Below are 91,248 nucleotides of genomic sequence, written 5' to 3'. Positions count from 1 at the left end.
CTCGTATGCCTGCAGATCTCTGTTTTTTCTGTCGGCGTCCAGCTTTTGTATACGTTCTTCGCTTCCGGTCAAATAGGTCTGTAAAAGATCGATATAGAGTTCCTCGCTATTGCCTATATAAGACAGGCCTTTCTCTGCATCAATTCCGGGAATGTTGATCTGTGTTGCCGGAACATCAGATTTATGGGCTTCTGCATCCGTTTTATCACATAATGTAATATACTCATCCGGAAGATTCTCCATCAGAATACGTTCAAATCGTTCCGGATCGATCGGTTTCGAAAGATATCCATTGAAGCCTGCATCCAGATACATCTGTTTCGCATCAGAGAGTGCATTTGCCGTAATGGCGATTGCCGGGATATGCTTGTATTTTCCCCCATCCATACCTTTTATCTTCTGGAGCATGATCAGTCCGTCCATCTCAGGCATCATATGGTCAATTAAAAATAACTGATATTCCTGTTTTCTGATCATGGCAAGCCCCTGCTTTGCACTGGTAGTCATATCCATCTGTATTCCGGTTCTTTTAGCAAGCCCTTCTATGATCTTAAGATTTACCTCATTATCATCCACAACAAGAACATGTGCTCTCTCTGCATGGAACATTTCGTGATATGCTATTTCCGTCTGAATCTTTTTTTTGTATCTTTCCCTGTAGTCGCCAACCGTTTCTTCATCTGCAATCTTCTGTGTCAGAGCTACAGTAAATGTTGATCCCTTTCCATATACACTTTGTACTTGTATAGTTCCTCCCATGGCATCAAGAAGGCTTTTTACAATCGGAAGTCCCAGACCGGTTCCTTCTACCGAACGATTCCGTTTCAGATCAAATCGTTCAAATTTCGTAAATAATTTTCCGAGATCCTCATCCCGCATTCCGATGCCGGTATCTGCCACCTCTATGAACAGTTTCTGGATAGTATCCTGACTTTCACCCGTGATCCGAAGACTGATACATCCCTTTTCTGTATATTTCACTGCGTTTGTCAGAAGATTCATAATGATCTGTTTAATTCGGACTTCATCACCTTGCAGATACTCATGCATATATGGCGAAACCGATATGTTAAACTGAAGGTTTTTTTCCATTACCCGTTTCTGGATCGATCGTTCAACATCTTCTATCAGACTGCTCAGGCTGTATCTCTCTATTATGATATCAACCTTTCCGGATTCAATCTTCGACAGATCCAGAATATCACTGATGATCGTAAGCAATGTTTTGCCTGAATTCTTTATATACATTGCATACTCTTTGATATGAGGCTGTCTGCTCTCACGCAAAACCAGTTCATTCATACCAAGTATCGCATTTAAAGGTGTCCGTATCTCATGAGATATATTTGCCAGAAACGCCGACTCACTGTTTGCTGCTTTCTCTGCTTCCTCTGCATTTTGTTTCAATTGGATCAGAAGCCTCTTATTCCAGGCAATTACCACTAACAGCATTAAGCTTCCAAGCAAAATAATTATCATATCCGTTATACAGTCATCAATATCTCTTCCACCTGATGCATCCTGCATATGATCTGACAACAGAGCATACAGATAATAAATCTCTGTACTGACCAGCATAAATATATTCAATTCAACCATCTGGTATAACGAAATAATAACCATGGCTGTCAGGAACATATCCGTCAAACGATTGTGTCCATCCGGCAGAAGTCCATACATGGCAATTATCATAAACAGGCAGCCCGTCATACAGAAGCCATGCGCCTTAACGGGTGTTTTTTCGGAACAAGTCACATATATACAGACGGGAACCGTACAAAATGTTATAATGACAAAACCCGCTCCACTTTCATAACGAAGAAATGCCGTAACAAAAAAACAGATCAGTAACAAATATGTGTAAAATACCATATATTTTAAGCGTTTATCATCTTCCAGTACCGCTCCGGAGGAATATCGATATACTTCAAGCTTCTCTGTTCCTGTCTGATCTTTAGTTCTGTGCAACCGAACAAATAAATTCAGATAGAGCATGAAAAATACGACCAAAACAGTTATAAGAATAACCGCAGATGGTATCGCATTTCTTGCTATAAGCCAATTAATACTATCTTTATTAATAATTGATACTACATACCAATCATTCATGATAGGCTTGACCGATATCCATGATGAAGCCGTCTTATAGGATACAATGTCGCTATTCTGTTCCAATTCTTCATTTATCTTATCTTCATAGGACTGCGTCTTTTCATTTTTCCCGTAATAATCCGTCAGGCTGCTTCCAACCATATCAAAATCAGTGCCGGCCTCAATAATTCCGGATGAATTGACAATATATAAATCGCCAATATCATTTTGCAGCATCTGCAGCATTTCTGACAGATTTTTTATGTCCAGATCTACCCCGACCATGTCTGTTCCGTTTTCCATTGTTCTTCCAATGGTCAATACCTGTTTTCCCGTCTTCATATCGATATATGGCGTTACAAATGTCAGATCTGTTCCATTTGCTATGATCTCCCGATACCAGAGCCGATCCTCTACATGATAATCGGCCGGTGGCATCCACTGCCCACTCAGCATCAATTCTCCATCAATATATCCATATATGCCGAGATAAGATAATCCAAGTCTGTCCTTCAGATATTCTGTCTGCTCAACAAAATATTCCTTCAACATAGCATTATCCTCATTTTTCTCATGAATATATTGAGTGGTAAAATAATTTACATTCAGTACATTAACCGCATCCGTTAAGATATTTTCACAGGAAACAGAAGCATAATCCAGATTACTCTTTATAGTATCATTCACCTGTTCTGTCGTGTTTTTTACCTCTCTTGCACAAAACACAAGAACCACAGCCGCTATAAATATCAGAACAATACTAACATACATAATTAATTTCTGAAATGATCGTTTTTCCATTTTCCATCACCTTCCCCAACACTGATATCCGTTCCTACCCCAAATGTTCTATCAGTTTTTCCAGATTTACGATTCGACCTTCAAATTGCTCATAAAAATCCTTCTGATCCTCATACCTCGCAATATACATCAGATTCAATATCAGCATACAGATCTGTCTGGTCTGGTCATCCGCTTTTGCTTCATCGTTTGCTGCAGGCAGTTTGCACATATACTCCTGCACTTGTTTCAGAAAATCATGCCAACGATTGATATATTCCGTGTTCTTCTGAAGATCCGGTGTATCGATCCACTTTGACACCTTCACCTTCACCTTTCCCGCACGCTCACACTCATGAATCTGGAGGAAATATTTGAAACCGCCATCCTCATAATATCGTCCAAGAGGGAACAAACGACAGAAGCCCGGACGTGCCGCATGGATACTGCATCTTCCCGCTTCATTCAAAAATGAACATTTTCCATCTACCATCTTGATATTCGGAAGGATCAGTCCATCCACTACGTTCAGTTCGATTGTATCGGCAAGCAGGGCTTCAAAACTTTTTCCTGTCTCCTTCGTCAGACGGTATATATCTAAAGGATCTAAAATAATCGATTCACCCATACCTTCACAACAGGCATGGCACCCCTTACATTCATTACAATATGCTTTTACCATATCATTTGCTTCATACAGACGTCCATCCGATATCTCATCCAAGCTACAATTTCTAAGCATGTTCTTTTACCTCACACAATACTCCATATTTTATCTTGATCCGGTCTAATTTCTCCAGAAACGGGCAAGCCATAAGCCAGAGAAATAACACAGTGGCAAATCCCTGTACAACATCAAACGGAAATCCCGTCACATAAGCAGCAATGATCATCTGCAGATTGACCGTCGGCTGCCACATGATCACGGATGCAGGATTCATAATACCGCCATATATTATAATACAACAAAATCCACCAAATACGCAAAGGGAGAGACGCGTCAGTTGTTCTCCCCGAATCTTTGAATTATTAAAGACAAGCCCGGCGGAAAATCCTACCAGTCCCATCGAAAACATCTGCCATGGCGTCCATGGTCCCTGACCAAATACCATATTTGACACCAGCATCGTGACTGCTCCTGTAATAAATCCGGTTTCGCAGCCAAATGCCACTCCGCTTATGATCACAATTGCTATAACCGGATTAAAATTCGGTATCATAAAAAATGCGGTTCTTCCTACTGCTGCCAGTGCACATAAAACTGCAACCGTTACCAGATCTCTTGCCGATACCTTTCGGGTTTCAAATGCCACTCCAAACGGGATCATCATCTCGATCAAAACCAAAAGCGAGATAAAATAATACTTTCTATCCGACAGTACAGCTTTTCCCATCCAGATCGTAGCTGCGGCTGCCAGAATACAGGCAATCGTTACTATCATATTCTTCCGGCTGATATGGTACCGTTTTCTTCGTTCAATCTCCCTGTCCTGTGCCTTTGCCAGAGGACCCAACAGACAGAGAAAAAGCCCGACCATCAATATAAAGATCACATATATCCCTATATATATAATACCCTCCGATGTCACCCTGCCATCATCGATCAAGCGGGTAAGATCAGACTGGCGAATCGTTATGATAAAGCAGGCCGCCATAACAAGCGTTGTTATCATCAGACCTAATCTGTGTACAAATGCAGCCTTACCTGACACTATGCTCTTGTGCTGTTTATCTTCTATTTGTCCGGATTTCACACCTGACTGTTTATGCTTGCCTGTGTTCTTTTCTGTCTGTTCGGAAGCTTCTATGTCTGTTAGCGTTTTATCCGCTTTTTTCCGTGAAGCTCCTGCATCCGTGCCTGACCGATCTGTGTTTTTCCCATACACCGCAAGAACGTCTTTAACCGTAACAGCATGATCCACGATACCTCTGGCAATTCTTGCCGCTGCCGTGGTATAGAATTCATTCCCTGTAAAATATTCCGTTACACCGTTTACAACTGCTGTCTCTCCATCAAAGATCAGGCAGACCTGATCCGCAGTCTGTGCACAGAATTCGATGTCATGACTCACGATCACGATAGTACATCCCTGCATCTGTAATTTTCTGAGGATTTCCGCAAAGGTCTGCTTGAATTCCGCATCCATCCCTTTCGTCGGTTCATCCATCAATATAACATCCGGCATCCCGATCAATACTCTTGCCAGTCCCAGTCGTTGCTGTTCACCACCGGACAGATCATATGGATGACGTTCAAGAAGCTTCGTCAATCCGCAAAGCTCCGTGATTCGATATCTACTACTCTGTCCGGTCTTATCCTGCGCCACCGCACCGTTACTATTTTTTTCAATTCCAAGTTCTCCCCGTACAGTGGATGCCGTAAATAACAGCTTCGGATCCTGCGGAAGCAGTCCGACCTTTTTCCCTTTTCCGATCCGGATTCTGCCCCGATAAGGTATACACGCACCGGCAATTAATGAAAGCAGGGTGGATTTGCCACATCCATTGCTGCCGTTAATTGCAAGGATCTCACCCTCATAGACAGACAGATTCAGTCCATGAAGCACATCATGTTCCATCCGGTCATATCGAAAGAATACATCCTTTATCTCTATGATCTTATGCTCACCCTTATACATCCGTGTAGTCACTTCACCGCATTGTTCATGCTCCCGGTCATATCGGACAAGCCAGTTCCTTCCATCTGTAACAGTCACCGGAACCTGTTCTTTTTCCTGTAAACCAAGTGCGATCCTGCATGCCGCAGGAAGCTCGATGGATGGTACTGTCTCATACAGAGTATGCACCCCTTCCTGTATCGTTCCATCATATAAGACCATTCCATGATCAAGCAGTATAAAACGGTCACACATCGCCCACAGCTCTTCCAGTCTGTGCTCCGTAATAATGATCGTAATTCCAAGCTCCCTGTTGATTCGTTCCAGGCATCGGAAGAAATCACGCGCCGCCATCGGATCCAATTGACTGGCCGGTTCATCCAGAATCACTACATCAGGTGACAGCGCAAGCACAGATGCAAGATTCACTAACTGCTTCTGTCCACCGGACAACTCATTTACTTTTTTATGAAAAATTGAATTCAATCCAAAAAAAGAACACATCTCTGCAACACGTTTTCGGATCGTCTCTGTCGGAAGGCCCAGACTCTCCAGCCCAAATGCAAGCTCGTGCCAGACCTTGTCCGTCACCAGCTGCGCATCCACATCCTGCATGACGAATCCGATCTTCTGCGTCTGCATTTTCTCATCCATCTGAGAAAGCTCCTGCCCCGCAAAGGTAATTGCTCCCTCTCTTTTTCCTCTCGGTGTCAGCACAGGCTTCAACTGCCTGAGAAGCGTCGTTTTTCCACTCCCGGAACCGCCTGCAACCACAACGAATTCTCCCTGTTCGATCGTAATATTTATATCATTTAAACAGGGATCAAGATATATATCGTCACGCTCTGATATGATATCAGGATATGCAAATGTCAGACCTTTTATCTCATATAAACTCATATTCTTCTCCAATAAGTATTACCGGCTGCCTACTGCCGCCTCTATAGTATCTCCCGACTGCATCACACGGCATCTTTTCTTCCACATCAACACCTCTGCTATATGCATACCGGTCGGCCATACTGCCAGAAACAAATAACTTCCAAATGCAACTATCGACCGGATATTCCATGCCGCCACAGCCACATACGGATAATACTGCATCGCCATCTGCCCCGATAAGAACCCTGCCAATGTCATACCTGCAAGGATCAATATTCCTGCCAGACAGACCGCATCCCGTCTGTGAAACCGAAACAGAGAAAAGGCCGTACGTCTTCCGATTCCATATCCTCGGCTGCGCATACTGTCTCCGGTAATGACCGCCCGCTCAAGCGCCCAGGTTGCCGCAGATGAGATTACCCGCATGCCTGTTCTTATCCGTTTAAAATATTTGCCGTCCACCATAAATCCTGCACATTTCTGTGCCTGATATACCTGACGGATCCTTGCTACAAACTCCGGAAAAAATTTCAATGTCATAGATATGACCAAAGACAGGTATGGTGCAAACCTTCCAAATAAATAGATCATCTTATCCGATGTCAGCACATGGTTAAGAGACGCAAACCAACAGAGCACTGTCACAAGCATCCCTGCCGCCGCAAGTCCATACAGTATAGATTCCAGCGTCAATGCATTTCCTGTCGGAAAATACCATAATACCGTAACTCCCTGATGACTGAATGCCGGATTGATCAGTGCCGTAAGGATTATGACCGGTATCATGTATCTCAGATTCCGCAAAACCGCCTTCCTGCCACCAATGCAGACCGAATATGCAAATGCTCCCATAAATGCTATCATCAGGCACACCGGATGTAATGACATCATTCCAAATGCGATCACACTGACAAAATATATGAAATTAACGATTGGATGACAATCTGCAAATGCATCCTGATTTTCTTTTCCCACTGATATCTCCTGTTTTATCAAATTCTGTCCTATTAACCTCTGCCTTATTAATCTCTGTCGTCTGAAGCCGATACTTCCTGTATTCCCTATTCAAAATATGGGTTTCCGACATCCGCGCCCAGATCACAGGTGTACTTCCATTCTATCTTATCTCCATCCTTCAGGACATATTTTGAGCATCCAAATGCAGGGAACTTCCCATTTACGCAGTATTCCCAGCCTGACAGCTCACCACAGTCAAACTCATAAAGATTATTGATTCCCTCTATATAATAGCTTCCATACAATGCCGTAAATGAATATTCCATCTGAATGGCTCTTGTCCGGGTCACATTCTTTAACACATCGAAAACCGTCTGTCCCTTCTTAAATTCAACCGTCATCTCACGAAGGATCCAGCCATCCGAAGGAACACAGGATGCCTTCGTCTTATCAAAGATATCCCAGTTCGATAAAATATTACTGCAATTAATTGATATGGTGCAAGTATATACAGTGTCTTCCGATGTCTGCTCCGTGGTGGTCGGTGACTGTACTCCCGGCTGCTCCGTCGTTGGTCCCTCTGTATCCGGCTGCTCCGTCGATCCGCTCTGCTCTGTTCCTGAACCGTCTTTTTTCGATGAACCGCCGCCATTTGACGGAGTCTTATTGTCCGTACTCTGTGATGAATCTGTCCCCGGATTCTCCGATACATCCGTATCTCCATTTTTATGCTCCTGCGTCGTGGCGGAATAATCCGGAGTTACGATTCCGGACTTGTCCTTTTCTGATCCCTTATCGTCTTTTTTCGTATCCCTTTTACTATGATTTTTCTTTGTTGAACCCTGTCCTGACGATGATGAGTCATCCCTTTCCGCATCATCCGATATTTCCGCATCAGCATCTTCTGTATCTGAAGCTTCCTCGGAAACCGCTTTCTGTGTCGTACTCTCTGTATTTTCAGAAGTCGTTCCCGGCCTTCCAAATCCCCTGGAGCCGGGTGCATTTCCTCCATACCAGTACGCACCGACAAGTATAAGCACTACAACCAGAATTCCTATTATCTTTTTCAGATGTTTCTTAATCCACGCCATATCTTATCTTCTTACCCCAGCTGCTGTAATATTTCTTACCCTTCACCGTCTTATATGCCCGCACTGTTATATAATACCGTTTTCCTCGTTTCAGACCGGTCAGTTTTTTGGTCGTTGTCTTTCCTGATCTGACCATTACTATCTTTGCTCCGCTAAATGAAGATTTCAAGCTGTACCTGATCTGATATCCGCTCGCCTTACTGTTCTTCTTCCATGACACAGACAGCTTCCTTTTTCCTGCCTTTGCTGCCTTTGCAGTAACCGCAGTCACGCGGCATGCCGCCTTTGTATTCGCATTTTTACCCTGCAGACCTGCAGTATAGGCGCATACCTTATAAGAATATGTCGTACCGTTTTTTGCACCGGTATCCACATAAGAAGTCTTTGCGCCGGAAACGGTTTTATATTTCTTATATGCCCCGGAACCTGCCTTACGATATAAGATATACTTGTCTGCTCCTGTTACCTTCTTCCATGTTACAGTCAGACCTTTTTTGGTATTTGTGACGGATTTCACAGATGCCTTTGCCGGATAAACAGACACTGTCTTCGATACCATTCCCTTATACATTCCTGTTCCTGATATCTGAACAGTCGCCTTTCCCGGCTTCGTATTATTCTTATATGTCACTGTATAATCTGTTCCTGCAGTCAGTTCTTTTGATATTCCATCAATTCCTGTCATGCTGACAGTGACGGCAGGCGTTATCACCTTGCCTGCATATGTGTATGTCGTCCGGGGAATCTTCACCTGACAATCCGCAAGATCCATGACACGAGCATCCACCGCATCTGTCATATTGTATAAAGTATTTTTATTATTCTTATATCTGTCATAGGATACCAGCGCATAAAATGCCTGTTCTGTCGCCATCTGATTGCCACCATCGGAAGCCACATGCTCAAACGCACCTTTTCCCGTCAGATAAAACTGCTCTAAACCATCCAGTACGGAATGTCCGTTTTTTATAAAACGAACATCTGTATCACCATCCAAGCCCAAACCGGATAAGGCAACCAGTACCTGTGCCGTACTCTCTGCATTTTTCGTTCCCCAGCTGCTGTATGTTCCATCTTCATTCTGTATCTCTGACAGCACACGGATTCCACGGTTTACAGCTTCTGTCACCTGACTGCGTACCTGTTCGCTAACATCTGTACTTCCCTTATAATATGGAGCAAGTGCCTGCAATGCCATCGCTGTGACATCCGGGTCCGGTAATGTACCCGACAGACAAAAGCCGCCATTCTTCAGTTCATTATCCAGAATATAAGTAACCAGTTTCTCTCTTGTCACCTGTGTCTTAGCTGTTCCCGATGCAAGCGGTTTGATCTCATAATTACCCGAATCAAGTGCGATCAATGCAAATATCGGTCCATTGATTCCCTGTTTTTTTACATATGTCATATCTGACAGCGCACCGGTCAGATCATATCCCTCTATATCAGATGCATCAAGCCCCATAGATGTAAGGGCGAGAATAATTCGAGAATTTTCAGTACTTCTTTTTTTATGCAGTTTTAAAAACTGATTATCCCAATCTCCTACTGCATATTTTTCTTTATTTATGTTATATGTTGCCTTTATATATTCTGTTATATTGTTATAATATGCCCTATACCATGGTGCATTTTCCATACCATAACGGCACTCGCCGATAACAGTCCATTCCCCGCCAACAGATCCAATTGCCGGTCCCCACCATTTAACCGTTCTCTTTACTTCTTCATACTTACCTTCTTTATTCTTTTCATAATGACTTGGCAATTCATGTTCATATGAAATTTCTAATGTTTTCTCGATCGCAGCAGAAGTCTCTTTCAAAACCACCTTATAATCAACAGAAGCATCCGAAGCTGCCTCTACCTGACTAAGACCCGCGATCATACCTGTGCCTGACTGTTTGCCGGTTCCGTCAAATGTGCCATTCGCGACAACCTGCCCAAACAGAGAAACAGTCATCACCATTACCAATATATAACTAACTATTTTTGTCCAACGCGATCTATACATTTTCTCTCTCTTTTCTTTTATCTTTCTCATTCTAACCTCATATCCTTTCAAAATACATCATGCCCCGCAGCCATCATCTTCATAATCTTTCTTAGCAAGTTTTCCTAACAAGCTAAGCTCATTCATAATGCTCATACATAATACCTGATTCCGCATGGAAATCCCTTATATCAAGCCTATACTAGCAATTATAAAACAATGTGTCAACAGAGAGGATCTGGCAAGAGGTCACTAATGCAAATGTCGACATAAAAAACACCCACACCATGATCAGATATTTCTTTTAGCAGACCTTTTCTCACGTCGGTTCTTAATGAACCGCCCTGCGGTGAATTTAGTACCGCTACGTGAGGAATAGAACGAAAGTGTTCTGCATAAAGAAATGATCTGATCATGGTGTGGGTGTTTTACAGTACTGCTCAGCAAAATAAAATTACACGATATAGCAAAAGGGGATAGTCATATTCGTTTTACAGACCTTGTCTCACGTCGGTCCTTAATGAACCGCCCCTGCGGTGAATTTAGTACCGTTACGTGAGACACGAACGCAAAATGTTGACATAAAAAACACCCACACCGTGATCAGATATTTCTTTTAGCAGACCTTGTCTCACGTCGGTTCTTAATGAACCGCCCTGCGGTGAATTTAGTACCGCTACGTGAGGAATAGAACGAAAGTGTTCTGCATAAAGAAATGATCTGATCATGGTGTGGGTGTTTTTTATAATATTATTCTTCAGCCTGCTGCTTCATGAGCTCCTTGAAGAACGCATCTTTCTCCGGATAACGTTTCCGCATGAACACCGGCTTGTTCTTCTCATCCAACAAACAATGACAGGATGTACCGACGCACCGAAGCTCTCCGGTCTTCTTATCATGTACTTCATAGGAAAATCCGATACGGATGCCTGTGTACTCTGCAAGCTTTACATAGATCACAACGTTGTCTCCATATCTGGACATGGTCTTATATTCCGCAGATACTGACAATACCGGAATAATGATATTGTCATCCTCGATGGTCTTGTAATCCCATCCAATCTGCTTCATCCAGTCCAGTCTCGCTTCCTCAAACCATCTGATATAGTTGGAATGATGAACGATTCCCATTCTGTCAGTTTCATAGTAATAAACCATACGCTCATATGGCTTAATTTCCATATCTATCATTTTATGAACATCTCCATTTCCTGCCTGCTTCTCACAGGCTATATCATTTCATCTGCCTGTAATCTATCCCGGCAGATGATCGTCCGGACTTACTTCCAGTCTTTCTCTTTGATCTCTACACGTCTTACCTTACCACTGATCGTCTTTGGCATCTCATCAACAAATTCGATCACACGAGGACGTTTGTAGCTCGCCATGTTCTCCTTGAAATAACGCTTCAGCTCTTTCTTCAGGTTATCATCGCCAACCGTTCCTTCTGTCAGAACGATAGTTGCCTTGATCGCCTGTCCTCTGGTTCCATCCGGTATAGCTGTAACTGCACATTCCAGAACATATGGGATCTTCATAATCTCATTTTCAATCTCAAAAGGTCCAACACGGTATCCGGCAACCTTGATGATATCATCCACACGGCCTACGAACCAGAAATATCCGTCCTTGTCCATATATGCGGTATCACCCATGTGGTAATAACCATCGTGCTTAACTTCTTTTGTCATTTCCTCATCATTATTATAAGTAGAGAACAGACCATATGGTTCGCCATCTGCAATCTTAATAACGATCTCACCGGTCTCATCTACATCAGCAAGTGTTCCGTCCGGTCTCATAATGTGAACATCATAGAGTGGGCTTGCCTTACCCATGGAACCCGGTCTCGGTGTTGTATTTTTCAGATTTCCGATTGCAAGTGTAGTCTCTGTCTGACCAAAGCCTTCAAAGATCGTAAATCCTGTCATCTCTTTGAATTTATAGAATACTTCCGGATTCAAGGCTTCTCCTGCGGTTGTGCAGTAAGTCAGTGCGGAAAGGTCGTATTTGCTCAGATCCATCTTAACAAGGATTCTGTAAAGGGTTGGTGGCGCACAGAAAGTTGTGATCTTGTACTGTTCTACAAGCTTCATGATATTGTCTGCACTGAATACATCAAAGTCATAAACGAAAATACAGGTCTCGCATAACCACTGACCATAGAGCTTGCCCCAGAGAGCCTTACCCCAGCCGGTATCGGATACTGTAAAATGAATACCATCGGTCTTTACGTTATGCCAATATCTTGCTGTAATATAATGTCCAAGTGCATACAGATGATTATGTGCAACCATCTTCGGATGCTTGGTTGTTCCTGATGTGAACATGATGATCATGGTATCATGTGCATAGACTGTATCTTCCCCGGTCGGACGTGCAAATTCTTTGCTGAATGAAAGGATATCTTTATCAAATGGATGGAAATGCTCTCTCTCACCATTTACGATAACCTTGATCACCTTATCATCCGGATCGATGGCTGCCATTGCATCCGGAATCTTGTCATCAGCTGTACATACAACAGCCTTTACATTTGCCGCTTCGATTCTGTATCTGTAATCTTCTACTTTTAAGATATTGGTTGCAGGAATTGCTACTGCTCCGATCTTATGAAGCGCAAGAATTGTAAACCAGAACTGATAATGACGCTTTAATACAAGCAGCACTCTGTCGCCCTTCTTGATACCAAGGCTCTTATAATAGTTTGCTGCCATATTGGAATACTCTTTGATCTCTTTAAATGTAAACTTCTTTTCTTCCTTATCTCTGGACACATAGATCAATGCTGTCTTATCCGGTGTCTTTTCTGCTAATGCATCCACTACATCAAATGCAAAATTGAAGGTCTCATCATTTGTAAATTCAATCTTGCTTAATACACCATTCTCATCAAATGCTGTCTTGACAAACTTTCCGGCAATTCCTTCTTCCGGTTTTAACTCTGTTATCATACTGTCTGTTCCTCCGTAAAATAATGATCTATATAATAAAATGTGTTTCCATTTTTCACGTTTTCGCAACTTTGTTCTCGGTTTTTTCAGACTTTATTCTAGGTTTTTCGTTAACTTCAAACGTAGTTTTGAAAACTACTTTACCTATAGTACCATATTTCACTTATCTGTCAACAGTTTTTTGCTATCAATTTCTTTGTGGTTCTTTATTTACAAAAAACGGGGGAATTATAACTGCAACCAGCTAATTATATATTGACTTACGTCGATTTCTATTCGCTGCATATGCCTGATTCGTAAATACTCCTGTGCCAACTCGTCCTTCGGACTCAAACAGGCACTCGTATTTACTGGCACTATGCATCTCATTACGAAATCTTTGGTAATGTCAATATATAATTAGCTGGTTGCAGTTATATTCCACCTTTATTATAATTTAGAAATATCGCAGATAGATACAGACCATTGAGATCAGGATAACGATAACGGATGCCGGGGCTGATACCTTACAATATTTGCCCCAAGAGATCGGATGACCTTCTTTTGCCGCGATCGACATTCCGACAACATTTGCCGATGCACCGATCGGAGTCGCACTTCCACCGATATCTGTACCCATTGCCAGTGTCCATGCAAGAACCGAGAGATCTACACCTGTCGATGCTGCCAGAGTCTTGATAACCGGGATCATGGTTGCGGCAAATGGAATATTATCTACAAATGCACTTGCGATCGCGGATACCCAGATAATAATGGCTATCATTAACTTGACATTTCCATGGCTTACCTTCTCGATAAATCCGGCTGCCAGTTCCAGAATACCGGTCTGCTCCAGACCGCCGACTACAACAAACAGACCAATAAAGAAAAGGATCGTCTTATAATCTACATTTTTTAAAATATGTCCGATGTTCTTTCCTGATGTCAGAAGAACCAGTATTGCTATAAACAGACCGATAAATGCAACTGTCAGTCCGGTCTGTGCATGTGTGATAAGTAAGGCAACCGCACATAAAAAGATCACACAGCTAATGGCAAATGCCCGTTTATCTGTGATCGCAGATACCGGTGATGGATGATCTTGCTCCGAAGTCTGTGACGCCGAAGATGCTGTGAGTTCTTTCCTGAAACAAAAATAAAAGTAAAAAATAATAACCACCAGTGAAAGTACCGCCATCAGGCCGGTATTTGTAATAAAATCAGAGAACGAATACCGAAGGGAGGTCCCGACAATGATATTTGGAGGATCACCACACATTGTTGCCGATCCACCCAGATTTGCGCAGAAGATCTCAGACAGGATCAGCGGAACCGGATTAAAGTCCAGAAGCTGCGCCAGTTCCACTGTAACTGCTGCTAAGAACAGGATAACCGTAATACTGTCAATGAACATAGCAAGGACAAATGACATGATCATGAATGTAATAAATATCGGAATGACTCTATACCGAACCGCTTTCGCGATCGTCATACACAGCCAGCGAAAGAAACCCGCCTTTGCCATACCTTCTACCATAACCATCATTCCCGCAAGAAAGATGATCGTGGCCCAGTTGATACCACCCGTACTCTCGGATGAGGCTCCTGCCTCATACCAGAACGAAAGTGTAAAAATGTTTCTGATATTTAATGTTTCAAGTATCGCATCCATGCTGTGCATTGCTACACCAAATACCAGAACAAGTGTTGCCAGTCCACATACCAATGTGATAACATGACGCTCAAATTTTTCGGATATGATCAATCCGAACATAACCACAAAAATGGCAAGTGCCAAAATCTGTGCTACCATGCGTGTAACCTCCATCGAAAAAAAATGCCGCCGGGCTTATTTTATGTTTCGTCTGGCGACATTTAATTTTCTTACTTTCTTCTTTATTTTCTTTTGTTAATAGTTTCTGCTTTTCCCTGTAATATCAGAAGTCCCCACATCCGATATTACGATCACCTTCTTATAACTAACGGATCATGTCAACCGACTCTGCATTCTGTTTATCCAGATTGTCCTTGATCAATATATCCGACGATTTTGCAAGTGCTGCATTTCTGTCACGCATTGCAAGATTCGGATCCCGGTGTCTCGATGGACCGCCGACACAGCCACCTTCACATACCATACCTTCGATGAAGTCTTCCGGAAGTCTTCCGACCTTCATCAGCGTCAATGCTTTCTTGCATTCGGTTATGCCACTGCATTTGCATACAGATACATCACCGGTACAGCCAAGTTCTTTCATACTTTCAAGAACTGCTGCGGTCACACCACCTGCATTTGCAAATTTCTTACCATAGATACTGCCCTGATCATCCGTATCTTCTTCCGGCTCCAGCTTCACACCCTTTGCACGGAGCATTGCACGGATCTCACCGTAAGTCAGTGCATAATCCGCAGTATCCTTTTCTCCTGACATGGATTCGGCTTTCTTCGCAATACATGGTCCGATAAATACAGTAACTGCCCCCGGGAATTTCTCCTTTATATAACGGGATACAGCACACATCGGTGATACTGTTTCTGAGATCGCATCCTTTAATGTCGGAAAATGCTTCTCTATATAGTTCTTAAATGCCGGACAGCAGGAGGTTGTCTTCTTCTCACCCTTCTCCTTGGCTTCGATCCATTCCTTTGCCTCACTCATGGCAGTCATATCTGCTCCAAGTGATACATCCACAACATCATAAAAACCAATCTTCTTCAAAGCGGTTCTCCAGCTTGCCATCGTAATATCTGCACCAAACTGACCGATCGTTGCAGGTGCAAGCATGGCAAATACCTTAATATCCGAACGCATCTTCTTAATGATATCCACGATAAATGTCTTAGAACCGATCGCGCCAAACGGGCATTTGTGGACGCAAGATCCACACTGGATGCATTTGTCCTGATTGATCACAGCAATACCGGTACCATTATCGGCCACCGAGATCGCATCCACAGGGCAGCTCTTCATGCAAGGTCGTACCAGATCTGCGATTGCATTATAAGGACAGGCTTTTGCACACTGTCCACACTCTTTACATTTAGATGGATCAATATAGGACTTATCTCGTCCCATGCTGATCGCTCCAAACCGACAAGCCGCCTGACAGGCTTTGCCCATACACTTCTGACAGTTATCTGTTACTACATATCTGGAAATCGGACATCCTTCACAGGCAGAATTAATGACCTGTACGATATTTCCGTCATCTTCAGCACCCGGTGCTTTACCTTCCGCAAGCCGGATTCTCTGTCTGATAACCTCACGTTCCCTGTAGATACAACATCTAAACGCCGGCTGCGGTCCCGGAACCATCTTATAAGGAAGACTGTCTCTTTCTTCCTCCAATCGTCCGGCATACGCAAGCTTGGCAACTTCATACAATACTTCATGTTTTACTTTTAAAAGCGTCGCATCGTTTGTTATCATTTTTTCTCATTCTCCGTATTCTATCTTCCGTATACACAGTTCTTCCTGCGCATATTTTCTTTTATTATGACTTTTTTCTCAACTAATTCTTCCTATTAATGTATACCACATTTTTACCACAAAAGGAAGCGATTTTGTCCAGTATTCCATATATAACCAAAATACAAAGAATGACTGTAACGGCATATATGATCAGATATGGAACATAGCCATGCTGCAGATAGACAGACAGAAACGGAGAACCATTGGATGGGTAACAAAGGAACATAAAATTACAGCCCCAGATCCTGTTTATAACATAGACAGAAGGAACAACCGTAAACAAAAACAAAAAGATTTGCCAGATTCTTTTTATAGAAGGTCTGTATCTGCCGGATGTCAGAACAAGAACCGGAACAAGAACCAACAATCCATGTATCAGAAAAGTGTTAATGTGCATATAATTAAATAACGGATATCTGGTCCAGTCTGGAAATAACAGTGCTGCCATTGCACCGGGCATACTGATCACGCACATAATTTCTCCCAGAAATTCCCGGTGGAAAAATGCAAATCCCAGTTCCACAAAAATCGCCAGTCCGCACATCTCAAACGGAAGATATGATATCCCCATCTCCCCGATCAGTATAAGATAAAGATCCTTGCCTAATTCCAGACACAGACATATCCCCGTCAGTATTTTCAGGATTCTGTCCTGAACAGCAGCATCTGCCTTTCTATAATAATAACCGGTCACTATACATACAAATGTAATTCCAACCAGCCAGCCTATATGAATCCATCCAAATAATCGAAAACCACCATCTTGCGGCAGTTCATCCCAATATCGAAAAAATTCTCCAAACATACCATTATCATCTCCATAAATAATGCTTTTCATCCGATAATAAAAAGAAAAGAGCCACCAAAATGGTGGCTCCAAATGAGGGGGGAAAGGATTCAAATATATGAAAAGCTTTCATAATGAATGTTACAGTATATATGTGAACATTTCATGAACGATTTGTGAACTATTTATGTTTTTCATGTCAAAAAAAGCGACAAATTTCTGTTAATAATCACGGAAATCTGCCTATATTTGACATGATACCGTATAATTTTCTATTTTTCGTTTTCATTTTGTCCGCATCGCACACTAAATTCTGAACTTTTCAATTTTTATGAAAAAATAATCCACTCCTTTTTTATCTATGCTATAATACTCACAAATATTCTTTTCAGGAAGGCGAAACATCATGTATAAAATTGATTTTAATCATCCAATAAATGTACATTTTATGGGAATCGGCGGTATCAGCATGAGCGGTCTTGCAGAGATCCTTATAAAAGAGGGGTTCAAAGTTACCGGTTCTGATATGAAAGCATCCAATATGACAGATAAACTTTCGGACATGGGCGCTCTGATCAACATCGGACAGACCGCAAGCAACATTACAGATCAGATTGACCTTGTCGTCTATACAGCAGCTATCCATCCGGACAATGAAGAATTTCAGGCTGCAAAAGCTAAAAATATCCCAATGCTGACAAGAGCACAGCTTCTGGGTCAGATTATGACCAATTACAAATACTCTGTCGCCGTCAGCGGAACACACGGCAAGACAACCACAACCGCCATGCTTTCTTATATTATGTTAGAAGCTGATGTTGATCCGACAATCTCTGTCGGTGGAATCATTGATGATATCGGCGGAAATATCCGTGTAGGTTCTTCTGATTACTTTGTAACAGAAGCCTGCGAGTATACAAACAGTTTTCATGCATTTTCACCATATATCAGTATTATCTTAAATGTCGATGCGGATCATTTGGATTTCTTCAGTGGTATTGAAGAGATTGCTGAATCATTCCATACGTTTGCAACAAAGACACCTGAAAACGGAAAGGTAATTGTAAATGGTGATATGAAATATTTTGATACGGTAACGAGAGATCTGAAATGTCAGGTTATCACCTTCGGTGAAGACCCAAAGAATCATTACAGCGCCGCAAATATCCGTTTTGATGAATTCGGTCGTCCTACCTATACCCTCGTGATCGACGGGGAAAATATTACAGACATCACACTTCATGTATTCGGAAAGCATAATGTATACAATTCCTTGTCTGCTATTGCTGCTGCAACAGAACTCGGCATCGACATCGATGCGATCAAAGCCGGTCTGCTTCATTGCAAAGGTGCAGAGCGAAGATTCGAATACAAGGGAACGATCCTTGACAATGTAAAGGTCATGGATGACTATGCACATCATCCGACGGAAATCGCTGCAACCCTTGCCGCTGCAAAGAATACCGATTACCATGAATTATGGTGTGTATTCCAACCACATACCTACAGCAGAACTTACGCACTTTTCGATGACTTTGCAAAAGTCTTAAGTGTCTGTGACCATGTCATCGTTGCTGACATCTATGCAGCCAGAGAGAAAGACACAGGTCTTGTATCCTCGAAGCAGCTTGCAGAAAAGATCGCTTCCTATGGTACAGATGCGTTCTATCTGCCATCCTTTACAGACATTGAAAATTATTTATTAAAAAATTGCAAAAAAAATGATTTGTTGATAACTATGGGAGCCGGAAATGTCGATTCTATCGGCAATGAGCTTATTAAAAAATAATTATCCACATTATCCACAGAGCCAGATGAGCGACTTTTCCTCATTTGGCTCTATTTGTTTGTTTACATAAATTTTACCTGATATATACCGGAAAGTACCGAAGTTACCCACTTTTTCAAAAATATGGTATTAAATAATATTCGATCGATCATCTTTTCCACATTATCCACAAAATCAACATCTTTGTTCATTTTTCTAACCGACTATTTGTTCTATTTGCTTTTTAAAAAACTCATGCTATAATGTGAACGCTTCTTAAGTAATAGAAGTTTTTTTCAATGAAAGGCGGGAAAAGTTACCATGGACTACATCACAATTTCAACAGAATCAAAGGAAACATTTTCCCTGATATCAAATCATTTTATCGATTATTACATGACCGACGCAAATGGCGAATTTGTCAAAGTCTATCTATATCTTGTCAGACTGATGTCTTCCAAATCTCCGGTCTCGGTTGCCGGTATTGCAGATCATTTTAACCTTACGGAAAAAGATATCTGCCGTGCGATCCGGTACTGGATCAGCGAAGATGTACTGCGGCTGGAATATGATGCTTCCGGTCATCTGACAGGAATAACGCTGCTTCCTCTACATGAAAAGGACAAGAAAACGGATGATGCCTCTCTGTCTCTTGACAGCATTTCATTATTAAAGTTCCCTGAAAAGAAAGCAGGCACTCCTACTGCTCCTCCATTCAGTGAACCGGTACATACAGCAGTAACAGTACCAAAGGCGAATGTAGTTCAGAAGCCGACCTCTGAATTTCCTGAAAAGCAGCCATATTCTGCCGCTCTGGCAGCAAAGGCAAAGGCAGACGATGCATTTGCCGATGTTATCTTTGAGGCAGAGACTTATTTCCGAAAAGAATTATCAGTAAATGACATAGAAATTCTGATCTATATACATGACCAGCTTGGATTTTCCACAGAAGTAATGGAATACCTGATCGAATACTGTGTCAGCATCGATAAATTAGATCTGCGGTACGCGGAGGGCATCGCAAAGAACTGGTATAAGGCAGGCATTCATACTCTGGATGAAGCAAAAGAAGCTGCCGAAAACGGGACTCCCCTTTACCGTGCGGTATTCAAGGCTCTTGGAATCAACCGTAAAGCCCCTACCACAGGCGAGATCGCGTGGATGGACTCCTGGAATAAAGAAATGGGCTTTGATCTTCCTATTATTATAGAAGCCTGCAACAGGGGAATCGCACAGCATCCAAACGATGTTACATTTGCATATGTAAACGGAATCTTAAAGCGTTGGAAAAAGCAGGGCATTAAGTCCATTGATGATATCGAAAAAGCAAGTAACCAGTTCCATGAGGATAAGAAAAAATCATCACAGAAAGCAAACCAATATACTGTCAAGCCAAATGCATTTAATTCTTTCCAGCAGAAGGATATGTCATCAGCCCTTGATGAAATGGAGCAATTGTTTCTTGATGAAATAAATTCTCGATAACGAAGGTAAATATACACATTATGAAGAATATAGATTATGATAGTATACTGTCGGGTCTGCAGCGAAAGCGACTGGAAAATGCGAATCTGACAGATACCCGAAAAAATGAAGTATATAACAGAATTCCGGAAATCAAAGAGATCGATCAGAAGATTGCAAGCTCTTCTATCCAGGCAGCAAGGAACCGAATCCGCAAAATAACTGTCGATACGGGCGACATCTCCCGCCGGAATAAAGCTCTGGCTGATAAAAAGAGATTACTTCTGAAGCAGCACGGATACCCTGAGAATTATCTGGAACCCATCTATGACTGTCCTCTCTGTAAGGATACGGGCTATCTGGATGGAAAGCCATGCAAATGCATGACGCAGCAGATCATTGATGAATTATACAATCAGTCCACGATCCGCAAGATTCTCGAACAAGAGAATTTCTCCACATTTTCACTTACCTACTACTCGAAAGAACCGGATGGCATTCACAAACATACGCCATACGAGAATGCATCGAATACACTGGCAGCTTGTAAAGACTATGTGGAACATTTTGAAAAATCCCATCCTGGCGTTCTGATCTATGGTGAAACAGGACTTGGAAAAACTTTTCTTTCCAACTGCATTGCAAAAGCATTACTGGACAAAGGACATACAGTTCTTTATCTGACTTCAATAAATTTATTTGAAAATATTTTATCAGGCATTATAATGGGTAATGTGCGTGAAAAAGAAAACATGGCACTTTACGATTATATATATAATTGTGAACTTCTGATCATTGATGACCTCGGTACGGAAGTGCCAAATACATTTGTCAATTCTCAGTTATTTGAGATCATTAATATGCGGAATAATCGTTCTCTTGCTACTCTTATCTCTACGAACCTGAGTATGCGGGAGCTTTCCGACCGGTATACCGAAAGAATCATGTCGAGGATTATTGGCGACTTCAAAGTGTTGCAGCTCTACGGAACCAATATCCGTTATACGAAACGAAAAGATATGATTCAGAATAAATCTTCTAATTGATGCCATTGCAGTCTTCTGCATTTGCATATATACTATCAATGATACTTACACTATAAAGTATCAGATCATTACACTATAAGATTATGGAGGATATTTATCATGCCAGACGATAGCAAATTAGAAACCATACCCGTGGGCAGTCTCGGAATCGTTGCTCACAAAAGTTGTACAGGCCTTGGTGAAAAGGTTGATCATTATCTCGTAAAATGGAGAGCTAACAGAGACAATGTACACAAAGACAACATTGTCTTCCACGGTTATGAAGCTGATACTTACCTGATCAGTGCCGATTGTCCACGTTTCGGTTCCGGTGAGGCAAAGGGTGTTCTGAATGAATCCGTTCGTGGTAAAGATATCTACATTATGGTTGATGTCGGCAACTACAGCTGTACTTATATGATGGCCGGCCAGCCACAGCGTATGTCTCCGGATGACCATTATGCAGATTTAAAACGACTAATCGCCGCTATGACTGATAAACCAAAAAAGATCACAGTAATTATGCCATTCCTTTATGAGAGCCGCCAGCACAAGCGTTCTTCCAGAGAATCTCTTGACTGTGCCGTTATGCTTCAGGAATTAAAGTCTTATGGTGTTGACAATATTGTGACATTTGATGCACACGATCCTCGTGTCGTAAATGCCATCCCTAAGAGTGGATTTGAAAATGTACGTCCAACCTACCAGTTCATCAAGACTTTGCTTCGTACTACACCGGATCTTGAGATCGACAACAACCACATGATGGTCATCTCCCCGGATGAAGGTGCTATGCACAGAGCAATCTACTTCGCAAACCTGTTAGGTGTAGATGTCGGAATGTTCTACAAACGCCGTGACTACTCACGCGTTGTTGATGGAAGAAATCCGATCGTTGCTCATGAATTTCTCGGTGATTCTGTTGAGGGCAAGGATGTTATCATCATTGATGATATGATTGCCTCCGGCGAAAGCATGATCGATGTTGCAAGACAGTTAAAGCAGAGAAAAGCAAAACGTGTTTACTGTATCGCTACTTTTGGTCTCTTTACAAAGGGTCTTGACGTATTCGACAAGTGTCATGAAGATGGTCTGATCGAGAAGGTCATCACAACTAACCTGACCTACCAGATGCCTGACCTGTTTAAGAAAGACTGGTACGAGTCAGCCGATATGAGCAAATACATCGCTCTGATCATTGATCACTTGAATCATGATGCTTCTATCAGCGAGTTGTTAGATCCTGCTGAGCGAATCAACGCGCGTATCGCTGAGTATAAAGAAAAACATACCATCTCAGATAATTATGAGATGTAATTAATAAAAGCCCAACCCCCGCTTACTTCCAGCTCTATCGTAGGTAGGATTTGAAACGCGTTGCACTTTCTATTCGATTTGCACGCCTATTTGTCAGCAGTCGCCCAAACTCGCCTTATCAGGCTCAAACATGGGCTTAGTGCTGACAGCTAGTGCAAATCTCATAACGAAAGTTCCACTGATGTTTCAATTCCTACCTACGATAGAGATGAAAGCAAGCGGGGTTTTGTGTTATGAGCATGGTTTTTGTCAATAATTCCAGTTCGAATTATTTGTAAAAAGTGCAAATTGTTACATCCAGACATACCATTCATTACATTTATGAACTTTTTCTTTTTATTTCTGGTAAGCTGACCTTGTCGATAAAACAGGCGCCGGAAATTAAGAGGAAATAAATTTATGTACAATGAAAATGAAAAAAGAAACGTTACTGTCTCACAGAAAGGTAACGCTATACAGCCTGCCGCATTAAACATCCATCAGCTTTTCCCATCCCGAACCAAAGATGAATGTCTGATGGAACTGAAAAAGAATCCATCCATTTACCGGACATATCTGAACTGGCCTGACAAATGGAAATCGCGCTTTCTCGAATTCATGGAAGGTAAGAAAAGTCTGCCATTAACCTATGATCCATTTTTTAAGAAGCTATTTAACCCGGATGTATACCCGGAACGATTATCACGACTGATCAGCAGTATTATCGGTACAAATGTAACCGTGAAGTGTATCCTGTCAAATGAAGACAGTATGCTGCCATCAACCTCTCTCCTACTTCTGGATATCATTGTTCAATTAGAAGACGGTTCAATCGCAAATGTCGAAATTCAAAAAATCCCATATACATTCCCCGGTGAGCGGATGTCCTGCTACTCTGCTGATCTTCTGCTCCGCCAGTACACCAGAGTAAAAGGGGAAAAGGGAAGTACATTCACCTATCAGGATCTGAAAACCGTTTATACGATCGTAATGTTTGAAAACAGCCCGAAAGAATGTAAAACTGCCGACCTGGCTGACATTTATCTGCATCACGGAAAAGCAGCATTTGATACCGGGATCGGCCTTCGTCTTCTACAGGAATACTATGTCGTTGCCCTTGACGTCTTCCGAAAAAGTAAGTATTCTAAAGATATCAACGAACTTAACGCATGGTTATCCCTGTTAACGGCAACTACCATGGATGACCTTGCAGCACTGATATCCGACTATCCATGGATGGAGACTATCTGCATGGATATGTCAGAATATCTGTATCACCCGGAGGAGGTTGTTACCATGTTTTCTGAAGCATTACGAAAATTGGATGAAAATACAGTCAATTACATGATCGATGAATTGAAAAAAGAACGTGATGAAGCAGTCACCGCTCTGGCCGAAAGAGATGCTACAGTATCTGAGATGGGTGCTGCTTTATCTAAAAAGGACGCCGAGATTGCCATACTACAAGCTCAGCTTGCAGCATTAAATAAATAGCAACTCTTACTCCCATAGAATATAACAAAAACCCCTGCCGGTTTCCAAGTCTGTACTGGCTGGGAAACCGGCAGGGGTTTTTTACATTTATTCTGTTATTCATTTACAACTCCACATAATTATATTCCATAGAGAGATCATCCAACATATCCCCAATGGCATTATTTGATGTGAATATAATGATCTGGTCCGTATCAATACGGCTCATGCAATAGAGCGCATTTTTCAGGCGATGTTCATCATAAGCTGTAAAGATATCGTCTACAATGATCGGCATACGGTCTTTGCAGAGAAGACCTGCGATGCACAGCCGGACAGCCAGATAGATCTGCTCGATCGTTCCGCTGCTTAAGAATTCGATCGGCATATAATGATCGTCGTCAAATACTGAAATGTGCATGTTTTCATCCAGCTTCACGTCATTATATTTGCCATCTGTAATGATACTAACAATCTCCGAGATATTCTCGTTTAACTGTCCGCCAAAATCATTGTAAATATCAACCGATATATCATTGATGGTCTGGATCGCCAGATCGATCGCTTTCTGTTCCTTCTCCAAGACTTCGAATCGTTTCTGAAGCTCGTCACGTTTTCCTTTTAATTCATAATAGGAATCACGTTTTGCCATGGCATCATGCTCTTTGAACTTCAATAACTCAAGTTTTGCGTCATGCGCCTCCTGAAAATTCCGGTCAATCTCGATTCTTACCGTTCTCGATTCTGTTGCACGTCCAAGCTCATAAATCATCTGGTCAAATTCCTTTTCATCCGGTACAACATCCGGTCCATCGAAGAATCCTTTTCGGAATAAACCATCAATGATCGTAACTGCGACAAATGCAATCGTGCAGATTGTAAATAACTGCTGAATCGCTTTCTGGAAATTCAAAAGATGAACAGCAAGTACAACAGCTGCAACAACCAATACACCGGTCAACATAATGATCAAAATATTATCTGTTAACTTCTTCTTTTCCTTTGGCCGATTCTTTTTCTCGTCTTCCTCATCGTCAAGAGCTTCTACATCAAGGAAGATATGGCTTCTGGTTCGATCCTCGTCCTCATCCGGAATAGCGGCATCCTTTTCATTTACAAGCTGCCTTGCTTCTCGTTTCAGGCGGGCAATCTCCATATTATATGCATCCAGCTCTTCACGACGTTCTTCCCGAATCGCTTCCAGATCACCGTCTACATCACCCAATGCATCCATTTGTTCCCCTAACTGATCGATCTCCACCGCCAGTTTTTTATTTTCAAATTTCCGTCTCTCGTTTTTCAGATAACGGATAGCTTCTGTCTTATCAATATCGGCATTTCGGGTCGTTGTCAGATTCACCACATAATTCCCGAGATCCTCTGCCAGTTCTTTGCCGGGTGCTGCACCATGCTCTCCGATACAGAGAGTATTTATATAGGTGCTCTTATCCACATCAAACAAGATGCCCTTATAAGAATTCTGATTCTTAAGCTGGACTTCCTTTCCGGTATCAATCTCCGTCAGCGTCGCATTCTTACTGGTGCGAAGAAAGTTCCGCTCCAGAAGATAGCTTTTTTCATCTGTTACCGCATATGCTTTTCCGGAATACCCACCGCCATTTACCGGCTTGCGAAGTTCATAATTATCAAGTCGCGCACCGATACCTCTGGTCTTATCAATTCCATACAACATACCAACGATAAATTCTTTTACAGTCGTCTTTCCGGATTCATTTGCACCATAGATCAGATTCAAACCTTTTTTAAGCCGAATTTCTTTATTATTAAATTTTCCAAATTCCTTTAATAACAGCTTATTTATATACATGTTTACTTATCTCCAGTTGCAAGTATTGCTTCTACTCCGTATTTCAGGGCACGTTTGCTGATCTCGTCATCTGCTTCCGCAAATCGATCAATAAACTGTCCGAGAAGGTTATCTTCATTATCCAGATACAATTTATCCAGATCATACTCGCACAACGTATTGTCTACAATCTCATAGATCCTGTAATTCCGCATCAGACCGGAAAAATCCAGCTTCAGTCCATTTGCCATGTGACCCGACAGGATGATACGATAAATGTTCTGAGCACCCATACTCTCGATCTGCTTTGCAAGAACATCCAGAATCTTCGCCCCGCTGTATTCCGGTTTCACGGCAAATCCAAGATTAATATAACTCCGACAGTTAAATGGCTCCCAGCGGATCTTCGTCGCGCCATCCTTGATCTGTCCGTAAATGAAACCATGTCGACCGGTTTCCGTCCGATCAAGAGGCTCCAGCGAACCAGGATATGCCATTTTGTTCTTCACGATATGCTTCGGCTTGTGGATATGTCCGAGTGCACAGTAGTCAAATCCTGCTTCTGCCATCCGTCTGAAATTGATCGGTATGTGCTTCTCGTCTCCGCCATGCGCCAGCAGAATATTAATCGCATCCTTCATCTGCGGCATGATATCTGCATAAACATCTTCTGTGTATTCCACCTGTCCAAAACTGAATCCGGTCACACAGACATTGATATCATCCAGATATGCATTACTAAAAGTATCTGCCGGCATCAACACTGTATTTGATGTAAATTCATAACTCTCCGCCGGTGAACCTTTTCCGATATAATCATGATTTCCTGCAATCATAATGGTTCTTGTATTTGTAAGCTTTGACAGCTTGTAGTCCAGACTTTTCAACTCCTGCAGGGATGGCGGTGCATGGAACAGATCACCGGCGATCAGCAGCAATTCTACTTTTCTTTCTTCTGCCACAGTCAAAAGGCGGTCAAATGTTGATTCGATCTCGTCTGCCCGCTCTTTGCTCCAGCTTTTATCTTTGTCAGGAACGGCGCCCAGATGGACGTCCGCAATATGAATAAATCTCATAGGATGACCCCTTTTCTGTTTCTCAGCCAGAAAAACCTCTGGCAACTCACCCTTGATTATACCCCACCTGCCCCCTGATTGGCAATGGAATTATGGATATTCCATTATCAAGCCTGTCCTATCTCCACTACTAACTTGGTTCGATTTCTATTCGATTCGCACGCCTATTTGCCAGCAGTCGCCCAAACTCGTCCTACGGACTCAGACAAGGGCTTGATGCTGGCAGCTAGTGCAAATCTCATTACGAAATCTACACCAACGTTTGTAATGGAGATAGGGCAGGCTTGACAATGAAATATTCCTCGCCTTCCAGCCTATACCCAATCCGTTCATGCTCCTGTGCTAACTCGTCCTCTAGGCTCAAACAAGCACCCACATTCACTGGCAGTATGTCCCTCTCTACGAAATGCTCGCTATGTTGTTACAGGACAGACTACGATACACGATGGACATTCAACTTTCCCATAATACAAAATTGCCTGATTGCCGGTTGACTATATGATATTCCATTAATTCGACTTGATTTTTATTCGGTTCGCACGCTGATTTGCCAGCAGCCGCCCTAACTCACCCTCACGGGTTCAAACAAGGGCTTAGTACTGGCAGCTAGTGCAAACCTCATTACAAAATCTCGCCGAATGTTAACGGAACACCATATACCCAACCGGCAATCAGGCACCTTTTATCAACTGTGTTTAGCGACTGCTGTATATCAATGGTCTATTCTGCAGCAACATAGCGAGCATTTCGTCAGGAGGTGTATATTGTCAGCGAATGCGGGTGCTGGTTTAGCAGACATTAAAAATTGGCCGAAAATATGCCCGGTAGTTGGTATTACAATAACATTGTGAGGATTTCGTAATGAGGTTCGCACTAACTGCCAGCACCAAGCCCTTGTCTGAGTCCGTAAGGACGAGTTAGGGCGACTTCTGGCAAATAAGTGTGCGAACCGAATAGAAACCGGAACACGTTAATGTAACACCAACTACCGGGCATTGATCGAGCAATTTTTAATTTTCAGAAAGTCAGTCGGTTGCACCGGAAATGCCACCAACTGCTTCGGCGAGCTTCATCAGGTCGATGGCAGAGCCATCTCTGGCATCCAGAATTACAACCTGCTCCGGAAGTTCGTGATCTGCAGGGTCTTCGTATTCCGCAAGAATCCAAGCCGGAACATATTCAAATCCGCTTCCATCTTCCTTCTGTTTCAGATAGTAAGACAACGTAATATCGTTAAATGCAATCTGCTTATATGCTGTCGGATATTTGGTATAATACGCTGCTATCGACTCATTTGCTTTCTTAAGCATCTCATAAAAGGATAACAACTCCACCGCCTGCGCACTACCATCGGCTTCCAGATAACTGTTCCATAGAGCATCGATCACACCATTTGCATCTACCTGAATCGTATATTTCTCGATCGGAACATTCACAAATCCATTTGCCTGACGAAGATTATCAGCAGTCCAGACTGCTACATCCGATACTGGCTGATCCATAACCGATCTTATGTATTCAAATGAATATCCATCTACAACCGTCGGCAGATTCTGGTCAGACGAACCATCGTTCCGATACAGCCAGCACAGATCCGATTCACTCTGTAAAATCACATCCGATCCGCCAATCTTTGACAGAAATTCTTCAGCAATCTGCCTTGCCTCATCTACCGACAGTGAACATTCATTAATATCCGATTCCAACTCTCCATATTCATCACCCAAGCCGGTATTGTATTCTTCCAGGCTGGATGTGAATACACCGGTCGCACCTTCCATCGGACGATACTGCAGAAGATCTTCCTTTATCCGAAAAAGAGTATCATTTTCCCCTTCCTGAGGAAAACTTATTCTGTATTCCAGATCACCAACTGTCCCCATATATTCATCTGCGGAATAATCTCCCGCATTTTCTCTCTGCTTTGATGTCGTTTGCAGCAAACGGTTCATACGGTCAATATCCGAATCATAATTCGCTGCATTTGACGGATCTGCCTTTTTCTGCTGCTCGTACAGATCGATATATTCCTGAATATCCTCTTTTGACAGCTTGTCCATATTCTCCATATCATAATAGACATAGACACCCTTATCTGTGTCAAATAACTTTTCTACCAGATTTTTTCGATATTCCGAATCGATCTCTTTCATCTTTACCGGAGCTACATACATTGCACCGGTATTCGGCACAGTAATATCCGAATCTGTCAACCGGATCTCTTTAAGCCCGATCGATCCTGCGTCAAATGTGGTATCACACGATTCCGGAATACTATATTTACTCTGAACGCTTCCGCCATCTCCATTACCTACATCCACATTATAATCGGTATCTTTTTTTCCACACGCGGACAAAGCTGCAATACATGCAAATGCCGCTGCCATTACCACAAACTTTTTCTTTCTCCATAACTTCTGTCTCATTGTAATCGCCTCCGTTAACTATCTTTTACCCCTTATTCTCGTACATTCTCCTCGTTATATCTATTTTTCATTTTAACCAATCTCATCTGATAACACAAGTAAACTAAAAAAGAGAAGCAATCTTTTTCAAATTGCCTCTCTGCGTCATCATGTCATCTTCTGACTCCATATCTTTTCGCCTTATACCGATCTATGCAAATATTTTTATTCATTGCACCTCTTGTTCTTCCCGTTCATGCAGATATTTCTCTTTCGTTGCCATTCCTCCCCTGATGTGCCGCTCTGCTTTATTCACATCCAAAACGACCCGGATCCTTGCCGCCAGAAATGGATTGATCTTCACCAGCCGTTCCGTCACATCTTTATGTACCGTACTTTTACTTACTCCGAATTTCTTTGCCGTCTGCCGGACAGTCGCTCCGCTTTCCACGATATATTGTCCAATTTCTTCTGCTCTTTCTTCAATATAATCTCTCAAAAAAATTCCCCTGCAAATCTCATTTTTACAATGTATGCAGAGGAATTTTTGTGTATGTCTATCTGATGGAATGAACATAGAATTATTTTTATTCTATTAATGCGCTTAGATCAAGCTTATATATCATATCTCCCAGTTTTTTTCCTTATTCAAAAATGTTACCATATAAATAGGATAATATATAATATTGTCTTTTTTATTTACATTACCATTACAGAAAACAAACGCCTCATGAATATTATATCTAGGATTTTTCATGCAATTATTAAGAGCCGCATGTCTTTCATAATCTTTTCCTGATTTTATCTCAATAGGCAATACGCAATCTTCATATTCGATAATAAAATCTAATTCTCCAGATCGATTATTGTTATAATAAAACAAATTAAATCCATGACATTTTAACTCCTGTGCAACAACATTTTCATATATTGCACCATAATTTATATTGAGCTCATTCATCAACATTTTCTTTTGAATTCCATTTGCATACATGGCTGTAAGAAGTCCTACATCTGCAAGAAACAACTTAAATAAATTAGTCGATTTGGATATAAGCAACGGTAACATGGGTTCCGATACACAAAATACCGGAAGCGCAACCTCTGCATCCTTCAGCCATATAAAACTATTCTCATATCTGGAAAGCTTAAAATTTTCATTAAGATTTTTCATAATAAATCGTTTATTCTTATTGTTCAATTCACTTGGAATCAGATCAAATATGTCTTCCAAATATAACTTGCTTTCCGGATCATACTTAGCAATATCTTTTTTATATTGCATTATAATCTGGCTTTGCAAATCAATAACATTCTGAAGATTATTTGTATCAATATATTGCTTAACCACCTCTGGCATTCCGCCAACGATCAAATATAAGCGAAATAATTCCAACATTTTTCATGTACAACTTCATCTACGACTTTTTTGTTTATAAAGCAATCCTTTAATGAGTCCAATATCCGTTGGCTCACATTGTTTGCCATACAGAACTCTTCAAAATCCATAGGATACATTTCTATAACCTGCAAATATCCGACAGGAATTGATCGAATATCCTTTAATTCAACACCAAGAAGGGAACCACTTAATACATATTTATAATTTCCTTCTTCAACCAAAAATTTTATCGCCGTAACTATCTCCTTACACTCCTGTACCTCATCCAAAAAAATAATCGTTTCACCTTTTATTAATTCACCTTCTGTAAATGCCGATAATCTGAGCAAAAAATCGCGTGTATTTTTAAAATCCGAAAATAATTTTTTTGCCTCTTTATTCTCAATAAAATTGATTTCAACAAAAGAAGCTGTGGTTTCCTTTATACATTCTCTAATTATATATGTTTTACCGATCTGTCTGGCTCCAGTAACAAGCAAAGCCTTCTTTTTTGCATCCTGATTCAAAAAATTCAAAATATCATTTTTTATTTTTCTTCTCATTCTACACCTTCTTTCATATTTTCATATATATTATGCTATATCTTCGTCCGTTTATACAAGGTTATTTTTGCATTTTTGTCCGTTTATACAAGGTTATTTTTATATTTTTGTCCGTTTATACAAGGTTTGTACATTATTTATGAACCATGATATAATGAACGCAAAATTATTTGCTCGCAAGGATGCTGATTTTGCGGAATGCATAGAATGTGCGAAGCACATGATATAATGATGAAAAATCGCTTGCTTGCAAGGGTGCTGATTTTGCGGAATGCATTGAAGAAAGAAGTTTTGATAATGAACAACAAACCAAACAACTACATTATGGATTTTACACATGTATATTGTGATGAAGATATGAAGAACAACTCGCAGTTTCACTGGATCGACTGCTCTGACATCGAAGGCTGTGATCTATATTGTTCAGATGAAGCTGCTGCCGAGATTCAGAAACGGATCATGCCGTATGGCACTAAAGGTATTCATTTTATTGATTCCGGAAATTTTCATTATATAACAAAGATAACCACCGACCAGATCAAACAACCATTCTCGCTCGTAGTATTCGACCACCATACAGATATGCAGCAGCCACTCGTTAACGAAATGATGAGCTGTGGCGATTGGGCGGGTCTTGTTCTGGATCAGAATCCGAATCTGAAGCAGTTAATTCTGATCGGACCGGATGCAACCGATATTTCTCAGATTGATGCGATACGCAAAGATCGCCTTCTGACTTTTTCCGCTGAAGAATTAAAAAATGGAACTGCCCAAAGGAAATCAACTGACATCCTTTCAGGTGTTCCATTTTATATTTCTATTGATAAAGATGTTCTCTCCACCCGTTTCACGGAAACCAACTGGAATCAGGGTAACATGACGCTTGACATGTTGGAACATCTGCTTGGCATTATCTTAAGCCGTGAAACCATATGCGGCATCGACATCTGCGGTGAATGTCAGCCGGATCTGCCACTACCGGAATATATGGAAGCCGAAGAAAAGAACGAACGGATAAATCATGAATTGGCGGACTTCATCCGATCGCATATTTCTACTTATATCCCATCCGCTTCTCATAGTCGATGATATAGTCTCTATTTGCAATCTCATATTTATTAAATAAAGCGGTATCGTCAAAATCATCCGGATCGATTGTTCCATTGTACCAGCTCTTGGAATTGAAATATGCCCGGTAATCCGGATCATTAAACTTTCTTCCGTGACGAGCATATATTTCATTGAGCGCAAGACGACATTCATCTGCTGTCAAACCATCCAGATCACTGTCCGATATGTATTCCGAATCACTGTTTGGCAGAATATAGTCATCTGAAGTCTGAATTTCATTTGCACTGTAATCTACATTTGCATTTGAATCATACTCTGCACTTTCTCCGCTGAATGTACAGGAATCTTCAAGCTCCTGTACCTCTACCATATGATAATAGTAATTGGCACCTGCGATAGAATAAATCTTCGCTGAGACACATAATACGCCATCTTTATTGATATAAGGTACTGCATCCTTGATATTTGAATCTGCGATTGTCTGATTATAAGTCTCATTCAACGCCTCATCTGATTTATTATCTTCGCCATATAATGACCAGAAATACTGATCCAACGCATTTCTTACCGCGCTTTCATATGCCGAGATATCCAGATTTACTGCTCCAAGCAGATCGTCCTCTGATAACATGACATCCTTTTTCAGATTGATGTTGTAGATCGTGTATTCCGTCGCATCCCAGTCAAAATCAACCGATACCAGCAGAGATAATATGTCTCCATACACAGCCCATTTATAGCCGATTCCTATACAGACATTTCCATCCTCATTCATATAATTTTTTCCAAGCTTCTCGATCTGCTCATTCACATTGCCACACGCATCTCCCTCATAATTGATATGAGGTAAATGATATACTGCCGTATAGCCCTCATACTGAACCTGGGTAGAAATATTCGAATCTACAACCATATCTGCCGAATATGGCGCTTTCGTATCATCTGACTCCCCCGATACTACACTCTCTGTTGTCACTTCTGTATCCTGCCCGGTTGATACCTGCGTATCTTCCTGCTCCGTCGCTTCCGTGGTCTCTACAGTCTTATCTGCATCTCTTCTATTATCAGATAACTTGCTTTCGACTTTATAAACCACAAATCCTACAATCACTGTTAATACAGCAATCCCCACAACGATCAACAACCATTTCTGCCATCCCGATAAACCACCCGAAGATGGTTTCTGTGGCGGTTGCGGTCGTGAAGGTTGCCCCTGCATCTGTACTGAATTCGGATCATATTGATTCATTCCCACATTCATCTGTGAAGTCCGCCCCTCTTCTTCTATCCGCATACCACAATTCGGACACACCGACCAACCATCCTGTAATTCACATCCACAATTACTACAAAACATATTTTCACCTGTCCCTTCCATATATAGTCAACCATTCAAATTCCATTTGAATTCTCCAAGTTTATTTATAACAGAATCGGAACCGCGTGTAAAGATTATGCTGAATCAACTACAATACCAACACGAATCTAAAAAGCAACTGTCTAAAAGAATTCATCTATCCCCTCAAATAATTCTTCTCCCCCTTGCCAATAAAATACACCTTATGAAACGGCACAGTCACAAGAAGTGTCACCGCTTCCGCGATCGGTACAGCCAGCCACGCTCCATAGATCTTAAGGAAATGCGGCAGGATCAGAAGACTTAACACCGTAAAGATAAATGTCCGGCTGAATGAAATGATCGCCGACACCTTACCATTTGAAAGGGCAGTGAAGAAGCCGGAGGATGTAATATTCAACCCGCTGAACAGGAAATTGACCGCAAAAATCTTGAATCCGATCTCCGCCAGTTCAAATGTTGCCGGGTCATGTGTGAATACCGTAATGATCCAGGTCGCAAGCACCTCTGCAATAACCGTCAGAATAACCGCCGATACCGCCACAAAAAGGAACGCAATCTTATAAATACTCCGAAGTTTTTTCTTATCCTTTGCGCCATACTGGAACCCAACGATCGGACTGATCCCGATTGTAAATCCCAAATAGAATGCATTGAATAAAAATTGTCCATACAGCAGAATTGAGATAGCCGCAACTCCGGCTTCTCCTGCAAGCCGCATCAGAACAAGATTGAACAATACCGTTACAACAGAATTTGAAAGCTCTGATACCATCTCTGAAGAACCATTATAGCAGGCATGTCCAAGCTCCCGCAAGGAAAGCTTGAATCCGGTAAACCGAAGCTCACCTTTGGAGAACATGAAAAATACAAGTCCGGCAATCGCGGGAATGCACTGACCGATTCCTGTTGCAAGTGCCGCACCTGCAACTCCCATATCACAGATCACGATCAATACGTAATCAAGAACAGCATTTACAATACCTGCACCGATCATAAGCAGCAAGCCCATCGTTGGCCGTCCCGCTGTGACCAGATACATCTGAAACAACGTTTGCAGCATACAGGCAGGAATGAATAAGCTCACCATTCCCAGATAACTTTTACAGTCTGCCAGAAGCACTTCATTGGAACCCAGCAGTCTGGATATCTCTGTCAGGAACACCTGACTGATCACCACGATCACAAGACTGACCAGAATACATACCGTGACAAACTGAGTCAGGCTCTCACATGCTCTCTTTTTATTTTCCTCTCCAAGATATTTGCTAATGATCGCATTTCCACCCGATGCCAGCATCATGGCAATGGCGATTGCCACATTTACTACGGGATATACGATATTTAACGATGATAATGCATTACTTCCGACAAATCGGGATACAAAGATACCATCCACGATTGTATACAACGACATAAATACCATCATGATGATTGACGGTGCCGCAAAACTCAGCAGCGACCATGGCGTAATGCGACGATTTAATGATTTACCCATTTTAACAAGTCCTCTCCGTTTTATAACACTTTTCTAATTGACAAAGCCAAGCATATACTATAGGGTAACCCTATAGTCAAGTGTAATTTTGAAAATGAAAGGAAATTCAAATGAATAAAAAGATATATATGACGACCGGCGAGTTCGCCAGGATCATGCGAATAACAAAAGAAACCCTGTTTCATTATGATGAGATCGGTTTATTTCAGCCGGAGCTCACCCAGCCAAATGGTTACCGCTATTATTCGATCTATCAGACTGAGATTCTTGACACCATCCTTCTATTAAAAGACCTAGGTATGCCGTTAAAAGAGATCAAACAGCAGCTTGCCAACCGTGATCCGACAAAGATGCTCCATATATTAGAAGAACGTGAACATCAGATCAATACAGAGATTGCCAAATTACGCTCCATGGAAAAATGGATCTCGCAGCAAAAGAGCAAGATCCATTTCGCTATGCAGATCGATCCGACAGCCATCTTTATTGCTGACTTCCCGGAACGCTACTATCTCTATGCAGAAGCACCAACCGCTACAGATGCTGAACTGTATCGAAAAACCGATGACCTGATCAATCTTCTGCTAACGGTCGGTTCTACTTTTAAAAATGATTATGATATGGCATATTTCCAGCATGCTTCCCATATCGAATCAGATAAGTACGCTGTCTATGATAATGTCGCCCTGTTGTTAGATAACAAGCCTTACGGGCTTCCTGTCCATACCTTGCCTGCAGGAAAATATCTCACCGCCTACCACACCGGTCACTGGGATACGATCGGCGATACTTACGACCGCCTGATGACCTTTAAACATGAGCACAACATACATACTTCCTCTGAATATCTGGAGCACAATGTTATAGACAGCTTCACTGCCGAAGACCCGCAAGACTACATTACCGAGATCACTGTAGCCATAGAAGCATGATCTACATTTTTATATAAGGGTTCCGCTTAAAACTTCTCAAAGAAATGATATTCGTACAGGTTAGTCAGCTTCTTACCTGTCAGCGCCGCATAGGTACGGAGCAGCGAGGATGCACAGCCTGCCACACCGACATACAGTCCCGGATAACTGACAACTCTGGTCGGGATCGTTCTCCACCAACTGTCATACCAGGTACGGAGTCCCGGTGTCCGGTGATCTGAATCGGAAAGCATTACATCAGCAGTACGGATCATATAATCATAGAACTCTTTCTCCCCGGTATATTCATACATGGCAGCAAAATGCTCCAGAATACCTGCTGTTCCACAGCACTGGCACTGGCAGTTCCAGAAGCCCCAGGAATGTTTCTCCGGCGCACCGGCACGGACGATACCACGCGATAATTCGATCGTCCAGTTCCGGTAGATCTCCTCTCCGGTAATCTCATATAATTCACGAAATGCCAGCGTACTTCCAACCGGGCCATGACATGTACTGAGATAATATTTGTCATACGTCGGACCTGTTACCGGATGATCCTGATATGGAATCAATCGTCCGGTCTCATCTCCAACTGCGATATTCATTGCATATGTAAGTCCTTCCTTTGCCAACTCCAGATATTCCTCTTTCTTTGTATCCTGGTATAAGGCTGCAAACATCCATGCCGTTCCAGTCGTTCCATGTGACCAGTTCGGAAATGTCGTATCCTTCTCAAAATCGATCATCGACAGATCAAGCAGCTTCCAGAACTTTCCGCTATTTGGCGCAGGAAGAGCATCCTGAGCGATCCGGTCTGCAGCCGCACATGCTGTATCCAGATATTTCTTTATACCGGTCTTACGATAAAGGATATCTAAGAATACGATAAATCCGCCATCTGCGGTGATATCCTCCTGATCACTCCAATGCAGTCCTCTCTCATCGGTTACTGCTGCTTCAAGCAGGACATCCGCAACATATAATACATAATCCCGATATTCCTGTTTTCCTGTCACCTGATACAGGTCTTCAAGGAAATATGCCTCACCAACCGGACCATTATAAGGGCCTGCCGCCCAGCCCGGAACCGGAATAATACCCTTTACTTCTGAATGAAGCGTCGTCTGATACCATTCCACTCCAACCTTCGTTGCAATAATATGCGCCGCTGCTTCCTCCGCCTCAGTCAGCCAGCGTGTGTCTCCGGTTGCTTCATACAACCGGATGAAGAAAATACCAATACCTGCCGAACCATCATACATACTCTTCGGCGTAAATAACGGAACATCCTCCCGGTATCCATCCTGTCCTTCCGGCAGAGCCTGCCAGATCCTGCCATACTCCGTCTTAATTGCCAGCGTATCGATCCATTCCGCCGTATCAATCGCCGCTTTTAAATAATCTTCTGCTGTATTCTTCTGAAAAATCTCCGGTGTGATCAACTTTGCCATATCTTCGTCTCCTTTGTAACTTTATCATATGCTATAAAAACTTCTCACTCTGTCCCAGTTTATCTCGCTGCTTATTATCTCTTTCTCCAGTTATTCCTATTTCAGTGCTTTTATTTCCTAGTATTTCTATATGATAATTATACATGTATTTTCAAATTAAGCAAGCCTTAAAATCACATCCAAACTATAACTATACTATTAAGTGTCCTTTCCATTACATTTTGTATCGTGTTATATCGTTCTCCCCTTATTTACGAACTCTCATAAGGGAAAATAAGGGAAAGAAAATCTGGTAACAAATTATAGAAATGGCGCTAGAATATTGGGACTTGATATGATAAGATTAACGGAAATACTTTATTTGAAAGAGGTGAGAACGATATGAAATATATCCGAGATAATTACTCAGTACAGTTGATGTAAACTGTTGGCAGATTGTGCTGAGGTGAAAATAAACTTGCTAGCAGTCGTTAACTGTACTGTCCAAATGATTGAACTACAATATATAAAGGAGTACAGTTATGCGCTATATAAAAGAAATTCTAAAGAATAACAGAATATGGGTATTAGCTTACATTGGACTAGGTATATTTAATGCATTTATGGCTAATTACAAGACGGACTATTTTCAGAAGGTTATTGACGGATTGGCGACTGGAACACTTACATTTGCAGGAGTTATAACCTACGGTCTTATTTTGCTGGTAAATTATTGTATGAACTATCTGGATAATTATCCAGAAAAGAAATTGGAGTATGGTATTTATCTGGATTTTAAGCTTTTGTCGCTTAGAAAAATAAGTACAATCGATTATACGGAATATCAGAAAATAGGTACTGGAAAACTTGTTCAAAGGATCGAGAATGGCTCATCCGCAGGCAGAAATGTAGTATTCAATTTCTGGTTACGTTTGATTCGTGATTTACTTCCTACCATTGTTTTTAGTGTATATTTTATTTGGAAGATTGATAAAATAATTACTTACATTTTGTTTGTAGGCTATATGCTTATTTTTATAATAACCAATATTCTACTAAAGTTTCTATACAAAATAAAAGAAAAGATTTTGAACAGTGAGGAGCTATTCAATCATTTTCTGGTCAGGGGCTTTATGGAAATGTTGGTATTCCGTATGAGCAAACAGTTTCCGAGTGAAATAAAGAAAACTCGTAGTGCCAAAGAGAATATTGTATCATCAAAAGTAAAAATGAATATGATTCATGAAGCATTTTTTACAATATTTGCGCTACTTGTAGCAATGTTAGATATTGGTATTTTATTTTACGCATGGAAAACAAAAAATCTTACAGTGGGTTCTATAGTTGCACTCATTGCGCTGATTGAAAATGCTTACACGCCGATCGCTATTTTTAATGTACTTTATGTTCAATATAAATTGGACAAGGCGTCCTATAAGAGATTTGAAGAATTTTTAGATTTAAAAGATGATAATCAATTAAGAAATGGTAACGCAATTAATACGGACATTGGTGAAATAGCGATAAAAAACTTATCGTTCCAATATGAAGAACGGAAAATTATTGATGATTTGAGTCTATTCATAAAAAGGGGACAAAAAATAGCTTTTGTAGGAGAAAGTGGCTCTGGAAAATCCACTGTGATTAAGATATTACTGGGATTACTAAAATACAATCAGGGAGAAATCTGCTTAGGTGATATGAAGTTAAGTGGAATTTGCCTTAATAATTTGTATGACAAAGTTAGCTATATATCGCAGGATGTTCCCGTTTTTGATGGAACAATAAAAGAAAATCTGGTATTTGAAAAGAACGTGTCAGAAGAACAAATGCTGGACGCATTGAGTGAAGTGCAACTATCTCATTTGGTTGAGAATCTTGCGGAAGGCTTAAATACTGAAATTGGTGAGAAAGGTACCTGCTTATCAGGTGGAGAAAAACAAAGACTTGCTTTCGCCCGCTTGTGGTTTGAAAACCCTGAACTTGTCATTTTGGATGAAGCAACATCTGCAATGGATAATTTAACAGAAGAGATTGTAATGAAATCGGTTATGCAAAAAATGAAAGATAAAACGGTCATTGCGATTGCACATAGATTAAATTCCATTGCCGGTTTTGACAGAATTATTCTCTTTAGAGAAGGGAAGATTGTCGGACAAGGGACTTTTGAAGAACTATTACATACAGATTCTTATTTTAAGGAATTGTATAATGCGAATGTGCAATAATAGTATTTGTTACATTTGAATTTGTAAAAAATTTAAAGTGGCTGGCGCTCTTGCATTTTAGTGTTCGAACGACAGCCACCCAACAAAAATTCACACTATTTTAAGCGAATAGTTTTTGCTTTTGTAGATATTTGAATTGCCTTTGTACTCATATTTTTCACAGATGCATTATCTAGTTGATCATCCCCTGTAATGAATATCAGTGAGATTTCCGTTATAAAATACAGCTTGCCAGCATGTGTGGGCGCATGTTTGAGCCGGAGGCGAGTTTGCGCAGGAGCATATGCGAATCAGGCAAACTACTGCTCATCCTCCAGCATCTCCCGGTCCTTCTCCATCTCCTGCACAACCCCAAACGCCGACAGCTCATCCGCAAATTCTTCCATATAATCTTGATAATGCTCCATCAGCTCTGCCTGAACCGCATCCACGCCCTTCTGTTTACCCAAATGACGCTTCTTATCCACACCATGCTTCCGGCTTTGGCGCATCCCCGGATATTCCTGATCTGCAGTCCTGTTTCTTCTATTAAATAACATATCCCATTCCTCTTTTCATACAAAAAGAAACCACCATGCATATAAGCCATTCCGGCTTCCTTTCTTTATAAAAGAGTATCGACATCCAGAGAGCGATTTATACCATTCCGTCTGCTGCATCAATTAAACATAAATAAAAACCTGGGGGAAATTGAAATTATGTATAGAAACATCATAAATAAAAATTTTTAGGGAAATTAATTATAGAAAGGGCTTGAGCCCCAGTAATTAATACTGAGGCTCATTCTTAAAGGAGAGGTCATGGAGGATTCCAAAAAGGGGGGGTTTGGGGGGGTTTGGGGGTTATGGGGTACATTACATCGTAATATAGGGATTATACGAATTCGTGCATTGGGAATCCTCCATCATATCTATTCAAATGTTAAGTAATTGTCTTTTTTATACTTACTACACTGTAGTAACTTCTTTCAAGATGTTCGTTTTTATTTCCTGTCCATCTCTTATGGTGCTATGATAACAAATCATTTCATATTTGTAAATATTGCATAATAAATAAAGTTTTCCGGGTTTTATGGTTCTTTTTGCACAAATTTTACTAAAAATGAAATATTTATGATTATTTTGACCGATTCTGCCTGTCTTGTTTTGTTAAATTTACTACTTCTTTACTTATTCAATCAAATTCAATCACAGCACTTTCATTTTGCGTACGACGTTTTTCGACATTTAACGACCCGGCGCATCCGATTTTTTGTGAATTTATTGTGAAAAATGCCATTTTTAAAAAATTTTTGAATATATGTATCGCGTAGCGTTTTCTTTTTTATTTTAACAATATCTATCCGGCATAGAATTTCGTCAAAAAGTTTTTTAGCAATCGAAAAAAGGAGCTCAAATCTGAGCTCCCCGTTCTTCGAACTTTATACTATGCAAAATTAAGACGTCTGTCACAATCTTACTGACCCCGTGTTCGGAATCCTCTTCTATCGCGCCAGACGCTTTACACAATATATACGTTTCATTCTGTTTTGTCAAGAATAATTTTAAAAAGTTAAGATTCTCTCTACAAATCTCTCTTTACAAATATACCCAATAATTTTATCATTCTACATAGAATTCAAAGCACACGTCACACCGGAACAGGAGGAACAGCAGCATGAACACCGATTTCTTATTACAGGGTCATTTAAATGATCTGGCAAACAAAGCCTACCAAAAGAACATTTACACATTTACTAATTTTTTGTCTGCATCCGACCTGGATATTTTTTATAGTATGCTACCGGATATTTCTCATATTCCATATGAGATTTTCGGAGGAAGAGACGGCTGCGACCGTGTAATGATACGATTCGGTTCCGAGGACACAACAGGTTATGATTTGCCCTTTCCTATCACGATTTTACAAATTACTCCATTGATGGACAAATTCTCAGATGAATTATCTCATCGTGATGTCCTTGGCTCTCTGATGAATCTTGGTATTGAACGTGAGATGACCGGAGATATCATCATGAAAGCATCATCCAGAAGCGGCATCCGAAACACAGCCTATGTCTTCTGTGTGTCTTCTATCGCTGACTATATTTCCGAGAATCTGACCCGCATTAAACATACATCCGTGCGCTGTATCCCATGTCCGGACTCAGCTCTACCTGACATCACCTCTACTCTTGAAGAATGTCAATGCATCGCTGCATCCGAGCGAATCGACGCTGTGATTGCAGCTGTTACCAAGTTATCCAGAAGCCAGACTGTTATCCTGTTTCGGGAGAAAAAAGTCTTTCTCAACAACCGTGTTCTGGAAAATAACAGTTACACACTAAAACCGGATGACACTTTCTCCATCCGTGGCTACGGCAAATTCATCTATAAAGGCTGTGGCAAAGAGACACAGAAAGGACGCATCTACATCACCCTGGAAAGATATGTGTAGACACATATATAATAAGCAGTACAGTCCGTATAACACAGCCTGTACTGCCCATTTTGACATCTTATGAATTTTTAATTTTACATCCTGTCAAATCCATTCTTATCTTCCCGCATCCGGCGCCTGAATACCGGAATTACAAATGTCCGACAGCTGTTATCTGTATATGTCTCGCTACCCTCCTTTTCATCTGTTTTCTTCGACAGCCTTTCATATCTGCCGACACCCACACTATACACAAAAAAGGAGCATTTTTATCACAAATGTAATAAATGGTATGTCTCAATGTAACTTTTGGTAAGTAAGCTCCAAAATTATCATTACTATGTACTCGCAATTCGTCCTTTTTATATCCATCGTTCCATTATAATAAGCAACAATTTCCCTCATGATATGCAGTCCGATTCCATGCATTTCAGAATTTGCCACTCCATTTTTTATACCCGGAACAAACGACTCTCCACATCCGTCAGAAGATCCGGAATCTGTTGATCTGTTTTCACATTCATCCACGGTATTTTTACAATGAATCAGAAGATTTTGCCGATCATAAACCATCTTGATCCAAATCTGTCCTCCTAGTCCGGTATGACGAATCGCATTATCCAGTATATTTCCAAGCAGCATATTCAGATGATAGTCACTGATTGCAAGATCTGTCGGTATTGAAGTCTCCATCGTAAGTCCGATCTGCCGCTGATCCGCTTCCGAACGCTTACAGGAAAGAATGGCATCTGTCATAACATGACCACTTATAACCTCACGCGACGAAGTGATCTGGATCACGCGGTCATATTCCTGTTCCAGCTTTTCATATTCGCCCCGTTCCAGATAAATCCGTTCTAACATATACTGCTTCTTCAGATCATGCCGAAAACGCCTGTTTCTTTCCCAAGCTTCTCCAAGCGAATGACAATAAGCACGATACTGTTCTGCCTGTCTCTGAATATTCCAGACAAATACTGTCGAACTTCTCTCATTTCTTGTTCTCATATAGAGATCCTGCGCCATCAAATTAATACTGTAGACAGCCATGGTCATCCAGACTATCCGACACCTTGTATTATCCATAAAAAAAGCTCCTATAACCACCATGGACATACATGGGATCAACACAGCCTCCAGCCAATCAGAAAAATACAGATGATGATCCAGACGATCTGCTTCTATAAATAATTTTTTTGTTTCAATTTTTTGAAATCTGTTATTATATCGATTAAGTAAGAATTTGTAGATTAGAATATAGATCTTTATAAACAGACACACCAGCAAATTTGAAAGAATAATGCGATACATCTCTATCGGGACAGCCGGTCTTCCCTTCATCTTTTCAAGCCATCCATGTTCTGCAAATACAACATGGATGAATATCTTTGCAATAACCTGCATTAATACAAGATAAACCGAGGTCAATAAAGCTTTTTTCTCTGCACTATCAAAAAGTAATTTAAAAAATAAAAAGTACAAAAAAAACAAACTTACAAATACCAGATTTTTATATATTGATATCATGCGGGAAATAATGCAGTAGACACACAACCATATCATTTCCAGCATGATCTCTGTTGTACTTTTATATTTCGACCGATGATATAACGCATGCCCCAAAGATCTTATATTCCAAAGATAGAATAGATCAGACGCCAGCGTGATCATCCGGATCAAAAATTCATTCCTTCCAGCCACTTTGTATAGTACTCACGCACCCGGCTTCTTTTATCCCGGCTGATCATCAATTCCACGCCATTACTCATACCTACGCAAGTATAGGAAATCGTTCGAATATGATTCGTATTTACGAGAAAAGACCGATGGATCCGAACAAACCTCTGCTGTCTTGTTCCAAGATACTCCTCCAGATGTTCCAGCTTGTCATAAAATTCATATGTCCCGGAAGTGCAAAAAGCTGTTATCATACGCTTGTTGCTTTCCAGATAAACAATATCACCAATTTTGATAGAATAATAAACTCGATTCTGACAGAATGTTAGAAGCTCCGTGTCATTGACAACACGCTCTAAAACCTGATCTAATGTTAAAAGAAGCCTGTCTGCCGCAACCGGCTTATCAAGAAACTGAAAAGGCTGAACATCAAAAGCCGCCTTATAATATTCACTATACGCAGATATAAAGACAAGAATAATGGATGGGTATTTCTCCCGTAGTATTCCTGCTACCCGAATCCCATCCATTCTTGTTAATTCAATATCCAGAAAAACAATATGAAACATTCCGGCATCTTCCGTTCCCAGCAATAATGCTTCTCCATTTTGATAAGAATATAGCTGATAATTAAGATTTTTCTGTTCCATATGTTGTGTAATTACACTCTGCATCTCTGTGAGCATAACTGCATCATCATCACAAATTGCTATTTGTATCATTTGTCCCCCCCGATTATATTTATCTGATTACCGACTATTTGGTTATATCCATAAGCATGATCAGCTTATCAAGAACCGCCAGTAACTGTTCTGTCTTTGCAGTACCAAACCGCTGAAAAGATACATATTTCTCCAGTTCTCCGCCTTCGACCTTATAGTCATAGCTTATACTATCCTGAAGATAATAATCTGCGGGAACATCAAATGCATTCACCAGCTTTACAAAACAGTCCAGGGAAACATCTGCTTTTCCTGTCTCAATCCTGCTGATATATTTATCTGCAAGACCGGTCTTTTCTCCAAGTTCAGCCTGAGTCATCCCATGTTTCTTTCGGATCTCTCTAAGACGTTGACCAAACATCTATTTATCGATTCCTGCCAAGTTGTCCACTCCAATTATGTTTATTCTATAATGTGTACAAAAGCTACTCTTGTATTCTGTCAAAAAAAGTCACATTATAGAACAACCTGACAGGGCAATTTCTAACTGAACGTGGAATTTATTTCGTATTTTTCTATCTGTTTTATAAAGTTTCCGCGCGCTGTTTGATATTTTTCTTGAAATTGATAACCTTATGGTCATATTCCTGATCCATATATTTGGAATTGATCATAAAATCAGCAGTTGATTTATTATTTGCGATCGGAATATCATATACCTGTGCAATACGAAGCAGCGCTTTTACGTCCGGATCGTGTGGCTGTGCCGTCAGTGGATCTGAAAAAAAGATCACCATATCGATCCTGCCTTCTACGATCTTGGCTCCGATCTGCTGGTCACCGCCTAAAGGACCGCTGTTATATCCGCGAACCGGCAGTCCGGTCTTATCTGCGATCATCCGAGCTGTTGTTCCGGTTCCGCAAAGAAAATGATTCTTCAGTATGTCCTTATTGTCATTGCACCACTCGATCATCTCAGCCTTTTTGCTGTCATGTGCGATCAGTGCGATATTCTTCTGTCTTTCAATCGTGAGTGTCACAAAATCATCTGTCATATAAGATCTCCTTTCTGTCCAAACCTGCAGCTTACCTGCCGAAAATTGTTACTGTATTACCGGCCATCAGATTTTCAGCAAGTCTCTGTTATTTTGTTATACCAAGCTTATGTGCTTCATCCGCAACTGCCTTAGCTACCACTTTTGCTACTCTGTCATCAAACGCACCCGGAATAATGTACTCTTCATTTAATTCCTCATCGGTTACGATAGATGCAATAGCTTTTGCTGCTGCCATCTTCATTTCTTCTGTAATACCTGTTGCCTTCGCATCCAGTGCTCCACGAAAGATACCGGGAAATACCAGAACATTGTTGATCTGATTTGGATAGTCGGAACGTCCTGTCGCCATAACACGAACGCCGCCCTTCTTTGCTTCCTCCGGCATAATCTCCGGTGTCGGATTCGCCATAGCAAATACAATTGGATCTGTGGCCATGGATGCTACCATCTCTGCCGTTACGATATTCGGAGCCGATACACCGATAAATACATCCTTGCCCTTCATGATCTCCGCAAGATTTCCAGTCTGTCTGTCTTTATTTGTAATCTCTGCCATATCTGCCTGTGCCGGATTCATCCATTCCTGACCCGGACAGAGAGCACCCTGCTTATCAACCAGAACTACGTTTCCGATACCTAGCTGAAGAAGCAGCTTGCAGATAGAGATACCCGCTGAACCTGCACCATTAATTACAACATTTGCTTTATCGAAATCCTTACCTACCAGCTTCAGTGCATTGATCAGACCTGCGGATACAACGATAGCTGTTCCGTGCTGATCGTCATGGAATACAGGGATATCCAGTTCTTCCTTTAATCTTCTCTCAATCTCAAAACATCTCGGTGCTGATATATCCTCCAGATTGATACCGCCAAATACAGGAGCGATCCGTTTTACGGTTTCTACAATCTCATCTACATCCTTTGTATCAAGACAGATTGGGAATGCATCCACTCCACCGAATTCTTTGAACAGGATCGCTTTGCCTTCCATAACAGGAATCGCAGCTTCCGGTCCGATATCGCCAAGTCCGAGAACTGCAGTTCCATCGGAAACAACCGCTACCATATTGCCCTTACATGTATATTTGTATACATCAGCCTTATTGTCACGGATCTTTCTGCATGGCTCTGCAACACCCGGTGTATATGCTGTACTTAAGTCGTCTCTGTCTTTGATCTTAACCTTTGAGATGACCTCAACCTTTCCTTTGTTTTCCTCATGCATCTTTAAGCTCAGGCTATTGTAATCCATTTGTATAACTCCTTTATTCATTGATTATTATATCTGAAGCCATCTTCTATATGGCCATCATATGTATATTCATTCACAGGCACGTTGTAAACTCAGAAATTTTTTACATATTCATACCACTTCCAAGAATTGCCAGTCCGCCTGTTGCCGCTATGATCAATACTACTACTAAAATTATAATTGTAACACAGAAATAAGATCTTGCAAAATTCTTCAGGTTTACATTTTTTGTTCCACCAAGTGCAAAAACAATCAGAATGATAAATCCTATTATAGGAATCATAAACAAAATCTGATATCCAAAATATCCCCACATGGAAATCGGCTGAAATTCGTAAGGCAGATTTTCTTTTGTTATTCTCTGATTATAAACAACCTGCTGTGGAGGTGTTGTATATGCCTGCTGACTATACAAATTCTGCTGTCCATATGTTCCAGCATTTTGTTGAGCATATGTACCTGCATTCTGCTGTCCATATGTATTCTGATTCTGCTGAGTATACATATTACTCTGCCCATATAATGCCGCTCCACATCCCTGACAGTACTGCTGTCCATCTGCATTTTCTGTTCCACAATTGTTACATTTCATCTCTCTCATCCCTCCTGGTGATCATCTTATCAGCCATTAATCTTGCTATATCTGTTACTGATATAATCAACAGCCGATGTTTTTGCATATATTCTGGTTTTTGTGAATATATTATATAGATATAATAACATAAATTGCTGGCATATAACAGCAATTAATACCACAAAATAATATGGAGGATTTCAATGAATCAGTCTGTTAAACACAACTTTTTTATCTGGAGTGTTTTCTCTTCCATCTGTATTGTGATACTTGGAAGCGGCTGGCATTTTCTATATGCCATCTTAGAGAAAAGTAATCTGGTCGCTTGGTGCACACCGATCAATGAAAGTATCTGGGAGCATCTGAAGCTTACCCTGTATCCGGTGCTCATCGTTATGCTGATTCTTTATGGTCTGCATTTTATTCCCTGTGGACCTTCGATCCATAAAGTGATCCTGATGATCTCAGCCAGCGTCTGCATCTCAGATCTGATCATTGTCAGCATCTATTATGTGTTCTCCGGCGGATTCGGACTTACCGGAATGTCTATCGACCTTACAGCCTATGGCATCGGTATTCTGGCAGGACAGCTTCTAAGTGTGATTCACCTGCTTTCGCTCCACCAGATTCCAAAATGGGTGTATAGTATCGGTTATATTCTTCTGATCGGACTTATCATTATTACAGCTGTATTCTCTTATAATATCCCAGATCTCCCGCTCTTTGTTCCGCCTGATCAGACGGTATGAAAAAAAGGTGACAGTCAACCCACAGCAGGTGGATGGTCAATTGACTCATTTCGATTTCTATTTGATGCTCATGCCTGATTCGTAAAGGCTCCTGTGCCAACTCGTCCTTTGGACTCAAACAAGCACCCGCCTTTACTGGCAATGTGCTTCAAATAACGAAATCACCATTAATGTCAATTGACCATCCACCTGCTGTGGGTTGACTGCCACCTTTTTCATACAAATACATACAAAAACCCAGATGCATAAGCACCTGGGTCTTTGTATGTATTTAATTTTAGATTATTATCGAAGTATTCTGTAAATATTCGAGGTTTCCACACCTGCCATATAAAACGCCATTTTATATAAAATCTATAAATAAATTCTACTGAAGGATGAGCAAATATTTATGCTCCCGATGCAACTGCATCATTCAAATCTTAGATGTATGGTACAATATTTCAAAAGATGTGAAATGTTATACCGCAATGGTACATATTATATAAACTCCTGCTTATAACGAATCTAAACAAGTGGCATCTGTAACAGTCACTGCCTGAACAGATACTATGTTGTACCAATCCTTCCAACAATTTCTAAGCGTCTATGTGATATAGCCTAATGCCCTTGAAACACTATCTATATCTTGTGTTTTTGAACAATCCTAGCAGAACATAACCGGTAATCTAATACCTACGTCCCGATACTTCAATCTATGCCGAACCGGCATCCGTGTGGGGACTTGTTTCAAGTTATATCGATAAGGCATCCCGTGTGGAAACAACTTCCCAATCATGTATGCTGCTACGATAAAACTGTTCTTCAATTGTATCCAACGGAATCTCCTCCTTCCTTGAACTTCCGGAAAACATTTTTTACTTTTGACCAGTTTCCGTGTACCGGACCTCGATCTGTTTATCCGGGTGGCATCTGTTTGATGACCGTTCTTTAATGTATCTTTATTATATGTGATAATACCCGATTTGTCAACATTATTTTTTGACAATTTAATCATTTTATTGTATTTATTTTGTCTTTTTGTGTTCATTTATTGCATTGTGGTATTAATTGCATATATTGTATATTTAATTAAGGCTCTGTCGAACAATTCACATCTATTTGCATTATAAACCAATAAATATACCATTCAATTCCAGTTGATATATGCCTGCGTTTATTATCCATTTTCATCTGCTACACACATTTGACCGTCCGAAAAATTTGCATAAAAATTAAGTTGACTTTTCCCCTGTGCAGTGCTAGACTTTTAGAAAAATCAAAGGCTATGACAGGAAGGAGTACTTAAGCAAGTGTTACTTCAGAGAGCAGGCGGTTGGTGTGAGCCTGTAGAACATCTTAAGGAAGCAGTCCCCGAGCTGTGATTGCGAAATAGGTTTTAGATTAGCAGTCAACGGAAGGTTCCACGTTACAGGAACAACGGTTAAGAGATCTGGCCGTACAGAGTGCAGGAAGTTTTTTCCTGAAGTTAGGTGGTAACACGGACTATAAAATGATAAGTTCGCCCTAAGCAAAATTTATTTGCTTGGGCTTTTTTATTGTCATCTTATAAAGTCCGGCAGATTCCCATAACAACAGTTTCCTGTACAAAAATGGATTCTTAAGGTTGCTTAACTTCCGGTTTTGGGAGCCGGATAAATTCTTATAAAGAGAGGTATATCGCATGAGAACATACGAAAAATCAACGAAACTCGATAACGTTTGTTATGACATAAGAGGTCCTGTTATGGACGAAGCAAACCGCATGCAGGCAGCGGGCATTGATGTTCTGAAACTGAATATCGGAAACCCTGCACCATTTGGTTTTCACGCACCGGATGAAGTCATCAAAGACATGTCTTACAATCTGAGAGACACCGAAGGATATTCCGATTCCAAGGGCTTATTCTCCGCGAGAAAGGCTATCATGCAGTATTGCCAGTTAAAGCATATTCCAAATGTCGGAATTGACGATATCTATACCGGAAATGGTGTAAGTGAACTGATCACCATGTCTATGCAGGGACTTTTAAATAATGGAGATGAGATTCTGGTTCCTTCTCCTGATTACCCATTATGGACAGCTTCTGTCACACTGGCAGGCGGTACTGCTGTTCACTATATCTGTGATGAACAGAGTGACTGGTATCCGGATATCGATGATATGAGAAGTAAGATCACTCCAAATACAAAGGGTATCGTCGTGATCAATCCAAATAACCCAACAGGTGCCTTATATCCAAAGGAGATTCTGGAACAGATCGTTGATCTTGCAAGAGAATTCGACCTGATCCTGTTTGCAGATGAGATCTACGACAGACTGGTTATGGATGGCAGAAAGCATGTTGCACTCGCATCTCTGGCACCGGATGTATTCACGATCAGCTTCAATGGTCTGTCCAAATCCCATCGTGTAGCCGGTTATCGTATCGGATGGATGTGTCTGTGCGGCAGAAAGGATCATGTAAAAGGCTACATCGAAGGTCTGAATCTTCTGTCTTCAATGCGCCTTTGTTCAAATGTTCCTGCACAGAGTATCGTTCAGACTTCTCTGGGCGGTTATCAGAGTGCCGATGAACTTCTGCTTCCGGGCGGACGAATCTACGAACAGCGTGAATATATCTACAACGCCCTCTGTGACATTCCCGGTGTATCCGTTGTGAAGCCAAAAGCTGCTTTCTACATATTCCCGAAACTGGATCAGGAGAAGTTCCATATCAAGGATGATGAGAAGTTTGCCCTTGATCTTCTCCGTGAGAAGAAGATCCTGATCACCTGTGGTACCGGCTTCAACTGTACAGACCCGGATCATTTCCGTATCGTATATCTGCCGAATATCGTGCAGCTTAAAACCGCTATGGGAAGAATTGCTGATTTCTTAAGCTACTACCATCAGTAAACCTATTCGAACGCAAGTGTTTTGCGTAAATGCAGAAAAAGCTTATAGACTATAATATGCATGGGGCTATTGTAAAACAATTCTAACATTTTAGGCAAAATGAAAGAGATTATTACTGTTATGAAGTAAGCCTTATCCGAGGCCGGTACTTAGGTTGCGTCCTTTGCAACCTTATGTACCACTGCACGAGGATTAGAGCGCAAGCGTCTTACGGAATAATATGTAATAATCTCTTTCATTTTGGTTCTATACCTGCTTTTGGGGTTATAAATCTGTTTGACAATCATATCAGAACAAATGCCGAACATACCTTTGTGTAGCAAACCTATTCGAACGCCGGTTCTTAACGAACTGCATAAGCAGTGAGTTTAGCACCGCTGCGTGAGAATCGAACGCAAGTGTTTTGCGTAACAAATGGTATGTTCGGCATTTGTTTGTACGGTATAACACCTTATATAAAGTCGAAGGTTGCCTGCTGGTAGGTGATGTCCTGATATTCCAGTTCCTCCTGCGAGGTCTTGCTGGTGTAATCGACAACAACCGTCTGCTGGCGGTTACCGACCATCTGCTGGCCAAGAACGTAGTTCACATCAAATTTGCCGGTGATCGCCGGAGTTGCGCCACGGGCAGGAACGATCAACTGCACATGATTAGCTGCAAGCATGGCAAAGATCGGCTCCCAGATATATACATCCTTTGCCGCACCAAACGGATTATCGATAAAGATCGTCTTTGTAGAGATCTCGCCCTCTGCGCCATAGGAATACATACCTGCAATATAGTTGATGATCGCAACCAGAAACTGAATGTAGATACCCTGTGACTGTCCGGTACTACCAACCGCTTCTTCATAACGAAGATACCGGCTCTGCTCCTTGATACGCTCTCTCTTATATAGTTTCAACTTGATCGCATTCATGTCTGTGACCATTACGCCAAATAACCGCTTCAATGCAAGGCAGTCACGGATATAGCGAACACGCTTCCGCTCATCCTCATAGGCATCTGCGCCTTTTACGATATCGTCAATATAATCAGACATGCGCTGTGCAAGAAATTCTTCTTTTACATAAGGAATCGTCAGATCGACCATACGGATCACTTCTTCTCCGACGGTAATCTTCGATAATTTTGGAAGCTTCTCAAGCTCAGTCTTTACATCCATACAACGCTGTAAACACTGACTGCAGAAATTCTCCTTGATCGCAACCATATCTTCGATTCCCTTTTCCACTCTTTCCTTTTCCAGATCGATATAGGAAATGATCTGTAACAGGCTTTCAAGCAACGCCTTTGCATCATAGTAGTTTTCGGGTATGATGACATCTCTGCGGATCGTTTCTGCCATCTCGAATACACCCATTTCGCTGAGTGCTTCCGCTGTCTGTCCCTTGAACCGCATCAGTTCATTTCTTGTCTTTTCCAAATTCTTGCGGCTTCTGTCATATCGTAACAGACTGGTCTCAAATGCCTGTCGCAGCTCCTCTTTTCCGGCTTCTAACAGCTTACCGTTTTCTACATTAATGTCATTTGTATCTACGATACGTTTTACATCTTTATAAAGCTCGATCATATAGCCCTGCTCTTTGTTACAGGTCTCATATTCCTCTGCTGTCTTCTTATAACTCTGTTCCAGCTCGGCAAGGATCTGATCGCCCTGTGTGATCGCCTGCTCTGCTTCACTTAGAGAAATCTGTTCTTCTGCATATGCATCTTCACCATAAGTCTTTTTCAGACTGGCAACCGCATATTCGATATTTCCTTCCAATCTGCCGGAAGCCTTTGATACATTCTTCAGTTCTTCCGCCATCGATGCTGATACCAGTTCCAGACGCATCAATTCATCAGAAAGTGCCTGCAACTGCTGCTCGGATGTGGCAAATAACTGTGTCTGTGCTTCCAGATCCGAAAGCTTCACGCCACGCTTCTCGATCGTATGCAGAATACGATCCATTGACTGTGACAATGCCTGAACCAGCTTCTTCTTATCCTCTACATCCGGTGCATTTTTATTTGCTACTGCATACATCGCCATAAATTCTGTCTCTAGCACTTCATCAGAGATCGTAAGGATCTCGATATCCCGTCTGGATACATCTTCCGTTTCCTGTCCAAGTGCCACCTGAATCTTCTGCTTTGGATCCAGTGACACATCCACTTTTCCATCCTCCGGGTAATAAGGTTTGAAATAATTCTGCCATTTATCCTGTATATCCTGAATACTGTTTGCGATCGCAAGCATCCGTGCTTCCGTCTCGCTCACTGTTGTATTCCATCTGACTGCATCCCTCTTCAGTTCTTCGATCTGTCCGGTGATCCGCTGCTCTTTCTGAACATTCTCCGTATAACGGACTTCTTCCTCAACTGCCAGATTAGAAAGCTCCTTAATACGAAGCAGGATCGATTTGTCTTCCTCCAGCTCATGCAGCTTTTCTTTTACGGATGCCTCATCTTCTTTCTGATGCGTGATCCGGCTTGTCCGTTCTGCTATACGATCCTGAAGCTCACGGACCTCATCCTTTTTATTTAACAGATCCTGATTCAGCTTTCGTTCAATATCTGCCGCATCCAGGTGCCTCTCATCTGCCAGATGACCGACAAATGCCAGATCTTCCCGGTAGGTCGCAAGCTTCTCATCGATCATCGAAATCTCATCCTCAAGACCACGAATCTGGATCGTCAGTTCTTCTTTTAACGATTTCAGAATCTCATCGTCTGTGAAATATTCGCCTTTTCTGCAGACCATAACGGCATTTTCGTTTAAGGTAACTGCCTTTTCGGACAGGTCATCCATATCGTAGATTAAAACCATCTCATTGTCCGTCTGAATCGAATCCAGATTGATATCTTCGGCTATATCAGCGAAATTCTTCACGACTACTCCATACGGAAGTGCTCTGTTTTTCTTCAAGATCTCCGTCCGCTGCTCCGGCTTAAGTGCTGCCAGATAATCAGCTCCGTGCATCGCCATATGTCCATGTCTGGTCACGATATAATCAATAACTGCCGATGCTCCTGCACTCGGTCCGAATAAACGTCCGGATTCCAGATATTTGCGTCTTTCGAGCAAACGTTCAATCTCCTGTTTTCTGGTGATCGTCTCGGTCAGCGTTCCTGTGATCCTTGCATTGATCGCATCTATGATTTCTTCTGCTTTCTCTACACTATATACCGCCATAATGCTTTCTAACTTCTTAGCTGCCTGACGATATTCCTCTGCATCCAGATGGCTCGTCTCATATTCTTTTTCCAGTGTTTCCAGACTGTTTTCCGCAAGTGACAACCGGTAACGGTCTTCAAATACCTGCTCCTGATCTTCCCGGATGCTCTCTGCAAGTGCCCGTAAGGATGCCTCTAGTTCTTCTGCCTTTTCTTCGGATGCTTCGATCACGTTTGCCGCATCCGACACAACAAGCAGGGCAACCTGTGAGGTCAGCTCGGATATCTTGTTATTTAAGGACTGTAATTTGTCCGAAGCTGCCCTCCGGTTGTCTCCGGATACGGCCAGCTCGATCTCGCCCTCTTTGATGCATTTTGTGCAGTAATCAGCTTCTTTCACCGCATGTTCATGCGACTGTTCGACCTCCTCCTTTGCCAGAAGAAGCTCTTTCAAATGTGCATCATCCCTGAGCTTTCTGTTATAGGCATAGACCGTCATCTTCTCGCGGTCTGCACCGGTATTCTGTAAGATATGATCGATGATCTTCTGGTTCTCGGATAACTGTTTCTTATCTTCCAGATAACCCAGATAATCATTGATACTTTCTTTCATATTCATATCCTGCTTTAATGCCGATACCTGTCGTTCATTTTCAGCAAGATTTGCATTTAACTGCTCTGACTTATCCCGAAGCTCTTGCAGACGGAAACCATCTCTGGTGATCTTCAGATTCTCCAACCGCTTCTTCTGACTTTCCTTCTGTTCAAATGCAGTCTGTTTTGCTACAAGCAGTTCTTCCAGATGTTCATTTTCCCTCGATGTCAGTTCTTTTCCCGTCACATAGATATCCGCAAGCTGCCTTGTGATATCTTCGTGTGCCTCGTACTGGTTAATACAGGAATTGACCTTTGCCTGCAGGACATTGATCAGCTCGATCTGATGATCGAAGTTCGCAATATCCCTCTTCTTCTGTGCCAATACGTTCAATTTATCCTTAATGTCAAGCAGAGTTTCTGCCATCGTGCTCTCATCCCCATCCCTACCGGTACGGGTCAGAAATGCTTTCTCTATGATCTCCTCGATCAGCAGATCCTCTACTACTTTTCTGGTCGTCTTATAATTCGTCTCAAAATAAGTACGGACATGACCCTCTGTCTTATTGATTCCACGGATGATCTCCCAGTGGCTCTCATGCAGACCATATTCGCTGATGAACCGCTGGTACTCCCCTTTCCGCTCAAACAGACGCACTTCAAGGCTCATATCCTTATGTCCAAGCTCCTTAATGTAGGATTTTAGACCACTGTATGTAATTCTTTCATTACCATTTGACAATGGAAGATTAATGATATCGTTCTTATTGTAATCCCGATAGAAAATGCAGTAATTGAAATATTCGATCGCCGCCGTCTGTCCGTCCTGTGATGCTCCTTCATCGGATTCCTTTGCTTTTCTAGCACAGAAACCGGTCGTCATGTAACGGTATCCGTCCTTGATATCCGCATCGTCTAATTTCCATTCGATCAGGGAATGAATAGTCGTATTGCCACCGCCATTCCGGAATAATTTCTCGATCGGCTGCTTATCATCTAACGTACAATTCGGTATCAGATTCTGAAGCAGAAGAAGCATCAGCACACTCTTTCCTCCACCATTTGCAAGGTCATAAAGCGTGTTCTTGCCATACATCCGCATCGAAAAATCATCGTACTGCTGTGTACCAAAATTGTATTTTACATTATTCACTCGTATTCGGTTAATGCACGGCATCCTCTTCACCTCCAAGCAGCTGATACAGACGTCCCCTGTATTCTTCAAAGTAATTCTCACATAACGCCTTGAACCGATCGGTCGGATAGTAGCGTTCTTCGTTCTCGACAAATAATTTCTGGCTGACCATAAAGTTAAATGTCAGCTTCACATAACCGGATTTGGATGCCTTTGACGCCTTCGTCTTTTCTCCGTCATAGACTGCATGACTGACTGCCGGAAGCTCATCCCACAGCAGTCCAACCGCTTTAAAGCTCTCTGCCCCGACATCCTCTGCGGAAAATACAGACAACCGCTTCGTCACATCTGCCAGATATTTGTCCGCCTCTTCAATCACCTTTTCCAGCTTAATAAATTCACGGAACTGATAGCTTCCGGAATCTTTATAAAAATACAGCAGGATCACATACATGAGGAAATAGCACAGGAACAATTCTTTATTCAGCCGCAGTCCAAGTATGCGCTTCATATCGTCATTTGTATAACCAAATACCCGGTTGCCTTCACCCGGAGTGATATAAAGTGCTTCATTGTATTCGTAAATACTCAGATTCAGTTTCTTTAACAAATTGCCTACAATCTCGTAGACCTCTGCATTTCCATAATAATCTTCGTACAGAGCACTGTTTTCTCTGCTTGCTTTCGCGATCGTTTCGCCCTGTATCAGTCTGGCATAGATCTCAATCGCCTTATCCAAATTTCTGCTGTCCATCTTTTTTCCTCACATGTATTTTTATCATTGATGTTTGAACAAAATATCTATTCATATATTTGTCTGTATATATTGACTTTGTCAATCAGGGGACGCTTTCGCTCGTTGAGTCCTGCAGCGGTACTAAGATGCCACTCATGTGCCATCAAGTACCGGCGGACTCAAATGCCCCTGTATTAACAAATCAATATTTACAGACAATATACATACTATTTTTTTGTTCAAATATCATCTATCGCACTTCAAACAGGATGTTCGTCACATACATATCCGCTCCAACCGGAATCTCCTCGGTGCTGTCAAAGGTCAGCGTGAAGCGCATATCTTTATATGGCTCAAATGAGATGTCCGGAGCATAAGCATCTTCCGAATAAATGTCCGGTACGCTTACGGTTGAAATGCTGTCGGCTGTAGCCTGTGGTATCTGCTGCTCTCCGATGCTGTCCCGCACCTTCTGATATTCCCGGATGCTGTCAACTACCAGCTTTTCAAGCATGGTATCCTGCTTCCTTAACATCCGGCTGATATCATATTCCTTCTTCTGTGCCAGATGAGTAAGGAATGCGTAATAATCGGCATTCTCATAGATTTCTTTTCCAAATCGTATCTCAAGGAATCCGTTGAATTCTTTCAAGCTGAGTTTCTTCCAGCGGACAAGTACATCCATCAGTTCAAAGAATAACTTACCGTAGTTCCTGCCAGAGCGTTCTTCCTCGATCTCATCCTCATAGCGGAAGTTTGCATTTACATCTTCTTTCTTTGCTGTCACCATCTTCGCCTCATCCTCTGATTTGAGCGTAAGAAGATTGTCGATCGATGTCATCGAAAATGACTTTGCGATCGCCGGTGCAAATAAAGGAGCAAGGATCATGCCCATCTTATCCGGCCGATCCTCCCTGATCATCTTCTGTAATTCCTTTTCAAAATCAAATACCGGACGCAGACGCTTTAACTTCGCCTTCTGAATAATGTTGTCCGATATATTCTGTAATTCCATGGTGCTGTTGATCAGATTTCCATGCTTTAATATGGTCTTCTTCAATTCCAGCTCCAACTGACTGATCTCATCCAACAACGTAGAACCTTTTGTCAGATGGTCAAAGTTTGCTTTCGCAACTGCCTTATCGACCAGCGCCTTGTTCTTCGCAAATAATTTCTGTTCCTCGGAAAACCATTTTCCAACCGTCTTCATATATTTCTCATAAGCTTCTGCCCCGGCGAATACATCGTAAGAAAGCAGATCTACGATATCGTCTTTTTCTCTTACAAGCCGGTTCACTTCGCTGTTGATCCGCTTGACAACCTCGATACCTCCCTTGAAATTCTCTCCGGTGATCATCTTCTCAAGCAAAACCTGTTCTACATTGATCTTGCTCTCGTCCTTGATCTCCTTGGTATCAAGATAGAATTCTATCCCATCCGCAGTTATGTAATAGAGCACTTTTCCATCCGTGATCCGGCTGTCGATCAGTCTGACACGTCCGGTCTTCTTCTGCTTCTTACCCGGATCGTAAAATGTAAATTCAAATGCTTTTCCGTCATTTCTGATCTTGTCAAATATATATAAGATCAGGTCTGCCATATCCTCGTCCTCGATCTCAATATCGAAATCACGGATCAGTAGCTCTTTTATAAATGCTTCACACTGGGGATATGTGATGTCCCTCTCGTTGAAGTTGTTTTCCTCAATAAAAAAACGCAGTACCGCCATGGTGATATATCCCATATCCAAACTGTTATATCGTCCATCCTTGTACTGTGTAAATGCAGTTTCCGATAACACAAAAAACGGGTAGTATTTTCTTAAGTTATACATTCTCGCATTATGTTCTTCGATTATGTCATTGATCATCACGTACTGCTTTGCCACTGTTTCTACTCCCTGTTTTGTGTGCTTTATTTTCTGTTTTTCTTAAAAAATCACGGACACATAACATGCCCGTGATTTTTCAATACCTATTCGCCCATCATCTGTTTAAAAAATAATTACCTGAATCAGTCCTGCTTTGCAAGATTTTCTTTGTCTACTTTGTAAACCATAAGACGAAGAAGATAGTATGGCATTCTTCTATTTCCAAGTTCCCAGTCCTGTACAGTTCTATACGGTATCTCGAAATACTCAGCAAATTCGCGTCTGTTCATTCCTGTAGACTTTCTTAATTCTAATAATTCTTCACCTGATGTCATAGTCTGCGTCCCTCCTGTATCATTCCTATGTGCATTCTTTCTGAAAAAAAAAGAATGCTTTCATTCAATATTATTTCAAAATTCAGCACAAAATAAATTCTACAAGAATCCAACCCTAACCTCATGTATATTCTACAATATAACAGTCGGCATGACAATAGGATTTGTTAACACAATAAAAAAAATTTTTATATGCGTGTTCTTCTCGATTTGATATTTAATGCATTTTGTCCATTGACTTTATGATATAACCGGAAAATAATGAAATTAATTTTTTAAATTATACATTGATATGCATGGGATACCTTTAACATTACCAATCAGGGGACGCTTCCGCTCGTTTTCCCGCTGTGTAACTTCGAACTAACCTCGGATAAACCTCGGTAAAGTCTCAGTTAGGTCTGCAGCGGTACTAAGATGCCGCTAATGCGCCATCTAAGGACCGGCGACCTCAAATGCCCCTGCATTGGTAAGTTAAGATATCCCAACGCATAATTCACACAATATAAAAAAATTAATTTCATTATTACACAGGGGGTGTTATGTATGTTGAATAATCGAATTATGAAGGAAAAGCCATCGGACGAGGAAATGAAGACACGGTTAAAGGCTTTGCAGGAAAAGCTGGCGGCGCAGACATTGGCCGTCCGGGAACACAAGCTTCCGGTCATCGTTCTGGTAGAAGGCTGGGGTACTTCCGGCAAAGGCAGTCTGGTCGGACGGATCATCAACAATATCGATCCACGTTTTTACCGGGTTGCATCGCTGGAAAAGGTCAGAGAAGAAGACAGACGGAAACCATTTCTCTGGCGATTTGTAAAAGAGATACCGGAAGCCGGCAATTTTGTCTTTATGGATTCCGGCTGGATGGATCAGCTTACGCGTGAATACGCACACAAAGAATTGACAAAAAAAGACTATGAGCTTCGAATTGCCAATGTTCGGAGATTTGAACGACAGCTGACCGATAACGGCTATCTGGTTGTCAAATTCTTCCTGAACATCTCGAAGAAAGAACAGAAGAAACGGATCCGGACGCTTGCCGATGATCCTGCAACCAAATGGAGAGTGACCGATACCGACCTTGCACAGAACAAGCATTATGACAAATACATGGATATCTTTGACAAATTCTTAGATGCTACCGATTCTTCCCGCGCACCATGGTATATCATCGATGGCAGCTCCAAGAAATGGGCAGAGCTTCAGGTTCTGGAAATCCTGACCGAGGGAATCGATGTTGCCCTACAGAATCATTCACTGGCAGTTCCGATCCCACAGAATGTATTCCCTCTTATGGACATGCCGAAGCTGTCGGATATCTCTTTACAGGACAAGACGGTATCTGATGAAGAATATTCCAAACGTCTGAAAGAATTACAGGGAAAGCTTCGAGAGCTGCACAACAGCATTTACCACAAAAAGATTCCTGTCATCATTGCATACGAAGGTTGGGATGCTGCCGGAAAAGGCGGCAATATCAAGCGTGTAACGGAAGCATTAGATCCTCGCGGTTACGAAGTATTCCCAATCGCAAGTCCTCTTCCGTATGAAAAATCCCGACATTTCCTCTGGCGTTTCTTCACCAGGCTTCCACGCTCCGGTCATGTAGCTATCTTCGACCGAACATGGTATGGCAGAGTCATGGTAGAACGGATCGAAGGATTTTGCAGTGAAAATGACTGGAAACGTGCTTACAACGAAATCAACGAATTTGAAAAAGAACTGTATGACTGGGGTGCTGTGATCATCAAATTCTGGATACAGATTGATAAAGACACCCAGCTTGAACGATTCACGCTGCGTCAGAATACACCAGAAAAACAATGGAAGATCACAGATGAGGACTGGCGGAACCGTGAAAAATGGGATCAATACGAAACAGCCGTCAATGAAATGCTGCAAAAAACAAGCACCACCTATGCTCCATGGCACATCATCGAATCAGTCGATAAAAAATATGCCCGGTTAAAAACCCTGGAGGTCATAGTTGATGCTATAGAAAAAGCTATATCTTAATGAATCTTTGTCTTCTGGTAGTCGATCATGACATCATAGATCCGTTCACAGTTGTCATGGTCGTCAAACCGGAAGAAATCATCGGCACGTCTGCGGTACTCCGGTTTCATCTCGCAGTTATTCTGCATATAAGAGATCAGAACATCGATCAATTCGTCGTTGTCCTCACAGATCTCGCCAAATCCCATCGTATCATAGTGGAAGGTTCCTTCCTCATAATGCTTCGGTATATCGTGATGGTGCAGGTAGACCACCGGCTTACGCATATAAGCGAAATCGAACTGAACACCGGAGAAATCCGAAACCATCAGACTGGATTCCCGGAACACCTTCTCATAATTGACACCGGAATGTCCATGAACGGCAACCGCCGGAATGATCTCTACCGAAGGATTCTTATCAAAATCATCGATCTGCGGGCTGACGATCGGATGCAGTACATAGACGATCTTATAATTATATTTCTGTGCCGCAGCGATCAGACGCTCATCATTAATAAGGCTGTTATATACCTGATAATAGGTTGTCTCCTTAAAAAGTGGATTGTAGTCACGGCTCACACCCTCATTCTTTGTAACCGGAACTGCTGCCTGCATCCGCCAGGTCGGGGATAACAGGATCTGCCGTTTATCTTCATTTATAAGTCCATCATAACGCGGTACTCCGGTCAGCTTCAATGCATCATAACCCTCATAGCCGTAGATCGGCTTCGACAGATTTTCAATCTCATATTTGGATGCACAGAAATACAACCGTGTATTATCTCTCAACCGGTTCTGCGCAACTGCGATCTTCTGGATAGACATACCATGCTGGACACAGGCTACATGGAAGTTCATCAGATCACGGATCAGTGCCGAATTGATCGTACCGAAATCATTAAATGCGTAGACGGTAGAGTTTGACACGATCACCATATCCGCATACAAAAATGCATACCGGTGCTTGACGCTTCTCCGTTTGACCGGCTTCATACCTTCGCGTTCCAGACGTGCGTAATCTTCCGATGCCCCATCTGCCAGATAATAGCATTTGATGCCATCCTTCTTGCTTCTTGCATATTTGTACATATATTCAGCAGAGTCCCCCGCCTTATATATCTTATCAAAAAAGAGCCAGATCGGACGATGCTTTAAAACCGGCTTTGCCTTTAAGAACGCCCGGACAATGATAAACTTAATAACCTTCTTCTGTCCGGTTGCAAACATATCCCGCCATAACGTCAGTTCTCTGCCTGCAATCTTCCCATGCTTTACCGGATCAACTTTCATGATATTGGCTTCTGTCTTATACATATACAGCTTCTTATTGATCTTCCAATAGCTGTGACGGAAACGGTCGCACAAACGGCTGAAATGAGAATCGAATTCCAGAGTGACCGGAAGATCCTCTACCGACATTCCCATCGTTTCACCATTTTCAAAGACATCCGTCCGGACTCTTGTTACATAAGCCAGTTCTGTTTCCTGTCCATATGGAAGTTCCACCCGGATCGTAAACGCCCGAAGCTTGAAGATCGACATGCCAAATGCTTTTGTATGTGCATACCGCTCATTATATTCTGCCGGATAGAAGCGGTCACCGACCAGAACACCAAACTCTGCTCCATTCATCAAAAGAATAGGCGATAACCGTCCTTCGATCGTAAGCTCTGTGTGATCCTCCATATCTTTATTATCCATAAACTGAATGTCCGCCGTCGGCTTCGTAAGTTCTCCGATCTGAATATCATTATAGCTGTAGCAGCCATCCGCAAAATCAAATTCCAGACCGGTGTCCTTATACTTTAGGATCAGCAATACCCATACCAGACAGTCTTCATTCTTCATATCCACATGATATCCCTGATTCTCACAAATGATCGAATCATCTATATAAGAGAGCACTTCCCCAAGCTTCCACAAAAAAGCCTCGCCGTCGGTCTCTTCAAATAAATGCTTGTTCAGGTTATCGAGATTTGCCTGGATCATATATTTTACAATGAACAGTGCATGCTGCATAACAATCATCTGCAGGGTTTCCTGATGGATGGACATTTCCTTTAACCATTCGATCAGCTGATCAACGGTATCCTTATACCATGCCCGGTCATAGATTCCTTCAAAAAAGGTCTTATCCCCTTCAAAGCTGTTTTTCAAAGTATAGTCAACACCATCGATATAATAGAGCTTCTCATCCAGACAGGCTCTTGCCTGAACCGCAAGCAGCCATTTTAATACCGGAAATGATCCCTTTACCAGAACGTCCTCCAATGTGTGTGCAGGGCTTCCGAATGTCACATTTGCATCCTGCCCGGCATTCTGTATTCCGGCAGAACTACTCTGTATTCCGGCATCTGCAATCTCCATCAACTGATTTAACAGACTTCCCTTAAATATCATACCGAATGGTGTAAATCCGTGCAGGAATCTTAAAATCTCCGTAGAGATCACCCCATTTGTAAGCTGCTCATAGACACCATGAAATTCCTGATCTCTGTCCAGCTTCTGTGCAAGCCAGGGCGCATGCTTTCCTTTCTCGCGATATGCGGAAAACGGCGCATACATAATTCCCTTCTTGCTGTTCCTGCTCAGTCCGTATTTCTTCGGCAACAGAAAGATATCTCCGTTCCTGTGGTCATCAACAAAGGTCACGATACGCGCAAAATCCTCATCTGAAAGGATATCGCCCTCTTCCATCAAAAGGAACATCCCCTGCTCATCAAATTTTCCATGTATACTGAAGCTGTCCGCTCCGACTACGATCCTGTTTACCAACTGTCACTTCCTCCTGTTTTCTTTATCCCAGATTTTCCTGTAATGCAAATAACTGCTGCTACCATAGAACAGGTCGTCCCCTGTAGCAGCAGTTTCTGTTTATTTCTTTCCGAACTTTATCTTGTATACTCCATGCTCTTCATCATACGGGTATACATTTCCTCAAGACCGATCACCGGCTTCCAGCCAAGTGCCTGAAGTTTATCTGAATTCAATCGCATATTTACATCCGGTGCATAGCCAAATGTCATGGCACTTTCCGGTATGTCAAATACGACCTTGATCTCATTATTTGCCAGTTTCTCTGCAACCATCTTTGCCATATCTCCGATCGTGATATGTGCTTCCGGATGCGCTACGGTATAGGCTTCACCATCATTTCCCTTTACAAGAAGGAGCAGAATACCCATTACGGCATCTCTGGTGTAGCAGTAGTTACCAACGGATTTTCCGGCTGTGTGCAGAACAATATCCGTCTTATTCATAGCAGCCTTTGCGAACTGTGCAAATACACGATTCTCTTCATAGCTGATACCTGCGCCAAATGTCTGTGACAGTCTTGCAATACGAACCGGCAGCTTATACTCACTTGCGTAAGAAGAACACATACATTCGCAGAGACGTTTGCCCTCCGGATAACAGCTTCTTGGATTGTGGATATCAATGTATCCCAGATCATCTTCCTTTACATATGGCTTTTCAGGATCCGGTGCGCCAAATGCTTCCATCGATGATATATATACAACACCCTCGGACTGCTTCTCCTTACCAAGGTCTAACATATTCTTTGTACCATTTACCGCAGTCATGATCGTCTCCACCGGATAGTCCACAAAGAACTTGGATGCTGTAGGGCTTGCTGCATGTATGATGTAGTTGATCTGTACTTCTGAGATCTTCTTGCCATTTGACAGGGTTACAGTCTCATCGGTAACCGGATCTCCGACATCACCGATCACATACACCAGCTTATCCTTTGCAAATTCATCATAGATCTTGTCTGCCTTTTCTGCATTTCTGACAAATGCATAGATCGTGATATCAGCATTCTTTACTTCGTTCATCTTAAGCAGTGCCTTTACGATCTGTGAACCAACCAGTCCGGTTGCTCCTGTGATCAAGATGGATTTGCCGTATAATTTCTCATAATCTCCACCTGCATTTGCAATATACAACAGATCTTCTTCTAAAATCTTATCTTTCATTATTATTTCCTCCTGCAATATTTTTTCTAAATATCTGTACGAATTGTTATCCTGTCATGGAAAGCACTTTCGGCATATTGCTATGCCCGCCGTGCAAATATCTATTATTCTTCCACCTGATACATTTTGATAATGTGAGCTTTCCGGTCTTCTTCCGGCGGAAGCTTCATATAGTCACCGTAAAGGGATGTCAAATAGTAATCGGTACAACCCGGTGCGATCAGCTCCCGTCCGCCAAATGTCACTTTCATTGGTTTTACATATTCTTCCCTTGGCATCTTCTCCTGCGGACCATAGCCACAGGCAATGCCGCCAACATATTTGCATGATTCAAAATCATATTGTGTACATAACCGGATCAGCTTCTTCACTGTCCGCTTCTTGCCCCATATCAAATGCGCAAATGGTTTCAGGATCGGCTTCACGATCTTCTTGACCAGATTACCGCCCCGCCCTGTCTTCATCTTCAGATATTGGATGATGCGGCGATACCAATGTGCCTTTTTATAGATCCGTTCAATCTCTGCATCATCATCCGGCAGTCCATCCATCGGGAAAATATCCATCCACAGATAGATATCATATTTGTCTTTTGTATAATATTTGTCCAGTCTGGTCCTCGTATCCGCAAGCTTCGTATATGGTTCATCCAGATTGCCAAGGCTCGTCGACAGGAACTTATGATCCGGCAGAAACGGCTGCTCTTTGATCACTTCCTGTAATCTCTCATAATCCGGTCTTGGCATCAGAATGTCGATATCATCATCCCACGGAATAAAATCCTGATGTCTGACTGCTCCAAGCAGCGTGCCGCCGCACAGATAATACCGCAGCCCATGCTTCTCACACAGATCATGGAACATGAACACCATTGTTTTCTCACGCTCATGGATATCCTCAAGCGTCAATAATTTTCTCACGTTTTCGTCTCCTCTTTTATGGTATGTGCCTGCATTTGCCTTCTATATACCCTTAATATCCTTATGAATACCCATTAAAAGTCTCCTTATAATATCAAAAGGGCCTCTGTCTGATCTCCCTTACAATGTCAGGAGCTCTTCCGGGCGGCTGATGATATATTCCGCGCCGGCTTTTTCAAATTCCTCACGATTTCCATATCCATACAGAACACCGACCGTATCAATTCCGCAGGCATGTCCGCCATCAATGTCAAACATCCGGTCACCGATCATCACGGCATCCTTTTCATGTATCTGTGTCTTAACCTCTGGCTTGGAATCGTCCATCATGACTGCCTCTTCCCGGTCTGCCTGTAGCATATTCGTACCTTCCGCATCGGCTTCCTTCAACCGCTTCAGGCACTCTGCGATCAGCACCTGCTTGTCCGAGCCGGTTCCATCCGGATTGCTTCCTACCACAACATCAAAGTACTGTGCCAGATCGAATTTCGCCAGTATCTTTTCCGTCGGTGCTGTAGGCTTGGATGTCGCCACTCCGATCTTTGCGCCTCTTTCTTTTAAGGCTTTGAGTGTCTCTGGGATTCCACCATAGATAGATGTCTCATATAGGCCTATCACGTTATATCGTTCTCTGTATTTGTCCACCAGCCAGAGTGCCTGATCGTGGTCAACATGACATTTGGATGTAAAGGAATCGTACAACGATGGTCCGATAAATGTCTTTAACACTTTCTCCGATGGCTCCGGCAGTCCGGCTGCATCCAGAGCATAGCGAATGCAATTGAGAATGCCCGGCTCGGACTGGCTTATTGTGCCGTCCAGGTCAAATAAATAGTATTTATACATAGTGTTGCCTTTCTGTCCGTTCAAAATTCACGCCACCATTGTAGCATAGATCCTTTTTTCTCTCAACAACATTGATATAATCTTGGGTTATGGGGGGATAAACAGCAAAAATTACCGAAAGTTACATCCAGACATACCATTTGTTACATTTACGATTTTTCTTGTTATTTTTATGCTATGCTCCCTTTGTCGACAAAACAGGCGCCGGAAATCATGAGGAATAAAATCTATGTATAACCAAAACAACAATCATCACCTTAACAATCAACCGATATCAAACGAAAAAATTACCAACCATAACCATGCCAGTCAACCAACCAATGGTTCTCCAATAAACATCCACCAGCTCTTTCCTACTCGCACGGAAAAGGAATGTCTTGCGGAGCTCCGGAAGCATCCGCGAAGCTACTTTGCCTATCAGAACATGACACAGGAATGGAAGAACCGCTTTCTTGGATTTATGGAGGGTACAAAAACTCTGCCTTTAACTTATGATCCATTTTTCAAGAAGCTGTTCAACCCGGACATCTATCCGGAACGGCTATCCAGTCTGATCAGCAGTATCATCGGCACAAAGGTAACAGTTCAGTGCATCCTGTCAAATGAAGACAGCATGCTGCCGTCCACCTCGCTCCTGCTTCTGGATATCCTTGTCCAGTTGGAAGATGGCTCGATCGCAAATGTCGAGATCCAGAAGATTCCATACGCTTTTCCGGGTGAACGTATGTCCTGCTACTCCTCCGATCTCATGCTGCGTCAGTATACAAGAGTGAAAAGCCTGAAAGGAAACGCCTTTACCTACAAGGATCTGAAAACGGTTTACACGATCGTGATGTTTGAAAACAGTCCTAATGAATGCAAAGAGACACAGTCAGCTGATATTTATCTGCATCATGGAAAAACTGTTTTTGATACCGGCATCAAACTGAATCTTTTGCAGGAATTCTATGTGGTTGCCCTTGACGTTTTCCGTGAAAGTAAGTATGCTAAAGATATCAATGAACTTAATGCATGGCTGTCATTACTGACTGCCCAGTCGGTTGACGACCTTGCTGCACTGGTATCTGACTATCCCTGGATGGAAGCCATCTGTAAGGATATGTCTGAATATATGTATGATCCGGAGGAGGTGATCACCATGTTTTCAGAAGCACTTCGAATGTTAGATGAGAATACGGTTCACTATATGATCGATGAACTACAAAAGGAACGAGATGACGCAATTACGGCTTTGAACGAGAAAGAAAACGAGATGACTTTAGTGATATCCGAAAAAGACGCTGAAATTGCTACAGTTCTTTCTGAGAAGAACGCAATGATTTCTGAGATCGCGGCTTTAAAAGCACAGCTTGCCGCCCTCAATAAATAAACTATTTTATAACAATAACACATAAAGCAAAAACGCCTGCTGGCTGTATCCATGGAATATACGATATTCCTTAGGTACAACCAGCAGGCGTTATTCTTTAAACACATCCTACCTGTTTCCAGCTCTATGGCTAGTGGCAGGTGAATTGAAACATTAGTGGAACTTTCGTTATGAGGTTTGCACTAGCTGTCAGCACCAAGCCCTTGTCTGAGTCCGTAAGGACGAGTTTGGGCGACTGCTGACAAATCAGCGTGCGAACCAAATAGAAAGTGGAACGCGTTTCAAACCACCTGCCAGTAGCCATAGAGCTGGATACAGATGTAGCTTCCTTCTATTTTATTATTTCAGCTTCCATGTCTTGACATATCTGATGAAGCTCTTTTTTCAGATTTTCTGTGTATGTTTCTGCCAGACTCTGTACATACTAGTGGCATAAAACTATGATTTGAGGGTTGTATATGAAACAATTTAAACCATATATTCCGGCAGATAAGGTGATGCCGGAGCTTACACCTACTTCTGCGATTCTTGGCATTATCCTGGCGGTCGTGTTCGGCGGTGCAAATGCCTATCTGGGCTTACGAGTCGGTATGACCGTCTCCGCTTCCATCCCTGCTGCCGTTCTTTCTATGGGTATTGTGCGCATGATCATGCGCCGCGATTCTATTCTGGAAAATAATATGGTGCAGACGATCGGCTCTGCAGGTGAATCTCTGGCCGCCGGAGCTATCTTTACGCTGCCAGCCCTGTTCATGTGGGCAGATGAAAATCCCGATATAAAACCTCCATCTTTTCTGATGATTGCATTTGTCGCCATCTGTGGCGGACTGATCGGTGTTCTGTTCATGATCCCGCTTCGTACCGCTCTGATCGTAGAAGAACATGGTACACTTCCATTTCCGGAAGGAACTGCCTGCGCTGAAGTACTGCTCGCCGGAGAAACCGGCGGTCACAAATCCATGCAGGTATTTTCCGGGCTTGGCATCTCTGCTGTCTATAAATTTATCGCTGATGGTCTGCATTTGTTTCCAAGTGAGATCACATGGACGATTTCCTCTTATAAAGGATCGGGCTTCGGTATGGATGTCCTCCCTGCGCTGGTCGGTGTCGGCTATATTTGTGGTGCAAAGGTCGCTTCGTATCTGTTAAGCGGTGCTGTGCTTGGATGGTTTGTTATCATGCCTTTGCTCGTTCTTGTTGGAGGTGACAACATCCTGTTCCCCGCTTCCGTTCCGATCCGCGAACTGTCAGTCGATCAGTTATGGGGAAATTATGTGCGGTATATCGGTGCAGGCGCGGTGGCAGCCGGCGGCATCTTCAGCCTGCTAAAATCATTTCCGCTGATCGCATCCACATTTGCCAAAGCCCTGAAAGGCTTCGGACATACAGATGGAAATTCGCGAACATCTAAAGACATTCCGCTTCCTTATGCGATCGGCGGTATCCTGATCGTAGCATTTGGTCTGAGTGCTTTTCCAAATATTCCGATCAATCCGGTCACATCCATTCTGATCATTATTTTCGGATTTTTCTTTGCAACCGTATCTGCAAGAATGGTCGGTGTCGTCGGCTCATCGAATAACCCAGTGTCCGGTATGGCGATCGCAACCCTGCTATTTGCAACGATCCTGTTAAAGCAAGCCGGCATAACAGGATACCGGGGTATGACATCTGCCATCTGCATCGGTACTGTTATCTGCATAATTGCAGCCATGGCCGGAGACACCTCGCAGGATCTGAAAACGGGGTATATCGTCGGTGCAACCCCATATCTGCAGCAGATTGGCGAACTGATCGGATCGATCGCATCCGGTCTTGCGATCGGTGGTGTTCTCTATCTGCTGAATGCCGCATGGGGATATGGTTCTACCGAGCTTCCTGCTCCGCAGGCAACCCTTATGAAAATGGTCGTTGAAGGTGTTATGAATGGCAATCTTCCATGGGGGCTTGTTATTGTCGGCATTTGCATTGCTATCGTTGTCGAGATCTTAGGTATCCCGGTTCTGCCATTTGCCATCGGACTGTATCTGCCGATTTACCTGACAGTTCCGATCATGATCGGTGGTCTGATCCGCCTTTTCGTGGAGAAACGCCGCTTTGCCGATGAGGGTTCCCGCGAAACCGTCCGCAATAATGGTATCCTTTTCTCCTCCGGTATGATTGCAGGTGAAGGGCTGGTTGGAATCCTGCTTGCCATCCTTGCCGTATTCGGCGTAAGTGATCGGATCAATCTGGGACTTATGGGATTCCATCTTGGAAAATGGGGCGGCTGCCTGTTCTTCCTTGCCCTGCTTTTCAGTATGATCTACATGATCCATAAAACGAAGGATAAACAATCATCCAATAACACACTTTAATATCTTCACCCGGAAAGGATTTATTTTCTCATGCAAAAATATAATATACAAAATGTCATTGCAAAACAGAACCATAATCGTAAAGATACCCTCTCGCAATTTTTTATAAAAAGATCAAAATCCGGTTTTCTTTCCCATACTGCAAACTATATGGACAAAATCCCCTGCATCAATCTGAATTATACATGGGAACAGTCGCCCGATGGAATTATTGTAATCGAGATGCCGCATACCGGTTTTTATCACAAGATCGCCCAGAAATATTTTCACAAACCAAAGAAAAGCCATATCAGGCTTGACCGATATGGCAGTACCTTATGGGTTCATATAAATGGCGACAACACGGTATTCAATCTGGTATCCATCATGGAAGAACAGTTCCCCGAAGAAGCTCCTGATATGTTAAAACGTGTTATCGCCTTTCTTGAAACACTGGAGAGGGTAAGGTTTATATATTTTTAGTATTATTGTGTGTAGTCTTCCCATACAGCATACTTATAATCAGTCTGAAAACTAACTCTTTTGGAAAGCTCTGCGCCTATCCCTGGAAACATTTGAAGGTTTTCAAATTTGTTATAAATCTCCTGTACTGTCCGTGCTGCATACTCCTTATTATCTTCTGAAATATAATCTCGAATTTCTTTCAAATCCTTAACAACAATCGGATTGATCCGTAATTTTAACATTTCATTCCCCCGTTTGTTCTTTTAGTTCTTCCATACTAAGCCAGCCTTCACCATCCTTTACCGCTTCTTCTGCTTCCTGAAGTTTCATCAAGAGCTTCTTTTCTGCTCGATCACGTTCATAATCTTCAATATCCATAACCACAAAACGTCCTCTACCATTCTTGGTCAGATACACAGGCTCTCCTTTGTGACAATTTTTCAGAACTTCATTATAATTTCTCAAATCTGAAACTGGTAAAATGTTAACCATATACTTTCAACTCCTTCCTTTATGTATTGCTCATTTCTACTAATAGTAAATGCAAAAAAGCTGTAAAATTCAACGTAAATTTTTACAGCTTTCTGCATTTATACAGGTTCCATCCTACAATTTGTGCAGACGGTCTGCACAAATTCTATTCTGTTTCCTTTTCTTCATTGTCCTGCTGCTGAAGATAGAACATTGCCTTTTGAGTTTCAATCTCCGCTTTCAGTTCTTCTTTTGTCGGCAGGTATAATTTGTACTTTGAAGCAAATAATTGTTCATTTCCGTGCATAACAGAATAACGGGCAATATCATCATCTGTATCGGAACAAAGGACAATACCGATTGTTGGGTTATCGCCCTCGCTGCGTTTCAGTTCATCATACATACGGATATACATATCCATCTGTCCTACATCTTGATGTGTTATCTTCTCTGTTTTCAAATCAATAAGGACAAAGCATTTCAGTATGTAATTGTAGAATACAAGGTCGATATAGTAGTCCTGCTTCTCCGTATGAATATGCTGCTGTCTTGCCACAAAAGCATATCCTTTTCCAAGCTCCATCAAGAATTTCTGCAAATTGGAAAGAATGCTTTTCTCAAGGTCACTCTCTGTAAAATCTGTGTTCTGAGAAAATCCTAAGAACTCTGCAACTACCGGATTTTTGATAAACTCCAACTTATCATTCTGATACGGTGCTGTCAGTTCCTTCATTTCACTTTCTACAAGCTCTTTTTTCTGTGTCTTGAGCATACGGTAATAATACTGAGAAGAAATGTTCCTCTGCAAAGTACGGACACTCCAAGTTTGTTCTGCGGCTTCTTTCTCATACCAGTCACGAGCTTCCTTATCTTTAACCTGTAATAACGCTGCATAATGTGACCAAGACAGTAGTCCAACAGATTTTCCAGACGGTGTCTGGAAAATTTCAGGATAGGTCTTATAGAAAGAATAAAAGCTATATAGATTCGACTTTGTATAACCTTTTCCATATTCAGCCGATAATTCTTTTGCTAACTTTTTTATAATTTCAGCTCCATATTTTGCCCTATCCTCGCCCTGCAATTCTTCACTTGCAATTCTATAACCAAGGAGCCAATTTCTCTGTATCAGCGTTGTATTGACCGCCCGATATGCAGCTTTTTGTGAAGATTCAATAATCCCACACATATCCTTTAAAATGTCATCGGTTTTAACAAAATTATCCATAAAATTATTTTGACCGATTTTTTCTAATTTATTCTCCATAGCCATCGCTCCTTTGGATTTCATTTTTTAATTATTCGCTTTCCTGCATATCCTCATCGGCTTTTGCAATCATCTGTCTGTACTGTTCCTTCACACTTTCCGGTGCAAGTATCTGTACCTTGCCATTGAAACCAAATACCCAACCGAAAAAGGTAGGACTGGTTGATACTTCGGTCTGTACTCTGAATGAAGTCATATCATACGCAAGGGTTGTCACATCTTCTCCGAAACGGTCAACCATTGTTTTCATCAGACTGTTATCACACCGTAAATCCACAAAAACTTTCTCGCCTGAGAACATAAAGAAAACTTCCTTTGTGTAATTCTCAATATCAAAATCATCAGGCATAGGAATAATATCTTTATCCAATATTTCCGGCTTGGAAGCAATACGGTCTACCCTGAAATTGATAACCTTGCTTTTCTTCTCTGAATATCCGAGAACATAATAATAATCCCCACACCAGAGAAGTTTATACGGACTGAGCTTATACACTTCGCCCTTGTTCTTCAGAACCTTTTTCTTTAATCCAGTATAATCGTAATACTGGAAAGAAATCTGTTTACCTGCGTTGATGGCGTCATTTATAGCGTCGATGATGTAATATATCTGCTCATTATCCGGCTTAATGCGATTGACCACATAGTTATTACGCTTCAGCTTTGCCACCTGCCCCGGACTGGTCATCGTATGTATCTTCTCAATCAGAGTTTCGCTTTTCTTCTTTGTAATGAACTTCGATGACTCTACTGCATCTATCAGCAGTTTCAGTTCCGGCAATTCAAACTTACGACTGGCTACAAAGTATTTGCTCTGAGTAGAATGGATAGTAACAATATCCATTCCAAACTCCTGAAGTGCAGCAATATCTTTTGTGACTGTCGTTCTATGTGCAGATATTCCGTATTCATCATTCAATATATTGATTAACTGTGTTGTGGAAAGTGGATTTTCTTCATCAGTTCTTTCCAGTAAAATCTTTTGTAAATATAAAATTCTTGGTTTTGTTTCCATAATTCTTATATACCAATCGCTCCATCAATAGTATCTGTCTACTTTTTCTTTTTTGGCTTAGGTGCTGGTAATTCATCGTACATTGCATTAAATAGTCCTGTTAAAAATTTCTTATTATCCACATCTTCTACAAGCAACATTTCCTTTGCCCCATCATACGGCAATTCATAAATAGCTGTCGGCATATATGAAATTGCTGATTTTGTCGGTTTTACAAGTAATCTGTCATCATAAATTCCGCCGACAATTTTACCACGATAATAAATAATAAATTCGCCCATCATCGCACGGTAAGTAATCTCGTCCAATTCTGCCAACTGCTCTAATACAAATTCCAAATATTCTTTACTTGATGCCATTAGTTGTCCTCTGACCTAATTTCATTTTACTCAATTTATGCCTTCTTTATTGGGTGTCTTATTACTGTTTTGCATTTCTCCGGTGCAACTTTTCTTGGGTCTGATAAATAGATTTCGTGATGGCGCCGCTCACCAATAAAATCATTTACATAACCGTTTTCTTCAAGATATTTATCCATCATTGTCACGGTTGCAGGTTCATCATCAAAAGCTCCTATATGCATTATCTGTACGCACAAGCCTTCGTCAATACCCAAGAACTCTGCACCAGAGCAATCCATCTTTTTCTTTTTTGAAGCGGTTTCCACCGCCCAATCAAAATCTTTCTTTGCAATAAAATCAGGCAGACGAATAACAGAAATCCAGTTGAAAGCTGATTTGTTGGTATAATCTACACTTTCAACATTGTCCTGCCACCAAAATCCCTCAAGCGGTGGTACAACATATTCAAAAAATCCGTCTATTTTGTAATCCGTCTTATAACTCATCTTGAGAGTATAGGCAACAGCATACAAAACTCCAATGGCAGCTTTATATTTTCCGCCTTCTTCATTGGGATTTCCTTTACCTCGTACTGCTATATAATTTGCCTTTGGAATTGTCACAATCTGTGGCTTATTCTTCGGCATATAGAACTCTTTATATTCTTTCTTAAAATCGAATGCCATTTGTTTTACCCTCTCTGAAAAATCATTCTACTTACCTTATAATTTATAAAACACAATTTGTATATATTTCAAATAAAGCTAAAAGGAATAAATCTTCCATTGTTCCTATAATTTCTCCATCGTATCCTCCCGGAGAACCGTATGATTTATCAATGTTTTTATTTTTATTCCCATAGATTGCTGCAAACTCTGCTATAACAGTAACCAACTGGCACGCCTCTATTTCTTTGCAACTTCCAAAATCATATTCTACCGCCAACTGCTGAATTGGTGTTTCTTTTTTGTCATTGCTATTAAACGCATTAGCCAAAACATCTGTAATATGATTTTGATATCCAAACTCTTGATGTGGAATTGATTTATCTGCATAGTATTCTATGCTACGAGCGAAATATTTTCCTCCATCGTAAAAAACACTTTTATCATCAGGAAAGTGTTCACTTAGCACACTTTCTATTGCAGCCAAACACTTTTCATAAATATTGGACTCACTGACTCGTAAATCCAAATCACAATATTCCAAAATTCTATTTTGAACCTCTTTAGTACAACAGCAAAATTCTCTATACATCTCTCTGTTGTAATAAAACAAATCATTATACATCGTGGCTATTGCACATAGCGGAATAAGCCCTCTGTCCTTATAATATTTAGAAATAAATGATACCGCTTGTGCTTTTACTCTCTCTTGCCGACGCTCCTCATCACGCTTGTCCTGTCTTTTTTCAAACCTCTCTATACGGTTGCTTTGTCTTATTTGCAGGACTGCAATAATAACCGTAACTATTAAAGCAACTCCCGCACAAATAATACTTATCCAATCTGAAACACTCATCATATAGGTTCTCCTTCTACTGTAAACGATAATTTATCGTATCAGTCACTGATGGTCGCCTGACCGTTCATCAACATAGGTAAAAGCCAATCTCTAAGAGATGTTAGCTGCTGATTTTCTCTTGTGTTTTCAGAAATAATATCAAGCATCGGCATTACTTGACGGTTAAATGCTTCTAATTCCATTTTTTCAGGAACATAGATAGCTCTGTCTTTAAGTAAAGGCTTTTGCAAATGCTTCAACCCCGTTCCTTGGAAGAATTTTTGGTTAAGTTCAGGCTTGATTGAAAATAACATTAGGTAGAGATAATCCGACATTTCTGATTTTGCAGAAATGCTCCAAGTATCTGTCGAATAGGCGGCTTTACCAACATAAAATTTAACATCAGCGTTACCGCCGGTATTTAAAAAGCAATTTCTACCGTCAACAAATGGTTCATTCCATTTTAAAATAGTTGCACCGCTTGTAAAGAATGGATATTCGCCATTTGATGTTTTTGCTTCTCCGACCTGAATAGCTGACTTTTCAGCTTCGGTCAAAATATCTTTTAGTTTAGCATTAGGCTTTTTTGAGAAAAAATTATGCATATAAATGTCATAAGCCATTGCTGATAAATTATCGTTTATATTATTATTCAAAGCGATTTTTTCATCAATTTTTGAAAGTATATTAGCAATTTTACGCTGCACTTTAATTGAAATATTAGGAACTGTATATGTCGGAAAATCTTCTACAGAAATTCTATTTACAGTGCTACCTTTTATAATCTTGCTTTGAATAAATTGTTTCCACTCCGGCGAAAGAAAATAATAGTACAGCCACAATGTGTCAATATTCTTACTTACATTTCTGATAATAGCTAATCTTCTTCCTAAACACCCATAAAAGTCTTTAGGTATTAAAGCGTACCTTCCCAATGTTGCTTCATACGAAAAAACAATATCTCCATACTGTGGGGTTACTCTTTTTGTCCACTTAATATAATCTTCTTCTGACAAATGAGCAAATTCTTTTGCATTTATTTTTCCATCATCAGTTATTGCATCTATTCCCAAGTAAACTGGACCATCGACTGTTTTCTTTGGTGTAGCGTGTGGGCCATCGTACACTTCGCATATCTCTTTTATCACTATTCTTTCTGACATAAATTCCTCCGCTATCCGATATATTTTCTATGAGCCAATTTAACATTGCTCTGTTTGACCATTGCATACTGCAAAGTCGTATCTATTTTTCTATGTCCCAAAAGCTGCTGTAACTGTTCAATAGGCATTCCTTTATCTATTGCCATAGTTGCAAGAGTACGTCTAAATTTATGTGGATGTACCTTACTAAGACCTAATTGTTTTCCAAAATTTCGTAATCGCACTTCAATACCACCAATTTTCAATCGTTCATAAGGAGCTTTTAAGGATACAAACAGTGCCGGATTGTTATCCATTCTGCTTTGTAAATAATTCTGCAAATGTATTTTTGTTCTGGCGTCAAAATAAACAACTCTCTCCTTATCGCCCTTTCCAAAAACAACACATTCACGCTCATTGAAATCTATATCTTCTCGATTTAGCAGAACCATTTCTCCAACTCGCATACCTGTTGATGCCAACATATCAATCATTGCCAAGTCCCTGAGTTCTGTACAATTATCTCTCATCAATTCAAGTGCTTCATCTGAATAAGTTTCCTTAATATTCGTTCTAGTTTTAACCTTATGTATTCTTCTAACCGGACTTTTCAAAATATAATCCTCGTCCTCAAGCCAAGAAAAAAAGCTGGAAAGTATTCGTCTTATATTATCAATCGTAACTTTACTTGAATTTTTACTTGACTGATATTTAGTAAGGTAACAGCGTATATCATCGGTTACAATATATTTAATACCTTTACCTATACTATCAATCATTGCCTGTATAGTTGCTTTGTAATATTTCAAAGTTTTTTCGGAACAGCCCTCAATTCTCTTTGCCGCTAGGAACAACTCAACCAAGTTCTGCTCCGATAATTCCTTATCCTTTTCCGTCTTTTTGACTTCATAATCAAAAAGTGTATGTTGCAGTACCTCCTGCAATCGCTGTGTTTGTGCATTGTTCAAATAAGGTAGCATACCCTGAACAATATCCGTAATTAAATTCTGTTTCATAGTCAATTCTCCTTTTATATCACTTAGAGAACAACTATGGAGCGGTAGTCCCCTGCTTTAACTCCTGCCACTCACAAGAGTTATGGGATATATGCTAAACGATAATTTAGAGCAACAAATAAAAACAATTTTTACATTTCAATTTTTGCAAAATGCAAATACTGAATGGAAACAGCAGTCATTAGCAGAACTTTCCGAAATGTACCAGCCGAAAACAATTAGTGGAAAAGATTTAATTGCAGACGGGAACTATTTTGTGTATGGAGCAAACGGAATTATTGGAAAATACAACCAATATAATCATTCCGAGTCTGAAATAGCTGTCGCTTGTAGAGGAGCAAGCTGCGGCTCTATTCAGATGACATTACCGTTTTCTTGGATTACTGGAAACGCAATGGTGGTAAAGCCGCATTCTGATTTCCCGTATAGAGAATATCTTTATTATTATTTGCTTGCAAAAAATCCAAACTATTTATGTTCAGGTTCGGCACAACCACAACTTACAAGAGAAAACTTAACACTATATTCCTTAAAAGTACCTTCAACAACCGAATTGAATGCTTTTGAAAGTTATGCTGAAAAAGTAAGAAAGATAATTATCAAAAATCAACAGGAAAATATTGAGCTTTCAACTTTACGTGATTGGTTGCTGCCTATGCTGATGAACGGTCAGGCTACCATCAGTGATTGATGTGGTAAATTATCGTTTATCCTCTTATTATTTTCAATTTTTCTTGTTATTCCATGAATAACTTTTACTATACGATTTTGCTGTCCAATTATTGGCAATTCAACCTCAATATTCCCTAATATTTCTTGATTCAAATTACTAATACTTGTTTGTTGTGTGTTTGAAAAGAGCTTCCTAAACAAAGGTGACTTGAATAAATAAAGCATATATAATGGGTTTACATTATTATTAGTTATTCTAAATCTGATGCAAAAACCTGAAAAAGTCACTTTTTCTTTAATCTTTTCAATAAGCATAGCTCGTCCAACAAGATTTTTGTTTCCGTTAGAACGAACAAACAGTATATCATTATCCTGCAATAAATAATCCGTGCTTACTATATCCTCGTCAACCTCTTTTAATCCGTCCAATTTTGCCAAATAATTATCTCCAAAATCTGGAACACCTATCATTTTACAACCAGATAATACTCTCTCTGCCGAAAAATTCAGTCCATTTTTAAATGTACCTATTTCGGATAACTTTACCTTACTCATACTTTACCTTCTTTAACTGCTCCATAATTTCCGTTTTCAGTTTGTCGCCCTCTGCAAAATATTCCTGCAACTTCTCTGCATAGGCACTCATACGAGCATTAAATTCGTCCTGTGATAATTCAACATATTCAATTTTCACATCAAAATACTGTCCTGCTGAAAGTGAATATTTCTTTTCTTTGATTTCATCATAGGTAACAGCAACTGAAAAATCATCAACAGCTTCTTTATTAAGGAATGTATCAACAATTTTATCAATCTCAAAATCACGAAGTCTGCGTTTCTGATTATTACCGTCCTTATATTCTTCTCCCAGTTTTGACGCATCTATCAGTACAACCTTGTCTGTTTTTCTTGAATTATCGAAAAATAATACTGATACATTCGTTCCGGTATTAGCAAATACATTTGACGGCATACTAATACAGCCATAAACAATATGTTCGTCTACAATATGTTGTAGTATTTTCTTTTCTACACCCGACTTTGCAGTTATAAATCCGGTAGGAACTACAATCGCACCTTTTCCGGTTGATTTCAATGAATTAAGAACGTGCTGAATGAACAATGTGTAAATTGCCATACTCTCTTTCTTCTTGGCAGGTACTTTCGGAACTCCCGCCCAAAAACGAACAGGCATCGCTGCTATACGTTCTCTTGTATCTGAGAAATCCATCTTAAAAGGTGGATTTGAAACTACATAATCAAAAGTTCTTAATTCCTGTCCATTATCACTCTTGTGATATGGAGCAATCAGCGTATCTCCCTGAATTGCATGGTCAAGAGAAGATACTAAACTGTTCAGGATAAGATTAAGTTTTAACATTTTATTACTTCGCTGTGAAATATCCTGAGCAAAAATCGTACACTTATCTTCTCCAATTTTGTGAGCAAGAGCCATCAAAAGTGTTCCTGTTCCGGCTGATGGGTCATAACACTCAATGCTGTGTAAATCAGTTGCATTTCCAACAAGCAATCTTGCCATAATCGTTGCAATAGCGTGAGGAGTATAATACTCTGCATACTTACCACCGCCTGCGGTATTGTAGTCCTTTATCAGATATTCAAATATATCTGCAAAGAAATCATAGTGCTTCTCAAATGCTTCTTCAAAAGAAAAATTTACCAACTTATCAACCAAGGCACGGGCAAAAGGTGCTCTTGCTGTATCGTCCGTTACATACTGTGTCAGCTTTTCAAAAAGCGGTATTTTAGTATTCTGAGCAGTCTGAGTTGAAAATATATCAATGTTCTTATCCGCTATATCTGTCATCGTGCTGTCAAAAATCAAATCAAAATCGCCCTTTGCCTGCTGATTCCATAAGTTGGCAATAAGATGTTCCGGGTTAAGTAATGGAATATCTGACGGTAAACTATCAAAAATATCCAATCGGTCATCTTCCGACATTTCAGCATAAGCAAGTTCCCATTTTTCGGCATTTTTAAGAACAGGACTGACTTTTTTTACTTCATATCCGAATTTATCATTAAGAAACTTATAAAGGAAAACCTGAGTGATAATTTTATATTCATTACCATCGTTTCCCATACCATAGGTCTGACAAGTTGCTTTTAAGGCATCTATCAATTCTATGGTTTTTTCTTTTATCGTCTTTGTTTCTTCCATTGTGTTCTCCTTTATGCCACTGAATAAGTCTGGTTGTACTGATCAAGATACTGTTTTGTAATCCTGCTCTGTATAAATACTCTATCCTCACGAGCACTCGCTACTCCCAACTTATCAATGCCTGCTTTTATTTGTGTCATAACCGTTCTCTCAAAATATGCGTCTTTCTTCAATATATCATTTCTGTCATACACTTTCTGGTCAATATCAGACTTAATAGAAAGCAAAACATTCATAATAGACATATCATACTCTGAAACAATCGGCTGTTTATTTGCTGCTTTTCGAGCAAGATTTTCTTCCCTGATTCTTTTATGAACCCTTGCGAATTTCGCATCGCCATTATATTTCCTCAGCAGAACCGTGTTTTTCTTCTGCAATTCATCAAGCTTTTTTAGAATATCTTCCAGTTCTTTTCCTTGCTCCTCAATCTCAGATACACTCTTAGGTTCAAAGCCGTGTTGCTTGAAGCGAAGCAAAAATGCTTCCTGCAAAGTAATAAACTCAGGGTCATCAGGGTCGATATTCTGTGTAAAAGCACGAACAGTCTTTTTATACTTTTCTGTCACTGCGTCTTTACCACCGACAATTTTTAATTCTTCTTCACTGATTTTGCTGAAATTAAATGTAATATCCTCCATTGCTTCATTGACAAGCAATTTCGTGGTATCATCACTTGCAAAAAGTTCCTTCTGATTTATGTTATCAATATGATGTTGCACCTCTGAAATCAATGATGGCAATTTTGTTAATTCCATTTTTGCAAATGTTTCCTTTAACTCATCATCGCCAAAGGTTCTTACCAAATTACAACAATCACGAGCAGCAATAAGAATTTTTTTAAGTTTAAGCAATTCCTGCTTATCCTCAATCGTGGATATTTCAGAACTAAATTCTTCTGCATTATCTGTGGTGTAGTTAAAAAGAACCTGCTGCACTTCCTGCATTTGTTTAATGAGTTCTGCCGGGTCTTCAATAACCTGTTTGAATGTATCTGTTTCATTTCCAGCACCAACTTCATTCGGGTCATTAAAACGGTTCAGCTCTTTGAGGTATGCTTCATTTGTTTCCTCAAAATTCCTTTTTATATTTGCAAAATCAATGACATAACCATAATGGTTTTCTTTATATGGTCTGTTGACTCTTGTAATTGCCTGCAACAAATTATGGTCTTTCAATTTTCGACCAAAATACAGGCGTTTCAATCTTGGTGCATCAAATCCGGTAAGAAGCATATTGAAAACGATAAGAATATCAACTGTCATATTATTTTTGAAGTCATCAATAATCTTATCTCTTGTATCTTTGTCATCACTATCGTGAAGTATAAGTCCAGCTCGCAAATGACTTTTCATAGAAACATCTTTATTAAGTTCCGTTTGAATTTCATCAAAATATGCAAACAGCTTCCTTGCCTGCTCACTTGTTTCACAAATGACCATACCGCCGAGCGTATTATCTCCCTGAATTTGTCTAAATCTCTTTAGGTCAGAAATAATATATCTAAGCAACTCTTTGACATAGTTATCGTGTTCAACAATCTGACTTTTCTTTACATCTTTCTTTTCTACCAAGGTTTCAAGTTTTTCATAAATTTCAGAAAGTCGCTCCTTATACTGCGTTTCTATATCCTCACGGATAATTTTCAGCGTATATCCATCTAAAATTGATTTGTCATAATAGTATGTATGAATATAATTACCAAAAACTCTCCAAGATTCTCTTTCTTCTTTCAAAAGCGGTGTTCCTGTCAACGCAATCTTAATCGCATTTTTATCCGCATCAAGAAGATTAGCCAAGAATGAGCCTTCTGGTTTATATCCTCTATGTGCTTCATCAATAATAAATACTCTCTGCAAATTCGTTGCATACGCAGGAAGGTCAACTTTTGACCTATCTTCAGCAAAACGCTGTATATTTACAACTGTAATTTCTGGTTTTCCCGTATTTCCCTCTTGTGCCTGATTGTTACGGAACTGTTCCATAAGTTCAGCACAGGAACTTGCTGTTTTTACAACCAATCCACGAGCTTCAAATTCTTCTGAAGCCTGTTTCAGCAAATCAAGACGGTCAACAATGAAATAAAACTTTGCAACCTTATTTTGCTTGCTAAAATAGTCAGAAAGAACATAAGTCAGGTAATAAGAAAGGGCTGTTTTTCCACTACCTTGAGTATGCCATATAACACCTGAATTAACACCTTCATCAATCTTACTTCTTACTGTTAATGCAGCAAACATCTGTTGATAACGCATTATATGTTTCTGCTCAATAAACTCTATCTTGCCATTTATTTCTTTATGAAAACGAACATAGGCAATTCCATATTTTAATATAAATAACAATCTTTCAGGACTGCACATAGATGTCAGTACTCGATTGGTCGGTGTATAGGTATCTAAATTTGTTTGATATTCCGGAGAAGTATGAATAACCTGACAATTAAAGTCAGTCAATATCTTCTTTTCAACAATCGGGTCAATATCCTTATATGGGAAATCTGCATTATAAGGTGCAATATCCAAATTTGTAGGATTTTCTTCTCTGAAACAGTTGAACGGTGCAGACTGTTTTGCCGTCGTACAATAGAATGCCCCCTGAACCGGAACAATACCACCCATAGTGTCATATTCCATATTATTAGAGAAAATCATCAACTGTGTAATATTCAAAAATCTCCTAAATTTTTTATTAGGAAATCTCTTTTGGTTCATTCTCTTGCTTTCTGCAACCATACCGCCGTGATTATTCGGCTTCTTTACTTCAACAAATACAAGTGGAAGTCCATTTACAAACAATGTAATATCAGGTCTAAATTCATCTTGGTCACGCTTACAAGTGAACTCGGCGGTAAAATGATATGTATTATTCTTTGGATTTTCAAAATCCACCAATCTAACAGGCGAAACAGACGATAAACGCTCGTAAAAACTGCGTCCTATATCATCATTATCTAATTCCTGCCTAATAGTTTTCAATGTCTGTTCCGCTTCTCCTGCGTAGGTAGGATTAAGCCGTGCGAACTGCTCCTTGAAAACGTTAATTAAGATATTGGTATCAGGATCATATACTGTGCCTGCCATATCTTCAGTTATTTTCCCGAAATAGGTATAACCAAGGCGTGTCAAATGAACCATTGCTGGCATTTGAACACGAGTAGCTTCGTTAAACATATTTTTCTTACCACTTGCCGCCATCTTCAGACCTCCTCATATCATTCGTCTAATATGACTTCACATACATCGCCAATATCACAATGAAATACTTTGCAAATTCTCATAAGCACATCAAGGGATACTGTTTCATTCTTATTTAATTTTGTTGCAACAGACGATGAAATCTCCGCAGCACGCATTAAATCTTGTCTTTTCATTTGATTATCAATCATAAGTTTTTGAAGTTTGTTGTAGCTTATTCTCATCTGTAACGCTCCTTCGTATTCTCCGTTCCTTTTTGTTACAGTTACTCATTTGACATTATACTATAAATAATCTATTTTTTCAAGATATAGGGGGTTATTCGCAACTCTCAACCGGAAAGGTGTCACTTTTTACCAACACCTAATACGACATTTTTGAGGATAAGAAAACGTAAAGTGCGTTTCATCGTATCCAAAACATCTTACTATTTACTGTAACCCTGTATTAAAATATCCGTATTCTGTGTCCACATTATAGATTGCATAGCAGTCAAGGGTCTCCGGTATTGGCACACTGTAATAATGGAAACCTAACCAACGCTTCATCCCTTCCGGCATATCTGCTGTCGGTGCACCCGGAAGATACACTGTAAATGTCGTTCCACCCGCAATTCCGTAAAGTTCTGTAAATGTGGTTTTGTATCCGTTATCATTTGCAACCACTTTACCGATCTCATCATCATACTTTAAAGTGTCCAGCTCCATTGTGTAAGTATATTTATCAACCTGTTTAATATTCTTAAATGATCCGGAACCGCTGGACGTTGATCTGCCCTCATAATTGCTATCATAATAAGATGCCGTAAAGGTTCCGTCCGGCTTGATATCCATACTGGCTCCCCATGCGCCTACTCCACTCGTCAGAATAAATTTTTCCGGCAGATCCTCCGGCAATGTCATTGCTACCTCTCCTGCATTTCCGGCAGAGACTTCTTTCTTATCGGCAGATTTCTCCTGCTTTTTGTCAGATGCCGTTTTGTCCGTTTTTTTCTGTGTGATCTTTCCCAGATATTCCATAGCTTCATCATAGGTCATGGCGGTATCATCCAGCGTACCAAGAACCTCCTTGGCTTTATCCTTGCCCTGGCCATTATACATTAACAAGGTATCAAAATTCTTCTGTAATTTCTTTACCTGCGTATCATACTTATCCTCTGATATCTCAGATTCATTCTTGGTACATGAAACAACCGTTGCCGAATAATCCTCATTTGGTCCTTCTTTTCTTGCCCAGGTTGTTGCTTTCTGAAGCATACCGGAATCATCTAATGCAAATTTGATATACTGATCCGTATATCCCTCATCTCCGATTCCACTATATGCATATAAGGTTCCCTTCTTAGTCGTAAACAGATAATAACTGGTTCCGGAAGCGGCATTTATATCCCAGCCACCATATTCTTCCATATCCGTTCCAAAGATTCTCTTTGCTTTTGTTCCGTCAAAGCTATAAATATCCATCTGTGCAATTGAAGCTTCGTTCTGTTCTGATCTTACCAGGATCATCTCCGGCACACCATCACCTGTAACATCGGCAAATACGATCGGTGTCTGTTCTTCTTTTGCAGCCTTTGTGGAATAATCATATTCATACTGCCAGAAATAATTGTCAATCTGTGTCTTATAGGATTCAAGTACCTCTTTGTATGCTGCTTTATAAAGACTTTCATCAATGGCTGCCTCTGTCGTTACCTCTGTTGGTTCTTCCGTTGTAACTTCAGTGGTTTCCTCTGCCTTTGTTGTCACCTCTGTTGTAACAGTATCATCACTTGCTTCCGAAGCGGCTTCTGTTGTTGCATTCTGATCTTTCTTCTTATCCTGTGAGTGCTTATATGCAAATCCTGCTCCGACCGCACCTCCTACCAGGGCAACGGAAGCGGCTGCGATCGCAATCTTTCCTGTCATGGTCTTTATAAATGCCTGTTTACCAACTGTAGCTGCTACAGTTTTTCCGGTTTCTACTGCACCCGCAGCCGATCCGGCAGTTCCTGCCTGTGTGGCTCCTCCGGCTACCTGTCCGGCAGTTCCTGCCTGTGTAATTCCTCCTGCTGCCTGTCCGGCGGCTCCTGCCTGTGCAGCCCCACCTGTAACATTGCCTGCCATCTGCATAGCACCACCATGAATGATGCCGGCTGCAATATTTCCACCAAGACCTGCCATCTGCTCAAATACATGCGTAACGATCATATTTCCACGTTCTGCCATAAGCAGATATACAAGAAGACACATCGGTGTGTAGCTGTAAAGCTTGTAGCCCTTCTTCTGAAGCTCCTCTGCCTTTGCCTTGATATTCTTACGTCCATAATTCAGTCTGGACTTTACGGTGTTCTCGGAACAGTTCAATACTGTGGCAATATCCTTGATACTGTAACCCTCCAGATGGAACATAAGCACACAGATTCTCTGTTCATCCGACAGGGAATTGATCAGCTCCCGCACCATATCCTGTGTCTCCTGCACGGTACATGCCATCTCCGGCTGTGTGCTCATGTTTTCATCTTCCAGAGTATACTCAAAGACATCCCCTTCATCATTTTCATTCTGCAGATCAGAAAACAAGACTGCCTTTTTCTTCTGAAGTGCATTGATGGCAGTATTTGCCACGATCGTACTCATCCATCCCGGAAATGCATTTGCATCCTGAAGACTATCTAATCTGGCAAATGCCTTTATATAGGCATCCTGAAGGACATCCATTGCATCCTGCTCATTCTTCATATACTTCATTGCAATGTAGAGTTTATTCCGATATGTATTCTCATATAAGAACGTAAATCCTTCTTCACGCCCTGCCTTTGCCTGTTCCACTGCCTGTGTATAATCCACACAGCTTCCGCAAAACGGACAGTTGTATTCATTCCCCTGTAAATCATTTCCACATGTTCTGCACTTCATGTTATCCTGCTCCTCCTGCTTTTTATCTTATTTCTGTAATTTATATATTATCTTTATACCTTTATTTATCTGGACTGCCTGTCATGCTCGATCCGGTCAAATAATTCTTTCTTGCGTTCCGGATTGTCCGGCAGCTCCTTTCGTTCTTTTCTTAACAATGCAACAAACGCACACACTGCCTTCCACACATCCATATATCTCACCTCCTGTTTATTGGACAGATCAGGTGGGTAAAAAGTTTTAAGTTTTTGGATATTTTTTGCATTATTATAGCATACCACAAAATCAGGATAACATTATATTCTATTTCTTTATCTTTACAGTCTTATATTTGCTCCATGCAGAATAACATTTCTTCTCGTGGGAGCCTGCCTTTACATAAGAACGGACACGGACATAATAAGTCTTGCCCTTTTTCAGATCCCAGAATGTACAGTTATTGTAATTCTTAAATGGCGCATCATATACTTTCTTATTCTTTTTGAATTTCTTATCCGTTGCGATCTGGATCTGATATCCGGTCGCCTTGCTCTTGCACTTCCATGTTACCTTTAACTTTCCGGATGAAAGATTCTTTACCTTGTTTACAGTGGTCTTCGGAACATCTGTAAATGTCGTCTTAAATGTATACATTCCGGCATAATTTGGATCAACACTATATGGCCAGCCTTTGGTCATCGTGATGTAGTAGGTTCCCTTTGGCAGGAAAAATGTATATTTTCTGGTTCCCGGTGTAACCCCTGTCTGAATATAGTGAATGTCACCATTTGTATTCTCGATCACAATATTCAATTCCTTGATCTTGCTGTTGATCTGAATGTTCATGTACCGGTTCTTTGTCATCTTCATCTTATAGATATCTTTTTTCTCGTTAAATGCAAACTGTCCTTTATAGGTCGTACCTGCCTTATAGGTAAATGCCATCGTTTTCTCATCGTTCTGTGACAGCCATGACTCGGAACGTGTCTCGCCGGATGCCTTATAAGATGCCGTAAATGTGAACTTGCAGCCGGTATAAAAGCCTGCACACAGAGATAATTTGTAATCCCCTGCTAATAATTCTGCCTTATAGCTGCCATTTCCTTCACTGACTGATGCTGTATAAATCTCATTATCATACATATCGCTGACTTTTATATAATTAAGCCCGGTGTGTGTCTTTCCAATTTCCTCCGTCGCAATCGCAAGTGAAAATGTACCGGATTTCTTCATCGTAAATGTATACTCATATTTATTCTGTGCATCCTCCAGCTCGCCACTGTAACTCTGTCCCCATACGATCTGCTGTGGACTGTTTAACACCTCTGCGGATACCTTTCGCGCAGGACTTACTGCACACATCATCACCATTAAAATTACTGCTAACATGATCTGTTTCATTTTTCTACTCATAATAATCTGTCCTCTCTTTCTACATTCTTTTTACTCAACTACTTCAACATCCAGCATCTGCTCTTTGTATGCCTTACGGATCGGAATGATCGGCAATCCGATAAAGACCATGATCGAGATGAAGAAGGATACCATACCTGTGACGATGTCATATGGAAATGGTACGATGAGCCAGCCCCATTTTGCTATCTTACCTGCCATTCTCACCGCAGTTCCAAACCCTCCGAAGAAGTAGGAAACAATGCCTGCCATAACTCCATACCCCATCATGGACATCGGGATCCTTCCACCAAAAATACCGGAAAGGACAAATCCTAAAACGGTTAAACAGGTTGCTCCCAATGCGATGTACTGTGCGATTTCGATTCTTTTCATTTTCTTCATTTTTATTCTCCTTTTCTTTATCTGAGGAGCATTTCATCCGGAAATTCATCCATAAAAAATGCAACCTCTGTATCGTTTCATCTATATGACACAGAGGTTGCAAAAAAGTTTTATATTTTTTGAAATTTTTTAAAAATTTTTCAGGCACCATTTTTTAAGTATAATCGGAGAGATTCGTAAAATACAATCGGAGAAATTCAGAACTTTCAATCGGAGAAATTTTTTATAGAATGAACTTTCTCTTATAAAATAAAATGCCTTCGACTGATTCTTAAAAAACAGCCAAAGGCACTCTAATAATTTTTTTATTTATTCTTTTTTAAACATTCCAGTGCATTTGCATAGGACATTTCACAATAGATTGATCCGGCATTCCAGCCTGCTATCACATTTCCTGATGAATCACGCTGAATATCAGTCACCTGATCATATAAACCATTTGGAACCTGTGATGCCATATTCTGTAAAATCACGAACTTCTTTCCCTGATGTATTTCCTCTCGTTTTTCTTGATATTCCTCCCAGGCCACAGATATACCGTCCCGTTCTGCAAGCAATGCTGTTTCTTCATCCCCCACCTGTTCTGCATGACAGGTCCAGACAATCGGTTGTAAGCTATCTCCACGAGAAGTAGCCACATCGAATTCTATCATCTTATCTATGACACCAATCTCTGTATCATCACTCTGTCCATCGCTGCAAAGTATGTACAACCGGCATCCATTTTCTGAAACTTCTCTAGTGCAAACTAATACATATGGTGTTCCTTCTGATCCCCATTTGTCCCGATTCTCATCTGACCTTGTATCAAGTTCTCCACTATAGACCTGTATTGCTTCATTATCTATATATGTATATATATGAAGATCAGCTTTATTCGGATCTGATTCATCCTGTGCCGCAAAGATCAGTTCAGGAGTATCATCTCCCATAATATCAGCAACAGTAATCGCTCTGGATTCTCCTACCAACGTCGGTTCATTCTCCCTCACTTGTGAAGTCTGCCAGCTATAATTCTCAATTTCCTGTCTGTATTCTTTTATTATTTCTGTATACGCATCCTGCCAGGTATTCTTATTATGATTGTAGATTGCTACTCCGGCTGCTCCGCCTGCTACTGCCACTCCGGCTACCGCCATCGTGATCTTACCGGCTACTGTCTTTAAAAAGGTCTGTTTTGCGGCTGTGACTGCCGCAGTCTTTCCTCCCGCCGCTGCACCTGTTCCAACTGCCGATCCGGCAGCCCCGGTCGCTCCGGCACTTCCGGCAGCAGATAACGCACCTGCTGCTCCACCATGGATCAGTCCGGCACCGACTACACTTCCAACACCCGCCAGCTTGTCGAAGGTTCCTGCTACCAGCATAGTTCCTCGTTCTGCCATGAGCAGATAGGTAAGAAGTGCCATAGGTGTGTAGCTGTACAGCTTGTAGCCCTTCTTCTGAAGCTCCTCGGCCTTTGCCTTGATATTCTTACGTCCATAATTCAATCTGGACTTTACTGTATTCTCTGAACATCCAAGAACTGTCGCAATATCTTTTATGCTGTATCCTTCAATATGAAACATCAGCACACACATTCTCTGTTCATCAGACAATGATCCGATCAGCTCCTGTACCATTTCCTGCGTTTCTTTCGTTGTACATGCCATCTCAGGCTGGGCTGTCATGTTCTCATCTGCAATCGAATATTCAAATGCCTCCCCATCCTGATCTTCTCTCTGCATATCCGAAAAATTCACTGTATGGCGATCTCTCAATGTATTCCTTGCGGTATTTGCAACAATGGTACTGAGCCATCCCGGAAATGAATTTGCATCCTGAAGACCGGAAAGCCGCTCAAATGCTTTCACATAGGAATCATGGAGAACATCCATTGCTTCATCCTCATTCTTCATATATTTCATCGCAATATACAGTTTATTCCGATATGTCATCTCATACAGATAGGAAAAGCCTTCTTCCTTTCCTGCTTTTGCCTGCTCCACCGCCTCTATATAATCAACTGCTGCCCCACAGAACGGACAGTTATATTCATTTCCCTGCAGATCATTCCCACATGTTTTGCAAATCATTTGTAGCCTCCCACACGCCTGTTTTTTCATTTTTGTATACTTTTAATAGAAATATGTCAGATCCGTTTTCTCTGTTTAGCCTATTATAGCCTTTACTGTACTAACATCCAGATTTGTTATCTCGACAATCTGATCCAAAGAATAGCCTTTCTTATGCATATTTAGTACAATCTCTCCAGATTTCATTGTAACGTAGTTCACAGGGGATAGCAAGATGAAGAAAATAAAGGCCAAAAAACTGACTGTAGGATTACAATACATGTGTTACAACTGAATATAAAAAAAGCAGAGATACTTCTTTTGTGTTATATTTTAGTCAC

Annotated in this window: 69 protein-coding genes and 1 other annotated feature; of the genes, 16 read left to right on the top strand and 53 right to left on the bottom strand. The window is 41.0% G+C overall.

The genetic code is table 11. From position 1 onward, the window contains the following. The 11 genes from GT641_RS10725 to GT641_RS10675 form a co-directional block, all read right to left on the bottom strand. Positions 1–2,892, bottom strand: a 2,892-nt coding sequence (locus GT641_RS10725; RefSeq protein ID WP_161117511.1) for a hybrid sensor histidine kinase/response regulator, incomplete at its 3' end; no start/stop codon positions are given. 34 nt (positions 2,893–2,926) lie between these two features. Continuing rightward, positions 2,927–3,613 carry a YkgJ family cysteine cluster protein gene (locus GT641_RS10720; protein ID WP_008402540.1) on the bottom strand — a complete coding sequence of 229 codons (687 nt, stop codon included), beginning with the start codon at positions 3,611–3,613 and terminating at the stop codon, positions 2,927–2,929. Continuing rightward, positions 3,606–6,389 carry an ECF transporter S component gene (locus tag GT641_RS13235; RefSeq protein WP_161117510.1) on the bottom strand — a complete coding sequence of 928 codons (2,784 nt, stop codon included), beginning with the start codon at positions 6,387–6,389 and terminating at the stop codon, positions 3,606–3,608. The genes GT641_RS10720 and GT641_RS13235 overlap by 8 nt, the downstream gene beginning before the upstream one ends. 18 nt (positions 6,390–6,407) lie before the next feature. Further along, positions 6,408–7,346 carry an energy-coupling factor transporter transmembrane component T gene (locus GT641_RS10710; RefSeq protein WP_347562889.1) on the bottom strand — a complete coding sequence of 313 codons (939 nt, stop codon included), beginning with the start codon at positions 7,344–7,346 and terminating at the stop codon, positions 6,408–6,410. An 86-nt stretch (positions 7,347–7,432) separates the two neighbouring features. Continuing rightward, entirely contained in the window at positions 7,433–8,419 is a 987-nt protein-coding gene (locus GT641_RS10705) for a DUF4430 domain-containing protein (protein ID WP_161117509.1), read from the bottom strand. Continuing rightward, positions 8,406–10,463, bottom strand: a complete 2,058-nt coding sequence (locus GT641_RS10700; RefSeq protein ID WP_161117508.1) for a fibronectin type III domain-containing protein — start codon at positions 10,461–10,463, stop codon at positions 8,406–8,408. The genes GT641_RS10705 and GT641_RS10700 overlap by 14 nt, the downstream gene beginning before the upstream one ends. A gap of 699 nt (positions 10,464–11,162) precedes the next feature. Then, positions 11,163–11,603, bottom strand: coding sequence for a thioesterase family protein (locus GT641_RS10695; protein WP_161117507.1), 441 nt, complete (start codon positions 11,601–11,603; stop codon positions 11,163–11,165). An 89-nt stretch (positions 11,604–11,692) separates the two neighbouring features. Further along, positions 11,693–13,366: an AMP-binding protein gene (locus GT641_RS10690; RefSeq protein ID WP_161117506.1), complete on the bottom strand. Its 1,674-nt coding sequence runs from the start codon at positions 13,364–13,366 to the stop codon at positions 11,693–11,695. 436 nt (positions 13,367–13,802) lie between these two features. Further along, entirely contained in the window at positions 13,803–15,158 is a 1,356-nt protein-coding gene (locus GT641_RS10685; RefSeq protein ID WP_243143750.1) for an ArsB/NhaD family transporter, read from the bottom strand. Between the two features lie 166 nt (positions 15,159–15,324). Continuing rightward, complete coding sequence (locus GT641_RS10680; RefSeq protein WP_008402527.1) at positions 15,325–16,776, bottom strand: 4Fe-4S dicluster domain-containing protein; 1,452 nt, start codon at positions 16,774–16,776, stop codon at positions 15,325–15,327. Between the two features lie 82 nt (positions 16,777–16,858). Then, positions 16,859–17,623 (bottom strand): YwaF family protein, encoded by a 765-nt coding sequence (locus GT641_RS10675; RefSeq protein ID WP_161117504.1) that lies wholly within the window; start codon positions 17,621–17,623, stop codon positions 16,859–16,861. Between the two features lie 388 nt (positions 17,624–18,011). Here GT641_RS10675 and murC point away from each other — a divergent pair, with 388 nt between their 5' ends. The 5 genes from murC (at position 18,012) to GT641_RS10650 (ending at position 24,652) form a co-directional block, all read left to right on the top strand. Next, on the top strand, positions 18,012–19,394 hold the full coding sequence (gene murC / locus GT641_RS10670) for a UDP-N-acetylmuramate--L-alanine ligase (protein ID WP_008402523.1): 1,383 nt from the start codon (positions 18,012–18,014) through the stop codon (positions 19,392–19,394). Positions 19,395–19,694: 300 nt separating this feature from the next. Continuing rightward, complete coding sequence (locus GT641_RS10665; protein ID WP_161117503.1) at positions 19,695–20,858, top strand: DnaD domain protein; 1,164 nt, start codon at positions 19,695–19,697, stop codon at positions 20,856–20,858. Between the two features lie 20 nt (positions 20,859–20,878). After that, positions 20,879–21,883 carry an ATP-binding protein gene (locus GT641_RS10660; protein WP_161117502.1) on the top strand — a complete coding sequence of 335 codons (1,005 nt, stop codon included), beginning with the start codon at positions 20,879–20,881 and terminating at the stop codon, positions 21,881–21,883. A 96-nt stretch (positions 21,884–21,979) separates the two neighbouring features. Further along, positions 21,980–23,179, top strand: a complete 1,200-nt coding sequence (locus GT641_RS10655) for a ribose-phosphate pyrophosphokinase (protein ID WP_347562890.1) — start codon at positions 21,980–21,982, stop codon at positions 23,177–23,179. A 399-nt stretch (positions 23,180–23,578) separates the two neighbouring features. Further along, the gene (locus GT641_RS10650; protein ID WP_192919840.1) at positions 23,579–24,652 is read left to right on the top strand and encodes a PD-(D/E)XK nuclease family transposase; all 1,074 of its coding nucleotides are present in this window, start codon (positions 23,579–23,581) and stop codon (positions 24,650–24,652) included. Between the two features lie 103 nt (positions 24,653–24,755). Here GT641_RS10650 and GT641_RS10645 read toward each other — a convergent pair whose 3' ends face one another. The 6 genes from GT641_RS10645 to GT641_RS13225 all read right to left on the bottom strand — a co-directional run bounded on the left by GT641_RS10645 (position 24,756) and on the right by GT641_RS13225 (position 31,863). Continuing rightward, entirely contained in the window at positions 24,756–26,459 is a 1,704-nt protein-coding gene (locus GT641_RS10645) for an AAA family ATPase (RefSeq protein WP_161117500.1), read from the bottom strand. A gap of 2 nt (positions 26,460–26,461) precedes the next feature. Beyond that, positions 26,462–27,514, bottom strand: coding sequence for a DNA repair exonuclease (locus GT641_RS10640; RefSeq protein WP_243143749.1), 1,053 nt, complete (start codon positions 27,512–27,514; stop codon positions 26,462–26,464). A 1,025-nt stretch (positions 27,515–28,539) separates the two neighbouring features. Then, positions 28,540–29,940: a DUF6034 family protein gene (locus GT641_RS10635; RefSeq protein ID WP_161117498.1), complete on the bottom strand. Its 1,401-nt coding sequence runs from the start codon at positions 29,938–29,940 to the stop codon at positions 28,540–28,542. Positions 29,941–30,148: 208 nt separating this feature from the next. Next, on the bottom strand, positions 30,149–30,418 hold the full coding sequence (gene spoIIID, locus GT641_RS10630) for a sporulation transcriptional regulator SpoIIID (protein WP_021944681.1): 270 nt from the start codon (positions 30,416–30,418) through the stop codon (positions 30,149–30,151). 123 nt (positions 30,419–30,541) lie between these two features. Beyond that, on the bottom strand, positions 30,542–31,318 hold the full coding sequence (locus tag GT641_RS13230) for a DUF4143 domain-containing protein (RefSeq protein WP_243143748.1): 777 nt from the start codon (positions 31,316–31,318) through the stop codon (positions 30,542–30,544). Then, positions 31,291–31,863 carry an AAA family ATPase gene (locus GT641_RS13225; RefSeq protein WP_243143747.1) on the bottom strand — a complete coding sequence of 191 codons (573 nt, stop codon included), beginning with the start codon at positions 31,861–31,863 and terminating at the stop codon, positions 31,291–31,293. The genes GT641_RS13230 and GT641_RS13225 overlap by 28 nt, the downstream gene beginning before the upstream one ends. A 297-nt stretch (positions 31,864–32,160) precedes the next feature. Here GT641_RS13225 and GT641_RS10620 point away from each other — a divergent pair, with 297 nt between their 5' ends. Then, entirely contained in the window at positions 32,161–32,952 is a 792-nt protein-coding gene (locus GT641_RS10620) for an arginase family protein (RefSeq protein WP_192919839.1), read from the top strand. Here GT641_RS10620 and GT641_RS10615 read toward each other — a convergent pair. Continuing rightward, complete coding sequence (locus GT641_RS10615; protein ID WP_161117497.1) at positions 32,918–34,291, bottom strand: YARHG domain-containing protein; 1,374 nt, start codon at positions 34,289–34,291, stop codon at positions 32,918–32,920. The two genes, GT641_RS10620 and GT641_RS10615, sit on opposite strands and share 35 nt — an antisense overlap. Before the next feature lie 157 nt (positions 34,292–34,448). Further along, positions 34,449–35,789, bottom strand: coding sequence for an MATE family efflux transporter (locus tag GT641_RS10610; protein WP_161117496.1), 1,341 nt, complete (start codon positions 35,787–35,789; stop codon positions 34,449–34,451). A 110-nt stretch (positions 35,790–35,899) separates the two neighbouring features. On the opposite strand from GT641_RS10610, the gene GT641_RS10605 reads away from it, so the two are divergent. Beyond that, positions 35,900–36,721 (top strand): MerR family transcriptional regulator, encoded by an 822-nt coding sequence (locus GT641_RS10605; protein WP_161117495.1) that lies wholly within the window; start codon positions 35,900–35,902, stop codon positions 36,719–36,721. A 26-nt stretch (positions 36,722–36,747) separates the two neighbouring features. Here the strand turns inward: GT641_RS10605 and GT641_RS10600 are convergent, their stop codons facing one another. Then, the gene (locus GT641_RS10600; protein WP_161117494.1) at positions 36,748–38,154 is read right to left on the bottom strand and encodes a lanthionine synthetase LanC family protein; all 1,407 of its coding nucleotides are present in this window, start codon (positions 38,152–38,154) and stop codon (positions 36,748–36,750) included. A gap of 521 nt (positions 38,155–38,675) precedes the next feature. Between GT641_RS10600 and GT641_RS10595 the strand changes: the two genes are divergently transcribed. Next, on the top strand, positions 38,676–40,361 hold the full coding sequence (locus GT641_RS10595) for an ABC transporter ATP-binding protein (protein WP_161117493.1): 1,686 nt from the start codon (positions 38,676–38,678) through the stop codon (positions 40,359–40,361). Positions 40,362–40,660: 299 nt separating this feature from the next. On the opposite strand, the gene GT641_RS10590 is transcribed toward GT641_RS10595, so the two are convergent. Beyond that, positions 40,661–40,900: a hypothetical protein gene (locus GT641_RS10590; protein ID WP_161117492.1), complete on the bottom strand. Its 240-nt coding sequence runs from the start codon at positions 40,898–40,900 to the stop codon at positions 40,661–40,663. Between the two features lie 1,117 nt (positions 40,901–42,017). Here GT641_RS10590 and GT641_RS10585 point away from each other — a divergent pair. Next, complete coding sequence (locus GT641_RS10585) at positions 42,018–42,797, top strand: YlmH/Sll1252 family protein (protein ID WP_161117491.1); 780 nt, start codon at positions 42,018–42,020, stop codon at positions 42,795–42,797. 279 nt (positions 42,798–43,076) lie between these two features. Here GT641_RS10585 and GT641_RS10580 read toward each other — a convergent pair whose 3' ends face one another. The 6 genes from GT641_RS10580 to GT641_RS10555 form a co-directional block, all read right to left on the bottom strand. Beyond that, positions 43,077–44,207: a GHKL domain-containing protein gene (locus tag GT641_RS10580; RefSeq protein ID WP_161117490.1), complete on the bottom strand. Its 1,131-nt coding sequence runs from the start codon at positions 44,205–44,207 to the stop codon at positions 43,077–43,079. A 248-nt stretch (positions 44,208–44,455) separates the two neighbouring features. After that, on the bottom strand, positions 44,456–45,178 hold the full coding sequence (locus GT641_RS10575; protein ID WP_008402496.1) for a LytTR family DNA-binding domain-containing protein: 723 nt from the start codon (positions 45,176–45,178) through the stop codon (positions 44,456–44,458). 34 nt (positions 45,179–45,212) lie between these two features. Beyond that, positions 45,213–45,539 (bottom strand): helix-turn-helix transcriptional regulator, encoded by a 327-nt coding sequence (locus GT641_RS10570; RefSeq protein WP_161117489.1) that lies wholly within the window; start codon positions 45,537–45,539, stop codon positions 45,213–45,215. A 163-nt stretch (positions 45,540–45,702) separates the two neighbouring features. Continuing rightward, positions 45,703–46,173 (bottom strand): methylglyoxal synthase, encoded by a 471-nt coding sequence (locus GT641_RS10565; protein WP_008402494.1) that lies wholly within the window; start codon positions 46,171–46,173, stop codon positions 45,703–45,705. An 88-nt stretch (positions 46,174–46,261) separates the two neighbouring features. Further along, the gene (locus GT641_RS10560; RefSeq protein WP_044945978.1) at positions 46,262–47,431 is read right to left on the bottom strand and encodes an NADP-dependent malic enzyme; all 1,170 of its coding nucleotides are present in this window, start codon (positions 47,429–47,431) and stop codon (positions 46,262–46,264) included. A gap of 103 nt (positions 47,432–47,534) precedes the next feature. Further along, on the bottom strand, positions 47,535–48,023 hold the full coding sequence (locus tag GT641_RS10555) for a zinc ribbon domain-containing protein (RefSeq protein WP_161117488.1): 489 nt from the start codon (positions 48,021–48,023) through the stop codon (positions 47,535–47,537). 185 nt (positions 48,024–48,208) lie between these two features. Between GT641_RS10555 and GT641_RS10550 the strand changes: the two genes are divergently transcribed. Both GT641_RS10550 and GT641_RS10545 read left to right on the top strand, forming a co-directional pair. After that, on the top strand, positions 48,209–48,754 hold the full coding sequence (locus GT641_RS10550) for a DUF6512 family protein (RefSeq protein ID WP_008402490.1): 546 nt from the start codon (positions 48,209–48,211) through the stop codon (positions 48,752–48,754). A 1,258-nt stretch (positions 48,755–50,012) separates the two neighbouring features. Beyond that, positions 50,013–50,266, top strand: a binding site (T-box leader). Positions 50,267–50,417: 151 nt separating this feature from the next. After that, positions 50,418–51,632 (top strand): aminotransferase class I/II-fold pyridoxal phosphate-dependent enzyme, encoded by a 1,215-nt coding sequence (locus tag GT641_RS10545; protein WP_008402485.1) that lies wholly within the window; start codon positions 50,418–50,420, stop codon positions 51,630–51,632. Between the two features lie 451 nt (positions 51,633–52,083). Here GT641_RS10545 and GT641_RS10540 read toward each other — a convergent pair whose 3' ends face one another. The 4 genes from GT641_RS10540 to GT641_RS10525 form a co-directional block, all read right to left on the bottom strand. Then, the gene (locus GT641_RS10540; RefSeq protein WP_161117487.1) at positions 52,084–56,562 is read right to left on the bottom strand and encodes a hypothetical protein; all 4,479 of its coding nucleotides are present in this window, start codon (positions 56,560–56,562) and stop codon (positions 52,084–52,086) included. Then, positions 56,549–57,274 (bottom strand): DUF6063 family protein, encoded by a 726-nt coding sequence (locus GT641_RS10535; RefSeq protein WP_161117486.1) that lies wholly within the window; start codon positions 57,272–57,274, stop codon positions 56,549–56,551. The genes GT641_RS10540 and GT641_RS10535 overlap by 14 nt, the downstream gene beginning before the upstream one ends. 232 nt (positions 57,275–57,506) lie before the next feature. Next, complete coding sequence (locus GT641_RS10530; protein ID WP_161117485.1) at positions 57,507–59,144, bottom strand: hypothetical protein; 1,638 nt, start codon at positions 59,142–59,144, stop codon at positions 57,507–57,509. Between the two features lie 125 nt (positions 59,145–59,269). Continuing rightward, a complete protein-coding gene (locus GT641_RS10525; RefSeq protein WP_008402480.1) occupies positions 59,270–59,461 on the bottom strand; it encodes a transcriptional regulator in 192 nt (63 codons plus the stop codon). Positions 59,462–60,007: 546 nt separating this feature from the next. On the opposite strand from GT641_RS10525, the gene pap reads away from it, so the two are divergent. Continuing rightward, positions 60,008–61,480 (top strand): polyphosphate:AMP phosphotransferase, encoded by a 1,473-nt coding sequence (gene pap / locus GT641_RS10520; RefSeq protein ID WP_161117484.1) that lies wholly within the window; start codon positions 60,008–60,010, stop codon positions 61,478–61,480. Here the strand turns inward: pap and GT641_RS10515 are convergent. The 4 genes from GT641_RS10515 to GT641_RS10500 form a co-directional block, all read right to left on the bottom strand. After that, positions 61,477–64,236, bottom strand: a complete 2,760-nt coding sequence (locus GT641_RS10515; RefSeq protein ID WP_161117483.1) for a CDP-glycerol glycerophosphotransferase family protein — start codon at positions 64,234–64,236, stop codon at positions 61,477–61,479. The genes pap and GT641_RS10515 overlap by 4 nt on opposite strands. Positions 64,237–64,352: 116 nt before the next feature. Continuing rightward, on the bottom strand, positions 64,353–65,441 hold the full coding sequence (locus GT641_RS10510; protein WP_119963388.1) for an NAD-dependent epimerase/dehydratase family protein: 1,089 nt from the start codon (positions 65,439–65,441) through the stop codon (positions 64,353–64,355). 104 nt (positions 65,442–65,545) lie between these two features. Then, positions 65,546–66,361 carry a LicD family protein gene (locus GT641_RS10505; protein ID WP_008402473.1) on the bottom strand — a complete coding sequence of 272 codons (816 nt, stop codon included), beginning with the start codon at positions 66,359–66,361 and terminating at the stop codon, positions 65,546–65,548. Positions 66,362–66,481: 120 nt separating this feature from the next. Next, the gene (locus GT641_RS10500; RefSeq protein WP_243143746.1) at positions 66,482–67,231 is read right to left on the bottom strand and encodes an HAD hydrolase-like protein; all 750 of its coding nucleotides are present in this window, start codon (positions 67,229–67,231) and stop codon (positions 66,482–66,484) included. Between the two features lie 400 nt (positions 67,232–67,631). Here GT641_RS10500 and GT641_RS10495 point away from each other — a divergent pair, with 400 nt between their 5' ends. The 3 genes from GT641_RS10495 (at position 67,632) to GT641_RS10485 (ending at position 71,395) form a co-directional block, all read left to right on the top strand. Beyond that, positions 67,632–68,576: a PD-(D/E)XK nuclease family transposase gene (locus GT641_RS10495; RefSeq protein WP_161117482.1), complete on the top strand. Its 945-nt coding sequence runs from the start codon at positions 67,632–67,634 to the stop codon at positions 68,574–68,576. Between the two features lie 458 nt (positions 68,577–69,034). Continuing rightward, a complete protein-coding gene (locus tag GT641_RS10490) occupies positions 69,035–70,933 on the top strand; it encodes an oligopeptide transporter, OPT family (RefSeq protein ID WP_161117481.1) in 1,899 nt (632 codons plus the stop codon). A 150-nt stretch (positions 70,934–71,083) separates the two neighbouring features. Beyond that, positions 71,084–71,395 (top strand): PqqD family protein, encoded by a 312-nt coding sequence (locus tag GT641_RS10485; RefSeq protein ID WP_161117480.1) that lies wholly within the window; start codon positions 71,084–71,086, stop codon positions 71,393–71,395. Positions 71,396–71,397: 2 nt separating this feature from the next. Here the strand turns inward: GT641_RS10485 and GT641_RS10480 are convergent, their stop codons facing one another. From GT641_RS10480 to xerA, 9 genes are all read right to left on the bottom strand, one after another. After that, a complete protein-coding gene (locus tag GT641_RS10480) occupies positions 71,398–71,619 on the bottom strand; it encodes a type II toxin-antitoxin system RelE/ParE family toxin (protein WP_347562888.1) in 222 nt (73 codons plus the stop codon). A gap of 1 nt (position 71,620) precedes the next feature. Further along, entirely contained in the window at positions 71,621–71,869 is a 249-nt protein-coding gene (locus tag GT641_RS10475) for a type II toxin-antitoxin system prevent-host-death family antitoxin (protein WP_161117479.1), read from the bottom strand. A gap of 145 nt (positions 71,870–72,014) precedes the next feature. Further along, entirely contained in the window at positions 72,015–73,115 is a 1,101-nt protein-coding gene (locus GT641_RS10470) for a PDDEXK nuclease domain-containing protein (RefSeq protein WP_161117478.1), read from the bottom strand. A 31-nt stretch (positions 73,116–73,146) separates the two neighbouring features. Next, positions 73,147–74,130, bottom strand: a complete 984-nt coding sequence (locus GT641_RS10465) for a WYL domain-containing transcriptional regulator (protein ID WP_161117477.1) — start codon at positions 74,128–74,130, stop codon at positions 73,147–73,149. Positions 74,131–74,168: 38 nt separating this feature from the next. Next, complete coding sequence (locus GT641_RS10460; protein WP_161117476.1) at positions 74,169–74,489, bottom strand: TfoX/Sxy family protein; 321 nt, start codon at positions 74,487–74,489, stop codon at positions 74,169–74,171. 35 nt (positions 74,490–74,524) lie between these two features. Next, a complete protein-coding gene (locus GT641_RS10455) occupies positions 74,525–75,157 on the bottom strand; it encodes a GyrI-like domain-containing protein (protein WP_161117475.1) in 633 nt (210 codons plus the stop codon). Between the two features lie 43 nt (positions 75,158–75,200). Continuing rightward, positions 75,201–75,995 carry a hypothetical protein gene (locus tag GT641_RS10450; protein ID WP_192919838.1) on the bottom strand — a complete coding sequence of 265 codons (795 nt, stop codon included), beginning with the start codon at positions 75,993–75,995 and terminating at the stop codon, positions 75,201–75,203. A gap of 38 nt (positions 75,996–76,033) precedes the next feature. Then, positions 76,034–77,137 (bottom strand): restriction endonuclease subunit S, encoded by a 1,104-nt coding sequence (locus GT641_RS10445; protein ID WP_161117474.1) that lies wholly within the window; start codon positions 77,135–77,137, stop codon positions 76,034–76,036. A gap of 11 nt (positions 77,138–77,148) precedes the next feature. Beyond that, on the bottom strand, positions 77,149–78,132 hold the full coding sequence (gene xerA / locus GT641_RS10440; protein ID WP_117808062.1) for a site-specific tyrosine recombinase/integron integrase: 984 nt from the start codon (positions 78,130–78,132) through the stop codon (positions 77,149–77,151). A gap of 91 nt (positions 78,133–78,223) precedes the next feature. Between xerA and GT641_RS10435 the strand changes: the two genes are divergently transcribed. Next, positions 78,224–78,823 (top strand): restriction endonuclease subunit S, encoded by a 600-nt coding sequence (locus GT641_RS10435; RefSeq protein WP_161117473.1) that lies wholly within the window; start codon positions 78,224–78,226, stop codon positions 78,821–78,823. Here GT641_RS10435 and GT641_RS10430 read toward each other — a convergent pair. The 9 genes from GT641_RS10430 to GT641_RS10395 all read right to left on the bottom strand — a co-directional run bounded on the left by GT641_RS10430 (position 78,802) and on the right by GT641_RS10395 (position 90,928). Next, the gene (locus GT641_RS10430) at positions 78,802–79,359 is read right to left on the bottom strand and encodes a restriction endonuclease subunit S (protein ID WP_161117472.1); all 558 of its coding nucleotides are present in this window, start codon (positions 79,357–79,359) and stop codon (positions 78,802–78,804) included. The genes GT641_RS10435 and GT641_RS10430 overlap by 22 nt on opposite strands. Further along, positions 79,352–80,986, bottom strand: coding sequence for a class I SAM-dependent DNA methyltransferase (locus GT641_RS10425; protein ID WP_117808059.1), 1,635 nt, complete (start codon positions 80,984–80,986; stop codon positions 79,352–79,354). Before GT641_RS10425 ends, GT641_RS10430 begins: the two co-directional genes overlap by 8 nt. Before the next feature lie 11 nt (positions 80,987–80,997). Next, entirely contained in the window at positions 80,998–84,183 is a 3,186-nt protein-coding gene (locus GT641_RS10420; RefSeq protein ID WP_192919837.1) for an HsdR family type I site-specific deoxyribonuclease, read from the bottom strand. A 17-nt stretch (positions 84,184–84,200) separates the two neighbouring features. Next, positions 84,201–84,407 (bottom strand): helix-turn-helix transcriptional regulator, encoded by a 207-nt coding sequence (locus GT641_RS10415; protein ID WP_008789334.1) that lies wholly within the window; start codon positions 84,405–84,407, stop codon positions 84,201–84,203. 207 nt (positions 84,408–84,614) lie between these two features. Then, positions 84,615–87,080, bottom strand: coding sequence for an RNA polymerase sigma factor (locus GT641_RS10410; RefSeq protein ID WP_161117471.1), 2,466 nt, complete (start codon positions 87,078–87,080; stop codon positions 84,615–84,617). Between the two features lie 65 nt (positions 87,081–87,145). Then, positions 87,146–87,274, bottom strand: coding sequence for a hypothetical protein (locus GT641_RS13310; RefSeq protein ID WP_279282160.1), 129 nt, complete (start codon positions 87,272–87,274; stop codon positions 87,146–87,148). Between the two features lie 109 nt (positions 87,275–87,383). After that, positions 87,384–88,472 (bottom strand): fibronectin type III domain-containing protein, encoded by a 1,089-nt coding sequence (locus GT641_RS10405; RefSeq protein WP_161117470.1) that lies wholly within the window; start codon positions 88,470–88,472, stop codon positions 87,384–87,386. A gap of 30 nt (positions 88,473–88,502) precedes the next feature. Continuing rightward, positions 88,503–88,856 (bottom strand): hypothetical protein, encoded by a 354-nt coding sequence (locus GT641_RS10400; RefSeq protein WP_161117469.1) that lies wholly within the window; start codon positions 88,854–88,856, stop codon positions 88,503–88,505. Positions 88,857–89,161: 305 nt separating this feature from the next. Then, on the bottom strand, positions 89,162–90,928 hold the full coding sequence (locus GT641_RS10395; RefSeq protein WP_161117468.1) for an RNA polymerase sigma factor: 1,767 nt from the start codon (positions 90,926–90,928) through the stop codon (positions 89,162–89,164). Positions 90,929–91,248 lie beyond the last annotated feature (320 nt).

It is taken from the genome of Clostridium sp. BIOML-A1, assembly GCF_009874105.1.
Taxonomy (GTDB): Bacteria; Bacillota; Clostridia; order Lachnospirales; family Lachnospiraceae; genus Coprococcus.
The sequence above is the reverse complement of the archived record's forward strand: the minus strand, read 5'-3'. Positions and strand labels throughout refer to the sequence as shown.

What these genes read in the sequence shown, in the direction of transcription:
- GT641_RS10720 (WP_008402540.1), bottom strand. Translation starts at nt 3,613, where the DNA reads ATGCTTAGAAATTGTAGCTTGGATGAGATATCGGATGGACGTCTGTAT.
- GT641_RS13235 (WP_161117510.1), bottom strand. Translation starts at nt 6,389, where the DNA reads ATGAGTTTATATGAGATAAAAGGTCTGACATTTGCATATCCTGATATC.
- GT641_RS10705 (WP_161117509.1), bottom strand. Translation starts at nt 8,419, where the DNA reads ATGGCGTGGATTAAGAAACATCTGAAAAAGATAATAGGAATTCTGGTT.
- GT641_RS10700 (WP_161117508.1), bottom strand. Translation starts at nt 10,463, where the DNA reads ATGAGAAAGATAAAAGAAAAGAGAGAGAAAATGTATAGATCGCGTTGG.
- GT641_RS10695 (WP_161117507.1), bottom strand. Translation starts at nt 11,603, where the DNA reads ATGATAGATATGGAAATTAAGCCATATGAGCGTATGGTTTATTACTAT.
- GT641_RS10690 (WP_161117506.1), bottom strand. Translation starts at nt 13,366, where the DNA reads ATGATAACAGAGTTAAAACCGGAAGAAGGAATTGCCGGAAAGTTTGTC.
- GT641_RS10685 (WP_243143750.1), bottom strand. Translation starts at nt 15,158, where the DNA reads ATGGTAGCACAGATTTTGGCACTTGCCATTTTTGTGGTTATGTTCGGA.
- GT641_RS10680 (WP_008402527.1), bottom strand. Translation starts at nt 16,776, where the DNA reads ATGATAACAAACGATGCGACGCTTTTAAAAGTAAAACATGAAGTATTG.
- GT641_RS10675 (WP_161117504.1), bottom strand. Translation starts at nt 17,623, where the DNA reads ATGTTTGGAGAATTTTTTCGATATTGGGATGAACTGCCGCAAGATGGT.
- murC (WP_008402523.1), top strand. Translation starts at nt 18,012, where the DNA reads ATGTATAAAATTGATTTTAATCATCCAATAAATGTACATTTTATGGGA.
- GT641_RS10665 (WP_161117503.1), top strand. Translation starts at nt 19,695, where the DNA reads ATGGACTACATCACAATTTCAACAGAATCAAAGGAAACATTTTCCCTG.
- GT641_RS10660 (WP_161117502.1), top strand. Translation starts at nt 20,879, where the DNA reads ATGAAGAATATAGATTATGATAGTATACTGTCGGGTCTGCAGCGAAAG.
- GT641_RS10650 (WP_192919840.1), top strand. Translation starts at nt 23,579, where the DNA reads ATGTACAATGAAAATGAAAAAAGAAACGTTACTGTCTCACAGAAAGGT.
- GT641_RS10645 (WP_161117500.1), bottom strand. Translation starts at nt 26,459, where the DNA reads ATGTATATAAATAAGCTGTTATTAAAGGAATTTGGAAAATTTAATAAT.
- GT641_RS10640 (WP_243143749.1), bottom strand. Translation starts at nt 27,514, where the DNA reads ATGAGATTTATTCATATTGCGGACGTCCATCTGGGCGCCGTTCCTGAC.
- GT641_RS10635 (WP_161117498.1), bottom strand. Translation starts at nt 29,940, where the DNA reads ATGAGACAGAAGTTATGGAGAAAGAAAAAGTTTGTGGTAATGGCAGCG.
- GT641_RS13230 (WP_243143748.1), bottom strand. Translation starts at nt 31,318, where the DNA reads ATGTTGGAATTATTTCGCTTATATTTGATCGTTGGCGGAATGCCAGAG.
- GT641_RS13225 (WP_243143747.1), bottom strand. Translation starts at nt 31,863, where the DNA reads ATGAGAAGAAAAATAAAAAATGATATTTTGAATTTTTTGAATCAGGAT.
- GT641_RS10620 (WP_192919839.1), top strand. Translation starts at nt 32,161, where the DNA reads ATGAACAACAAACCAAACAACTACATTATGGATTTTACACATGTATAT.
- GT641_RS10615 (WP_161117497.1), bottom strand. Translation starts at nt 34,291, where the DNA reads ATGTTTTGTAGTAATTGTGGATGTGAATTACAGGATGGTTGGTCGGTG.
- GT641_RS10610 (WP_161117496.1), bottom strand. Translation starts at nt 35,789, where the DNA reads ATGGGTAAATCATTAAATCGTCGCATTACGCCATGGTCGCTGCTGAGT.
- GT641_RS10605 (WP_161117495.1), top strand. Translation starts at nt 35,900, where the DNA reads ATGAATAAAAAGATATATATGACGACCGGCGAGTTCGCCAGGATCATG.
- GT641_RS10600 (WP_161117494.1), bottom strand. Translation starts at nt 38,154, where the DNA reads ATGGCAAAGTTGATCACACCGGAGATTTTTCAGAAGAATACAGCAGAA.
- GT641_RS10595 (WP_161117493.1), top strand. Translation starts at nt 38,676, where the DNA reads ATGCGCTATATAAAAGAAATTCTAAAGAATAACAGAATATGGGTATTA.
- GT641_RS10590 (WP_161117492.1), bottom strand. Translation starts at nt 40,900, where the DNA reads ATGTTATTTAATAGAAGAAACAGGACTGCAGATCAGGAATATCCGGGG.
- GT641_RS10585 (WP_161117491.1), top strand. Translation starts at nt 42,018, where the DNA reads ATGAACACCGATTTCTTATTACAGGGTCATTTAAATGATCTGGCAAAC.
- GT641_RS10575 (WP_008402496.1), bottom strand. Translation starts at nt 45,178, where the DNA reads ATGATACAAATAGCAATTTGTGATGATGATGCAGTTATGCTCACAGAG.
- GT641_RS10570 (WP_161117489.1), bottom strand. Translation starts at nt 45,539, where the DNA reads ATGTTTGGTCAACGTCTTAGAGAGATCCGAAAGAAACATGGGATGACT.
- GT641_RS10565 (WP_008402494.1), bottom strand. Translation starts at nt 46,173, where the DNA reads ATGACAGATGATTTTGTGACACTCACGATTGAAAGACAGAAGAATATC.
- GT641_RS10560 (WP_044945978.1), bottom strand. Translation starts at nt 47,431, where the DNA reads ATGGATTACAATAGCCTGAGCTTAAAGATGCATGAGGAAAACAAAGGA.
- GT641_RS10555 (WP_161117488.1), bottom strand. Translation starts at nt 48,023, where the DNA reads ATGAAATGTAACAATTGTGGAACAGAAAATGCAGATGGACAGCAGTAC.
- GT641_RS10550 (WP_008402490.1), top strand. Translation starts at nt 48,209, where the DNA reads ATGAATCAGTCTGTTAAACACAACTTTTTTATCTGGAGTGTTTTCTCT.
- GT641_RS10545 (WP_008402485.1), top strand. Translation starts at nt 50,418, where the DNA reads ATGAGAACATACGAAAAATCAACGAAACTCGATAACGTTTGTTATGAC.
- GT641_RS10540 (WP_161117487.1), bottom strand. Translation starts at nt 56,562, where the DNA reads ATGCCGTGCATTAACCGAATACGAGTGAATAATGTAAAATACAATTTT.
- GT641_RS10535 (WP_161117486.1), bottom strand. Translation starts at nt 57,274, where the DNA reads ATGGACAGCAGAAATTTGGATAAGGCGATTGAGATCTATGCCAGACTG.
- GT641_RS10525 (WP_008402480.1), bottom strand. Translation starts at nt 59,461, where the DNA reads ATGACATCAGGTGAAGAATTATTAGAATTAAGAAAGTCTACAGGAATG.
- pap (WP_161117484.1), top strand. Translation starts at nt 60,008, where the DNA reads ATGTTGAATAATCGAATTATGAAGGAAAAGCCATCGGACGAGGAAATG.
- GT641_RS10510 (WP_119963388.1), bottom strand. Translation starts at nt 65,441, where the DNA reads ATGAAAGATAAGATTTTAGAAGAAGATCTGTTGTATATTGCAAATGCA.
- GT641_RS10495 (WP_161117482.1), top strand. Translation starts at nt 67,632, where the DNA reads ATGACACAGGAATGGAAGAACCGCTTTCTTGGATTTATGGAGGGTACA.
- GT641_RS10490 (WP_161117481.1), top strand. Translation starts at nt 69,035, where the DNA reads ATGAAACAATTTAAACCATATATTCCGGCAGATAAGGTGATGCCGGAG.
- GT641_RS10485 (WP_161117480.1), top strand. Translation starts at nt 71,084, where the DNA reads ATGGACAAAATCCCCTGCATCAATCTGAATTATACATGGGAACAGTCG.
- GT641_RS10480 (WP_347562888.1), bottom strand. Translation starts at nt 71,619, where the DNA reads ATGTTAAAATTACGGATCAATCCGATTGTTGTTAAGGATTTGAAAGAA.
- GT641_RS10475 (WP_161117479.1), bottom strand. Translation starts at nt 71,869, where the DNA reads ATGGTTAACATTTTACCAGTTTCAGATTTGAGAAATTATAATGAAGTT.
- GT641_RS10470 (WP_161117478.1), bottom strand. Translation starts at nt 73,115, where the DNA reads ATGGAGAATAAATTAGAAAAAATCGGTCAAAATAATTTTATGGATAAT.
- GT641_RS10465 (WP_161117477.1), bottom strand. Translation starts at nt 74,130, where the DNA reads ATGGAAACAAAACCAAGAATTTTATATTTACAAAAGATTTTACTGGAA.
- GT641_RS10460 (WP_161117476.1), bottom strand. Translation starts at nt 74,489, where the DNA reads ATGGCATCAAGTAAAGAATATTTGGAATTTGTATTAGAGCAGTTGGCA.
- GT641_RS10455 (WP_161117475.1), bottom strand. Translation starts at nt 75,157, where the DNA reads ATGGCATTCGATTTTAAGAAAGAATATAAAGAGTTCTATATGCCGAAG.
- GT641_RS10450 (WP_192919838.1), bottom strand. Translation starts at nt 75,995, where the DNA reads ATGATGAGTGTTTCAGATTGGATAAGTATTATTTGTGCGGGAGTTGCT.
- GT641_RS10445 (WP_161117474.1), bottom strand. Translation starts at nt 77,137, where the DNA reads ATGTCAGAAAGAATAGTGATAAAAGAGATATGCGAAGTGTACGATGGC.
- xerA (WP_117808062.1), bottom strand. Translation starts at nt 78,132, where the DNA reads ATGAAACAGAATTTAATTACGGATATTGTTCAGGGTATGCTACCTTAT.
- GT641_RS10435 (WP_161117473.1), top strand. Translation starts at nt 78,224, where the DNA reads ATGCTAAACGATAATTTAGAGCAACAAATAAAAACAATTTTTACATTT.
- GT641_RS10430 (WP_161117472.1), bottom strand. Translation starts at nt 79,359, where the DNA reads ATGAGTAAGGTAAAGTTATCCGAAATAGGTACATTTAAAAATGGACTG.
- GT641_RS10425 (WP_117808059.1), bottom strand. Translation starts at nt 80,986, where the DNA reads ATGGAAGAAACAAAGACGATAAAAGAAAAAACCATAGAATTGATAGAT.
- GT641_RS10420 (WP_192919837.1), bottom strand. Translation starts at nt 84,183, where the DNA reads ATGGCGGCAAGTGGTAAGAAAAATATGTTTAACGAAGCTACTCGTGTT.
- GT641_RS10415 (WP_008789334.1), bottom strand. Translation starts at nt 84,407, where the DNA reads ATGAGAATAAGCTACAACAAACTTCAAAAACTTATGATTGATAATCAA.
- GT641_RS10410 (WP_161117471.1), bottom strand. Translation starts at nt 87,080, where the DNA reads ATGAAGTGCAGAACATGTGGAAATGATTTACAGGGGAATGAATACAAC.
- GT641_RS13310 (WP_279282160.1), bottom strand. Translation starts at nt 87,274, where the DNA reads ATGGATGTGTGGAAGGCAGTGTGTGCGTTTGTTGCATTGTTAAGAAAA.
- GT641_RS10405 (WP_161117470.1), bottom strand. Translation starts at nt 88,472, where the DNA reads ATGAGTAGAAAAATGAAACAGATCATGTTAGCAGTAATTTTAATGGTG.
- GT641_RS10400 (WP_161117469.1), bottom strand. Translation starts at nt 88,856, where the DNA reads ATGAAGAAAATGAAAAGAATCGAAATCGCACAGTACATCGCATTGGGA.
- GT641_RS10395 (WP_161117468.1), bottom strand. Translation starts at nt 90,928, where the DNA reads ATGATTTGCAAAACATGTGGGAATGATCTGCAGGGAAATGAATATAAC.